Here is a 115343-nt window from a genome sequence, read left to right as displayed (position 1 = left end):
ATAATTTGACAACGGCATTAGCGAATGTGATGTCATTTGAGAACTTTGGTGCTGCGAATTTTATGGTGACAGGTCAATGGTCAACAGATCAACTGGCAGTGGGTGAAATAGATGGGCAACTGGGCCCGCTGTTAGCAAATGATCTAAAGAGCCGATTGAATGCGTTAAAAGCAGTTGTCAATTCGATTCCATTGGGGGCACTTTTATTATCCCCAACACTTAATGCAATTGATAATCTGCTGACGGCTATTGATAGTGGCAGCCTAGTAAGCGAGTTGGCTGAGACCGCGATTTTAGGAAGTACAAGCGCTACGATCCCAACGAGAATGCACGCACCAACGATTTCTCAAGGAGCGTACACCGCAGAGTTTCGTACGGGAATCCTGTGGAGCTCAGCACTTCCAGAAAATGATGTCGCAGCCAAGCTCAAGCTTTCTCCTATCTATTTTGATTTTGGACAGGTAACGTGGCAGGATCAATTACTCCCTGAACAATTAAATTTTGGACGCCACCTCCTGCAGACTAAAGATGCAGAGGAATGGATTGCTACGTTAGATGGTCAGCAACAGTCTATCTGGCAAACTGGCAAGATATTAGTAGAAGATACGACTGTGGGGGAAAATAGTTGGCAACTAAGCGTCCAACAGGTGGGTGAATGGCAAAATGGGGCATCCTTATTACCGGCTCAGTTATTCCTTCATTTTGGGGATTTGATAACAACGCTACCCAGTGAAGTTTTATCGGTGAGTAATGACGAAGTTTTTTTAGAAGCAGGGCTACAGCAAACACTACTGGAAAAGATGTCCAGTCCTTCCAATGGAACAGTTGAACTAGATATTCAGCAGTTTCGTTTGAATATTGCCGCCGATACTTTGAAAGTTACAGGGCAATATCAGACGGAGTTGAATTGGACCCTAACTTATGCACCATAAGGGAGGTGCCACGATGGAAGCATTTGCTGCAGAGACAACAGGTAAAATCAAGTTTTATTATCCCGTGGAAGAGAAGACGCATGAATCAACTGAAGTCATTGTTTCCGAAGAGTCAGAGGAAGTAATGACAAGTAGTGAGACCATTGATGGTACAGTAGAGAATTCCCGTCTTTCTTTTGGGAAGTTTGGAGAAAACAGTGGCCTGGTGTTAGTTGTTTTAGGGATTGTCATATGTGTAATAGCAATCCGAATAAAATTAGGAGGGAGTCGGAGAAAATGAAAAAAAGAGGACTTATTGCTGGGGTGGTACTACTGGGCGCGACATGGCCGGTGGTAGGAACCGCGGCAGAAAAAGATACTGAAGCACTCGTTGAATATGAAGCTGGTTTCTTGGTGTTAAATCCTGATAATCAACTGCCAGATGATCTAAACTTTGGATCACATCCAATTCAAACGGCAAGCGCGGAACAGTGGGTGGCGACCTCAGATGGTGTACAAACCTCGCCGGTAACTACAGGAGCCATCGAAATTAGCGATAATCGTGGCGATGAAAGTGGCTGGATCGTGAAACTCGCTCAAATGGAACAATTTGCAACTGACGATGCCATCGAGTTAGATGATGCGATGCTCTTAATTCAATTTGGTTCCATTACCAACAACTTAGGTTCCGATTTCACCTTTAGTCAGGAAGGGTTGGATGTACCTGTCCCTATTGCGACAGCTATCGATCTGATCGTAGCTGATGAAGGAGAAGGAATTGGAGAGACGTCTCTGGAAATTGATCAGTTTGTATTGGATATTTTGGCTGACACACAAAAGGTACCAGAGCAATATACGACTGAATTAAATTGGACAATTGAGGCTGGCGAGTAGTTCTCTTCATACAATTAACAAACTAGCGAAGCTGAGATCAGAGTAAGGAGATGGGATCATGAGAAAAATAGTGAGCGCTTTGATGCTGTTGATGGTTGTCGGATTATGCCGACCTTATGAAACTTTGGCACAAGAAAATCATACGTTTCAAGTTGTCATTGCCCCTCAATTTAATCATGATCCGCAGACTAAATCTTACTATGATATTACCGCGGCCCCATCAGAAGCACTGGTGCTACCATTTAAGATTGAAAACAGTGGCTCTGTAGAAAGTGAATTTGATATTTCCTTTAACCCTGCTTTAACGAACAGTGCTGGTTCAATTGCTTATTCCGGTGTTGCGGAAAGTAAAATTATAGCAGGTGCTCCTGTCATCACTGAGTATGGGATGCTTTCAGAGGAGAAAATAAAAGTTCCAGCTGGTGAAAGCCAAGTGATTACTTTGCATCTCACCATGCCAAATGAAAAATTCTCTGGAAAATTAGCCGGGGGTATCCGAGTGTCGCAGGTACCCACTGGCGAAGCAACCGGAAATATTCGTCATACATTTTCTCGTGAAATAGCTGTGATTCTTCAAAATGAGATCGCTTCAATCAAGCCGGATCTGCGTTTTTTAAAAGCTGAAATAGGTGGCGAAGCTCGACGAAAATATGTACAAGTCGACATGGAAAACCTGGCACCCGCTTATCTGAGCCGCGGAGAATTAAACTACCGTATTCGCAGAGAGAAAAAGGAAATGGCAGTGGGGACAGTGAATCTCCGGCTTAGTCCTAGCACAGCTTTTGTTTATCATATTCCATTAGGAGAAGAAAGTTTCCCTGCTGGAACCTATGAACTTGACTTATCGGCAACAGATCATAATAGTCAAAAAACGTGGGAAAATACCTTGAGTTTTGAAATAGAGCCAGCTGCTTCCAGGGCTATCAACCAAGTCAATCAGACAAAAGAAGAGCTGCCTTTACTGATAGTAGTGCTGGGAGCAATCATCGTTGTCCTAATCGGGGTGATCATCACAATATTAATGAAGAAGAGAAGGGAGCCGAAAAAATAGCAAGCCCCGGAAGCTGATAGTAAGGCCATTCCCCTGACTTTGTAATAAATAGGGTCTTAACAAAAAGCGCAGTGGTTGCTGCGCTTTTTATTTGTAAAAGAGTAAACAAAAAAGGATAATCAACTGTACATTTCTTTTCTTGTAGCTTCTATTCCAAATAGTAGCTATAGAAATCGGTCTTTGGCATGAGGACGGATCAATTCTGTATGATATAATCGTACATGAAAGCAGGCCAAAGATTTAGCGGCAGCTGCTATGGTCAAAAGAGTTGGAGGAACGAATCGTGAAAATCGGGTTTTTCTCGGATACTTATTTTCCGCAAGTCAGCGGAGTAGCAACTTCGATCCGAACATTAAAAGAGCAGTTGGAAAAGCGGGGGCATGAGGTTTATATTTTTACCACAACAGACCCCAATGCCACTGCGCCAGAAGAAGACATTATCAGGATGCCCAGCGTCCCGTTTATTTCCTTTAAAGATCGGCGAATTGTCGTACGCGGTATGTGGTATGCGTACTTGATTGCCAAAGAGTTGGAGTTGGATTTGATTCACACGCATACGGAGTTTGGTGCAGGTATTTTAGGCAAGATGGTAGGAAAAAAGTTAGGCATTCCGGTGATTCACACTTACCATACGATGTACGAGGATTATCTACATTATATTGCAAATGGTAAAGTGTTGCGGCCGGCCCATGTGAAGTTTTTCTCCAGATTATTTGCCAACCATACGACGGGGGTCGTTTGTCCCAGCGAGCGAGTAATCGATAAACTGCGACAATATGGAGTCGATGCGCCGATGCGGGTGATTCCCACCGGTATCGAGATTGAAAAATTCAAGCGCCCCGATATCACACAGGAAATGCGCACGGCGCTCCGAGATTCGTTAGGGATTGCTCAAGATGAGTTATTGCTGTTGTCATTGAGTCGGATTTCTTATGAAAAAAATATTCAAGCCATCATTTACGGCTTTAAAGAAATAGCTGCCCGCATGCCAGAAACCAGACTCGTAATTGTAGGAAAAGGACCATATAAAGAGGATTTGGAAGAGTTGGTTGTAGAAATCGGCCTTTCTGAAAAGGTGACTTTTGTTGGGGAGGTCCCTAACGATCAGGTTGCTATCTATTATCAAGCAGCAGATTATTTTGTCAGTGCTTCTACTTCCGAAACACAAGGTCTGACCTATACAGAGGCAATGGCAGCTGGCACACAATTAGTCGTAGAAGGCAATGATTATCTAAATAATCTAATCGATGATGAGAGCTTGGGCATTACTTTTGAAAAGGATCAGGATTTTCCCGACTGCTTCGAAAGTTATGTGCAATCTGGTATCAAAAAAGATCATCAGGTGTTGGATAATAAAATGCATGCCATTTCTGCCGACCATTTTGGTGAAGTGATGTTGTCCTTTTATTTCGATATGACAGCTTACTACTATGAGAATTCACTAGCGAAAGAAAACAGCCAAACAATGCAAAAAATTAAAGGCAAGTTGAAACCGACATTAAAACGTGTGGTTCGGAAAAAAGATACGTTGCACAATGAATAGCTTCAGCAAGCAAAAATCACACTTTTCCCGTATACTGGGAGTGTGATTTTTTTGCTGCGAAGGGTAATTGGCGAAACAAAATCAGTAGCAACACCAGAAGATTGAAATTGCTGAGTAGATTTTTTTATTGATTCTTGAAAAGTACTTTTCAAATACAGGAGGTAGGAGTTATATGAAAATCGGGTTTATCGGAATTGGCGTAATGGGCCATTCTATTGCCAACCACTTACTGACGGCTGGGCATGAAGTTTTTGTCTATAATCGAACAAAAAGCAAAGCAGATGCTATCGTTTCGCTGGGAGCGGTGTGGAAAGATACCCCTCAAGAGTTGACAAAAGCAAGTGAAGTAGTGTTTTCCATGGTGGGTTATCCTCAAGATGTCGAGGAAATTTATTATGGAGAAAATGGGATTTTTAAAGCTGATGTGGCTGGAAAAATACTAGTAGATATGACTACCAGTACACCGACATTAGCAGAAAAAATTGCCGAAACTGCTGCTCAAAGAGGCGCAGACTGCATGGATGCGCCGGTTTCTGGAGGAGATTTGGGAGCTAAAAATGCGACACTGACCATCATGTGTGGCGGAACCAAAGAAGTGTTTGACAAATTGGTCCCACTGTTCAAAGTGATTGGTAAAACATATACGCTTCACGGTCCAGCAGGCAAAGGGCAACATACGAAAATGGCCAATCAGATCATGATTGCTGGTACGATGACGGGCATGACAGAGATGTTAGTATACGCTAAAGCTGCCGGTTTGGACCTGCCTAAGGTTATCGAAACGTTGGCCGGAGGAAGCGCCAGCAATTGGTCGATGGAAAATTACGGTCCTCGAATTTTGAGATCAGATTATTCGCCAGGCTTTTTTGTAAAGCATTTTATTAAAGATTTGAAAATCGCGTTAGATGAGGCTGAAAAGCTTGAACTGAATTTACCTTCAACCAAAGCAGCTTGCCAGCTTTATGAACAATTGGCAGCAAAAGGCCATGAAAATGACGGTACGCAGGCTTTGATTAAACTATGGTGGGAACAATAACATTTTGAAATGTTTTAGAGGCGAAAAATTGGCCATGAAGAGTTCTGAAATGGTGTGTTTATGGGCTGTGATTGGATAAAAAAGTTTGATTTTTTTGCGAAAATCGGTGCATGTATAAGGCGCTTCTGATACAATGATACAGGAAACAGAAAGGGAGGCTTTCGTTTATGAAAAGTTCACAACTGGTCGCTATCATCAAACGCTTGGAAGCAATGACCGAAGCGACTGACAACGAGATTCAAGTTCGTCGCTTTGAAAAAGACGGCGTAGAAAAATGCCTAGTGACTTATGACAAAACTACCGAAACATTCGAATTGACCGAATCCGATTCACAACAAAGCTATCAATTCGACAACATCGATATCGTCGCAATGGAGATTTACGACTTGATCCAATAAACGATGGCATCATGAAAAGACAATCAAAAACGCAACAGCTGAACGAAAAAGATTTCGTTTGGCTGTTGCGTTTTTTTATACTTTTGGTGCTGAGGTGACCGATTCCCTGCTAAAACTTACTTTCAGTTTTAGCAGGGAATCGTGAAACTGTTAGAGCGGATCCAGGGTCAATTCGGCCATTAGTTGTGGCACAGTGGTGATTTTGTTTAATCGGTGAACTTGCCCGCCGGCGAAAATCAATCCTTGCTGAGGCTTGTCAGTCACTGCATTTAACAGCATTTCTGAAATGCAGTAAGGGATGGTTTTACGGTCACAGTGGTCTAAGGAAAGACAATTGCGGCATTTAGCAATGGGAATTCGCTCTTCGACTTTTGTTCGTTCAGTAAAGTCGTTATGGAGTGCCCGCCCAGGCATACCAACTGGACTTTTGATAATTTCAATGTCCTTTTGGGAAGCATTCAAGTACATTTTTTTGTAGGACTCTGGTGCATCACATTCCTCTGTAACGACAAAGCGGCTAGCAATCTGCACGCCGCTTGCACCTAGGGCAAGGTAACGATCAATGTCGCTTCGGTCAAACACGCCGCCAGCAAATACGACGGGAATTTTTTGTTGAAATTTCTCTTCGTATACAGCAACTTCGTCAAGGATTTTTGTAAACTCTTCATCCATGACTTCAGGAGCCATGCCGGTATCTTCATATTTGAAGCCTAAGTGTCCTCCGGCTTGCGGACCTTCCACCACAACAAGGTCGGCAGTCCGATCATAGCGTTTGGCCCAAGTGCGCAAAATGACTTTGGCAGCTTTGGCTGAAGAGACAATCGGTGCGATTTTGGTTTTTGCTGTACCTACGAGTTCTGGAAGATGAATGGGCAACCCGGCTCCGGAAATGATCAAATCAGCCCCCACCTCGACACAGCGTTTTACGTAACTTTCATATTTAAAAGTCGCACACATGATATTGAAGCCAACGATGCCGCCAGAACCGGCGATTTCTTTGGCTTTTTGATATTCAGAGGTAATTGCCCGCATATTGGCTTTAAAGGGGGCACGTTCAAATAAGGGATCTTGATAACCAATCTGGGCACAAGAAATGATACCGACGCCGCCAGCTTTGGCAACTGCACCAGCCAATCCAGAAAGGCTGACACCGATGCCCATTCCTCCTTGAATGATAGGGTGAGCGGCGGTGAGATCACCGATTTTTAATTTTGGTAATGGCATAAATTAGACTCCTTTAGGATAGCTGCAACTGCTGTTTGACAAAATAAACTAGCGATTTCAGTGGTCAGACAACAGGAGGCTATAGTGGGTGAATAGTAACTTTTAATTAGCAATAAGACAGGAGGTATTCCGATAGAGAGTAACAAAATACTTTGATAATCAAATTAAATATCAGTTTAGTAGCAGCTGCTTCAAAAGTCAATCCTTTTTTGGATAACCAGTTAGGATCGAGAAGATAGGAATATTATGGGAGAACTGCTTTTTTCAAAAAAGGTATTGCATTTTTATTTTTTTTAGATTATATTTTGATAGTCAAAAGATTTGATTGTCAAACTAATTTTGCGGGTGGTGATCCAGTGGAACCTGATTTAAAAAATGTCAATGATTATTTGGTGAGTGTGTTCAATGATATCTTAGTGATTGAAGAATCGGAGCTGAAAAAATCCGAATTTAAAGATTTATCCATTACAGAGATGCACACCATTGAAGCTATTGGCATGTACAAAAAGAAAACAACTTCTGAAGTCGCCAAAGAGTTACAGATCACGGTGGGGACGCTGACCACTGCCATCAACCGCTTGGTCAAAAAAGGCTATGTCGAACGGATCCGTTCAGAAGACGATCGCCGTGTCGTAAAACTGGGATTGACAAAAAAAGGGAAATTACTTTTTAGAGTGCACCAGTATTTTCATCGACAAATGATCAAAAACGTTTTGAAGGATATGGCACCAGAGGAAGAAGCAGCATTATTGAAAGCCTTGAAAAATCTCCATGATTTTTTACAGGAATATAAGTGAGTGATGAGATGGAAAACTACGCAAGAATCACGGCAACGGCCAGTTATGTACCGAAGCTGGTTGTTACCAATGACGATTTGGCTCAGATTATGGATACTTCTGATGAGTGGATCGTTTCTCGTACCGGAATCAAAGAACGACGAATTGCGACAGATCAGAATACATCGGATCTGTGTACCGAGGTAGCCAAACAGCTTTTAGCTAACACAGGGACTACCGCTGAAGAGCTGGATTTTATTTTGGTCGCAACGATGTCCCCAGACTACTTGTCTCCTTCAACTGCCTGTATTGTGCAAGGCAATATCGGTGCCACGGAGGCTTTTGCCTTTGATCTTTCTGCTGCTTGTTCAGGTTTTGTCTACGCTTTATCGATGGCGGACAAACTGATCCGGACAGGTTCTAAAAAAGGCTTGGTCATCGGAGGAGAGGTTTTGTCAAAAGTTGTTGACTGGCAAGATCGCAGCACGGCAGTCTTGTTTGGTGATGGTGCTGCCGGAGTCTTAGTGGAAAAAGGTGGTAAAGCGCCTTTGATTCAAAAAGAGCAATTAGCTAGTGATGGAACTCGTGGTCAGGCACTGACTTCAGGTTTTCGCAACAATCAAAGTCCTTTCGCTGCGGAGTTGGTTCCTGAAAGTGAGGAGCTGACGATGGATGGACGGGGCATTTTTGATTTTGTTACCCGAGATGTGGTTCGCTCGATTGGTAAGCTGTTGGCTGATGATTTAGCCGATGTGGATTACTTTTTATTCCATCAGGCCAATTCACGAATACTCGATAAAGTAGCCCGTAAGCTGAAAGTTCCACGGGAGCTCTTCTTACAGAACATGGATCGCTACGGCAATACCTCTGGAGCAACCATCCCGCTCTTATTAGACGAAGCCGTAGCAAACAAGACCCTGTCATTGGGCAGTGGCCAAAAAGTGGTGTTATCAGGATTTGGCGGTGGCTTGACTTGGGGAACCCTTCTAGTCAACCTCTGACACCTGTTCACAATAATAAGCAAACAATAAAACAAAAAAGATAATGGAGGAACACTCATGGTATTCGAAAAAATTCAAGAAATCGTAGCAGAAGAATTAGGTAAAGACACAGAAGAAATCAAACTGACAACTAACATCCAAGAAGATCTGGAAGCAGACAGTCTGGACTTGTTCCAAATCATTAACGAAATCGAAGACGAATTCGATGTGAAAATTGAAACTGAAGAAGGCATCAAAACAGTTGAAGATTTGGTGAAATACGTAGAAGCACAACAAGCTTAAAAAATTTGGGATCGCAAGGATCGGTTGAAAAAAGTACTTGAAGGCTGTTTTCAAGCAAGTCCTTGTGAACCCTTTTCTTATAATAGAAGAAAGCATAAAAGTTTTCTTCTATTATAAGGAAAATGAAAATACGTTGTGTACAGCATATAGAGCATAAGGAGCGACCGATGAAAACAGCATTTTTATTCAGTGGGCAAGGTGCCCAATATACCGGCATGGGCCAGGCCTTTTATGACACTGAAGCACTGATGAAAGAAACTGTCGATCAAGCCTCAGAAATTCTCGGCTACGACATGGCAGCACTGTGCTTTGACGAAGCCAATCAAGAAAAGCTCAATCAAACGGAATTCACGCAACCGGCGATCTTAACAGTGAGCGTAGGCATGTTGCGGATTTTAGAAAAGCAGGGGATTGCGGCCGATGCGGTGGCGGGTCTTAGTCTAGGAGAGTATAGCGCTCTGGTGGCAAGTGGCGCATTGGCATTTGCAGATGCAGTTGCTTTGGTAGCCAAGCGAGGTGCTTATATGGCAACTGCTGCCCCTAAAGGAACGGGAAAAATGGTGGCAGTAATGAATGCCGAGCCTGCTGTGATTGAAGCTTGCTGTCAAGAAGCCGCGACAGTTGGTATCGTCGCTCCGGCTAATTACAATACTCCGCAGCAAATCGTCATTGGTGGCGAGATTGCGGCTGTTGATCAAGCAGTCGCTTTGCTAAAAGAAGCCGGGGTAAAGCGCATGATCGAGTTAAATGTCAGCGGGCCTTTTCACACGGCGCTATTGAAACCCGCAGCAGAAAAATTACAAACAGCGCTTTTGGATGTGGATTTTCAGGAGATGAAGATACCTGTTGTCAGCAACACGACGGCCAATGTCATGATGCAAGATCAAATCAAAACGCTTTTGGAGCAACAGGTGATGTCGCCGGTGCGCTTTTATGACAGTATCGCCACTTTAAAGGATTTAGGGGTGGGACGAGTCATCGAGATCGGTCCTGGTAAGACGCTGTCTGGCTTTATGAAAAAAATCGATAAGACCATAGCTGTGACCCGGGTGGAAGACCCTGCGACGTTAGCAGAAACCATCGCGTCAGTTACCGCATGATCGGAGGGTAATATGGAATTACAGGGGAAAAATGTCTTTGTCACTGGTTCAACACGGGGAATCGGTTGGGGAATTGCCGAGGCGTTTGCCAAAGAAGGCTGTCATATCGTACTGAACGGCCGCGGGGCAGTTGCTGAGGAATTGATTGCCAAGATCAAGTCTTACGGGGTAAATTGTATCGGAATTTCTGGCGATATTGCTGATTTTTCAGCAGCCGGAAATTTGATTACTGAAGCAGAAGAACAGTTAGGACCCATCCACGTATTAGTAAATAATGCTGGGATTACCAATGATAAGCTGCTTTTGCGCATGACAGATGAAGATTTTGATAAAGTGATCAAAATCAATCTGGGTGGGACCTTCAATATGACCCAACAAGTCTTGAAAAAGATGATGAAACGAAGAGAAGGCGCCATCATCAATCTGGCGTCTGTCTCCGGTCAAATGGGAAATATGGGGCAAGCCAATTATGCTGCTTCAAAAGCAGGAGTCGTCGGCTTCACAAAATCTGCCGCCCGGGAAGCCGCACCGCGAGGAATCACGGTCAATGCGATTGCACCAGGATTTATTGAAACAGAAATGACTGCTGTCCTCTCTGATAAAGTCAAAGAAACGGCAACACAAAATATTCCGTTGAAGCGCTTTGGTCAAGTTGCCGAAGTAGCTGAAACTGCTGTCTTTTTAGCAAAAAATCCTTATATCACCGGACAAGTCGTCAATGTGGACGGTGGCATGGTGATGCAAGGGTAATCGAAAGGAGCAAGACAAATGACACGAGTTGTGATTACAGGTTTTGGTGTCGCTTCACCAATCGGAAACGATGCCGAAACATTTTTAGAGAGTTTAAAAAATGGAAAAAATGGGTTGGGACCAATCACTCGCTTCGATGCAACTGAGACAGGTATTTCAGTGGCTGGTGAAATCACCGACTTCCCATTGGAAAAATATTTTATCAAAAAAGATACTAAACGGATGGATCTGTTTTCTTTATACGGAATCTATGCGGCGTTGGATGCGATGGCTATGGCCGGGCTGACAAAAGAAACAATTGCAGATCCGGATCGCTTCGGTATAATGGTCTCTTCTGGTATCGGTGGCTTGCCGACCATTGAAGAACAAGTAATCAAGATGCATGAAAAAGGACCAAAACGAGTTTCACCAATGTTTGTTCCCATGTCTATCGTCAACATGGTGGCCGGCAATATTGCATTGCGGGTGGGAGCTAAAGGAATCTGTACCTCCACTGTGACCGCTTGTGCCTCTGGAACCCATTCCATCGGTGAAGCATTCCGCAACATTAAGCATGGCTATGCAGATGTTATGTTGGCAGGCGGCTCGGAAGCATCCATTTGTGAAATCGGAATTGCTGGCTTTGCCTCATTGACGGCACTGACTTCTGAAAGCGATGTGAACAAAGCTTCTGTTCCATTTGACAGTTCACGCTCTGGCTTTGTCATGGGTGAAGGAGCCGGTGTTTTAATGTTGGAGTCCTTGGAACACGCTGAAAAACGCGGTGCCAAGATTTTAGGGGAAATGGTTGGCTACGGTGCCAACTGTGATGCGTATCATATGACGGCGCCAACACCTGATGGATCAGGTGCGGGTAAAGCGATGAAGTTGGCGCTGGGAGAAGCTGACATTACACCTGATGCAGTGGGTTATATCAATGCCCACGGAACATCGACACCGGCAAATGATAAAGCTGAAGCAAAAGCAATCCACTATGCCTTCGGAGATGCTTACAAGGATGTTTATGTCAGCTCAACGAAATCAATGACAGGGCATTTACTAGGGGGAGCTGGTGGTGTGGAAGCAGTAGCGACTTTGCTGGCGCTAAATGAACAATTTGTGCCACCAACGATCAATGTTACTGAACAAGATCCAGAAATTGACTTGAATGTCGTAAAAAATGCTGCGATTGCTGCTGATTTGACTTATGGCATGAGCAACTCATTAGGATTTGGCGGACACAATGCTGTTATCTTGATGAAACGTTGGGAGGACTAGAAGTGGAAATCACGGAAATCAAAGAACTATTAGCACAGTTTGATGCTTCGACATTGACGGAGTTCGATCTGAGAGATGGTCATTTTGAACTGTATTTCAATAAAAATTCCGATAGCCGCAAAGGCAGTGTTTCGCAAGCAGCAAGTCAAATGCCAATTACTCCAAGTATGCCTGTTCCTACGCCTGGGGCAGAGCATCCCCATTTAGCAGAAAAGGCTGTAGCTAATGAATCATTGCCAACCACTGCTAAGTCCACTCCGGAGGAAGCAGAAGGCACAGCTATCTCTTCACCGGTAGTAGGAATTGTTTACTTGCAGCCATCACCGGATAAACCAGCGTTTAAATCTGTCGGCGACCGAGTGAAAAAAGGTGAAGTTGTCTGTATCGTAGAAGCCATGAAAGTTATGAATGAAATCACTTCCGACATCGAAGGTGAGATTGTTGCGGTTATGGTAGAAAACGAGCAGGTGGTGGAATTTAGCCAGCCATTATTCAAAGTGAAAGAAGGGTAACTCTATGAGCGTTATGACAATTGAAGAAATCAAAGCAATTATTCCTCATCGTTACCCGTTTTTGTTAATCGATCGGGTAGAAGAGTTGGAAGAAGGCAAACGGATCGTGGCAAAGAAAAATGTCACCGTCAATGAACCTTTTTTTCAAGGACATTTCCCACAAGAACCTGTGATGCCTGGGGTGCTGATTATTGAAGCTTTGGCACAAGCCGGCGCAGTGGCGTTACTGTCTCTGGAAGACTATCAAGGAAAGACTGCGTATTTCGGCGCGCTGGACAAAGCAAAATTCCGTAAAAAAGTTGTGCCTGGCGATACCCTGATGTTGGAAGTGGAGATTACGAAAATCAAAGGTCCGGCGGGTATCGGTAAAGGGATTGCCTACGTAGACGGAAAGAAAGCCTGCGAAGCAGAACTAACATTTATGATTGGCTAGGTGAAAGCATGTTTCAAAAAGTCTTGATCGCCAATCGTGGCGAAATCGCAGTCAGAGTCATTCGCGCCTGCCGCGAATTAGGGATTCGAACAGTTGCTGTATATTCAGAAGCCGATAAAGATGCTCTGCACACAGAATTAGCAGATGAAGCCATTTGTATCGGACCTGCCAAAGCAGCGGATTCTTATTTGAATGTCACGCAAATTTTAAGTGCAGCAGTTGTGACAAATGCCCAGGCGATTCATCCAGGCTTTGGCTTTTTGTCGGAAAACAGCCGCTTTGCTTCGATGTGCGAAGAAATGAATATTACCTTTATCGGTCCAACCTCTGAAACCATCGATGCTATGGGAAATAAAATCAATGCTCGGCGTTTGATGCTCGATGCAAAGGTACCGGTAATTCCCGGGAGTGATGGGGCAGTTTCTGATGTGGCAGAAGCATTGACTATTGCTGAAGAAATCGGTTATCCGGTAATGTTGAAAGCAGCAGCTGGTGGCGGCGGTAAAGGAATTCGTAAAGTCCTGTCAGCTGAGGAGTTGCCACAGCACTTTGCTTCAGCCCAACAAGAAGCAAAAGCTGCTTTTGGAAACGATGATATGTACTTGGAAAAAATCATTTATCCGGCACGACATATCGAAGTTCAGATTTTAGGTGATCGCTTTGGAAATGTCATCCATCTGGGAGAGCGGGATTGTTCGTTGCAACGAAACAATCAAAAGGTGCTGGAAGAGTCACCTTCCATCGTGATTTCAGAGGAAAAGCGCAGTGCAATTGGTGGAGCCGCAGTGCGTGCGGCTAAGGCAGTCAGCTATCAAAATGCTGGCACAATCGAATTTTTGATGGATCAGGCGGGGGATTTCTACTTTATGGAAATGAACACGCGGATTCAAGTAGAACATCCAATCACTGAAATGGTGACTGGGGTAGATCTGGTGAAAAAACAGTTGGAGATTGCCAGCGGGGAACCGCTTGGCTTGCAGCAAAAAGACATTACATTGACTGGACATGCGATTGAATGTCGAATCAATGCCGAAAATCCAGCCTTTAACTTTGCTCCGTCGCCAGGTACAATCCACAATCTCTTTTTGCCAAGTGGCGGTTTGGGCTTGCGGGTAGATTCCGGCATGTACTCAGGCTACACGATTCCGCCTTATTACGATTCGATGATTGCAAAAATCATCGTTCATGGGGCCAATCGTTTCGAAGCACTGATGAAGATGCAGCGGGCACTGGGGGAGTTGGTAACAGAAGGTGTTGTCACCAATGCGGACTTTCAGATGGATTTAATCAGTCATCCACAAGTAGTGGCTGGTGATTATGATACTGCCTTTTTACAAGAAGTCTTTTTGCCTGATTGGACACCGGAAGCTTAGGTTACTCAGTAAAACAGGTTGATGAACTTTTATAAAAGTTATCAAAAGTAGTATAAAATTGATTTTTTGGACCGAGTTCCCTAGCGGTAGTCGGTCCTTCTTTTCCAACGTTTGGCTCATCAACTTTGAAGAGCAAACTATTCAGCAAGATCCCGATCAAGCTGTGGACACAGCTTTTTCTGAAAGGGGCAGCCCTTTTGCGTGAGGAGGATGAGGGATGGCATTATTCAAAAAGAAGAAAAACTACATTCGGATCAATCCCAACCGTGATGCGGTAACCGCTAGTCAGGCGAAGACCGAAGTACCGGACAATCTATGGGCAAAATGTCCCAACTGTAAGCATATGTTGTACACCAAAGATATCGGTTTGGAAAAAGTCTGCCCACATTGTGGCTATAATTTTCGTATCAGTGCTTGGGAACGAATCGCCATCACCATTGATGAGAAAAGTTTCGAAGAATGGGACACTGACGTCACGACCACTGATCCGCTGTCCTTTCCTGGCTACGAAAAAAAAGTTGCCCAAATGCAGGAGAAGACAGGTCTTCATGAAGCGGTGCTGACGGGCCGGGCCTTGATCAAAGAAGAACCACTGGCAATCGGTATCATGGATTCTCATTTTATTATGGGAAGTATGGGGACTGTCGTAGGGGAAAAAGTGACCCGTCTGTTTGAAAAAGCAACGTCAGAAGGACTACCAGTAGTGATTTTTACAGCCTCTGGTGGTGCGCGGATGCAAGAAGGCATTTTTTCATTGATGCAGATGGCAAAAATTTCTGCTGCAGTGAAGCGTCACAGTGAAGCCGGATTGTTCTATTTGACCGTTTTGACTGATCCGACAACTGGTGGAGTGACCGCCAGTTTTGCGATGGAAGGAGATCTCATTTTGGCAGAACCGCAAAGTTTGATTGGTTTTGCCGGTCGTCGAGTCATCGAACAAACCATCAAGCAGGAACTACCGGAAGATTTCCAAAAAGCAGAGTTTCTGTTGGAACACGGATTTGTAGATCAGATTGTGCCTCGTGCCCAGTTGCGGGAGCGGATTTGGCAGTTGCTACGATTCCACAATATGGAAGGGTGGGGATCAGATGCCGACAGCAAATGAAATCGTACAGTTGGCCCGTGCTAAGGACCGGCCGACAGCCTTGGAATTTTTTGCAGAGGTTTTTGAGAGCTTTCAGGAATTTCATGGGGATCGTCTATTTTCAGATGACGAAGCTATCGTCGGAGGCATTGCACTACTGGAGCAAAAACCAGTGACGGTTATCGGGATTCAAAAAGGGCGTGACCTGAAAGAAAATCTGCAGCGTAATTTTGGGGCGCCACATCCAGAAGGTTATCGCAAAGCACTGCGTTTAATGAAGCAGGCCGAAAAATTTGGCCGGCCAGTGATTACCTTCATTAATACCGCAGGGGCTTTTTGCGGAATTGGGGCTGAAGAGCGGGGCGAAGGAGAAGCCATCGCTCGTAATTTAATGGAGATGTCAGACCTCAAAGTGCCGATTATTGCCATCATCATTGGTGAAGGCGGCAGCGGGGGTGCATTGGCTTTGGCATTGGGGGATGAAGTCTGGATGTTAGAGCATTCAATTTATGCCATCTTGTCTCCTGAAGGTTTTGCTTCAATCCTTTGGAAAGATGGCAGCCGTGCCTCAGAAGCGGCAGAATTGATGAAAATCACTGCTCATGAGTTGCATGATTTGGGGATCGTGGATAAAGTGATAGCTGAAACAAGTCGAGGCCATCAAATTGAGCATTCACGGATGATGCGGGATCTTCGTCTGGCACTAACCAAAAAATTGACGGAGTTGTCCCAATTGCCGGTAGAAAAATTACTGGAAAATCGCTACCAACGCTTTAGAAAATATTGATATTTACTTATAATCAAGCTTTCGAGCTGTGAACACTGCTGAAAACAGGCAGTGCTCTCAGTTGGGAAGCTTTTTTGGTTTAGAGAGAGAAATGAAGCATATGTCGATTGTAACCATATATTTTGGAAAAGATACAATGGATAATTATACATCTTTTCGCTAAAAAGGCGTGCAAGATACAATACACTGTGGTAGGATGTATATAATCACAAAATAAGGATTTAAAATGTATATTTATTAAAGGGGCGATCGAGATGAAAAAAGTGATGAAGTGGACAGTTATATTGGCAGCGATAGTTGTGTTAGGAGCTTGCGGTAGTGGGAAAACGACTGGAAGTTCTGCTGCTAAGGAAAGCAGTTCAGCAGAAACGGCGGGAAAATTAGCTGCCATCAAGAAAGCTGGAGTCATCCGCGTCGGAACCTCCGCAGATTTCCCACCATTTGAGTTTCATGCAATGGTAGATGGTACGGATCAAATTGTTGGAGCCGATGTGGATATGGTAAATGCTATCGCAGAGGAATTAGGCGTAAAAGTGAAGTGGAGTGATACGGATTTTGATACCATGCTGGCTTCTTTACAAGCCGGTAATTTGGATATGGGGGTCTCTGGAATCTCCGCTACAGAAGAACGAAAAGAAAATATGCTCTTCACAGAAAACTATTATATCCCTAAGCAAAACGTAGTAATCAACAAGCAAAATATGGATAAATATACGGACATTGCGGATTTCAAAGAAAAAAAGGTTGGTGCCCAAAAAGGCTCTATTCAAGAAGGCATTGTACAGTCTCAGTTTGCTGATTCACAGCTGGTAGCGATTGCTAAGATACCGAATCTGGTCATGGAAGTCAAAAGCGGTTCGTTGGATGGACTAGTCCTGGAAGATAAGATTGCAGCTTCATATGTTGCTCAAAATGATGATCTGGCAATTGCTGATGTCGAAGTAAAATCCACCGATGATGAATCCTATTCTATCGCTTTACCAAAAGGCAGCGAGGACTTACAAGCAGAACTCAATACGATTTTGAAAAAGCTGATAGCTGAAGGTAAAATTGATGAATTTGTCGAAAAAAATGACAAATTGGCAAATGACAAAGCCAAATAATAGGTTGGAGATAAGGCCATGAATATAAATTTTGATTTTTTGCCGACTTACTATCCTTACTTTTTTTATGGGACAGTAGTGACTTTGATTATTTCTGTGATTACTATTATTTTTGGAACAATTATCGGTGTTGTTATGGCATTGCTGAAACGTTCGCAAGTCCCGCCGTTGCGTTGGCTGGCCAATATCTATATTGAAGTCTTGCGAGGGACACCGATGCTTTTGCAGATTATGATTGGATTTATTAGTCTGCAGAATTTGTTTAAGCTGCCTGCTGTTCAGATTGGCATTCTCAGTTTGGACTTGAGCCGCTTGATCCCTGGGATTATCGTTATTTCTTTAAATTCTGGTGCGTATGTGGCAGAAATCGTGCGGGGTGGGATCAATGCGGTGGACTTTGGCCAAACAGAAGCCGCAGGATCACTGGGGTTGCGTCCAGGTCAGACGATGCGCTACGTTGTATTGCCGCAAGCGCTGCGAAATATTTTACCGCCGCTGGGAAATGAGTTTATCGTGCTGATTAAAGACTCTTCGTTACTGTCCATCATCGGGATTGTTGAGTTGATGAATAGCTCTCAGATTGTTGTTACCAGTACATTTACGCCACTCTCCCCGTATTTTGTGGCAGCTGCCATCTATTTTGTAATCACTTTTGCTACTTCTCGGGGTTTAGGTGCCTGGGAGAAAAAACTGGGTCGCGGCTATCATCGCTGACTCTGGTTTGAACTATCCAGTTACATGATTTTTTGACAAAGGAGGGCACTCATGACAGCTTTGATCGAAGTAAATGGACTAAAGAAATCTTTCGGTAAAAATCAGGTGCTCAATGGAATCGACACTCAAATCCAGCGAGGGGAAGTGGTGGTGGTCATCGGCCCTTCCGGATCAGGGAAAAGTACTTTTTTACGCTGTTTGAATCTGTTAGAAAAACCTACTGGAGGACGGGTCGTCTTTGAGGGAAAAGACATTACCGACAAGAACAACGATATTTATTTGATGCGGGAAAAAATGGGGATGGTTTTTCAAAATTTCAACTTGTTTCCAAATCTAACCGTGATGCAAAATATTACTTTGGCACCATTAAAGGTTAAAAAGCAAACCAAGAGTGAAGCCGAGGCCTATGGTGAACACTTATTAGTAAAAGTGGGGTTGCAGGAAAAGGCGGCGGCTTATCCGCAAGCTTTGTCAGGTGGTCAGAAACAGCGGATTGCGATTGCCCGAGCACTGGCAATGCAGCCGGATGTGATGCTCTTTGACGAACCCACCTCTGCTCTTGATCCAGAAATGGTGGGGGAAGTTTTAGGTGTCATGCAGGAGTTAGCTAAAGAAGGCATGACGATGGTAATTGTCACGCATGAAATGGGCTTTGCCAAAGAGGTCGGTAATCGCATCTTATTTATGGATGAAGGAATTATCATGGAAGAAGGCACGCCCGAAGAGGTCTTCAATCAGCCACAAAACCCACGCACCATTGACTTTCTATCAAAAGTATTGCACTAGGTCCGGAATAAGTCGGATGTTAGAACAAGTAGTAAAGTAGCCAAAAAGCCAAAATTCCTTTGCGTTAAGGAGTTTTGGCTTTTTGGGATAGTTGGGACAAGAAAAGCTCTAAAATCCTTTGATATCAAGAATTTAGAGCTTTAAACTGAAGTGGGTGCCGAGAATCAAACTCGCGACGGAAGTTTTAGAAGCTGCTGCTTTGTTAACATGGCTTACAAGTCCTTAGAAGATATTTTAGTTCTATTGAATTATTGGATAGAGTACGTAGCAGATGTGTGAGAAGACGAAAAAGAAGAGTTCCACAACCGGATAAAACAACGCGAGTGAAAAAGATCCGTTTACAAACATCTAACGCACAGAATAGAATGTCAATAGATTTTGAAAATCATCCACTGACCCTTCATCCACCAATTTGTACAGTGAGTTTGGTTAATAAATCAATCGAAGTCTTTTTATCGTTTTTGATCCATTCAATCGTCATATTATATAAACCAGCTGAAATAAAGCTGTTCCAATAAAAAGCGTATTCTCCTTCAAAAGGAATGCTCCGTACGTTTTCCAAATAAAACTGCGAAACAAATTTTGTGAATTCTCTGATTAACAAACTTTCTGCACCGCTTTTGATTAGAACCTCAAACAATTCAGTATGCTGATCGACATATTCAAAAAAGGCCCGCGTAATGACAACTGGGTCTTTTTGCGGTTGACCTGATAGATACTGATAAAACGGTTGGACATAATTTTTAAAATAATCGACTATTACTTCCTCTTTCGAATTGTAGTTGCGATAAAAAGCCATTCTAGAAATACCGGCTTTTTTACAAAGTTCACTAACGGTGATGCTTGCAAACGGTTGGACTTTCATTAATGAAAACAATGCAATTTGTAAACTTTCTTGGCTTAAACGCCGTTGTTCTTGGTCGTATGAATTAGCCATAACAAATTCCTCCTAAATGTAACAGCTAGATGTCCTGTACTTGACGTCTGACTATCGAGAGTTTAGCATGCCATTATAGACGTTACAAGTGCAACATCCAATAAAGTTAAAAGAGGTCTTAATCATGTCAAAAACACTTCAACAGCCAATTAATAGTCCCTTCACTATGAAGTCAACTTCAGAACAAGTCATCAAAGGAATCAATCTGACTGGGAAAACCGCCATCGTGACAGGTGGGTACAGCGGTATTGGCTTACATGTTACCCAAACTCTCGTCAAAGCAGGGGCTCATGTGATAGTCCCTGCGCGAACCTTACAAAAAGCAAAAGCTGCTGTAGGCCAGCTTCCTAATGTAGAAATCGGTGTTTTAGACTTAATGGATTCCTCCTCAATTGATAAATTCGCTACAGAATATCTTGCGACCAAACGACCGCTAGACATTTTAATCGAAAGTGCCGGCATTATGTTTGCGCCTTTAAGAAGAGACTCTCGCGGAAACGAATCCCAACTTTCCACCAATTATTTAGGCCATTTTCAATTAGCACAACGCCTATACCCGGCTTTAAAAGCGGCTAAACACTCACGAGTAGTGGTGGTCACGTCACGGGCACAAAGTTGGAATGGGTTTTACTTTGACGACCCTAATTTCATGAAGCGTGAATATAATCCCCGGACCGCGTACGCCCAATCAAAAGTAGCCGATATTTTAATGGCAACAGAATTTGATAAACGCGCCCAAGTCGATGGAATTCGTTTCTTTGCGGCTCATCCAGGATTAGTCCCAGGAACTGGTCTCGGTCGTTTCGTGACAAATAGTCAAGCGACTCAAAAAATTGGCTCGTTTTTAATGAATGACCTAAAATTTACGCATCTAATTAGTCTTAAAAATTCAATTGTCGCCAAATTACATGGTCAAAACGAATATGACTATTTCAAAACGGTCAGTCAAGGAGCCGCTTCCATCATCTGGGCTGCGACTAGTCCTTTACTCAATGATAAAGGCGGTGTTTTTGTTGAGGACAACAATATCGGCACTGCGGTTGCAAACGAGAGCACATCAAAATTTGGCGTTCGTCAGTGGGCAATCGATCCCCGTACTGCCACTAATTTATGGGACTTAGGAAATACGTTAATTCATGCACAGTCAAAGGATGAATTAAGTTAAAGAATGTAACAAGAAAGGTAAAACAATCATACTAATGATTATTCTTGTAATTCTAGTAATTTTTATCGGTGGGGCTACTTATCTCTTCAACTTCGCAATTGGTGCTCAACCATCTACATCTACTAATAAATCTGATAAGGACGTTGTTTCGCAGAACTTTGTCAAAGTTCATGATGACGGTGTCGCTTGGTTAAAGATGGAACAAAACTTCAAGGGATAAGTTTCCAGTAGAAACAAAATCAACTAAATGAGCCGTTTTAATTCACGGGTATCGTTCTGAGATATCAACAAATCAAGACAAAAAGAAAAAACCTTGATACATCAAGGTTTTTAGACTAAGCGGGTGACGAGAATCGAACTCGCGACGGAAGCTTGGGAAGCTTCTGTTTTACCACTAAACTACACCCGCATTTTTCCGCTGAACCTAGTATAGACCTTTTTGCTTAACTAGACAAGTGCTTTTTTCAATAAAGTTGAAGGTAGCAACCATTTTGATATTGCTGGGTTTATTGGAAATATTTTTAACCTGCAAAAAGCTTTGTACTAGTTGAAGTGTAGAAAAAGGCTATAAAAGAGATGACTAAAATCTACTTAAAAATCAAAAACACAAACTTTTCATTAAAAAGAGAAGGAAAGGAGGCTCGAGAAAGTTCTGGCTTTTTTAGATTTCTTTTGGCAAAATAGGAACTGTTGGATCACTTGTTTGACCTATAACGAGGGATCACTTAAACCCGTGTATAAATATGGTTCTCCCACCATGTTTATCTAAAAGGGTCACGGCGTAAGCCATCAGTCTGATGTGACTGGTGTCGTTTTAGATTCCTCCCAACGATCTGAAACCGCCGAGCCAGATACATTCACCCTGAACCGCACTTGGATTCTCCCATCCTAGTGCGGTTTTTTGTTGTAAAATTTCAAAACCTACATAAGTTCAAGAAAGTTATCTGATGGTTGCTTTTGGTGCCAGCCTCAGCTTAGTAAGGAGATTCAAAAAAATTCGTTGTTGTCTGCCCGGGCATATTCAGGAAGTGTGAGATTGTATCAAGAGAGTTTGTTTGTTAATGATCGATTGTCAATTGCCGTAAAGTCAGCAATGAAGCTAGCGAATGTTTGAAGAAACTTTGGCTGAATACCAGAGAAATCATTTTCTACCTGGAGCACCAAGAGGGGTTCGTGGAGGCTCATGCGGAGCAAAAACCAGCCAGAGCCATAAGGAGCCGAAAGAGAGACCCGGATGCCTTCTTCATTTTCTGGATCAATCTGCCAACCTGCTGTTTGCGCTACGAAAGCAGGTAAGGCCTGGATCACTTGATTGCCAGTTTTAGAGTAGTCAGCACCCTTGATTTTAAAGCGCAGCTCCAGCGTCTCAGCCGGCTGCTGCAAATCAGCGATGAGATCTTCTAATGTCCTGCCTGTCTTTGAAAGTTCCGGCAGCAGCATCAACAATTTGGCAATCACATAAGCGCCATCGTCCAAAAAGTAGTTCTCTTTAAAAGCTGCATGGCCGCTAGTTTCAATGGCCAATTGACAGTCCAAACCCGCTTGATTCAGCTGAATGGCCTTATTGATGACATTGCGATAGCCGGAAATGTAGCGAACCTGTTTGCCCCCATGCCTTTCGATAAAATTCTTCAGATGATCGGTGGTCGGAGAGTTGGTGACAATTCGAGTGCCAGGATGTTCTTTAAGTAAAATGACGCTTAAAACGGCAATCAAGCTGTTGCGGTTCAAGACTTCACCACTGGCAGTAACAACAGCGGAACGATCCACGTCAGTGTCAAAAATGACACCAAGATCCGCATGGTTTTCTAGAACGGCGGCTTTGATACTGGCCATCGCTTCTGGATTGTCAGGATTTGGAATGTGGTTGGGAAAATGTCCATCCGGTTCCAAAAACTGCGAGCCCTGTGTATCTGCCCCCAGCGTTTCAAGGACGTTTTTGGCAAAGAATCCTCCAGCACCGTTACCTGCATCTACAATGATTTTCATACCGGAGAGCGGTTTTTCAGAAGGAGCGTGGATTCCTTTTCTTATTTTTGCGACCAGATCACCAGCATAAGGAGTCAGCAAGTCTGCAAAAGTGATAGATCCACCGGTTTCAGCCTGTGGTTTTTGCGTATGAGTGAGGATGAAAGTGATGTCTTCTTTTTCTGCCCCACCTGTTTTAGAAAAGAGCTTGAGTCCATTGTAATAGTAGGGAAGATGACTAGCGGTGAGCATAACCCCAAAATCACAGTCAAATTGTGAGAACTGCGTAGCCATAAACAGCGCCGGTGTAGTAGCCAGACCAAAATCCAAAACACGAATGCCGGCTGCAGAAAATTCTCTTTTGAGGATCTCAGAAAGTTGGGGACCACTGAGGCGGCTGTCATGCCCAATTCCAACCGTCAATGTCCCGGATTTATTTTTTCGAAACCAATGAATCAGTCCGAATGCGATCAATTGCAGTGTTTCCGGTGTCAGATTGGCAGGGGCTTCAGCTGTATCAAGAGCAATTCCCCGAATATCTGATCCGTTTTTCAGTTCCAAAAGATTTTTCATGAGAGGGTTCATCCTTTCTGCTGCTGTAGTAAGTAGAAAACAAGTGAAAAGAGACGATGAGACGGCATTAATAAAAGCCCTTACAAAAATTCTATAAGCTTATTAAGCTAAGTATACCAAATTTACAAATTCTTTAAAGTAAAAAATACCAAAAAAGAGGAACTGAAAAAAACTGGGGCAGGCTGAAAATATCGTTGCACTCGCAACGATATTTCGCTATCCTTAAATTGTTGGGAAATTTTAGCTTCGCAAATGACAAACTACAGAAAATGAGGGTTTTGCTATGGAGTCAACGATGCGCTACATCAATCGAATCGCCCGCCTATCTCAGCTTTATCGAGAAAAAGAGCTGAAAAAATATGGTCTTGGCGGAATCCATCACACCTATATATTGAATATCTGTCGCCAACCAGGGATCACGCAAGACCGATTAGCCAAAACAATTTTTGTCAATAAAAGTAATGTTGCCCGGCAGTTGGCTTTTCTGGAGAAAGAGGGATTTATCATAAGAAAGGCAGCTGTTAGTGATGCCCGCAAGTTGGAGATTTATCCCACTGACAAAGCAAAAGCCGTGGAACCTGAGATTCGAAAAATTTTGTCTCGCTGGAATGATCAGCTGTTGGCAGAACTGCCAGAAAAAGAGCGAGATCGTTTATTACAGGAGCTGGCTGCACTGATGGAGCGAGGACAACGTTTATTGGCAGAAGATCAAAAGGAGCTTTAAAACGGAGATTTGTAGGAGTTGTCTAATTGATTTCGCAAAGCCTGCCTGCTGTTTGGTTACATCAGCTTCTCATAAAGCGTAGCTGTTGCTGACTATTGTTCTCAAATTAATAAGTTAGCTGGTGAGGCGTATTTGAATGGAATAAAGGAGGATACAATGAATTTTTTGATTTCATATGTACGACCGTATTTTGGTCGAATGGCAGTGGGGGTGTCCATCAAGTTTTTGGGGACGATTATGGATCTTTTACTGCCGTGGATTTTGGCATACATCATTGATAGTGTGATACCTTTGCGACAAGTCCAGCAAGTTTACTTATGGGGAGGCGTGATGGTGCTCTGCTCGGTGATTGCGATTGTGACAAATATTGTGGCTAACCGCATGGCAGCACGAGTGGCTAGAGATACCACGCAGCGAGTTCGTGCAGATTTGTTTGCAAAAGTCAGCAGCTTAGCGACGGCCCAAGTAGAGGATATCTCAGTGCCATCACTGGTTTCTCGCTTGACCACGGATACATACAATATTCATCAGACAGTGGGAATGGTGCAACGACTAGGTATCCGGGCACCAATTCTTCTAATTGGCGGAATCTTTATCACGTTTACTTTAGACCCGGTCCTGACTTTAGTATTGTTGTCGCTTTTGCCGCTAACGATTCTTGTGGTGACAAAAATCTCTCGTAAAGGGATTCCACTGTTCAGCCAGCAACAAACTAGAGTCGACGAGCTGGTGCGAACGGTACGAGAAAATATCAGTGGCGCACGAGTGGTCAAAGCACTATCAAAAGCTGACTATGAGAAAAAACGATTTAAAACAGTGAATCAGGCGTTAGTGGATGCAGAAACGGCTGCCAATGTGACAATGGCAGCGACTCCACCGTTGATGGATCTTTTTTTGAATCTTGGATTGACACTGGTAATCTTGGTAAGTGCCTACCGCGTCAATGAATCACTGACCCAACCGGGAGTAATTGTCGCGTTTTTGACCTATTTTACAATCATTTTGAATGCTATGTTGTCTGTCACCCGTATCTTTACCGTTTTTTCTCGAGGAATTGCTTCAGCAGATCGGATTGCAGCAGTGATTAAAGAGCCGCAATTATTGCAAACACAAGCACATAACACAGAAGACTCACAAGCCTATCTAGCTTTTCACAATGTCGATTTTCATTATCCTGCTGCTGGGCAAACATTGAAAGGTCTTAATTTTGAAGTAGCAAAAGGAGAAACATTGGGGATCCTTGGCGCGACTGGTAGCGGTAAATCAACGATTGCCAAACTACTTTTGCGTCTATATGATCCGACTGGTGGACAGATAATTTTGGCAGGTCAGGACCTGAGAAGTTATGAGGCTGCCAAATTCTACCCGCAGTTTGGTGTGGTACTGCAAAAAGATGTGATTTTTGCCGATACTCTGAGGGAGAACATCGCTTTTGGTCGGACGTTTACCGATGAAGAAATTTGGGAAGCCATTCGCAATGCCCAGGCAGAGGAGTTTGTCAGTCAGCTTCCAGGAACGCTGTCGTATCACCTGGAATCAAAAGGGGCCAATCTCAGCGGCGGACAAAAACAACGAGTATTATTGGCTCGGGCGATGGTGGGTCATCCTGCGCTTTTGCTCTTGGACGACTCTGCCAGTGCCTTGGACTACAAAACGGATGCGCGGTTGCGCAAGGTCTTGCGAGAGCAGTTTGCTTCTTCCACTAAGATCATTATTGCGCAGCGAATCAGCTCAATCCAACATGCGGACAAGATTCTGTTGTTGGCAGCCGGTCAGATTATTGGGATAGGAAGTCACACGGAACTACTTGCTGAAAATGAAGTTTATCAAGCCATCTATCAAGGACAGACAGGAGGAGAAGCCATTGTCAGCTAGAAAAAATCCGATCGGTCAACAAGCAGCAGATACCTCGCAAAAGCCAGGTAATCGACGAAAAACCCTGTTGCGACTTTGGCGATACCTCTATGAATTGAAGTGGCTTTTTTTACTAGCGGCACTTTTAATGATGGCGGCCAATTTATTTGCACTAGTGGGACCACTTTTGTCCGGCTATGGAATTGATGCTATTCAACTGGGGCCGGGAAAAGTTGATTTTCCCAAAGTATTCTTTTATTGCGGCTGGATGATTGCCTTCTATTTGGCCTCTGCAATTTTGAGCTATATCATCAGTCGCTTGATGATTTATCTGAGTCAGCGCATCGTCTCTACGCTGCGTCGAGATGTCTTTGATAAGCTGATGACGCTGCCAATCCGCTATTTTGATCAAAATCAGACAGGGGATATCATCAGCCGGATGAGCTACGATATCGATACAATCAATACGTCACTGACTAGCGATTCTGTTCAGGTTTTGAGTAGCATGGTAACCGTTTTTGGCTCTTTGGCGATGATGATTATCATTTCTCCGCCCCTGGTCTTGGTCTTTGTAGTCACGGTTCCTGCGGCAATTTTGTTGACGCACTTTTTGATGAAAAAATTTCGGCCGCTGTTTCGCATGCGCAGTCGTAAATTAGGGGAGTTAAACGGCTTTGTTGAAGAAACCTTGTCCGGTCAACAGACCATCAAAATCTATCACCAGGAAGCTACGATGATTGACCGTTTTGCCGTTAAAAATGAAGAGGCAGTGAATGCGTACTACAATGCGGAATACTACGGCAGTATGACGGGTCCTTCGGTGAATTTTATCAACAATCTTTCTTTATCACTGATCAGTGTCTTCGGCGCATTGCTCTTTTTGAGAGGGCAGCTGTCATTAGGCAAAGTTTCTTCCTTTGTTCTATACTCCCGCAAATTTTCTGGACCAATCAATGAAATGGCGAATATTTTCAGCGAATTACAATCGGCATTGGCTGCTGCTGAGCGTGTCTTTCGCTTATTGGATGAGGAACCAGAAAAAGCAGATGATCCCGAAGCCCTGGTTTTGGATCACGCTAAAGGAGATGTGGTGTTTCAAAATGTTGATTTTTCCTATGATCCTGGGCGGCCAATCATCAAAGACTTGCAGTTGAAGGCAAAAGCCGGCGATCTGGTGGCAATCGTCGGTCCAACGGGTGCCGGCAAGACCACCATCGTCAATCTGCTAATGCGTTTTTATGATGTGGATTCCGGAGAAATTACGCTAGATGGCCATGATTCGAGACAAGTGACCCGTGCTAGTCTTAGAAAGCGGTATGCAATGGTGTTACAGGATACCTGGCTGTTTACCGGGACTGTTTATGAAAATCTGGCTTATGGCAATGATGCGGCTGACTTTGCAGCGGTGGTGAAAGCCGCTCAGGCAGCCCATGTCCACGAATTCATCATGTCGTTGCCAAAGGGCTATGACACGGTGATTTCAGAGGATGGGACGGCTATTTCACAGGGACAAAAGCAGTTGTTGACAATTGCAAGAGCGATGCTCCTCGATGCCGATCTGCTGATCTTGGACGAGGCAACTTCAAATGTCGATACCCAAACGGAACTGCTGATCCAGCAAGCTATGACGCAATTGATGAAGGGAAAAACTTCCTTTGTGATTGCCCATCGGTTGTCGACTATCCGCAATGCTGATCTGATTTTAGTAGTTGACCAAGGACGAATCGTTGAACAGGGAACTCATCAACAATTGTTGGCAGCTAAAGGTTTTTATGAACGTCTTTATCAAGCGCAGTTTGATCTGCCGCAAACCTAAAAGAAAGCTAAATAACGAAAGGCTTACTAGTCTTTTCGTGACTTTTGTTGTATAATCAGCGTTTGAGGAGTGCAGGTGATGTACTCCTCTTTTTGAGAAAAGAATTCTTGTTTGCAGCGGTTGCGGACATGTTTAAATCAAAGGAGCAGTTATGTTTTCAAGCTATAAACCAACTTGGATGGTAGAAGCCATCTATCAGATCACGCCACAACAATTGCAGGCACTGGGTATCAAGGCTGTTTTGACAGACCTCGACAATACGCTCATCGCCTGGAACAATCCTGATGGCACCGAAGAACTGCGTCACTGGTTGGCACAAATGGAGGCAGCTGGAATACCAGTGGTAGTGGTTTCTAACAACAATGCCCAACGTGTTGCCAAAGCTATTGAACCTTTTGGGCTAGACTACACTTCCCGTGCTCTCAAGCCTTTTGCTCGAGGAATCAAGCAAGCTTATCACAAATTGGGCCTGTCTTCAAAAGAGGTTGTCATGGTAGGCGATCAGCTGATGACTGACATCAAAGCAGCCAATTCAGCAAAAGTCAGAAGCATTCTGGTGCGTCCAGTGGTGGATACTGATGGTTGGAATACGCGAATCAACCGTTTCTTTGAGGCCAGAGTAATGAAACACTTGCAGAAAAAACATCCGGACATGGTCTGGCGAGGTGAATTGAATGACAGATAAACAAATGAACATCGAGGAAGCAGAAGCGTTACATTGTATTGGTTGCGGCGCGGTGATCCAGACCGATGCCCCAGATAAGTTGGGCTACACACCAAAATCAGCATTGGAAAAAGGCATCGAAAGCGGCGAAGTTTATTGCCAACGCTGTTTTCGCTTGCGACATTACAATGAAATTCAGGATGTCTCCTTAACAGATGATGATTTTTTACGTTTGTTAAATGAACTTGGGCAAAAAGAAGCGTTGATTGTCAATGTCGTCGATATTTTTGATTTCAACGGTTCACTGATTCCCGGACTGCACCGGTTTGTAGGTGACAATCCAGTTTTATTAGTAGGAAACAAAGTCGATATTTTACCAAAATCATTGAAGAAACCAAAACTGACTCAATGGATGCGGGAACGGGCCCATGAAGCCGGTTTACGACCGACAGATGTTCTGTTGACCAGCGCGAAAAAGCCTCAAGAGATGGATCTGTTATTGAAAACCATTGAAAAATATCGCAAGGGGCGGGATGTTTATGTGGTTGGTGTGACCAATGTGGGCAAGTCGACACTGATTAACGCAATCATCAAACAGACAGCCGGAATTAAAGACTTAATTACGACTTCGCGGTTTCCTGGAACGACTCTGGACAAAATTGAGATTCCCCTGGATGATGGTCACTTTTTGATTGATACACCAGGCATCATTCACCGACATCAAATGGCTCATTATTTAGGAAAAAAAGATTTGAAAATCATTGCTCCGGCTAAAGAAATCAAGCCCAAAGTTTATCAGTTGAATCCGGGACAAACTCTCTTTTTTGGCGGCTTGGCTCGTTTTGACTTTGTTAGCGGTGAGCGGAGTTCTTTCATTGCTTATATGGCTAATGATATTGAGATTCACCGCACCAAACTGGAAAAGGCAGATGCTTTCTATGAAAAGCATGTGGGAGGACTTTTGCAACCGCCACGTCCTGATGAAGTGGCAGAATTTCCACCACTTGTTCGTTTTGAGTTTTCAATTAAGGAAAAGACCGATATTGTATTTGCGGGTCTTGGTTGGGTGACGGTACAAGAGCCAGGTATCGTTTGCGGTTGGGCTCCTAAAGGGGTAGATGTCTTGCGGCGCAAAGCACTGGTCTAAAGGCTAATCTATAATGTACTTTCAAATTCTCAGAAAACCGGTACTCTCGGTTTAATCTGGGCCGTGGTTTTTGTATAATAGTGAGTGTGGATGCGGATAAATTAGCATCTTGAAGAGAAAAGAGGATATTATGGAATTAAGAGGAAAACAAAAGCGTTTCTTACGTAGCAAAGCCCATCACCTGCAACCAATTTTTCAAGTAGGTAAAGGCGGATTGAATGAGGCAATGATCACGCAGATCAAAGAAGCACTGGAAAAGCGTGAGTTAATCAAGATTACTTTGCTGCAAAACACTGACGAGATTGCCGAAGATGTGGCGGATGTCTTGAAGAATCAGATCGGTTGTGAAATCGTTCAGATTATCGGACGGGTAGTGGTTTTGTATAAAGCATCATCCAAAGAAAAATACCAAAAACTGTCTCAAGAAGTAAAAGCGATTTGAAAATAAGTCGCCGCGCATCGGTTACTGATGGAGGTGATAACGATGCAGACCAAACTTACAAACGGTGTTGAGACGCTGGTTGCTGAAGCAGAGCCTGAGTGCAATTGTCGAAAACAAGTAGGAATTTTGGGAGGAAACTTTAATCCTGTCCACAATACCCACTTGTTGATTGCCGATCAAGTCGGTCATGCTTTGGGATTAGATCAGGTTTTACTCATGCCGGAATTTTTACCCCCCCATGTCGATGAGAAAAAAACAATTGCTGCCTCAGATCGATTGGCTATGCTAGAAGCTGCAGTTAGTGATAATCAGCTTTTAAGTATTGAAAAGACTGAGCTGGAACGCAAAGGCAGAAGCTTCACTTATGATACGATGAAGGCGTTAAAGGCACAGCATCCGGATACGGACTATTATTTTATCATCGGTGGGGACATGGTGGCCTATTTACCGAAATGGTACAAAATTGATGAATTGTTGCAGTTGGTGCAATTTGTTGGCGTTAGACGGCCAGGCTATCCAGACACCTCTGCTTTTCCTATCATCTGGGTAGACGTGCCTTTGATGGACCTCAGTTCAACAACGATTCGTAAAAAAGTCGCACAAGGCTGTTCGATTCGTTATTACGTCCCGGAGGCAGTTCGTGAATATATCATCGAAAAGGGGTTGTACCTAGATGAAATATGAAGGAAATTACACAGCGATGAATCGGGAGCTACTGATGCAAACGGTTCAGATGCATATGAGTGAGAAGCGGTTTAAACATGTGTTGGGGGTAGAGAAAACGGCGGTTGCCTTGGCGGAGAAATACGGGGCTTCCCCAGAAAAGGCATCTATCGCAGCCTTGACCCACGACTATGCGAAAGAACGTCCTAATGATGAGTTTGAGTTGGTGATTAAGCGTGACGGCTTTGATTTGGACTTGTTGAACTGGAACAACGCCATCTGGCATGGTATTGTCGGTGCAGACTTTGTACAGCGGGAGCTAGGGATTGACGATCAGGAGATTTTACAGGCCATTCGCCTGCATACTACTGGTGCAGCCGAGATGAGTCTGTTAGATAAGATCATTTATGTCGCTGATTTTATTGAGCCTGGCCGAGATTTTCCTGGTGTCGATAAGGCGCGAGAACTGTCTTTAGTGGATCTTGATGAGGCAGTCCGCTACGAAACCCAGCATACCTTGTTACATTTATTGGAAACAAAAAAAGCAATTTACCCGGAGACCATCGAAACTTATAATCGTTGGGTTGCAGGGAAGTAACAATTGTCGAAAAAATTGAAGGAGTGTGACCTAAAATAGATAGTCAGAGAATTTTAGAAGTTGCTGTGAAAGCAGCTGATAGTAAACATGCCGAGGATCTTTTGGCATTGGATGTACGGGAGATTTCACTTTTGGCGGATTATTTTGTTATCTGTTCTGCTAGCAACGAACGCCAAATCAATGCCATCATTGATGAGGTAGTCGAAAGAGAAGAAGAAGCTGGAATTGAAGTGAAACGAATCGAAGGCAAAGATGGCGCAAAATGGGTGTTGATTGACTTGGGTGAAGTGATTGTCCATGTCTTCTCCAATGATGAGCGGGCCTTTTATAACCTTGAAAAACTTTGGTCTGATGCACCATTAGTGAATCTTTCCCAGTGGGTCGTAGAATAAAATGGCCTATGAGACATTCGCTTTTGTCTATGATGAAGTGATGGACAGCAGTCTTTACGAAAAGTGGCTGTCTTTTTCCAAACGACATCTGGATGGGAAAAAACAAGTTTTGGAATTGGCCTGCGGGACAGGGGCTCTGGCTGTCGCTTTTGCTAAAGATGGCTACGATGTGACCGCTTTGGATTTATCGGAAGAAATGTTAGTGATTGCCAGTGATCGTGCGTATGAAGCGGCGGTAGAAATCCAATTTTTAGAAGGCGACATGATGGATTTGGACGGAATCGGCGAATTCGAAGCGGTGACCTGCTTCTCCGATTCTATCTGTTATATGGAGGATGCCCCCAGTGTCCAACAGGTTTTTGATGAAGTTTATCAGGTTCTAAAAGAAGACGGGATTTTTATGTTCGATGTCCATTCTCAATACCAGGTAAATGAAGTCTTTCCTGATTACAGCTACCATTATCAAACAGATGCGTTTGCGTTTTTGTGGGAGTCTTATCAGGATGAACCGGATACAATCCAGCACTTTCTGACCTTTTTTGTGTCAGAAGAGGCGCCCGTAACCGATGAGGTACCGGAACTCTTTCTCAGAAAAGATGAAATCCATGATGAGCGGACCTATCCCCATAGTGATTATTTACGGATGTTGGAAAATGCTGGTTTTTCCAAGGTGGAAAGCTATGCTGACTTTATCGACAGTGAACCAAATGAAAAAAGCAGACGCTGGTTTTTTGTCTGCCATAAATGAAGAAAGGCCGGTCGTTTTTGATCGGTCTTTTTTTGCGCTCTCATTTCACAGGTGTTTTTTAACTAAGATTGCAAAAGAACGTCTACTATCAGTTTTGTAAGGTAGACCAATTCGGCTGGGAAAGTCTTGTACCAAGGTCGGAATATCGGTAAACTGAAGCTGATCAAGTGAAAACGTTACAAAAGCTGGCGCGTTATGTTCAGTAAAATCAGGTAACGAAAGAAATGTTTTTTGCAGCCAGGGAATTGTCAGCCACTGTGAATTCTAAATATGAGACCACTGTGACAATCTCCTTAACTGGGAAAAAGAAAACGTCAAAATACTATTGCTGTGTTATTTTTGATATGAAATAATCTTAGGAAACAGATAACTTCTGCGAATAGCAGAGTATTTGAATAAAGAGGTTCTGGAGGAAGAAAAAATGAATTTTTGGCAACGGGCCCTAAAGAGTATCTCCCGCAGAAAAGGAAAATCCTTTATTTTGTTTTTGGTGATCTTTATCCTGGGCAATGTCATTGCAGGCGCGGTGGCGATTCAACAGTCAACGGTCAATGTAGAAAAAGCCACGAAGGAAAAGCTGGGGGCACGAGCTGTCTTGGATGTGGACTACGAGAAATACAACAAGGATGCCGAAAAAAATCCTGAATTGAAATGGCCGGATCCATTAACAGATAAAGAATATCAAAAAGTAGCTGAACTGCCCCAGGTCAAATATTACGATATGTCCCTAAGTGCCTATATCGGAACCAGCAAATTGGCAGGCTACACTCCTGAAGACGGCGAAATGCTTGTAGGCTCCGGTGCAAATTACTTCTTTAACTTAAAAGGAAATAACAATGGCCAGCTTCCAGATCTTCGAGAGGGCTACATCAAATTGGATCAAGGGGAAATGTTCTCTGAACAAGAAGCAAAAGATGGCAGTAATGTCGTATTGATTTCTAAAGAGGTTGCTGAAGCCAATCAGCTAAAAGTTGGCGATCAGATGGTGATTGATGCCACCAGTGAGATGATCGATATGGGGCTCATCCAACCGCGAGAAGGCAGCACGGTTGATGCAACCGTTACAGAGGATTCTGCTGAAGAACCAGCCGAAGCAAAGGTGGTTTCCTTTGATTTTCCGGTGACAGTTAAAGGTATTTTCAACGTTGCCAGAAAAGAAACCAAAGATCTGTCAAAAGAAGAAAAGACGCAGGATGATTGGGCTGCTGCCGATCAAATCAACACATTTTATATGCCGAATAAAACAGTGCAGGCCTTGATGGACCAATCCCTGGATAAATTTTATGTCAATCTTTCTGAAGCTGACCGTAAAGATTACCAGCTAACCTTTGCTCAGGCGACGTATGTGTTAAATGCACCGGATGAAGTGGCAGCTTTCCGGGAAGACGCACAGGGACTATTGCCGAAATACTACGCTGTAATCGCAGACTCTGATCAATATGATCAAGTGGCCGGTGGAATGAAGAAATTGGGAGAAATCGCAAAATATGTTGTGATTATTGCAGCTGTGGCGACAATGTTAATTATTTCGTTGGTGGTATTACTCTTTTTAAGAGACCGCAAACACGAATTAGGTATTTATCTTTCCCTTGGAGAAAGTCGAGGGAAAATTATTGGGCAAATACTTGCAGAACTCTTGTTGGTTAGTCTGGTGGCGTTAATACTTTCATTGCTTACTGGTAATCTTTTAGGTGGTGTGGTATCTGATCAATTGATGCAAACCGATTGGATTAACAACACGCAAGAAGGAATCATGTACAGCGTTGCCAATGGAAACCAGTCTGTGAACTTTGAAGAGGTACGGGCCGCCTATAAAGTCAGCTTCACCCCGGGATATGTCATCACATATCTGGTATTAGGATTAGGAACCGTTCTGCTGTCAGCGGTACTGCCATTGTTGTACATCATGCGTCTGAATCCGAAAAAGATTATGATGTGATCCAGCAAGCCAGATTGAAGGTTCAATATTGAGGAGGAGCAGACCATGGCATTATTAGAAGCAAAGAATGTAGATTATTTTTATCAAGACGGTGATCAGCGGCGATTTATCTTGAAAGACACGACGGTTTCCTTTGAAAAAGGCCGTTTTTATACGATATTGGGTCAATCCGGCTCAGGCAAAACCACATTGCTCTCTTTATTAAGTGCGTTGGATTCACCGAAGGCTGGAGAAATTCTCTATAATGGTGAAAATATCCAGAAAATCGGCTACGAAAAATATCGCCGAGATGATATTAGCATTATTTTTCAAAGTTACAATTTGATTCCGTATCTGTCTGCGGCTGAAAATGTCCAGGTGCCAATGGCTATCACAGACAACAAATTGCCAGACGATAAAAAAGCAGTGGCTTACAATTTACTGGACTATATCGGGATTACCCGCGACAAAGCGGATCGTTTAGTTAACCAACTTTCTGGGGGAGAACAGCAGCGTGTCGCCATTGCCCGGGCATTAGCAACCAATGTCGACATTATTATGGCCGATGAGCCCACAGGAAATCTGGATGAAGAGATGGAACAAGAGATTGTCGACATCTTTAAAGAATTGGCTCACAAACACGGAAAATGCGTGATTGTTGTGACCCACGCCAATGAGATCGCCCAACAAGCAGATGACGTGTTGTATTTACGTAAAGGTGTGTTGAAAACTCATGAGTGATTTTTTATCCAACTTTTCAAAAGAAAACTATGACGGAAAAAAGAAACTGGCGTCTTCAAAGGTACCAGAAGCGGACTTGGATGAGAATTTTGAGAAGGAATTTTCAACTGATGCCAGCCCATCAAAAGCAGAAGAAACAGAGAAAGATCTTTCCCGGAGCCAACGGATGAATCGCAGCTTTGATCCTGCCTATGATCAACGTTTGGCAAGTCCTACTGCTGAAACCGAGGAGCGCCTGTCTGAAGAGACCACTGAATCTGAAAGTGGTGGCCGGTTTCAGGCAGAGGAAACCGAATTTGATCCAACCTATAAAAAAAGACGAATCCGCAAGATTGCCCTTCTTAGTGGAGCTGCAATTGCGGTTTTCGCGGGTCTGTTCTTTCTCTATTATTCATTGACTCATGTGTTGGTGCCAGACTTCTCAGGAAAGGCTGTTGCTGAGGCCCGCAGTTGGGGAAGTGAGGCAGGTGTGAAGGTGGAAACCAAGCAGGTCTATGACTTCAAAGCTGCAATAAACGAAGTCATCAGCCAATCAGCCAAAGCTGGCGAAAAGCTGAAAAAAGGAACCGAGATGACAGTAACTGTCAGCATGGGGCCTGATCCAGAAGAAATCATTCCGCTACCAGATTTTGCTAATCTGACTGTAGATCAAGCGACTGCTTGGATAGAAGAGAAAAAGGCTGAAAACGTGACGATCATTCGAGAATTTGACAAACAGATTACAGATGGTGGATTTATCAAAATGGAGGCCGCCTCAAAGGACCAGGATCTGGAAAAGTATAAACGTCAAGATCGTTTGAATGTCTATTACTCCAAAGGAAAAGAAGTTTTTGAAAAAAATATCACAGTCACAGATTTTACCAATAAACCTTTGTCAGAAGTCAGTGACTGGGCAAAAACCAATGGTGTCAAATTAACTACCGAAAAGATTTTTTCTGAAACGATTGCCGCTGACAATGTGGTTTCCCAGGAGACAGCCAAAGGGACAAAAATTGCTAAAAACGATACCCTCAAGCTGAAAGTGTCTAAAGGGAAACCTATTCGCATTCCGGATTACTCCCAGTACACGATTGAGCAAGCTCAGTCATTAGAAGGTGGCATATCGGCTGTGATTAAGAGCGTTTATTCGGATTCTGTAGGGTATGGCCGCTTTATCAGCCAGTCGGTTGAAGCCGGAAAAGAATTTGCTGAAGAAGACAAGCTGCCATCAGTTGAAGTGGTTTATTCTCAAGGACGCCCATATATCAAAGATCTACGGGGACAAACGACAGAAGGTGATCTACCTAAGCTGTTTTTTGATGAGTTTCAAGCAAAAGGTGCTGATATCACTTACTCTGTTTATTACGTCGATTCCGCGGAACCAAAAGGCACAGTGATCGAGATGTCCAAATATGGCGAGTTTTTACCCTTGACCGCAACCATCAGCATTGGAATCAGTTTAGGAAACAAACAAGCCGAAATCCCGCCGGTAAGTGATCCCAGTCTACCCACCGAAGATTCTGATACGACAGCGACTACTGAAACGCAGCAACCCGCTGATAATCAGGAAACGTCAGCAGTAAAGAACAACAACGCTACTTTAGAAGCTAACAATAGCGGGAGTAAAGGCTAACCTTTTTGCTAATGACTTTCTGAGTGTAAGAGTTTTATTTAAATTTACCTGAATGATAGTGACAGTATTCTGTGATGTCTTGGGTTTGTGTGTTGCCCGGTTAATCATGGTCTGTCCTAGTGTTCAGGTATTTTTGCTATTGTGCAAAAATACCACTGCCAGTATTTTCGGTAGCGTTTTATAAAGCATCGACGAGAATGTCTGTTAGTTTTGGAATTCAGCTGGCTAAAATGTGAAAACAACGTGACTTTTTTTGCATTAAGCTTTACTACTCGGTGATTCTTGCGTTATTCTTAATAAATGAATGGAGGGATCGCTGCGATGGACTTGATCAAAACGCATCCACTTGCGGTTTACCTTATATTAGTCAATACCGGGTTGTTCTGTTTGATGGGATTGGATAAATTAAAGGCCAAAATGGACAGTTGGCGCATCTCTGAAAAGACGCTGCTGCTGCTGGGATTAGCTGGCGGGGGAATCGGCGGTCTCATGGGTCAACAGCTCTTTCATCATAAGACTAGGAAAAAGTATTTTACAGTCTGTTTCGCAATTGGGGGAATACTTTCAGTTGCGGTCTTGCTGTGGTACTATCTACGCTAAGACTCGATTTATAGTTTACTGAAAAGATCCTGCAAGTAAATTTCTTCTGCTGTTAGACCAGAATTTGGGAGTGTGACAATGAAAAATCGTTCAGGACTCAAGATTGTGATGAATATCCTCTTTGTTTTCGTGATATTCGGTATCTTGGGCTTTGTTATCAAAAATTCACTGGGAGATATCTTGGCACAACTTTCGCAGACGCCACTTTTGGTTTTGTTGGGTGTGATTCTTTGTGGGAGCTTGTATATCCTCGTTGAAGGTGAAAATTTGAAGGTGATGGCTGGGACCTTTGAGAAGCACTTTACAACCGGTGATGGTGCTTTAGCCATGTGCTATGCTGCGTTTTATCGTTTGGTGACTTTTGGTGCGGGAACGCTGATTGCAGAAGTGAATTTTTATCACCGCAAAGGATTGCGAATTTCTCAAAGCGTGGGTGTAACCGCCTTGCATATGATCATGTATAAGGTCGCGCTTTTAAGTTGGGCGGTCATCAGTCTGATCATGCAGTTTGTTTTCTTTCACTCGGAAAAACCAAAGATTATTTGGCTGGTCTTGTTTGCTATGGTGGTAACTTTCGTGATTATCGCTGTCCTTTTAGCACTTACCTTGAGCTTGAATCTACAGATCTGGTCTGTGAAATTGGCAAACAAGCTTTTCAAAAGTACAAAGATTCGCGATATGGTAGATAAGGTCAATATTCAGGTCTATTCCCTTCGCGAAGCTGTTGACAGCATCTTGCAAGTTCGCCCGCTGATTTATCGCATTTATTTTCTGAATATGTTGAAAGTCATGTTCTGGTTTGTGATTCCTGCCATTGTTTTGATGGGGGATCATCCCCAGTTAAACTTTTTCTTGTCTTTTGGGTTGACTAGTTTTGCTGTTATTTTGGCAGGATCAATTCCAACACCGGCTGGGATTGGTTCTTTTGAATTTGTATATTTGCTGCTGTTCAGTCCAATTGTGGGGACTGTCGATGCAGCCAGCTCTATGCTTTTGTACCGCTTTGCGAGTTATGTTTGGCCATTTTTAATCGGGTTTGTCTATTTCCTGGTGGATAAAAGGCGCGCCATTCATTCCGAAATCAAAGATATCAAAGAAGATACAGCAAAGTAGTTGTGGAAAAATTGAAATAAGTTACAGATAACAGCCTGGGTAAATCTCAGGCTGTTATTTACATTGTACTCAATGCTGAGACTAACCTAATAATTTGAAAATTCGCTGAATGGCTGAATTTTTTTAGATTTTTCGAGAAAATTCGAGTGTTTCGTTTGACCAATTTTGACCAACGGATTATACTATTAAATGTAGATGAGATTATCTACTGCAAAAGGACAGATAACGCTCGGAACTATGGTAGTTCAGGGCTTTTTGGTGAGTTTGCAGTCTCTTTGACCATCATTGATAAAAAGAGTGCCGCAACGTCACCACCTCAGCTCATGAAAGGGAGGAAACCACTTTGAATATTGAAAAAATGACAACAACATTGCAAGAGGCAATCGCTGAAGCCCAACAAGTAGCAGTGACTAGACACCATCAAGAAATTGATATCTTACATTTATGGAAGATTTTTTTACAGCCAAATCATTTCGGACGTAACTTTTATACGGATGCTGGTTTGGATGTCGAGGCTTTTGAAAGAGAGGTCGATCGCGGATTAGACGAATATCCCGTAATTGAAGGGGGCAGCGTTCAATACGGTCAATCGATGAGCCAGAATCTTTTTCATTTGTTGCAAGAGGCAGACGGACTGCGGCAAACGTTTGGCGATGAGTTTTTATCGACGGAGATTGTACTGTTGGCGTTGATGAAGCTGAAAAATTTTACTTTGACCAAGTACTTGGTCAAAAATGGCTTAACTGAAAAAGAACTCAAAAAGAATATTGAAGAGATGCGAGGAGGCGATAAAGTGACCTCAAAAAATCAAGAAGAGCAATACCAAGCACTGGAAAAATATGGTGTGGATTTGGTCCAACAGGTGAAAAACGGTAAAATGGATCCAATCATTGGTCGAGACGAAGAAATTCGAGATGTCATTCGGATTCTCAGCCGTAAGACAAAAAACAATCCGGTGCTTATCGGTGAACCCGGTGTTGGTAAAACAGCGATAGTTGAAGGATTGGCCCAACGGATTGTCCGCAAAGATGTACCAGAAAATTTGAAAGACAAGACGATTTTTTCTTTGGACATGGGGGCGCTGATTGCAGGGGCTAAATTCCGTGGCGAATTTGAAGAACGGCTGAAGGCTGTTTTACAGGAAGTCAAAAAGTCGGATGGCCGAATCATCTTGTTCATTGATGAAATCCACAATATTGTAGGTGCTGGTAAAACAGAAGGTTCCATGGATGCCGGGAATCTTTTGAAACCAATGCTGGCTCGGGGGGAACTGCATACCATTGGGGCTACCACCTTAGACGAATATCGACAATATATGGAAAAAGATAAAGCTTTGGAGCGGCGTTTCCAAAAGGTCTTGGTGAAAGAGCCAACTGTGGAAGATACGGTCTCTATTTTACGGGGACTAAAAGAACGCTTCGAGATTCATCACGGGGTTAATATCCATGACAATGCACTGGTGGCAGCAGCTACTCTATCGGATCGTTACATTACTGACCGCTTTTTGCCAGACAAAGCCATCGATTTAGTGGACGAAGCCTGCGCGACGATTCGTGTGGAAATGAACTCTATGCCTACGGAGTTGGATCAGGTGACCCGTCGTTTGATGCAATTGGAAATTGAAGAAGCAGCTTTGAAGAAAGAAACCGATGATGCTTCTAAAAAACGCTTGGAAAACCTGCAAGAAGAACTGGCAGAGCTGCGTGAAGAAGCCAATGCGATGAAAATGCAATGGGAAACGGAAAAAGAAGAAGTTAATGCCGTGTCCAATAAACGAGCGGAAATCGATCGTGCCCGGCATGAATTAGAAGATGCAGAAAACAACTATGATCTTGAACGAGCCGCTGTTTTGCGTCATGGCACCATTCCTCAACTGGAAAAAGAACTGAAGGAATTGGAAAATAAAGCGAAAAACGATGATCTCAAAATGGTACAAGAGTCAGTAACTGAAAACGAGATTGCTGTCGTTGTGGGACGTTTGACCGGTATTCCGGTGACGAAGTTGGTCGAAGGCGAGCGAGAAAAGCTCATGAAGCTCAACGAAACACTTCATAAACGAGTGATTGGCCAAAATGAAGCAGTTGATGCAGTCAGTGATGCGGTCATTCGCGCTCGTGCCGGCTTACAAGATCCCAATCGCCCACTAGGGTCCTTCTTATTTTTAGGACCTACCGGGGTCGGGAAGACCGAATTGGCAAAAGCATTGGCTGAAAACTTATTTGATTCTGAAGATCACATGGTTAGAATTGATATGAGCGAATATATGGAAAAACATTCGGTGAGCCGCTTGGTGGGGGCACCTCCAGGATATGTAGGCTATGACGAAGGGGGACAGCTGACTGAAGCAGTTCGGCGCAATCCCTACACCATTGTTTTATTAGACGAGATTGAAAAAGCTCACCCGGATGTCTTCAATATTTTGTTGCAAGTATTGGATGATGGCCGCTTGACAGACTCCAAAGGACGAGTGGTAGATTTCAAAAATACAGTCTTAATCATGACTTCCAATATTGGCTCCCAACTGCTTTTAGAAGGTGTGACAGCCGAAGGAAGCATTCCGGAAGCTGTCCAAGAACAAGTGATGAGCTTGCTGCGGGGCCATTTCAAACCGGAATTTTTGAATCGGATTGACGATACCATCTTGTTTACGCCACTGTCATTAGAAGATGTGAAAGGGATCGTTGACAAGATTATCGCCCAACTTTCTAAACGGTTAGAAGATCAGGAAATTTATCTGGATATCGAAGACAGTGCGCGGACCTGGATCGCTGAGCAGTCTTACGAACCAGCCTATGGGGCACGTCCGCTTCGCCGTTTTATCACTCGGGAAGTAGAAACACCACTGGCAAAAGAAATCGTATCTGGCCGAGTGCTGCCGAAAACCAAAGTGACAATCACGCTTTTAGACGATCAGCTAGTCTTTCAAAATGAAATGGCAGAAGCTGAAGAAGCCTAATGAAAGAGAAGGGTGACAATCGTCTTGGCACCTTCCTATGAAGTGAACATTACTAAACATGAACCACAGACAAAAGAGAAGCAGCTTCTGTTAAAACTCAGAAGCTGCTTCTCTTTTAAGATCCGAAATTAATTTATGACCCACAATTTTTTTTAATTTCAAGAACGGTACACTGACTAGAGAAGTGCGCGCAAAAACGCCATTGTAACCGCACCAATCGGTTACGTGGAACAAAGGAATTTTTCGTTTGTCACAAAATACCGCACAATCCTTTTGGGTGAGTACCTTTACTTGTCGTTTTTTTTGATTCTTTTTATACTTAAGGAAATAAGCCCAAATGCAGAGGTTATGGAAGAAGCAGGTACCTCGCATACTTTTTTAAAGGAGTGGAATAGATGGAAATCACCAATGAACGTATCCCTTCACGAAAGTTGCTGATCCTAACCTTGGAACTTTCGGAAGCTCAACTGGGGCAAGCAACTGGAGATAGTTTTCAGCGGCTGATCACAGCTGCCGAAGACTTACAGCTAGTGATTAGTGGTTGGCCGTATGTCGGCTATCAAAAGGTGTCACTTGAAGGCCAGATTGACACTAAACCGTTAGTCGTTGAATTTGGTCTTCCGGTGGAGCAACTGCCGATGTCGGAAGGACTGCCAGAAGGAATTACCTCGAGACAGACGGAAGCCATTCAAGCAGCTGTGACAGAATATGCGGGAGATGATTCTGAGATGGAACTGGTTTATCGCTTAATGATTGATGCTATCAGAGAAGAAAAACATCAGTTTCTCCATAAGAGCTATGAATACTATTGGGAAGACCAGCAAGGCCAGCCCCTGACACGAATCGAAATGCCCTATCTCTAGAGTAAAATAGTGCCCTTGTCTGGAGTCAACTAGCAAGGGATGCCGTGACAACTGTCTAGCCAACCTCCAGTGAAGTGAACACTACCAAACATGAGCCGCAAAAGCCAAGCCATTTCCATTAAAAACAGTGGAGGTGACTTGGCTTTTCATTGTTAAAAACCTCAATCGCTGACTGCTCATTATATTATACGTAAGATCAGGTTTATTCTACGGAATCAGATACAAAAATTGTCGCGAGCAGTGTTGGCAGATTTTTTCTTAATTATAGGATGAAATCTTCGCCAAATACCACTTAAAAATGAGCTGCGGCACAACCTTTTGTTCTCAGAAATAATCACTGAAGTAGGCTTCGGTGTCTGGAATGATTTGTTCTAACGTGCGCAGCGTTTGTTTGTCAGTTACTAAGCGCTCAATTCGTGATAGATAGGCAGCCCGGCGGTAGTTCATCAATAAGCAGCTCAAGGTCTGGATATCCAAAGTGACCGCTTTACCCAAAGGTTTGCGAGTGACTTTTGCCTGCTGGTCAGCTTCTGACCAACTCAATGAGAAAATCCCGTTATTCCACTCAGCTACTGGATCAGTCACCTCGAAGTGAAAAGGTTCGGAGAAAGCTGAAAACGGAAATTGTCGCAGAAACTGTTCGACATCCACGATTCGGGCCATGTAGTAAGGCTCAATCGTTTCTTTTATCTGACTGTCCTCCAAGAGAAAAGCCAGAGGTTCGTTTTTGTAAATATCGCCTTTTACCCAGTAAATCATGGAAAAGTGAGCCGAAATAAAGTTCCAAAGGCCGTTGCGGGCTTCTTGATCCAGATAAAACATCTCTTTGATGTGAAAGACTTCTTCAGCTACCCAGTAAAACAAGACACCACGAGGTTCACCCTGGGCATTGTAATAGACAGCTGCTGTACGTTCTTCTTCATTTTCATAGCGCCAGTATTCCTCCCAGTGGAAACTGCTGCGGGTCAAAGCACCGTGATTCATCAGCGAGAATTGATCATACACAAGGTAGACATCGGGATCGTCTACTTGCTTGCGCTCAACAACGCCACCAACTTCCACTTGTTTTGGCAGCTGGGTGTCACGAATTTTGAAACTCAGTTTATCACTCATAATCTCCCAGCCTTTACGGCGATAGTAGGGGATGTTATAAGGATACAAGTAGCTGATCCATTGGCCATCTTCACGCATGTTTGTCAGGGCCAGTCGAATCAATTCTTGCATCAGTCCGTGACCAGCATATTCCGGATAGGTGCCAACTCCGGTTACGCCGCCCATTTTATAAGGCGTGCCGTGAATATTGACTTCGCAAGGGTAAATAGCGATTTGACTAATCAGCTGATCTTTATGAAACCACCCATAAACTTTTGATAAATCCAAAATAGGCTTTTTCGATTTGATCATTTCTTTTTTACTGTCATAACCACTTTCTTCGATGTCAGATTCTGTTATTTGAAAAACATAAGCTAGCAATTCATTGAACTGATCCAAGTGTTCAGGCCCTACTGGACGGATTTCCATGTCTTGGCGTAAATCAGATTCCATACTTTCAACTCCATTTTCATTGTTAGCCCTATTATACCAGAACTGCATCAAACCGACAGTTGCAAGAAAAGCGGAGAAACCCAGGGTCTATCCTAGGCGAGCCACAGGCGGAAAAGTCTTTAAATTCGATGGATTCGTTGGTATAATGAGAAGGCTGAACATAAGGCGCACCGGTTAATTCACTTTTGGCTGGGGACCTGTTGAATGAAATGAAATGAGGAATCAAGTTGAACATACAAGACATGCAGAATCGGCAAGAACGGATTCGTAATTTTTCCATTATTGCCCATATCGATCACGGAAAGTCTACATTGGCAGACCGAATCTTAGAACAAACCCATACCGTGACCAAACGGGAAATGCAAGATCAACTGTTGGATTCTATGGATCTGGAACGTGAACGAGGAATCACTATCAAGCTAAATGCTATTGAGCTGAATTATACCGCTAAAGACGGTGAAACCTATATTTTTCACTTAATCGACACACCGGGACATGTGGATTTTACTTATGAAGTCTCCCGCAGTCTGGCAGCCTGTGAAGGGGCGGTGTTGGTGGTAGATGCGGCCCAAGGGATTGAAGCCCAGACACTTGCCAATGTTTATTTAGCCTTGGACAATGATTTGGAGATTCTACCAGTCATTAACAAGATCGATCTGCCGGCTGCCGATCCTGAGCGAGTCCGCAAAGAAATCGAAGACGTCATCGGAATTGATGCATCAGAAGCTGTGTTAGCCAGTGCCAAAGCGGGTATTGGTATTGAAGATATTCTGGAACAGATTGTAGAATACGTGCCGGCACCGACTGGAGATGTGACTGCGCCTTTGAAGGCACTGATCTTTGACTCTGTTTATGACAGCTATCGCGGGGTGGTACTCAACATTCGGGTAATGGATGGTGTGGTACGACCTGGGGATAAAATTCAATTGATGAGTAATGGCAAAACTTTTGAAGTAACAGAAGTCGGCGTGTTTTCGCCAAAAGCTATTCAACGGGATTATCTGATGGTGGGAGATGTCGGGTATTTGACCGCCTCTATCAAAACCGTTGCCGACACTCGCGTCGGGGACACGGTAACCTTGGCAGAAAACCCAGCGACAGAAGCGCTTCCAGGTTATCGTAAAATGAATCCAATGGTCTTTTGTGGACTGTATCCTATCGAGACGTCCCGCTACAACGATCTGCGAGAAGCGCTGGAAAAATTAGAGTTGAACGATTCGGCGCTGCAATTTGAACCGGAAACCTCCCAAGCGTTGGGCTTTGGCTTCCGTTGTGGCTTCTTGGGTCTGCTCCATATGGATGTCGTGCAAGAGCGGTTGGAACGCGAATTTAATCTGGAACTAATCACCACCGCGCCTTCGGTTATTTACCATGTTAATAAGACAGACGGTTCAACGATAGTCGTTGACAATCCGGCAGACTTCCCGGACCCAGTTTCAATCCAAGACGTAGAAGAGCCTTACGTGAAAGCACAAATCATGGTTCCCAATGACTATGTAGGTGCTGTAATGGAGCTTTCTCAACGAAAACGCGGCGAATTTGTAACGATGGATTACCTGGATGAGTATCGGGTCAACGTCGTTTACGAGATTCCGTTGTCTGAAATCGTGTTCGACTTTTTTGACAAATTAAAATCCTCCACTAAAGGATATGCCTCTCTCGATTATGAAATGTCCGGTTATCGGGCAAGTAAACTCGTGAAGATGGATATCTTATTAAATGGTGAAACAGTCGATGCCTTAAGCTTTATTGTTCACCGCGATTTTGCCTATGAACGAGGCAAAGCCATCGTTGAAAAACTGAAACAACTCATCCCGCGTCAACAATTTGAAGTGCCCATCCAAGCTGCCATCGGACAAAAAATCGTTGCCCGCTCTGATATCAAAGCGCTGCGTAAAAATGTCCTAGCCAAATGTTACGGCGGTGACGTTTCCCGTAAACGCAAACTTTTGGAAAAACAAAAAGAAGGCAAAAAGCGTATGAAGCAGATTGGCTCAGTGGAAGTACCGCAAGAAGCCTTCATGGCTGTTCTGAAAATGGATGAGGATGAACCTAAGAAGAAATAAGGGGTTGTCTGAAAAAAAGTGAAATAACAAGGCTGTTTTCAAGAATACTCCCCCAAAATCTCCCCTGAAAAAATACATTTTTACTATGGTCCGCAATCCCACATTCATCATGGGTTGTGGATCTTTTTTCTTTTGCAAGTTTTTGATGGAAAAAGAAAGACAGTTTTTAATACTGATTATCAGGCAGTTTTCAGCTTATCACTGAATCACTCTTATAATTACTCGCAAATTCTATCTTTTTCTGGTAAAGAGGGTTAGGTGTTCCGGCTTAAGCTATTTTTTTGTGAACCAGAATAGTGGTGTACTATCTGAAAATTCAATGGGATAGAAAGCTGATTTTGACAATTGCTTAATTCAGGGCAAAGTAGGAAAACGAGCCCGGTTTTCAAGATTAAAAAGGCATCAGAAAGTCACAACACGTTTTCAGGGATAATGAATCAGCTTTTTAAAAGAAGTATTGTTGGGAATAAAAAATGCAAATAGCTCATGACTCTCAAGTATTGATGCAGCATATAAAGATAGTGTAAAGAAACGAATCAAAGTTTCACACTATCTTTATATGCTTTTTTGTATAGTTGCAATGTAAAGGAAGTCGAATGATTTCATAGCGAGCAATGAAAAAAGGAGTGAAATAGAGTGATAGTTTTTTTGGGCATCATTGGTTTTCTGTTGATGATCTATCTTTTCTGGTTTTTATTTAAGGGGGAAGAATTATGAGTAGCGTTGTTTATCAAGGGATTTTTTTTCTGTTTATCCTATTGTTATTAGCGGTGCCATTAGGTTGGTATATAAAAGAAATTATGCAGGGAAGAGTACCTAAAGGAGTTGGTTTTTTACGACCTTTGGAGCGCCTATTTTACAAAGTGATTGGACCGGCTAGTAAAAAAGAAATGTCAGCCAAGCGTTATCTCTTTACACTGTTACTATTGAGCTTTTGTTCCATCCTGTTGCTCATGTTACTACTGATGACGCAACATTTTTTACCGGGAGGTGCCACTGTAGAAAATCTTTCCGTGTCATTGGCGATAAATACAGCAGTAAGTTTTGTAACCAATACAAACTGGCAAGCTTTTGCAGGGGAAACGACCTTGTCCAATCTGTCGCAAATGTTTGGACTGACTGTTCAAAATTTTGTATCGGCAGGCATTGGTCTTTCTGTGCTAATAGCACTTCTTCGTGGCCTTTCTCAAGTTAAAAAGAAAGGGTTAGGAAATTTCTGGCAAGATTTGACCCGCAGCTTGGTCTATATTCTGTTGCCATTATCCTTTATTCTAGCAGTTATACTCATCTCACAAGGCGTCGTGCAAACTTTTCAATCTGGTATCTCTTATCAGGGATTGGAGGGAAAAGAAGCATGGCTATCTCTAGGACCAGTAGCCAGCCAAGTAGCAATTAAACAGCTTGGAACAAATGGTGGTGGTTTCTTTGGTGCCAACTCTGCGTATCCATTTGAGAATCCAACTCTCTTATCCAACTTTTTGGAAAACATTGCGATTCTTTTGATTCCGGCAGCTCTAATTTTTACCTTTGGCTTTTGGATGAAAGATTGGAAACAAGGGCGAACGATCTTAACTGTTTCGCTGGTCTTTTTATCGTTAGCATTTCTTGGAGTAGCATTTAGTGAATTTATTGGAGTAAATGGTGCGCAACTATTAGGCGAAATGAATTTTGAAGGAAAAGAAGTGCGATTTGGTATTGGCTGGTCAAGTTTATGGGCAGTCGCGACTACCGCGGCTTCGAATGGCTCTGTAAATTCAGTATTAGACAGTTTTACCCCTCTTGGCGGAGCCGTACCCATGTTTTTAATGCAACTGGGTGAGATTATTTTTGGAGGAGTGGGAAGTGGCCTTTATGGCATGTTGGCCTTTCTCATGTTGGCTGTTTTTATTGCAGGGTTATTAGTTGGACGTACACCGGAATATCTTGGAAAAAAGATTGAAGCTTTTGATATCAAAATGGCCAGCTTGGTTATCTTAACCCCTTTAATGCTTACACTTTTTGGTGCTATGGCACTGGTTTTGCATCCAGATATTATGAGTTGGTTGACTAACCGTGGCCCCCATGCCTTTAGTGAACTATTATATGGCGCTACATCCCTAGCAAATAATAACGGAAGTGCTTTTGGCGGACTATTGGCAAATACACCATTTTTAAATGGTTTAGGCAGTCTACTTATGCTTATCTCGAGATATTTACCAATAATAGCAATTCTATTTCTAGCCGAAAATATGGGAGCTAAGAAAAAAGCGGCCTTGGGTTCGGGAACATTATCAACAGTTAGTCCAACTTTTGTATCAATGTTAATGATTGTGATTTTGGTAATTGGCGCATTAAGCTTTTTGCCTTCATTGGCATTAGGTCCAATTGCAGAATTTTTTACACAGAGGTAGAGGAGAAGAAAAATGATGAAAAACGTTTATCAGTGGGCTATAGGGCAATCCTTTAAAAAGATGGATCCCCGTCAACAAATTAGAAATCCAGTCATGTTTGTTGTCTATTTAGGAGCGATTGCGACTACGCTATTATGTTTTTATCCGATGCGTGTCCCACTCTGGTTTAGTATCTCTATAACTATTTTTTTATGGCTGACCTTACTCTTTGCAAATTTTGCAGAAGCAGTAGCAGAAGGTCGTGGAAAAGCACAAGCGGATAGTCTAAAACAGGCAAAAAAAGAGGTCATGACATACAAAATCAATCATCTTGATGATATTAAAAGCGAGCACTTTATCGAACTACGATCGTCGGATTTGAAGCGGGATGATCTCGTTTACGTGAGAGCCGGGGAGCAAATCCCTGCCGACGGTGATGTAATTGAAGGGGCAGCTTCAGTTGACGAAAGTGCTATAACAGGTGAATCGGCCCCTGTTATTAGGGAATCTGGTGGCGACCGCAGTGCTGTGACAGGTGGGACAACCGTTGTTTCGGACTATCTTGTCATTCGTGTCACTTCGGAGAATGGTGAATCATTTTTAGACAAAATGATTGCTATGGTGGAAGGGACACAACGAAAAAAGACGCCGAATGAAGTTGGTTTACAGATTTTTTTGATTACATTGACGATTATTTTTTTGACGGTCGCTATTACTCTGATTCCTTTTACTGACTTTAGCAGTCAATTATCAGGAAAAGGAGAAGCACTTTCTATGATTATTGTTATTGCCTTGCTAATTTGTTTAGCACCTACAACAATTGGCGCATTGATTTCTTCCATCGGAATTGCTGGTATGAGTCGTTTGACAAAAGAGAATGTCATCGCCATGAGTGGACGTGCGATTGAAGCAGCAGGGGACGTAGATGTCCTTTTGCTAGATAAAACCGGCACAATTACTTTAGGAAATCGGCGAGCAAGTGAATTTTTACCAGTTAATGGGGTAAGTGAAGAACAGCTTGCAGATGTGGCACAGCTCTCCTCTTTAGCCGATGAAACGGCAGAAGGTCGTAGTATCGTAATCTTAGCGAAGGAACGATTTAATATACGGGAACGAGAATTTCGAAAGTCCGAGGTGAAATTTATCGACTTTAGCGCAAAAACGCGAATGAGTGGCATTGATTATCACGGCGATGAGATTCGAAAAGGCGCTGCCGATACGATGAAACAGTATGTGCAATCAAAAGGTGAGCTATACCCGCCTAAATGTGATGAAATTGTTGATAGGGTAGCGCGGGCAGGGGGCACACCTTTAGTAGTTGTCAAAAATTATCGAGTTATGGGTGTTGTTTATTTAAAAGATATTGTAAAAAATGGTGTGAAAGAAAAGTTCTCGGATATGCGTAAAATGGGAATCAAAACTATCATGATTACTGGAGATAATCCCTTGACGGCAGCGGCCATTGCTGCAGAAGCGGGTGTTGATGATTTTTTAGCTGAAGCGACACCGGAAAATAAAATGGATTTGATTCGCGAGTATCAAGAAAAGGGGCATCTGGTGGCCATGACAGGCGACGGGACAAACGACGCCCCAGCCCTAGCTCAAGCCGATGTAGCGATGGCAATGAATACGGGAACACAAGCAGCAAAAGAAGCCGGGAACATGATTGACTTAGATTCAAGTCCAACGAAACTGCTGCAAGTCGTACAAATTGGCAAACAACTTTTAATGACACGAGGTGCACTTACAACATTCAGTATTGCAAATGACATTGCAAAGTATTTTGCTGTTATACCCGTATTGTTTTATAGTATTTATCCTCAACTAGATCAATTGAACATCATGAGATTGGGGAGCCCATTGACGGCTATTTTAGCTGCAGTAATTTATAATGCAGTGATTATTGTGGCACTAATCCCACTAGCACTAAGAGGGGTAAAATATCAAGAGAAGCCTGCCAGTCAAATTTTGCGGCATAATCTATTGGTCTACGGACTTGGTGGTGTCATCGCACCTTTTATCTTCATTAAACTCATCGACATCGTTTTGTCAGTAATTATTCTATAAGAAGGAGTAATCTTCATGAAAAAGATTCTTTTTAGCAGCTTGAGATTTTTACTTTTGAGCTTGCTTGTATTTGGTGGTGTGTATACCTTAGCAGTTACAGGTATAGGTCAATTATTTTTTTCAGAACAGGCTAATGGGAGTAAGATAACCATAGACAGTCAGGTCGTTGGTTCAAAATTGATTGGACAATCGTTTCAACAAGACAAGTATTTTTCGGGACGTGATACCCAGGTAAGACAGTTATCGCCAGTTTCAATAGAGCAAGCGAGACTTGTTCAAAAACGGGTGATAAATGAATTAGAAAAGAACCCAACTCAAAAAAAAGTTCCTGTTGATTTAGTCACAGCTTCAGCTAGTGGTGTAGATCCCGACATTAGTTTAGAAGCAGCCAGGTTTCAAATAGATCGTATTGCTAAAAAACGTGGTTTATCTAAAGAGATAATTCAGGGTCTTCTTGATAAATATCGTCAAAAAGATTGGTTTTCTAATCGATATTTCGTGAATGTTTTGCAGTTAAACCTTGCATTAGATAAACTGAGAACATAATGGGTAGTTCTCTGGCTCGTGATTAAAAAGAGCCAGGGAATTCTTCTCTATTTTCAATAGGGGGTTAGTAAATGTCGAATCAAGCACAAGTAGGGGATGGAAGTCGAGGGCGATTACGAGTCTTCTTTGGTTTTGCAGCCGGTGTTGGGAAAACCTATGGGATGCTGGCAGAAGCTCATGAACTATTAGAGATGGGAAAAAATGTGATGGTGGGCTATATTGAGCCTCATGAACGGCCAGATACTAATCGCTTGTTAAAAGGATTGCCACAAATTTTACCCAAAAAAATCGCCTATAAACAATTGATTTTACTCGAACCGGATATTGACGAGATCATCGCACGAAAGCCGGAAATCGTGCTGATTGATGAATTGGCACATACAAATGCGGAAGGCTCTCGAAATCGTAAACGTTATCAAGATGTTGATGAGCTCTTAAATGCAGGAATTGATGTCTTCACCACTATTAATGTGCAACATTTGGAAAGTCTGAATGATATTGTGTCAGAAGTAACCGGGATTGAAGTCAAAGAAACGGTACCAGATACTTTTTTGCAGCAAGCGACGATAAAAGTCATTGATGTAGAACCTGAAGAACTGATTGAACGGTTGAATCAAGGGAAGATTTACGCAAATGAAAATGCCCGTCGTGCCCTGGAAAACTTTTTCATTCCAAAAAAATTAGATCAATTAAGAGGTCTTGCTATTCAGCGGGCCTCCGACCATATTAACCGAATAAGCAGCAAGACGAGTGGCATTCAAAGTAAACTTTTGACAGTCGTCAATGATGCTTTTCCTAAGATGACGGAAAAGTGTATTCGTTGGACAGCGCGATTAGCACAAGGCTTAGGCGCCGAGTGGACGGTTATTCAGATACGTGCATCTGAGGAGCATACCTCTACGAATATTTCGTTAGCGGATAAGCTGGGGGCAGAAGTAATTAGTATTGAAGAAGATGATAGTTTTGAGACCATTGTAGAATTTGCTAAAATGACCGGTGTGACAGATATTATTATGGGAAAAAATTTACGACAGCCTTGGTATGAAAAAATTTTTTCTGAAGATTTTGATGATCGTCTACTAAGACGTCTAACGGATACAGAAATTCACTTGATTCCCTTTAGTGAAGAAAAGTCGCCCTTTTTATTGAATGTGCGAAAGGTGATTGAGGGTGGTGGAAAGGATTTAGGCATTGCACTGGGCAGCGTCCTTTTAGCCACTGTTGTGACGGAATTGATGCAGTATCTCCATGTTGGTGATCAGAATTTGATGCTTGTTTATATATTTTTCATCTTACTAGTCGCACGAACCACCTCCGGCTACTTTTGGAGTGCGTTATCTTCCATTTTGAGCGTGCTCTCTTTTAACTGGTTTTTTGTCGAACCATTATATTCGTTAACGGTTTATAAGCAAGGGTATCCTATTACATTGTTGATTATGCTGATTGTGGCACTAATGATCAGTAATTTGATGGTTCGTTTGAAAAAGCAAGCAGAAAACTCAATGGAAAAAGAACATCAGATGGAGATTCTCTATGAACTGAACAAACAGTACGTTTTAGCCGAAAGCCGCGAACAAATATTTGATATTTCAGCAACCTATTTGTCTAGATTGCTGGAACGTGAAATTATACTCTTTGATTCTCAAGCGAACGTTGAGAGTGTACATTTTCTGGCTGGAAAAAAATCCATTCTAAATAACCCGGATGAAGCAGCTGTTGCTTTTTGGTCTGCTAAAAATCAGAGAGAAGCAGGAAATGGAACGGATACTTTAATTGGTGCAAAAGGGTTTTATTTACCAATCGTCGCAAGTGGTAAAACCTTTGCTGTGTTAGGTGTAGAAAGAAGAAGTGGTCTTGAACTAGAAAATAATCAGCTGAATTACTTAAGATTGGTCTTGACGCAAATCGCTGTAATTTTGGAACAAACAGAATTAAAAAATGAAAAAGAGCGAGTAGAGTTGGAAAATGAGCGGGAAAAAGTACGAAGTAACCTTTTGCGAGCTGTCTCCCATGATTTAAGAACCCCTCTCACCGTTATTTCCGGAATTACAGAGACATTAGGTGTAGGAACGGATTTAAAAGAAGCCACTCGACAAAAACTATTGCGTGATATTCAGGAAGAATCACAATGGCTCATTCGTATGGTAGAAAATTTACTATCAATTACCCGCATCAATATGGATACAATGAAGGTTACGAAAACAATGGAACCTGTAGAGGAGATTGTGGAAGCCGTTTATAAACATCTGAAAAAAGTTTATCCTAAAGAACAAGTGATTGTTCATTTGCCTCAGGATGTCATTTTTATACAAGCGGATCCTATTTTAATCGAGCAAGCGCTTTTTAATTTAGTGGAGAATGCTTTTAGACACGGAGAGCAAAAGCATCCTGTTCGGCTGTCGGTAGCCCAAGAGAGGGAACAAACTGTCTTTGAAATTGAAAATGATGGAGAAATTCCCTTGGAACAATTTCAAAAGATTCAGTCAAATTTAATCAATACAAATGAAGTGCCGGTGGATTCAAAAAATGGACTGGGCATTGGTTTAAGCATTGTAAAAACCATTGTTCACGCGCACAATGGTAAAATGGAAATGATCGTTCATGGGGGAAAAACAGTTGTTAGAATTTATTTGAAATGAGGAGAATTACTATGAAGCCAGCCATTTTACTGATTGAAGATGATTCCAATATCACAGACTTTATGGAAGTGGTTTTAGGCCAAGAAAACTATCACTTATCGGTTGCTGGTACAGGGATGGAAGCATTGACGATAATGCAAACCACTTCAATTGATTTAATTCTACTGGATCTGGGTCTCCCGGATATCGATGGGATTGACTTGCTAAAAATTATTCGTAAACGAATGCAATTACCTATTATCGTTATTTCGGCCCGAAATAACGAAGTAGAGAAAGTAAATGCTTTGGATTTGGGAGCCGACGATTATGTAACGAAACCTTTTGGAACTAATGAACTGCTTGCGCGGATTCGGACCGCATTGCGCCATCAAAGCGGCTCCAGTGATAGTGAAACAATTATCGAAAATAAAGAATTGATGATTGATTTTTCTAAGCAATTGGTCTATAAAGCTGGAAACGAAATCCATTTGACTAAAAATGAATATCGAATTCTGGCACGGATGTTCCATGAATTAGGCAAAATTGTAACCTATCAAACACTGATGACAGAAGTTTGGGGTCCCTATAGTACCGATACGCAGACATTACGAGTAAATATGTCAAACATCCGTAAAAAGATAGAGACCGATACATTAAATCCAGAATATGTCATAACTGAAATCGGTGTTGGTTACAGATTACGTGATTATAAAAAAGATGAGAGCCACTCCACAAACTTATAGTAAAAACCGCCCAAGAACCAAATTCTTCAGGGCGGTTTTTACCATTGTAATTGGTTTCTCTAAGGCTGCGATTTAAATTTGATAATGGAGATGGAGATGAAAAGGCTGAGAAATGCGCCAATAAGCATTGTCCATTTTAAGCCCACCGCCATCGAAACAGGAGCCGTCATAACAATAATCATGATAGTTATCATAATTGACGCAAAAATTTGTCTTAACGTATTGTTCAACGCAGTCGCTTGGCTTATTTGACTTGCAGGGATATCGCTAAATGCTTCTGTAAGAGAAGGTGAAAAAACGAATCCAATTCCCAAAAGGATAATTGTATACACGATAGAAAGCATCCCTAATGTTATTTCTAAACCAGGGATAAAAAATAGTGCAAAGGAAACAAACATCAAGAGACTACCAAAGAAAATAAGTTTTTTTGGTCCATGATTATCATACATTTTTCCGACAGCAATCGAAGAAAATGCATTAAGGATGGCTCCTGGTAACAAGATAAGCCCAGTTGTTAAGCTAGTCGCTGCTAGTTTGACTTGCGCATAAATTGAAAATATTTGTCCCAAACCCACTAAGATAATGTATGCAAAAATACTGATGACAGTCATTCTTAAAAAGGAGGACTGTCGCAATATTCGAATATCTAAAAGTGGCTTTTTCATATGCAGTTGTCTGTAGATAAAGCTTCCTCCGATGAGCAGTCCAATGACTAACATCGCGATTCCTACTGAAAGATGAGTCGTAGAAATTGTTATGCTTAACATAATCAGAGTAACAGCTAGAAATGATTCAATTACCGATATAAGGTCAATTTTGACGGGTTTCGTGTTGGAATAGTTGGGGAATTTCCAAAGACTAATAAAAAAGATAATGATAATAATGGGTAAAATACTAATAAACAGATAACGCCAGTCAAAATTTGTTACGATAAATCCTGCAATTGTAGGACCCACCGCAGGACCAAAGGCAATAACAAATGTCGAAAGACCCATTACAGTTCCTCGAATAGCTGGGGGATAGATCGTCATCATTGTTGTCATCTGAAAGGTCATTAGAAATCCCCCGGAAGCGGCTTGAAGCAATCTACCTAGTAGGAGCATCCAAAAATTAGTAGAAAGTGCGGCAATTCCCGTTCCAAGGGCGAAAATAATAAGTAGCGATAAGAAAATTTTCCGGCTGCTGTATTTTTCATAAAGATTGGATGTTAGTGGTGTAATGATACCAATCATTAACGTGTAGCCGGTGGTCAACCATTGCACAGTAGTTAATGGCTCATGCATTACATTTCCAATTAAAGGAAGTGCTGTGACCATCATGGTTTGACTCATCATACTAATGAAAGTAGTCAGCAGAACGATTATGGTAATCAATAGTCTATTTGTTACGTGTTCTTGATTGTGTGCTGTATTATTCGTTTTCCTCACCTATTTCTAACTACTTATCGGCATTAAAGGCCTCATATACTAGCTTTAATTGTTCGGTAAATAGTTGTTGATTTATTTCTGGGTGACTTGCAAAAAAAGCCTGCCACCACTGTTCCATTTCACTGCCAATTGTCTTTGCATACTGGATTCCTTTACTTGTTAGATCAATATAGTATGCCCGTGATTCATCATTACTTGTCCGAACAATCAAGCCTTCTTTCTCTAAAAATTTTAGATCTCTCGTCAAAAGGCTGGGGTCAATTGCCATACGACGGGCAATATCTTTTTGAATTTGATGGGGATTTCTTAAGGCAAACATGAGGATATCAGTTTGGGTGGCCCCTAAGTTACTTTGATTATGTTGCGTGTTCCATTCCTTTTTTGTTTGACGATAAATGGCTGCCAAATATCTACTCAAATTTATTTCGTTCATCTGTTCACCTCGTAAAGTTATTAAATGGACATGTCCATTAGTGGATATGTCCATTTAATAACTTTGCTTGTTTTTTGTCAATTTTTTGAATTCATTGGCATAATTCTAGTACAAAAGCTGATAGCTGCTGTTAGGATATTTCTTCAGACCATTTCGTTAAAGATGGGATAAAGCATCAGTATAAGAAAAATTTACTTTTGAAAAGATAGCAGGTAGTTGAATTCAATTTTTGCAGAGCACCAGTCAGTTTGTGAGCTTGAATGCCTTTTCCTAACGTAGATAATAGACATATATCAAAAAAAGAAAGTTGGTTTGAAATGACGTTAGGTATTTCGTTATATCCAGAGAAAACAAGCTTTGAAGAAGATAAAGATTACATTCGAAGAGCCTTCAAATTGGGCTATCGACGTGTTTTTACAAGTTTGTTGGAGATAGAAGGAGACACTAAGGAGGTAATGAATTCTTTTTCTAACACAGTAAAATTTGCAAAAGAAATTGGCATGGACGTGGTGGTAGATATTAATCCACAAATTATGAAGCAATTAGCGATCTCTTATGATGATTTATTTTTTTTCGCTGATTTGGGTGCGTATGCTATTCGATTGGATATGGGCTTTACTGGTCGTGAAGAAGCAGAGATGACAAGAAATCCATACGGAATCAAGATAGAAGTAAATATGAGTATCGGGACGAAGTATATCGACAACATCATGTCATTCTCACCAGATAGAAAAAATCTAATTGGCTCACATAATTTTTATCCAATGGAATTTTCTGGTCTTAGTGAAAGTCACTTTGAGAAATGCACGAGCCAATTTAGAAACTATCAAATTGAAACAGCTGCATTTATTACAAGCAAAAAAGGAAAAATTGGTCCGTGGCCACTTCAAGATGGGCTATGTACTTTGGAGCAGCATCGTACACAATCCGTCACAAGCCAAATAATGTATTACAAACTAGTGGATTCAATTAACACAATTATCATTGGAAATGCCTATGCCAGCCAAGCTGAGTTAGAAGCAATTGCTGCGGTGTATTTTGCCACACATCCTAGCTTTTCAGTTGTACTAAATGACAACCTAACGAAAATTGAGAAAGCCATTATTCTTGATGAGCTTCATAGCTTTCGCGGAGATCGGTCAGATTTTTTACTACGTTCGAGTCTGCCGAGATTCAAATATAAAAAAGAAGCGATTTCATCTAAAGATAACCGCGACTTAAAAAAAGGGGATATTGCGATTGCAAATAATCACTTTGGTCAGTATAAAGGCGAGCTTCATATTGCTCTGAAAGATATAGCAAATGATAAAGGTCGTTACAATTATGTAGGAACTTTGACACCAGAAGCGTTCAGCTTACTAGATAAATTACAGCCATGGTCAAAATTTAGGCTGTCTGAAGGAGAATAAATGATGGATTATACAAATTTAGCAAAAGAAATTTTAAAAGGTGTTGGGGGAAAAGAAAATATTAACGATGTTTTCCATTGTGCAACACGATTAAGATTTCGTTTAAAAGATGAGGCTATTGCTGACACAGCTAGTCTGAAAGGAAACAAAAACATTATCCAGGTTGTTCAGAACAGTGGTCAGTACCAAGTGGTAATTGGAAATGAGGTTGGCGCTGTGTATGATGCACTGGCTTCTGAACTTGGAACAATGACAGATACACTGGAACAATCGGAAAAGCAGAGCATCATTTCGGCATTTATTGATGTTATTTCAGCCATATTCACCCCGTTTTTAACGATTCTTGCTGGCACTGGGGTACTAAAAGGATTGCTTAGTCTGGCAATTTTTATTGAACCATCATTTGAGAGTACAGGAACCTATCTGATTTTGAATGCAGCCGGCGATGCTTTTTTCAAATTCTTGCCCATCGCAATTGCTTTTACGGCAGCGAAAAAATTTAAGACAAATCAGTATCTGGCAATGGCACTAGCAATGGCGATGGTCTATCCATTGAGTACAACAGAAGGGTTAACATTTTTGGGTATTCCTGTTGTTTATGGTGCAGGCTATACGTCAACCGTTTTTCCAATCATTATGGCGGTATTTATCCAGCGCTATGTAGAGAGATTTTTTAAAAGATTCATGCCAAAATTTTTGATCTTCGGGGTTACTTTGTGTACGTTAGTAGTCATGGTGCCATTAACCTACCTGCTGATTGGTCCACTGGGGTCAATCATTGGCTCGGTCCTTAGTAAGGGAGTCAACGGACTTTATGGCTTTAGCCCGGTATTAACAGGACTCGTATTAGGAGGACTGTGGCAAATTCTTGTTATTTTTGGAATGCATTGGGGCTTTATTCCGTTAACCTTACTAAACTTTGCTACCCTCGGTTATGATGTAATGTTGCCGATGGTAATTATGGGAGTATTGGCGCAGGCGGGGGCTTCATTAGGCGTATTTATCAAAGCAAAAGACAAAAATTTGAAAAGTATGGCCCTTTCAGGATGCATTACTGCCATATTTGGAATCACTGAACCGACTGTGTATGGTGTGACGTTGCCACTGAGAAAACCATTTATTGCGGCCTCGATTGGTGGTGCGTTAGGTGGCGGATTCGTTGCTTTTATGGGGGTGAAATCCTTTGCATTCAGTAGTAGTATTTTAGCAATTCCTAATATGATTGGTAGAAATGGGGTAGCTTCCAGCGCAGTAATGGGTGTGATTGGAATTAGTATCGCCTTTCTAGCTGCAGCTATTTTAACAGTCTTATTTGGCTTCAATGAAACAAAAGAAGATCAAATGGTGGATGTCTCATTGGGAGATAATGAGTATGGAAAACAAGCTTCTACTTTGCCTATATCAGAAATCGTTATCAATTCACCACTATCCGGTGAGTTGATTTCATTGGAAGACATTCCTGATCCCGTGTTTTCTTCTGGAGCAATGGGGAAAGGCATAGGCATTCTTCCCAGTCTTGGCAAAGTCAGTGCGCCATTTTCTGGAGAAGTTACTATGTTATTTTCTTCAAACCATGCGATTGGACTAAAATCAGACGATGGAGTTGAATTGTTGATCCATATTGGGTTGGATACAGTCGAATTAGGAGGAAAAGGGTTCGAACCATTAGTAAAGCAGGGAGATCGCGTTGTAGCGGGGCAAGAGTTATTAAAATTTGATAGAGAGCGGATTGAAGAATTGGGCAAGAGTGTGATTTCACCAGTAATCATCACGAACTCTGGAAATTATGAATCTATCGTAGTTTTGGGTAGTCAGCTGATTCAACTTGGTGATCCCATTTTTTCATTGAAAGGTTGATTCTTCGTTTCAAATAAAAAAATAGCCAAAGAAAATTGCCAGAGTAAATGTCTGGCAATTTTCTTATGCATGAAGGTTTGTAAACAACAACTTCTCAATTAGGCGATTTAAATCTTCCCAGTTTCTATCACTGAAATAATCAGAAAAACAAACGACATTTTTTATGTTTTTAGGAGTAGCGGCGATAGTAGTTACTAAAATAGCAGTATCTTCTACTTTTTGACTTTCAATATCCATTAAAGGGATGCAGCGAATATTGTGACGACAGTACCGTTCAAGTTCTCTTTTGATAAAAAGTGCATGCTCAATATCCGTGTCCAATAATAAATATAGTTTTGTAGGTTGTTCAAAAGCGGAAAGCTGATCAAATAATTCATACCAGTGTGTCAAAAGAATATACAAAAGCTCATCAGTTTCGACACGAGATAAGCTGACTTCAACCAAGTCGTTTAGAAACGGAACCAAGAAATTTTTTATGTGAGGATAACGTTTAGTTAAAGAGTTGGTAAAGCGCTCTCTGCGATCGTATAAAATAAAACTCCGCTTGTTTTGAAAATGTAAAATATTGTAGAAATCAATGGTCAGTAATTCCCTGACAGTATCAGATAAAGGCGCATCTAATCGTATTGAGATACTTGTTAAGACGCTCTGAATTCGATTAATCGAAGCTAAACCAGCCTTGGTTTGGCTGATGATTTCAATCATATCTTCATAGCTATAAAAATAGTAATTATTATTTAGTTGGTAAAACAGGTCGTTGAGAACTTCAGGAGTAAAGGGGAGTGCAAATACGCTTTGAAACATTTCGACAAATTGTCTATCTTCAAATAGTTTGCTTTCTTGGAATTTCGCTTCTTTGACTGCAACAGTATGGCCATATCTCACACGATAGGCATTAATGTAAAGCCAGCGCATATATTTTTGTAATTGATTTTGATAGATCTTGACTCCTTTTTCTTCGAATAATACAACAACTAATTTTCTTAAAACTTGGCTTTCACTATTTGTCATAAATTCTATTCCAAAATATTTTTCATCATAGAAGAAATTAAGCATTTGTCGAATATTCTCTTCGCCACCCTCAAGCGTATTTTTTATAGGAGATAGAAGAATCCCTTCTTTTTTTAAACCTTTTCGGATGTGAGATAAGGCGCGCTTTATTGTGGAAACACTTACAAAATTGCTGAGGGCAAGTTCCTCAAGAGAGTGGTTTTCTTCAATAAACAATTGTTGTATCAATGAGAACTCAAGACTCTGTTCATAAATTGCTTTGTAAATATATCGAAAAGAAGTGTCATTTGGAATATGCAAAACGACTCCGCCATTACTTGTCGAAATATGAAGTGGTAGATTCAAATTGTTAAATTCCTGTATATAGTTCGAAAGCGTTCGCATTGACATGTTTAGGGTCTCGCTAAGCTGCTCCAAAGAGACCTTTTCACGATAGTTATTGAGTTCTTCCAAAAACAAAAGCATTCTTAAATCGTGTTTAGATAATATCTCTCGCATCATTTATCCCACCTAGTATGGTTATTCAGTATTTCAAGAGGAAAGCAGCTGCAAACCTGTCTTTTTGAAGAGCTTTAACAATAGCATAGCGTAAAAAAGGGTGCAAACAGGATTCTATCATACTTGAAAATATGATAGTTAAAAAACGCAGTGTTTTTTTGAAGAGGAAGATTTAAAGTGCTCGATAAGGTTACGTAAAATTATAAAAGGCGGGGTGTCGCTGTAAATTAGGGGACTTTCCTTAAAAGCGTAAAAATCTTTTTTTATGCTGGTAAAAAGGAATCTGCTTTCTGATAGATAAACCTGAAATAACACTTTTTTAATTAAGAATATACAATTACTAATTGATTGGATATATTTTTAGGAAAATAGGAAATGATAGCTTCAAAGTTCATTACTGAACCAGTCATTAGGTCCTATAATTGAAACGGTGATGGCGGGAGAGCAAAGGGGGTGTTAAAATTTTGAGATTTACCAAAATAGAATCTGCTTGTGGTTGATATTTCGTAATCTTCGCGGCAGGAGAGGGCTGTAATATGAATCATTTTTAAGTGGTAAATGGCGAAGATTTGATTATCTAAGTAAGAAAATGCACACGATAAATAGTTGCTGAGGCTGTAGAAGAAACATGACCCTACGTATAATGAAAGGTGCATATCACTGACTTTCCACGATGAAAACAAGAAAGTCAACCTCTGAATTTTTTTAACAATGAAAAGACAAGTCACTTTCATAACAAAATGAAAGTGACTTGTCTTTTGCGGTCTACGTTTGGTAGTGTTCCGCTTTGGGGAAAATTGACCAGGCTGTTGGCACAGTTTCTTCCAAACTATTTAGAGCTGTTTACTTTCGCCAGAAATGTTAGCGAAAACGTGGAAGGCCGGAATCGAACCGACACCTCGTTGTTGAAAGAAGCGTTGCGCTCTTTCCGGAGTGAAACGCCAAGTTCATCCACAACTACAGAATAGCCGACACCTTTTGAGACTTCGAGAAAAGCAGGTGAAAGAACTGTGAAGAGTTGTGAATTAACTGAGAAGATGACCACGTTGTATTTGTACAAAAAAATCCTGCCAAAGTCGTGTGCAGGATCTTTGAGACGAGCGACTGCGTTTTTGTACCAATAAAACTCGCTGCAAATTTGCTATAGACAATGGAATAGTCGTTCTAAGGGTCAATTCCAATTAGTTAGCTGACTTGCTTTTGAGATTCCTTCAACCTTGCGTGAAAAAACCGCTGGGGGCATCGCTGGTATCAATCATGATGTTTTTAGTTTGTGAATAGGCTTGTAAAATGGATTTATAAGTTTCGCGACCAATCCCTGATTTCTTATAACCGCCGAAAGGAGCACCCGCAGGAATTTGATTGTAGGTGTTGACCCAAACACGACCAGTTTCAAGAGCGCGGCTGACTTTTAATGCGGTACTTAAATTAGTGGTCCAGACGCCGCCACCCAAGCCGTACTCAGAGTCATTTGCCATTTTGATTACTTCTTCAATCGTGTCAAACTTAATAACTACAGCCACAGGCCCGAAGATTTCTTCTTGTGCGACTCGCATATCATTGGTGACATTGGTAAGAAGTGTCGGCTCTACAAAACAGCCTTTATCTAAACCATCTTTATTGATGCGCTTGCCACCAGCGCTAACTTGGGCGCCTTCTTGTTTGCCAATCTCAATATAATTCAAAATAGTTTCCACTTGTCGCTCATTGATTTGGGCGCCCATCTGAACATCTTCCCAAGGCAGGCCGACTCTGACTTTGTTAAAGGCAGAAGCCAAACGTTCAACAAAGCGATCATAGATACCCGACTGAACAAAGATTCTGGAGCCGGCACAGCAAACTTGTCCTTGATTAAACAAAATTCCCAGTTGTGCGCCGTCGATAGCTTTTTCAAAAGGCATATCGTCAAAAAAGATATTTGCCGATTTACCGCCTAGTTCTAAAGTAGACGGAATCAGGCGTTGGGCAGCAGCTTGAGCCACATTATAGCCAATTTCGGTTGAGCCGGTAAAGGCCAATTTGTCGAAGCCTTCGTGATGAAGCATATATTCTCCTGATTTTGAGCCGCGACCAGTGATGACGTTTAGTACGCCTTTGGGCAAAATATCTTGAATCAAGCGGGCAAACTCCAAAATGCTCAATGAGGTCGAAGAAGAAGGGTGGATAACAATTGTGTTGCCAGCCGCCAAAGCAGGGGCAACTTTCCAAGCCGCCATCAGAAAAGGAAAGTTCCATGGAATAATCTGGCCAACAACACCAATGGGTTCTCTAAGATTGATGCTTAGCATATCTTCAGTGATTTGCTGAGCGGTGCCTTCTTCAGAGCGGATGACTCCGGCAAAATAACGGAAGTGATCGGCAGAGTAGGGAATGTCGATGGATTTGGTCTCTCGAAGTGGTTTTCCATTATCTAATGTTTCTACTAGTGCGAAGTGTTCGGCATTTTCTTCGATGACATCGGCAATTTCCAATAGAAGACGGCTTCGCTCTTCCAAACCGATTTTACGCCAGGCAGGTAAAGCTTCTTGAGCAGCTTTTACGGCCGCATCAACATCTTCGTTAGTTGCATCGATGAATTTTGCTAAAACTTCGCCATCTGCTGGACTAACAGCTTCTAAGAGTATTCCATCGGTGCCATCTGTCCATTCGCCGTTAATGAATAAACCATACTGATTTTGTAGTTTACTGCTGTTATGCATCTGTAGCATCTCCTTTTTAACTGTTATAGTACATCTGAATTATAGCGTTTTCATTGTTGAAATCAAGAGTGAAGAGAATTGAAAAACGTTTATCGATTAAAAAGAAACGGTGACATTTTGAATTAAGTGGTGTATTAACAAAGCCAAAGATGACTATAAATAACTATATTTGAAATAAAAATAATTTTTTTGACCTGAATAAAAGTTTGCTTCTGTTGATATCTTCTGTTCATTCTCCATTCGTTTAAAAGTGGCCGAAAATTCAATAAGAAGGAAAATGAATGTAGCAAAGAAATAGTCATGTGGGGTGTGTTTACTTAAGGCAAGATCGTATCTAAGGAAAGAAAGCATCGGAGTTTCTTTGGCGGCAAAGAGTAGGGAGTAGCAAAGTCAGTTGGTAATTGCAGCTGTTACTGAGTACAGGCGAGCATTCAGGGATCAGGAAAAGTGGATGACGCCGACTCTTGCACAATAGAATAAAGTCAGTGGCATTTGAAATGTTTAACAGCGAAAAAAAAGCAACTTCTGCTCGTTGACGGAAGTTGCTTTTCTTGAGTTACGTTTAGTAATGTTCGCTTCGAAGGATGGTGACGGGATAATCGTCACAACCCCTTTCATTTTAGTCTGCGATGTAATTGTAGAGGGTGTATTTTGAGATGTTAAAGAATTTTGAAATCTTATCGCCACTTTTTGTGATCAGGAAGGCTCCTTTTTTATTCAAGAATTGGATGGCCTTGATTTTGTCATCTTTTGTCATCATTGCAACTGGCTTGCCGACAATCTTGACAGATTCCATAATTAATTCATCCAATAGTTCATTGACATCTTTAGGAATGAAATCGGGATCTGCGGTTTTCTCGTCTTCGGCTGTAGCCGTTAGTTTTTTGATGGCATTTTCAGCCGCATAGAGTGAGGAGGTATCAAAGTTAATAGAAAAGATGCATTCCAGTTGACCTTCCCCGTTTTTGAAGTAAACAGTTGAAGATTTGAGAACTCGACCGTCATGAGTTCTGGTTAAATAGTTGAAGCGATCCTGTAGTTCCGCGGGATCTTTTTTCATTGTATCCAGCACGACTTGTGAAGGACCGTCACCAATATGACGGGCAGTGACATGCCCGTTTTCAATGGAGATAATAGAATGATCCATATCCTCAGGATCGATTTTATGGATCACTACTTCACAATCCTCACCGAATTGAGTAGCAATCGCTTTACCGACTTGCTTCAAAAAATCCAAATTTTTGTCCGATAACATAACTTGACCTCCAATGACTGTAAATAGCGCCGTATCAGCGTTTTTTCCAAATTATCATAGCATTTTTGATAGCGTTTTACAAATTTACCAAAAATATTTTTTAGTACCCCTTTTTATTTTTTAGGTTCAGTGCTATACTATGTTGTGAAAAGAGATACAGATTATCGATAAAGCGGGAAAAGCTTGACGGACTGCGCTTTGATCAAAAAATGATTCGCACCTCTTTGTTCTTCATTATAACAAATAGGTATAAAATTAGGCAAAAGTTGAAAGCGGTTCCTGGCTTAAAAAAAGCAAAAAAACTAAAAAATTTTTAGCTTTCCATCAGAAAGCTTTTGAAATGGAGGAAAAAATACATGTTGTTGATTGGAAATGGGAATTTGATCACGCGACAAAAGGAAAAGGCTTTCATTGAAAATGGTGCCGTGGCTATTGACGGCAATCAAATCAAAGAGGTAGGGAAAACCGAAGAATTGAAAGGGAAATATCCTGATGCCGAGTATATCAATGCCCAAGGCGGCGTAATCATGCCGGGCTTCATCAATATGCACAATCACATCTATTCCAGCTTTGCCCGAGGATTGAGCATCAACGGCTACCATCCGAAAAACTTCATGGATATCTTAGCGGGCCAATGGTTCAAACTGGACAGTAAGATGGACAATCACACGACTTATCATAGTGGCCGCGTTGCTTATCTGGACAGTGTAAAAAATGGTGTCACGACAATGTTCGATCACCAAGCAAGCTATGGTGAGATTGACGGTAGCTTGGACATGCTGTCAAAAGCTGCTGACGAGTTCGGTGTACGGACTTGTCTGTGTTATGAAGTTAGTGATCGTCACGGCGAGGAGCAGGCACAAAAAGCCATCGATGAAAATATTCGCTTCATTAAAGAAGTAGCAAAACGAAATGATGATATGCAATACGCAATGATGGGGATGCATGCGGCGTTTACATTGTCAGATGCGACAATCACAAAAGCACGGGAAGTGACACCGGAAAATGTCGGCTTCCATATCCATGTGGCAGAAGACCTTGCAGACGTACAGGATTCTCTTCACAAGTACAACAAGCCAATTATCAATCGCTTGTTTGATTTAGGAATTATGGGAGAAAAATCAATGGTTGCCCATTGCATCTACATCAATCCTCATGAAATGAAATTAATCAAAGATACCGATACGATGGTAGTTACCAATCCAGAATCCAATATGGGAAATGCAGTAGGTTGCCCACCGGTACTGCGAATGTTTAATGAGTTTGATATTTTATGCGGCTTGGGCACAGACGGGTACACCAACGATGTGACAGAGTCTTACAAAGTAGGCAATATTATCCACAAACATCACTTGGCAGATCCAAATGCTGGCTGGACAGAAATTCCGGCAATGCTGTTTGACAATAACGCTCAAATGGCTAACCGTTATTTTAACACTAAGCTTGGGGTTCTTGAACCAGGTGCTGCAGCCGACGTAATTGTCTTAGATTATTATGCGCCGACACCGATGACCGAAAATAACTTCAATAGTCATATCCTTTTTGGAATGAACGGTAAAGATGTTCGAGACACAATTATTAACGGTCAAGTCAAGATGCGCAATCGGGAAGTGTTGGGAGTAGACCAAGGGGAAGTTTACGCTCATGCTCGAGAAGAAGCTCAAAAATTATGGGATCGGATTAACGCTTAAAAAGAACTAAAGAAGACGAAGACGCCGGCAGGGGAAAGCAAGGCAGCCGGTAAACATCTAACGAGGTGAAATAAATGACGGACATTATGCGCCCAATCTCCATTGAAGCATTGCTTCCTTGGATCATGGAAGAATACAAAAAGAGTAACACGATTTTTGGGGTTCGAAAATTTTTTAAAGCTGAAAAGAATAAAACCATTTCTTTATTTAATGAGCAGATGGAAACGCCTGTCGGACCGGCAGCTGGGCCTCATACCCAGTTGACTCAAAACATTGTTGCTGCTTACCTAACTGGCTCGCGCTTTTTTGAAGTAAAAACAGTTCAAATTCTGGATGGCGAGGATTTGCCGGTATCGAAACCTTGTATTACAGCCCGAGATGAAGCCTATAACTGTGAATGGTCCACAGAACTGCGGGTACCTCAAGCAATGGAAGAATACATCAAAGCTTGGTTCATTTTGAAATTATTGGCAAAAGAGTTTGAACTTGGAGATCCTAATGGTTTCATTTTTAACATGAGTGTCGGATATGATTTGGAAGGGATTAAGACGCCGAAGATTCAAGCCTATATTGATGGTATGCAAGATGCGTCTACGACAGCTGTTTGGGAAAAATGTATTGCTGCAGCAAAGGCTAATCTAGACCTCTTCACTCGGGTAGATGAAAGCTATATCGATCAAATCAGCCCGAAAGTCTCTCATTCGATTACCTTATCCACGTTGCATGGCTGTCCACCAGATGAAATTGAACGAATCGCAGTTCACCTTCTGAAAGACAAAGGATTGAATACCTTTATCAAGTGCAACCCGACGCTATTGGGCTATGACTATGCTCGCAAAACAATGGATGAGCTTGGCTTTGATTATATGGAGTTCGATGATCATCACTTTAATGAAGATTTACAATTTGAAGATGCTGTCCCAATGCTGCATCGTCTGCAGGAATTGGCCAACAGTAAGCAATTGAACTTTGGCGTCAAAATTACCAATACATTTCCAGTGGATGTTGGGCAAAACGAATTGCCTTCTGAAGAAATGTATATGTCAGGACGTTCCTTATTCCCATTGTCTGTCATGGTTGCTAAAAAGCTTTCAGATGCGTTCGGTGGCAAATTGCAAATCAGTTACTCCGGCGGTGCGGACATTTTTAATGTAAAAGATCTTTTTGAAGCTGGCATTTGGCCAATTACGGTTGCCACCACGCTGTTGAAACCAGGTGGGTATCAACGGATGAGTCAAGTCGCCAATGTAGTGGCTACGCTTGACTATCCAACGCATGTACAGCTGGATCTGGAAAAACTGACTGCGTTAGTAGAAAAATCTAAGACTCAAGCCCGCTATCAGAAGTCTATCAAGTTGCCGATTTCACCAAAGATTAAAGAAACACTGCCTTTGCTAAATTGCTATACAGCGCCTTGCCGCGGCACTGGTGGTTGTCCTATTGATCAAGATATTCCAGCTTACTTGCGTTATGTAGCAGAAGGTAACTACCTAGAAGCGTTAAAAGTTATTACAGATAAAAATCCGTTGCCTTTCATCACAGGTACGATTTGTGCGCATCCTTGTGAAACCAAATGTACACGACAGTTTTATGAAGGGGCTATTGATATTCGCGGCGTGAAACTGGAAGCAGCTGAACATGCTTACGACGAATTGATGGCTACTATGGTTAAACCAATTTCAGTACCAGATGCACCGAGGACAGCAGTTGTTGGTGGGGGACCAGCAGGGATTTCGGCAGGTTACTTGTTGGCTCGAGAAGGTTTCCCAGTCACAGTATTTGAAAAAGATCAAACAATTGGTGGTGTCTGCAGTCAGATCGTTCCTGAATTCCGCATTTCGATGGAAAGCGTGCAACACGATGTGGATTTGGCGAAATTTATGGGGGCTGAGTTCAAATGTGGACAAGCGGCGCCAAGTCTAGAAGAGCTGAAAGAGCAAGGCTTCGACAATGTCATTTACGCTATCGGTGCTTGGAAACACAACAACTTGAAACTGGCCGCAGGTGAAGCCATCAACTCCTTGGAATTTTTGCAAGCTTGCCGTAAAAATCCAAATACTAACCCATATGGCGAAGAAATTGTCGTTATCGGTGGCGGAAATACAGCAATGGATTGTGCTCGGGCAGCTAAACATCTGCCGGGCGTTAAAAATGTTTCTCTGGTTTATCGTCGGGACAAACGCAATATGCCTGCCGATGAAGAAGAGCTGTACATGGCATTGGAAGATGGTGTCACCTTCCGCGAATTATTGGCTCCAATTGGCTTAGAAAACGGCCAGCTGAAATGTGAGGTCATGAAATTAGGTGCCCGTGATGCTTCAGGACGTAAAAAACCGGAAGCAACTGGTGAATTTGTTGAAGTACCAGCGACTACCGTGGTTTCTGCCATTGGTGAAAAAGTGGACGATACTTTCTTTAATGCAATCGGTATCCAAACAGACAATCGCGGACGGGTAATTGTTGATCGGGACACGCTGCAAACGAACTTGGACAATGTTTTTGTTGTGGGGGATGCCAATCGCGGACCAGCAACGATTGTTGAAGCTATCGCGGATGCAACCAAAGCCTGCAATGCAATTACAGAAGTTCATAACAAAAATTTTGAAAGAGCCAATCAAAACATTGATCGCCGTATTCCACGAGCGAAACGAGGAATTCTGGTTACTGATGACACACCAATGACCCAAGCTGAACGTTGTCTGGAATGCTCAATAATTTGTGAATCTTGTGTGGACGTTTGTCCGAACCGTGCCAATGTCGTAATCAATGTCAACGATGATCCACAGATTTTGCATATCGACCGGATGTGTAATGAATGTGGCAACTGTGAAACCTTCTGTCCATATTCTTCAGCTCCTTATAAAGACAAGTTCACGTTATTCAACTCAGAAGCTGATTTTTATGACAGCACCAATGAAGGGTTTTACACCATTGATGCAGCAGCACAGAAAGTACTCCTGCGCTATAAAGGACAGACTGCTACCATTACCCTTTCTGAGTCGAACATGGATATTCCCAATGGACTGTTGGACTTCATGGAAACAGTAATCAATGAATACAGCTTTATGCTGGCAAATTGATAGATTCAAATTTGTAGGGGGATTCGAGAGCTCTTCTTGGATCAAAGCCTCACCGAAAAATTGGTAACACATTAGGAAAAACAGAGAATAGCGGGTACCACTGATGTTTTTGTAGTTCCCATCAAACTCTCCCTTTTCATCATGTAACTGCTGTCTCTGATTTTCGTAATTGTTTTATATTGTCAGCTGATCACTCAGCTGCTTTTGCCGAAGATCGGGGCATATCCGGTCGACGACACCGCTAATCGCCTCGCTTGCGATCAACTACTAAAATTTAAGGCGCGCACATCCCAACAAGGCGCCAGACAATAGGAGGAATGCAGGTTGGATAAGATCAAATGGGTGAAAAACGAGATGCCTAAAACCGATGACAAGTATTTGCCGTTGATGGATGAAGGTAACATGAAAAAAGCTCGTAGTTTTCATCAAAGTTTTCCGCAATACAATGAAACACCATTGGCTGACTTGAAGCAAATGGCTGGCTTACTGGGACTGAAGGATTTTTTTGTTAAAGATGAATCCTATCGTTTCGGTCTAAATGCTTTTAAAGTGTTGGGAGGCTCCTACGCTATCGCCAATTACATCGCCGAAGAAACCGGCAAAGATGTAGCCGAATTGGACTATGATACCTTGACCTCACCGCAATTGAAAGAAGAGTTCGGACAAGCGACATTCTTTACAGCAACCGACGGCAACCACGGCCGAGGCGTCGCTTGGGCAGCGAATAAACTCGGACAAAAATCAGTTGTGTTGATGCCAAAAGGGTCTGCAAAGAGTCGTTTTGACAACATCGCCAAAGAAGGCGCCCAAGTTACTATTGAAGACGTCAATTATGATGAATGTGTGCGAATGGCCAATAAAATGGCGGAAGAAACAGATCATGGCGTCATGGTACAAGATACGGCTTGGGAAGGCTATGAGAAGATTCCGACTTGGATTATGCAAGGTTACGGAACAATGGCTTCTGAAGCAGGGGAACAATTGGCCGCTCAAGGCAAACGACCAACTCATATTTTCGTTCAAGCGGGTGTGGGTTCTTTAGCCGGAGCTGTTATCGGGTATTTCAGCAATCTTTACAAAGAAAATCCACCAAAAATGATCGTAATGGAAGCACAAGCGGCAGATTGTCTGTATAAATCCGCTCTTGGCAAAGATGGCAAGATTCGTTTTGTTGAAGGCGATCTGCAAACAATCATGGCTGGTTTAGCTTGTGGCGAACCAAATACGATTTCATTTGATATTTTGGAAAATCACGTTGATGCTTTCGTCTCTTGTCCTGACTGGGTAGCCGCAAAAGGAATGCGTATGTTGGCGGCGCCTCTTAAAGGAGATGATCAAGTCATCTCTGGTGAGTCCGGTGCTGTGGGAATGGGACTAGTTGCAACATTGATGCAAGATCCAGAATACGCCGATTTGAAAGATTTCTTAGGTTTAAACAAGGATTCAGAGGTTTTGATGTTCTCAACTGAAGGAGACACCGATCCTGAAAATTATAAACACATTGTGTGGGGGGACTAATAAAATGGAATTCGAAGCAATAAAAAAAGCAGCAGCTGGTTATGAAAAAGACATGGTCAAATTCTTGCGGGATTTGGTACGTATCCCTGGAGAATCTTCCGGTGAAGGTGACAAACTGAACCGCGCCAAAGAAGAAATGGAAAAACTCGGCTTTGACAAAGTGGAGTTTGACAAACAAGGGAACTTGTTGGGTTATATGGGAACTGGTAAACGTTTGGTAGCATTTGACGGACATATGGATACAGTTGCCATTGGTGAAATTAAAAACTGGAATTTTGATCCATATGAAGGCTACGAAAACGAAACTGAAATCGGTGGACGCGGGACTTCTGACCAAGAAGGCGGGATTGTTTCAGCCGTTTACGGTGCGAAAATCATGAAAGATTTGGGCCTGTTGAATGATGAATACACAGTTTTAGTCACTGCAACTGTCCAAGAAGAAGACTGTGACGGCTTGTGCTGGCAATATATCATCAAAGAAGACGGTATTCGTCCTGAGTTTGTTGTTTCAACTGAACCAACTGACGGCGGGATTTACCGTGGACAACGGGGACGTATGGAAATCCGCATCGATGTTAAAGGTGTTTCTTCTCACGGTTCTGCACCCGAACGTGGAGACAACGCCATCTACAAAATGGCAGATATCTTAAATGACGTGCGGGCGTTAAACAACAATGGCTATACAGAATCTACTTCAATTATCGGATTGGAAAAGATGCTCCATGAAAAATGGAACCCTGAACATTGGGAAGAAGCCCGTTTCTTGGGACGTGGGACAGTGACTACTTCTCAAATTTACTTCTCTTCTCCATCTCGTTGTGCGGTTGCTGATGGTTGTTCTGTTTCATTGGACCGTCGGATGACTGCCGGCGAAACTTGGGAAAGCTGTTTGGAAGAAATTCGCCAATTGCCAGCTGTTAAGAAATATGGGGAAGATGTTGTCGTATCCATGTATGACTACGATCGTCCAAGCTACACTGGTATGGTATATCCTATCGAATGCTACTTCCCAACTTGGGTAATTCCGGAAGACCACGAAGTAACCAAAGCATTGATGGAAGTTCACCACAACCTGTATGGTGAAAAACGTCAAGGTCCAGCTACTCAACTTAAGATGCGTGAAGCACGTCCATTGTTGGATAAATGGACATTCTCTACAAACGGTGTCTCAATTATGGGTCGCAATGGTATTCCTTGTATCGGATTTGGCCCAGGTGCTGAAGATCAAGCCCATGCACCTAATGAAATTTCTTGGAAAGAAGACTTGGTTCGCTGTGCTGCTGTCTATGCTGCACTGCCAACTGTCTACACCAATAATACTAAGTAATACTCTCGTATGAATCGTTTTTGACGGGAATCGTTTTTTGACTAATCGATGCGGCTTTGTTCGTCCTCTGAAAAGACGACAGGCTTTTCAGAGGACACTATTGATTTCCTCCTAAAAATTAATTATAAGATTGCAACATCTTTTGTCTTCAACGAAACCAGTCCCAATTACTTATAATACTTACTGATGAAGGAGCTACTAAACATGGCAGATTTTAAAGAACTGGTAAATGCAATTGACAAAAAAGATACTTCTAAAATGTATCAAAACGACTTTATGCAAACGTGGAAAAAGTCAGACGATGAAATTCGAGCAACCTTAGCAACTGCTGATGCTTTGCGCAGTTTGCGTGAACGCAATATTTCAACTAAGATTTTTGATTCTGGACTAGGAGTATCTATTTTCCGAGACAATTCAACTCGTACGCGCTTTTCATTTGCCTCTGCGTGTAACATGCTAGGTTTGGCGATCCAAGACTTGGACGAAAAAAAATCACAAATTTCTCATGGTGAAACTGTTCGTGAAACAGCGACTATGATCTCATTCATGGCAGATGTTATCGGTATCCGAGACGACATGTACATCGGTAAAGGTGCTGCCTATATGGAAGAAGTCATTGAATCTGTTAAAGAAAGCCATCGCGATGGTATTTTGGAACAGCGCCCAATTCTAGTTGACTTGCAAGATGATGAAGACCATCCGACTCAAGCTTTAGCTGATTTAAACCACATTATCCATGAAGTAGGCGGCATCGAAAACTTGAAGGGTAAAAAAATCGTCATGTCATGGGCATATTCACCGTCTTATGGTAAACCATTGTCAGTAGCTCAAGGAACCATTGGCTTGATGACCCGCTTTGGGGCAGATGTCGTCTTGGCCCATCCAGAAGGCTATGAAGTAATGCCAGAAGTCGAAGAAATTGCTAAAAAATACGCTGAAGAATCTGGTGGTTCTTATGCTCGGACAAATGACATGAAAGAAGCATTTACCGACGCAGATGTTGTTATCTGTAAGAGCTGGGCACCATTTGAAGCGATGGAAAAACGTACTGAATTGTATGGTCAAGGAGATTTTGATGGCATCGACAAATTGGAACAAGAGTTGTTGGCCGATAATGCAAAATTTAAAGACTGGGCATGTACAGAAGAAATGATGAAACTTACGAAAGATGGCAAAGCATTGTATATGCATCCGCTTCCAGCAGACATCACAGGCGTTTCAGCAGAAGAAGGGGAAGTTGACGCCTCTGTATTTGATCGCTACCGTGACGAATTGTACCGTCAAGCATCAAATAAACCTTACGTAATCGCTGCAATGATCTTCTTGAGCAAATTTAAAGATCCAGCAAAAATGTTGGAACAATTAGAAGCGCGTGGACAAGAACGTACAGTGTCTGAGAAATAAGTAAAGCGTAAGCATCTGGGCAATGGCGGCTGAGGCATGCGGCTGACCATTGCCTAGCTGTTTTTTGAAAGTAAAATCAATTTTTTATCTCATAGGAGTTAGAGAGTTGCGATGCTATTGATATTCAAAAAATAGAAAGCGTTTTATTTTAAGAGAGCTATGAACGTGGTTTTAACTTCACCATTTTTCAGGCTTCTGGTAAAACGTTGAAAAGGGGCAAACACTATGGCTAAAGTCGTTGTTGCACTCGGGGGCAACGCATTGGGAAATAATTTGATTGAACAGATGGAAGCTGTTAAAGAAACAGCAAAATCTATCGTTGATTTGGTCCAAGAAGGCCATGATGTCATCTTGGTTCACGGCAATGGCCCGCAGGCTGGTATGATCCAACTGGCTATGGATGAGTTGACTGAAAAGGATCCTTCAAAATATCCACCAGTTCCATTGTCTGTATCAGTGGCGATGAGCCAAACCTATATCGGCTATGATTTGCAAAATGCTTTGCGAGAAGAGATGCTGCATCGGGGCATCCACAAACCGGTAATTACGGTAGCAACGCAAGTGGTGGTGGATAAAGACGATCCAGCCTTTAACAAACCGACTAAACCTATTGGCCGTTTTATGGATAAAGCGGAAGCTGACGAATTAGCTGCTGAGGGTATTCCGGTTATGGAAGATGCTGGGCGTGGCTATCGTCGCGTAGTGGCTTCTCCTAAACCAAAAGAAATCGTTGAGTTGGAAACCATTGATACTCTGTTGAAAGCAGACCAACTGGTAATCTGTTGTGGTGGCGGGGGGATTCCAGTCATCAAACAAGAAAATGACCACTTAAAAGGTGTTCCAGCGGTTATCGATAAAGATTACTGTTCAGCATTGTTAGCAGAAACTATTGATGCGGATCAGCTAGTAATTTTGACAGCAGTGGAAAAAGTCGCATTGAACTTTGGCAAACCAGATCAAAAGGAACTTGGTGAAGTCACTGTCGATCAGATGAAACAATATATTGGTGAAAATCACTTTGCACCAGGATCAATGTTGCCAAAAGTAGAAGCAGGGCTAAACTTTGCTGCAAAACCAGGCAAAAAAACGCTAATCACTTCATTGGAAAAAGCCAAAGACGGCTTAGCTGGAAAAACGGGTACAGTGATTGCCGGCTGAGAATAAATGTTATTGGAAGCGTCACCGGTAAAGGCGGTGGCACTTCCGTCTTTTCATAAACAAGACAAGAAAAACGTGGCGAAAATAACGTGAAAATATTCACTAGTGGCTTTCCACTAACTCTTTATAAGGAAGTATTGCTATAGCCTAATTGTCGTTTATAAAAAGAAGTTAGCTATAAAAATGTTTCAAGGAAATTCAGTAATGTTCATGAGAGGAAGTTATCAATTTGAAAAAAATGTTTAACGCTGAAAAAGGTCCGGCTGCTGTTGGTCCGTATTCCCATGCGGTAATTGCCGGTGATACAATTTATGTTTCAGGGCAGTTAGGGATCGATCCCCAAACTGGCAAGCTGGCTGAGGGAGTTATTTCTCAAGCGCAGCAAGGGTTCAAAAACTTAGCAACAATCCTCGCTGAAGCAGGCTACGACTTGACCGATGTTGTCAAAACGACGGTATTTTTAACCAATATGGGTGATTTTGCTGAGGTAAATAAAATTTACGGAGAATACTTTAGTGAGTGGAAACCGGCACGCTCTTGCGTAGCCGTTAAATCGCTGCCTTTGGGTGGTGAATTCGAAATTGAAGTTGTTGCAGTAAAATAAGCTGACGTTGCAAACCTGATCGAGTTTGACCTTTGAGGAATCATGTGGTGCCGGAAAAACAACATGATGTATTCTTTTTTTGAAAACGCTTGAGCGCCGGTGCCACGCTTTCTCAGGAATACATATCAGATTGGAGAAAATTATGGATAACACAAAGGAAAACAAACGCGACTTATTTGATAACAAAGCAGTTCAAACAGATAAACAAGAAATTTTTAAATGGGAGGGCAAGCCGTCATTTGGCCAAACCTTACCTCTAGCGCTCCAACATGTGGTAGCCATGATTGCTGGTTGTATCACGCCGGCACTGGTAATTTCCGGTGCTGCCGGACTAACTGAGCCAGATCGGGTTATCTTGATCCAAATGTCATTGATTGTCTCCGGTGTTTCCACCTTGCTGATGCTTTTTGCACCATTTGGAAAACTAGGTGCACGCTTGCCGGTCATCATGGGAGCAAGTTTTGCCTATGTACCCACGATGTCGGCAGTGGCAGCTTTATACTCAGGGACATTAAATGACCCCAAACAAGCTGTTGCAGTTATTTTAGGTGCCCAGTTGGTAGGGGGCGTGGCAGCCATTTTGCTGGGTCTGACAATCAAAGTCATCAAACGCTTCTTTCCGTCTATCGTGACTGGAACAGTTGTGTTTGTCATCGGCTTGTCGTTGTATCCCATTGCCTTACGGTATATGGGGGGCGCCGGCAGTGTAACTGCTGAAGTCGCAATGGCAAATGGTCAGATGATACCTTGGGGTGCGTGGCAGTTTTGGCTTGTGGGAATTATCACTTTGGCGACCGCTTTCATATTAAACAATTTCACCAAGGGGATCACCAAACTCTCCAGTGTTTTGTTTGCTATGGTTGTCGGTTATGTAATTTCAATTCCTTTTGGGATGGTAGATTTTGCCAAAGTTGCTTCAGCGGATTGGTTGAAGGTAGCGTCACCGCTGCACTTCGGCTTACGCTTTGAACCGGCTGTCATTATTTCGTTTATTATCTTGTTTATTGTCAACTCTATTCAAGCGATTGGTGATTTGACTTCAACAACAGTTGGCGGGATGGATCGCGAACCGACAACTGAAGAGCTTCAAGGAGGAATTATCGGGTATGGCTTCATGAATATCATGGGGGCTGTTCTTGGTGCACCGCCGACAGCTACTTTTTCACAAAATGTGGGAATCGTTGCTACTAATAAGGTTATTGCCCGACGCGTCTTCACCACAGCTGCAGTCGTAATCATTATTGCCGGGCTTTTTCCAAAATTATCAGCAATTTTGACAACGATTCCTTACCCGGTAATCGGTGGAGCCACTTTATCAGTCTTTTCGATGATTACGATGAACGGCTTAAAATTGATTGCTAAACAACCCATGACCTTCCGTAATTTGACGATTGTAGGCATGTCGGTTGCCATCGGAATGGGCTTTACGGCGGTGTGTACAGAGGCTTGGAATGCAGGGATGCACTTTATTCCCCAAGAACTGTATACCGCTATCGGAACCTCACCGGTAGTTTTAGCAACACTTGTAGCGATCCTTTTGAATCTGCTGTTGAAGGAAACACCAGCGGATCGGAATACCGAAAACTGATTTATAACTCAATCCTATCAGGTTTGCTAGTTTAAACCGCAACTAACTGCAAATGACGATTATCCGGATAGTTGGAAAGACGGGGCAGAGGGAGTAAAAACAACTATTGTCCCGCTTTCTTGCTAACGGAATGGTAACTTCAAGCTTAAAAATGGGAGATGAATTTATGCAAGGTAGGCAACGGCCTTCCATAAGTTCGTGTCTACGAACTGCCCAGCACAAGATCGTGGGGCAAATAGATGGCAAATGACAGTGCTGTCAAATGAAAAGAGGCAAATGAAATGGTAATCACGAAAGAAGAAAAAATTGGCGGAAGTAGCAAGTTGTTCGAATTTGATGGGCGCCCGGATTTCAAGGAAGTAGTACCTCTAGGGCTGCAGCATGTCGTCGCAGCAGTTGTCGGTATTGTGACCCCAGGATTGATGATCGCAAAAGTTTGTGGACTGGATGCGGCGGATACCCGATTGATCATTCAAACCTCATTAGTCTTTTCTGGACTGGCGACACTGTTACAGCTGTTTCCCTTGTTTCGACGTTTCGGTGCACGACTTCCGGTAATGATGGGGGCAAGCTTTGCTTATGTTCCGATTTTATTATCCATTGGTGCAGACTTTGGAATTGGAGCAATTTTTGGTGCTCAGCTAGTAGGTAGTATTTTAGTTGTGATTATTGGATTATTTATTGATAAGCTCCGCATTTTATTTCCGCCGATTGTCACGGGAACTGTGATTTTAAGTATTGGATTGTCTTTATTTCCAGTTGCGATAAAATATATGGCTGGTGGTGCCGGAAATCCCTGGTATGGAACGCCCCATAACTGGTTGGTAGCTATAGTGACCTTTGCAGTGGTTTTTTATTTGAACAATTTTGGCAAGGGCTTGCTGAAGCTTTCCTCGATTCTAGTAGGGATGGTGGTAGGCTATATCTTGGCGTATTTTATGGGCATTGTTTCGTTTGAACCGGTAACGACTGCGCCGCTTTTTCAAATGATTAAACCTATGCATTTTGGTTTTGAATTTAAAATTGTTCCGATACTGACTTTGGTTGTGATGTTTCTGGTGGATGCCGTGCAATCTGTTGGTCAGTTTACTGCCACGACAGTTTCAGCGATGGATCGGGAACCGACAAATAAAGAGCTTTCCGGCGCTATTATGGGAAGTGGTTTGACTAATTTTGTCGGGAGCTTTTTCGGCTCTGTTCCTTGTGCCACCTTTGGTCAAAATGTCGGCCTGGTTATTGCAACCAAAGCCGTCAACAAATTTATTCTTGTTTTTGCCTCTGCTATTTTGCTATTGGCTGGTTTTTTACCTAAAATTGCGGGTATACTGACAACCATTCCTTATGGTGTCATCGGTGGGGCGACAATCTCAGTTTTTGCAACGATTGCCATGACCGGTATCCGGACGATTGCAAACGAAAAACTCACGACAGAGAATACGACTGTCGTAGGACTCTCTTTAGCTTTTGGTGCAGGAATCGTTATGTCAGAAGGAGCTCTTAGCGGTTTTCCAGAATGGGTGACTACGATTTTTGGACATTCCGAAGTTATTTTAACGACAATTTTAGCCATTCTGCTAAACTTGATTTTGAATAAGCCTTTTAAAAAACTTAAGCCAACAGCGGAATTGGAGCATCGCACTGAAACCTGTGAAGTCCACCAAGAGGTCAATTAGTCAAAGGTAAGTGATCAACTAAGACAAACAGTCGCCTACCAGTCACGAAAAGCGAATAGTCGTTTAAACGTCTTTTAAGAAATGAGGATAATAAAATGGAGCAACAGCCATTGGATTTTGTGATGACCTTGCGAATTAAACGCAAAGAAGTCTTTTTTGGTCCCGGTGTCGTGACAGTGATGGAACTGATCGATAAGACGGGCTCTTTATCAGGTGCCGCAAAAGAAATGGGCATGTCTTATAATAAAGCCTGGCGGATCCTTCAAAAAGCGGAAGCAGAGTGGGGGCGGCCATTAATCGAATCCAATGTTGGCGGGGCTAGCGGTGGTGGTTCCCGATTAACTCCGGCTGGCCGCAGCTTGTTAGAAGCTTATAAAGACTTTCATGAAATGGCAAAGCAGGACTTAGCAAAGCGATTTACGGAAAGCTTTCATGAACTGTTAGTGGAAGTTGAGGCTGAAGAAAAGTATTCTTGATAAGAACGGGATTGTCTTTTAAGGGAAAATCCTTTATACTCTTTTTGAGAACTCGTTTCAGAAAGAAGGACGTTTTGTGAGTGTGACAGGTATCTAATCAAGCAATTTAAGCCAAAATAGCAAAGTTTTTTTGGCGTGCCTGCAGATACCTGATAAATCAGTAATCAATGATTGATCAAGCGAGAAGACAGGTAGATTCTGTCTTCTCGCTTTTTTTCTTTTTAAAAAGACTCAATCAATCAGCGTTAATTTGATTACAATTATGAAACGAGCTAAAGGTAATTTTACAGCCGCGCTGAAATGAGAAGGGAACAGTATGACTAGCGATAATCACAAAGAAATATTATACAAAGAGAGCGGTTTTAACGATGTTTTAGCAGAAGTCCAACAACTAATTATCAGCGATTTTGCAAAGGCAGATTTTGCTAAACGATTGCCTGCCAAAGATTTACCAACCGCAGAAAAAAGATTGTTGGAAACACAAGAAGCCATGGCGCTTTTGGGATCAGGACAACATGTACCCTTTATGGGCATGGCCAATATCAGCCGATTGACAGAAAAAATCAAACGAGGACAGATCTTAGAAGCGGAAGAATTAACAGAATACGGCGATTTCCTCCGCAGTTTTCGCATGATTCGCAAACTTTTTGAAACCAATCGTTTTCAGCTACCGGTGTTGTACCGCTATACGGAGGGATTGGGAGATTTCCAGGAAATTACTACCGAAATCGAACAAGCCGTAAGTGGCAGTCGTTTAAAAGACGATAGCTCTCGGGAACTACGAAAGATTCGTGGGCGAATCCATACGATTGAAAGAGATTTGCAGCAGGGATTGGATAAATTCCTCAAAAATCCTACCATTACGAAATACCTGCAAGATCGATTGGTGATCATCAAAGAAGAACGTTTTACTCTACCGGTAAAAACCGAGTTTCAGAGCCGGATCAAAGGAAATATTATTGAGCGCTCCAATAAGGGAACGACAGTGTTTATCGAGCCGGCGGGAGTTGCAAAAGCAAATGATAAGCTGATTATGGCCAAAGCAGAAGAAACGGCGGAAGTCTATCAGATTTTGGCAGGACTGACAGGATTGATTGCTGAACGGCTTTCTGAGATAGACTACAGTCGCGAGATTCTTGGGGAACTTGACATTATTTTGGCTCGTGGAAAATATTCCCGGCGAATCGATGGCCGGATGCTGTCTGTGAATGATCGGGAAGAAATCTATTTGAATGGTGCGCGTTATCCACTTTTAGGTTCAGAGGCCATTCCTCTGCATCTGAAATTAGGCGAAGAAAATCGGGGCTTGGTCATCACGGGTCCCAATGCCGGGGGGAAGACGGTCGTTCTAAAAACCATCGCGCTTCTTTGCCTGATGGCCGCTTCAGGACTATTGCCTCATCACGAGGGGGGAAGTACATTACCGATTTTGCAAAATATTGAAATCGATATTGGCGACCAACAAGATCTTGGAAATGCATTGAGCACATTTTCCGGTCATATGGCAAACCTCAGTGGCATTCTTCGTCGCAGTCATCGAGGCAGTCTGGTATTGGTAGATGAGATTGGCAGCGGAACTGAGCCTAAAGAAGGTGCGGCGCTGGGAATTGCAGTCATGGAAGCTCTTTATGAGCAGGGGGCTCTGGTCATTGCCACGACCCACTATGGAGAGATTAAAGATTTTGCGCTGCACCACGAGGATTTCAAAACAGCGGCAATGGCTTTTGATGCCCAGACATTGGCTCCTAAATACGAACTTTTGATGGATCAAGTAGGGGAAAGTAATGCGTTTTGGATTGCAAAAGAAAAGGGCTTGTCTGGTGGGTTGTTGGCTAAAGCGGCAACCTATCTGAAAGGTACTGCGCCAACCACATTGAAAAAGACGTTCGCTAAAAACAGTAGCAAAACAGTAAAGGCTAAAGCAGAAGCCCAACCAGCATTTGGAAAAGGTGATCGCGTTTTGCTGACCGAAACGGGTGCCATTGGCTTGTTTTATGAGCTGCAGGACACTAACGAAGGCCGTATTCTGGTAGATAAAAAACTGCAGACAGTTCCCTTACGCCGATTACAACTAGAGATGCCGGCTGCAGAGCTTTATCCGCAAGGCTATGACTTGGATAGTTTGTTTACTGACTTCCGAGAACGAAAATTCCTGCGTGATTTGGAAAGAGGTTCAAAAAAGGCTCAGAAACAACTGCGTAAGGATGCCAAACGCCGAAGCAATACTGTGGAAGGAAAATAATAGCTTTCCTTTGTAACAAGCTTAGCTCAGATTGAAAAAGCACCTAACAAGGTCGAATCCACTCGACAATATCTGTTTAACAACGCTTCTCTTTGTGTTGTTAGACAGGTGTTGCCTAAGGATTCGGCTTTTTTGAAATAAAATAAAAAAATGATGAGAAAAAATGGTGTTTTTTTATTTTCGTTATCTCGTGAAATGCAGAGCGAAAAACAACGTTATCATCCTATTCTTATTGTGAAAAAAAGCAGTGAATACAGCTTGTAAGAAAAAATATAAAAACGCTATCAAAAAAATAAAATTTGTACTCCAAAATAATTTTTAGATGATATAATAAAAAATGTGAAGAGAAAAAAACTGGATATCGAGGTGTACTGAATGTATTCATTTACCGTAAATGGTCAACCGGTAACCGCTCAGGAAGATAAAAAGCTGATGCATTTTTTGCGGGACGACCTGCGTTTGACCGGCACAAAAGATGGCTGCGATCAAGGGGCTTGCGGCGCTTGTACTGTGCTAATTAATGGAAAGGCTTCCAAAAGCTGCTTGTTTACATTAGCAAAAGTCGACGGCAAAGATGTCACGACTGTCGAGGGCATGAGCCAACGACAAAAAGATGTCTTCGCCTACGCTTTCGCAAAAAGCGGGGCAGTGCAGTGCGGCTACTGCATTCCCGGTTTCGTGGTATCGGCGATGGGACTCTTGGAAAAGAAACCAGATCCTACTGAAGAGGATATCCGCAAAGGTGTCCGCAGCAATATCTGCCGTTGCACGGGCTATGTGAAAATTATTGAAGGTATCAAATTGGCAGCTCAAATGCTGAATGAAGAAACGCCAATCCCAGAAGAACATTCCAGCGGCAAGTTGGGTGAAGATATGAAGCGGGTAGACGCCGTGGAAAAAACGCTGGGAACTGGGTTGTACGTAGATGATATCGTTGTGGATGGCATGTTATATGCTAGTGCAGTCCGTAGCGCATATCCTCGAGCAAGAGTCTTAAAAATCAACAAGGAAAAAGCATTGGCCCATCCTGATTGTGAAGCAGTATTTACTGCTGCAGATGTTCCGGGAAACAACAAAATTGGTCATTTGGAATTCATTTCCGATTGGGACGTCATGATTTCAGAAGGTGAGATTACCCGCTATGTTGGAGATGCCATCTGTCTGGTTGTCTCTCGTACAAAGGAAAGCTTGTCTGAAATCAAAGAATTGATTGAAATCGATTATGAAGAGTTGCCACCTGTTTTAAGCTGTGAAGCCGGATTGGCAGAAGATGCACCGCAACTTCATGAACGAGGCAATCTCTTGAGTCACGAACATTTGGTTCGGGGAAATGTGGCTGAAAAATTGGCGGCTTCTAAGTATGTAGTCACGGAGCATTACTCGGTACCAATTAATGAGCACGCCTTTATGGAACCGGAATGTGCCATTGCCCAACCAGAAGGTGATGGAATCTTGTTGTTTAGTGCAGGTCAAAGTATCTATGATGAACAGCGAGAAGTCGCACGGATGTTAGGAATAGAAAAAGAGCTGGTTCACGTTCAGGCTAAGTTAGTCGGCGGTGGATTTGGTGGTAAGGAAGACATGAGTGTTCAGCACCATGCGTCTTTGGCTGCCTATCTGCTACAAAAACCAGTGAAAGTTCTCTTCAGCCGTCAAGAATCATTAATGATTCACCCGAAACGTCATGGCATGGAAATGGATTTCACCACTGGCTGCGACGAAGAAGGCAACCTGACTGCGATGAAAGCAGTAATTTATGCGGATACGGGGGCTTACGCGTCTTTGGGGGGACCTGTTTTACAAAGGGCGTGCACCCATGCTGCGGGACCTTATAAATATCAAGACATTGATATCGAAGGCTTTGCAGTTTATACCAACAATCCGCCATGTGGAGCATTCCGTGGCTTTGGTGTCTGTCAAACGGCCTTTGCTATTGAAAATAATTTGAACCTCTTGGCTGAAAAAGTAGGAATTTCACAATGGGAGATTCGTTGGCGAAATGCTGTTGGACATGGCGATGCTTTGCCGAATGGTCAGCTGGTTTCTACCAATGCTGCTTTAAAAGAAGCCCTCTTGAGTGTGAAAGAAGATTACGAAAATGCGGAGACTGCTGGGATCTCATGCTTCTTCAAAAACAGCGGGATCGGTGTTGGGTTGCCAGATGTCGGTCGCTGTATTGTATCGGTCGAAGAAGGAAAAATTCATGTTCGAACCAGTGCGGCTTGTATTGGACAAGGAATGGCTACCGTTACTACTCAAATTGCTTGCGAAACGTTGAACCTGCCACCGGAAATGATTATTGCTGAAGCACCGGACACACGTCGGACACCAAACTCTGGGACGACAACAGCTTCCCGCCAGTCACTCTTTACAGGGGAGGCTTGTCGCCGTGCCTGCAAACAATTGCGGGTAGATTTGGATATGGGCTATGCTATGGCGGATCTAGAAGGCAATGAGTATTACGGCGAGTATTCTGCAAAAACTGATCCATTAGTAAATGACAAAAAGAATCCTGTCAGCCATGCCGGCTACGGTTATGCAGCAGAAGTCGTAATTCTCGACGAAAAAGGGAAATTGGAGAAAATCACAGCTGCTTACGATGTGGGACAAGTTGTCAATCCTCGAGCATGTGAAGGCCAGATTGAAGGCGGAATCGTCATGGGGATGGGCTATGCATTAACTGAAAACTTTGCACTAGAAGACGGCTATGTCAAAGCCAAATATGCGACACTTGGCCTGATTGATGCTACCAAGGTACCGCCGATGGATATTAGATTTGTCCAGTCTGAAGGAATCCACGAGGGCTTGGCATATGGTGTTAAAGGTGTAGGTGAGTTGGCGACAATTCCGACAGCTCCGGCAATTGCCGCAGCTTACATGGCCTTTGATGGAAAGCTGCGACCAACACTGCCGATTGATGAAACGCCGTATCAAAAACGACGGAAATAATGTTCGCTCTGACCGGGGTAGCAGAACTCCCGGTCAACAAGCAAGTGGCGGGATCTTTTTCGAGTACAACGATTGATCTGGCTGCTAAGGGTTAAAGGAGGTGAGCTGAAACGAAAAAGGCGAATATCAGTGCAGTGATTATGGCTAGTGGACATTCTTTGCGGATGAAGCAAAACAAACTGTTTTTAACTTGGCAAGAGCAAACCTTCTTGGAACGAACGATGGATTTGGTACGTTCGGTGGGATTTGGTAGGGTGGTTTTGGTTATCAAGCCAGAAGATCTGGCAAAAATCAAAGTGCCCCGCAGCTTTACCGTAATTGAAAACAATGCTTCTGAACGAGGCCAAAGTGCGAGTGTCCGGTTTGGAACTGCACAAGTGCAAGGCGACGGCGTTCTCTTTTTGACTGCGGATCAGCCACTACTAACGAGAGACTTGTTGATGAATATCATTCGCAATGGAGAAAAGAGCAACATTGTTTTTCCTACTAGAAACAAGCAACCGTCGACGCCGATTTATTTTGGCAGTGATTTTTTTGATGAATTGTTACGTGTCAACGGTGACAATGGCGGTCGTACGGTTCGTGATGCGCATCCGGAAGCTTGGGTCACTCTTTCAAAAGCAGATCAATTGCTGATGGATGTCGACACACCGGAGGACTATCAGCAACTCCAACAGATGGTTGCCGTTGAAAAGAAAATTGACCCGCAATCTTGGGAACTGGAATTTGAATAAGCATGTCATCCAAGCCGCACTGTCGTAACTGTCTAGAGGCCGAATCATTGGATTCGGTCTCTTATTTTTTAGTAAAACTTCGCCGATACATTCATAGGGAAGCGATGAAAAGAAAAAATCAGAAAAATATTTTTTTAGCCTTAAAAATATTGAGATAGCGTTCACAAAGTGTTATAGTGATAGTGGTTAAAACGTACGTTATTCTTGTTTTTTATAGAAGAGCGGGCGCTTACAATAATTAGAAGATGGAAGGATGAACAAGTATGACAGCAGCAAAAATCGTTTATGCAAGTATGACCGGAAATACAGAAGGAATCGCAGAAATCTTAGAAAAAAACTTTGAAGAAGCCGGAATTGATGTGGAACGACTGGAGGCTGATGATGCGGATACCGATATTTTCGAAGATGCGGATATCTGTGTGGTTGCAACTTATACTTATAATGATGGCGAATTGCCTTTTGATTTTGAAGATTTCTTTGATGAACTACCGGAAGCTGACTTGTCAGGTAAAGTATTTGGTGTAGTCGGTAGCGGCGACAGCGAACTATATCCTGATTATTTCTGTAAAGCCGCCGATGATTTTGCCGAAGCTTTCGAAAAAGCCGGTGCAAAAAAAGGCGCAGCTACCGTGAAAATCGAAAATGATGCTGATGATGAAGATGAAGAAGTTCTCGCTGCTTTTGTCAAGGAATTAATCGCAGCAGTTGACTAACCCTCTGTTTTTGTAAGCATCAAAAGTGTTTCTACGAGAGGATTCGTGATTTTACGAATAGGTAATTACAAAGATTAGTTCTGCTAATAATCGGGGATGCAGGACTTGAAGCTTACTGAATACTATACAAGACGTTCTGGTAACGTTTGGGAAAGGCTTCTTCATCAAAAGTGTGGCACTGTCTGACTGATAGGTAGTGATGTGGGGAGTACTACTTAGATCTTTTCATTAAGAAGTTATACGAGGCAGGAAGCAGTTCTTGAGTGTATTAGGGATAAAATAAGCTGCATAAAAACTTTTGAAAATAGTGTTAAGTTGTTTGTAATGACGGTGGAAAGAACAACGGGGAAAAGAATATAAAAAACATGTGAAACAACAAATTTTTGAAACAAAAACAGGCAATCATATAGGGGCATTGGTGTGTCTGTTGGAAATGATGTTTTCTATGTTTGTTGCGACTAAATAAGCGGGGGGCAATGTCGCCAGAGATATCGTTTTCTTGGGGAGCAAGTTAGAGTTAAAGTTTCAGGCAAGGAGTGTCATTTATTCGGGGAATTGTTGGTTGCCAGTAATCAGTATCTACTGGAGACTGATATTGAGTAGGGTTGACGATACATGCGGCTACCTGGTTGAAACATTGAGGATGGTATGTGAAGCATGTGTATCAATGAGGAAATGCAGATCAGAACAGAAAGAAGTTTAGACAGATGAAGAAAATGAAAACAATGGATGGAAATACAGCTGCTGCATATATTTCATATGCATTTACCGAAGTGGCGGCGATTTATCCCATCACGCCAAGTTCTACCATGGCAGAAGTCGTGGATGAATGGGCGGAAAAAGGCCAGAAAAATATCTTCGGTGAAAAGGTCAAAGTTGTTGAGATGCAATCTGAAGCCGGAGCAGCAGGAGCGGTTCACGGATCACTGAAAACCGGTGCTCTGACGACGACATACACTGCTTCTCAAGGATTGCTGTTGATGATTCCAAATATGTATAAAATTGCTGGTGAGCTGTTGCCAAGTGTCTTCCATGTAGCTGCCCGGGCGGTAGCAACCAATGCATTGAGTATTTTTGGTGACCATAGCGATGTGATGGCAACGCGGCAAACCGGCTTTTGTATGTTGGCAGAAACCGGTGTGCAAGAGGTTATGGATCTGTCAGCAGTGGCTCATTTGGCAGCCATTGAAGGCAGCTTGCCATTTGTGAATTTCTTTGACGGTTTCCGTACGTCCCATGAATTGCAAAAAATTGAAGTTTTGGATTATGACGATTTGAAAGACATGGTAGACCAAAAAGGCCTCCAAGATTTCCGTAATCGGGCCATGAATCCAAATGATCCGCACATTTCCGGGACTGCCCAAAATCCAGACATCTACTTCCAATCACGAGAAACGGTGAATCAATACTACGATCGAATGCCGGCCATCGTAAAAAAATATATGGATAAAATCAATGCATTGCGGGGAACTGCGTATGATTTGACGACTTACTACGGTGCACCAGATGCGACGGAAGTGATTGTTTCGATGGGTTCGGCAACACCGACAATTCGTCAGGCAGTAGATTATCTGAATGAAAAAGGTCGCAAAGTTGGTCATATCAACCTGCATTTGTATCGCCCGTTCCCAGCCGATGATATTTTGGCGAAGCTGCCAGCTTCTGTCGAACGTATTGCTGTTTTGGATCGGACCAAAGAACCTGGAGCTGACGGCGAACCGCTGCTTTTGGATGTTCAAAGCATCTTGTATCGCCATCCAAATCGGCCAGTGATTATTGGTGGTCGCTACGGGATTGCTTCTAAAGACGTGACGCCTGATCAGATTGTCGGTGTCTACGATCATTTATTGCTGCCGGAAGAACAATTGAAACAGCGCTTTACCATCGGGATCAAAGATGATGTTACGTTCTTGAGTTTACCCCAAACAAAAGTCTTGGATCTCACAAAACCTGGGACTTTCCAAGCAAAATTCTGGGGCTTTGGTTCTGACGGGACCGTGGGGGCTAATAAGCAAGCCATCAAGATTATCGGGGATAACACTGATATGTATGCCCAGGCATATTTCTCCTATGACTCCAAAAAGTCTGGTGGGTTGACGGTTTCTCATTTACGCTTTGGTCATGAGGCGATTGATTCGACGTATCTTGTGGAAAATGCCGACTTTATTGGCTGCCACAACGCTGCTTATCTCCACCAATATGATTTGGTAAAAGGGCTACGGGATGGTGGCACCTTCTTGTTGAACACTGTTTGGGACGAAGAACAGGTGAAAAAACATTTACCAACTAATTTGAAACGTTATCTGGCACAACATCACAATGAATTTTATATTATCGATGCTATGCATATCGCCATGAATAATGGTTTAGGACGACGAATCAACACCGTGATGTCAGCGGCTTTCTTTGAGGTTACTGACATTATGAATCGAGATACTTTCTTGCCGTTGCTCAAAGGAGAAATTGAAAAGACGTATTTGAAAAAATCCAAGGAAATCGTGGAACGCAACTGGGCATCAATTGACCAAACCTTCGAACACTTGCGTAAAGTCGAAGTTCCTGCTGAATGGGCGGACTTGGAACCAGTAACTGAGGCTGCGCCAAAAGATCGGCCAGCGTTTGTACGTAACATTTTAGATCCCATTGCAAGACAAGAAGGCGATGATTTGTCGGTGGGTGATTTGATTGAAAATGGAATGTTAGGCGGACGGATGCCGTTAGGAACAGCAGCATATGAAAAACGCGGCATCGCTTTACAAGTTCCAGAATGGCTTCCAGAAGTCTGCACCATGTGTAATGAATGTTCATTTGTCTGTCCTCATGCTTCCATTCGACCATTTTTAGCAGATGAAGAAGAAATGGCACAGGCACCAGAAGGCTTTATTGTTCGGGACTTTAAGGGGAAAGATGGTCTGAAATATCGGATCCAAGTATCCCTGGAAGATTGTACGGGTTGCGGTCTTTGTGTGGAAGCTTGCCCAGCCAATGCTTTGGTGATGAAAGACTATGATACGCAGCAAGAAGAAGCTGTTAATTGGGCTTTTGCTATGACATTGCGGCATAAAGAAAATCCGCTGAAAAAAGAATCCGTTCGCGGCTCTCAATTTGAAAAGCCATTATTGGAATTTTCCGGAGCTTGTGCGGGTTGTGGGGAAACACCTTATATCAAATTATTGACACAGCTGTATGGCGACCGAATGATGATTGCCAATACCACCGGCTGCTCTTCTATCTGGGGGGCTTCTGCGCCAGTTTCACCGTATACTACTAACGATTTGGGACAAGGACCAGCTTGGTCTAACTCGCTATTTGAAGACAATGCCGAATATGGCTTTGGGATGTACATGGCTAACAATGTGCGTCGTCAACGGGTTGCTGATCGGGTTACGGCTGCCTTGTCGGCAAATCTGGGCACTGAAGATACTCGGGCATTGTTGCAGGATTGGTTGGATCATTTTGAAGCAGGGGATGGCACGCAACAACGAGCTGCCAAACTGGCGGCAGCACTGGCGACCGAATCTGATTCGTTATTGCAGGAAATTCTGTCTGATCGCAACCTCTTTGCTAAACCGAGTCAATGGATTCTTGGTGGCGACGGTTGGGCATATGATATTGGTTTTGGCGGGATTGACCATGTTTTGGCATCCGGTGAAGACATCAATATCTTTGTTATGGACAACGAAGTCTATGCCAATACCGGGGGGCAGATGAGTAAAGCAACACCAACGTCGGCAATCGCAAAATTTGCAGCCGGCGGTAAAAAAACTTCCAAAAAAGATCTGGGGATGATGGCGGTGACTTATGGCAATGTCTACGTCGCACAAATCTCAATGGAAGCCAATCCAACGCAAGCAATCAAAGCCATCACAGAAGCGGAAAACTATCCTGGACCATCACTGATTATCGGTTATACTCCTTGTATCACTCATGGCTTAAAAGGTGGTATGGCTAATTCTCTGTATGAAGCTCGGGAGGCTGTTGAGTCCGGTTACTGGCAATTGTATCGCTTTGATCCACGGCTGGCAGAAAAAGGTAAAGATCCATTCCGTTTAGACTTCAAAAAAGCTGATTTTGATCGAATTCCAGATCTTTTGTTGAAACAGACACGTTTTTCTGCGCTGAATAACGTCAAAAAAGATCCAGAGCTAGTGGAAGAGATGTTTGATGCCACTGTTGAAGCAATGGAACGCCGTTCGGAAACTTATTCCGAAATGGCAGGTATGAAAAAGGGAAAATAAATTTTTGAAGGCCTTTGCTGTTAATCTTCAAACTTTCAAACCTAGAGGCTTTCTGAAATTCCCTCAATCACTTGCAGATCTGTCTGCCGCTATCGGTTTTTGATCGCTCCTGACCGAATAGCGGCGACTGATTTGAATAAAGGGCATCACGACAGCTGAGGCAACTTGGCTATTTCGGCATGATGACCGTGATCTTGTTGAATTAAGATCACAAGATTCCCATCAGTATTGACCACACCTCATTACGGTCACAAAGCAGTGCATGAAAAAAGCACTGTTTTGTGGATGAAAAAACCGGCTTGTCTTTTGACAGCCGGTTTTTTTGAGATAAATTATTTGTTTTCTTTACCGAAGAGATCCTTGATTTTGTCTACGATTCCATCCGCATTTGCGGCATCTTTTGCGTCACCAAATGTCTGCTTTGCTTTTTCGGAAAACTCGTCAGGATTAAAGTTTGTGATCATATCCTTGGCTTTTTCTGCAAAATCACCGAGTTCATCCTTATGCGCTTCTACAAACTTCTGGGCAGTTTCGATGTTGCCTTCACCGATCAGGTCTTTTACCTTTTGAATCAATTCATCTTTGTTCATTTTTGCTTCCTCCTTCAGAGTATCTGAAAAATTTTCCCGACAAAAAGTCGAAAGATTGCAACGTAACGCAATTAAAGTGTAGCACGAGGCTCTTTTTTCGGAAAGCAAAACGCCCGGACAAAAGATGCAAATGAAGGCCATGCCGGTCGCATGGATTTTGGAGTTGGCACAAAAAAACTGACGGGAGTAACCAGTCAGTTTCCGATAAAAGCTTGATTGAGGAACTTTGTCTTAGGTAGAAAGGCCCGGTCCAGTTTTTCTAAGCGACGATCAATTCGACTGGCAATTGGGTCATGACGCAACTTGCGGTAAGCAAAGAGCAAAACGCAACGCTCTTTGTCCGGACGGTTTTGGCGACGATATAAGTTGGCGATTCGTTCAACATATTCATAGTGAGTATAGTCAGAGAGCTCACACAAATACAAAAGCAAATCCTCTGCTTTATCCAACTCTTCGATTGCGTAATAATTCAAGGCTTCCCGATAGAGCTTAATCTCGAAATTTTCATTTTGTGGGAGTGCTTTTCTGCGCATCCATTCTTTAACCGAAATTTTTTCGATGACATTGCCTTCATGGTCACGAATTAAAATGACTGGCAATTCTTGTGAGTTTCCAGCGGCCATGGGCACACCAACTTTCTTTTAATATTACACTTAGTATAGCCGGTTCCAAGGGAAAAAACAATGTGTGAAAGTGTAAGATTAAGAAAATGTCAAGTCATACACATGGTATTTTATATCGTTGAGTAAAACAGGCACAAAAAGTGATTATTCAAGCCTTACAGTCAGTTTAAGCTAAGCATGAGACAATAGTTGAGTCACCGTCTGCTGAAGCGAATACTACCAAATGTGAGACCCCAAAAGCCGACCCTCCTCCTTAAATCATCGGAAGATCGTCGGCTTTTTTATTGTTAAAAATGTCAAATGCTGACTGTCCATGATGAAATCAAGCGAAATCAGCCTCATTCACTTTTTCTCTTTCCAGGTATGGGAATGTTCTCTCTTCGAACTAAGATATAAAGAGTGTCACCAATTTTCCTCATCTACACATTTTTTATTCATTGTGGTTAGACATACGCTATTTAGGGACATTACTTATGTCACACTCCCATTTGAAAAACAGCAAGTACTACATATTTTTTTGTTGAAAATAGCTGATGATTGCTGCAATGGCAGTAGCAACTAAAATTCCACCAAAAATACGGAACATCAATAATACACTTTCAAAAGGATTGAAAACGAGTAAGGCACCGGCAGCCATTAATAAAATACTGAAGACCAGCCAACCGATGCGAGCAGATCCTTGGCGATGAAGTTGAATCTCTTGTAACAATTGTCGAATTCCGCCAATAAGTACGAACAGGCCCAAAAGTAATGGAATAAAAGACACAATTGGTTTGGCTAAAACTATGACAGCTAAAGCAGCCAATAGCAGAAAAATTCCTGAAGCATAGGCACCGGCAAAAGCAGCTTTTTCTCTGATAACTGTATACAGATTCAAGATTCCCATAAATGCGAAATAGACGGCGATGATATAAACGATTCCATTGAAGATCATCCCCGGCTTCCAAAGTACGATTATTCCCAATAGGCCAAGTACGACCCCACGCAGCAGGTCGTATTGTGCCATTTTTTTCATAAAATTATCCATAGTGATTCCTCCAGATGTTCCAACTTTGTGTCTTTATTGTAGCGGATAGGCAGTTAAATTTGAATCCATAAGCTTTTGATAGTCTAAAAACGCTCCTTGGTAGGCAATGGTTGTCAAATTAAGAGGGATACAGTATCTTTGAAGGAGAAGCAATCAAAAGGAGGGATGGCCCATGAGCGGATTTACTTTGTTGTTAGTGGTGATGCTGGTGGTTTTGTACCTCTATCTTTTATTAGTTCGACGAGACATTGTGTTTATCTCAAAGCGGCGTAGCACATTTGTCACTGCCGTTCCTTTTTTGGCAGTTGGTGCACTGCTGCTCTCTCTGAGCGATGCTAAAACGCTGGAAGATCAGGTGCGAGGAGTGGTAGCCGCATTCTTTATTTTGAGTTTCTTGTTTGACTCCAGAGGCCTGGCAAAGGATCGTATTGTCAGTAATGCCATGGATCTTAGAGGGATTCCCTATGAGGAGGTTGGCCGAGTCGTGCTGCTTTTCAGTGAGGGTAAAACTAAAATGAATTTTTTTCGTTTAGGTATGCGGGGCCCATTGCTGATTTTTGAGGCGCCGGTTGAAGAGATTGTCTTATTTTTGACAGAACATCTGCCAAAAGGAACGCCTATTGATGTTCTTTTGGAACAACACCCTGACGATCATTAACTTAGAAAAGATAAATGAGCAATCGATAAAAGAACCTCTGCGGATTTTTTCCAAAGAGGTTCTTTTTTATTGGAATTTGTGTTTTACGATGTAATTTTACTACTTTAGACATCAAATGACTTTATATGTCTGCAACTATTTAAGCTTTTGTCTAACGCGTATATAATATAAAATAATTTTTGCTTTTTGAATAACTAGTATTGATATGTTGGAATACTAAAACATATCGAATAACATGCAAAGGCTGACTAGGATTAACGATTAATCAAGATAATGTAAATAGATAAGAGAAGATGATTCCATAAATTGTATGCGCTTACTGTTTCTGGTGATATAATTAACCCACTGCATTCAGTTATAAAAATCTGAGGAAGCGTTTTGTGAGAATTACATACCCACTCTTGCTTTTATTAAAGCTGATGGTACTTTTGATGCGTTAAATGTAGATATTTTTGAAACGTAAATTATTAAAAAATTGTATCGATAGGTGGGGTAAGAATGTTTGCCAAAAATAATGGCTTTGAATTTCTTGATTTTCTTGTTGTAAAAGAGGTTGAAATGTTTGAATATCACCGGCTGGCTGGTTCCTATGCAGTAATAAAGTCCGAATGTAAATATCTCTTATGCTACAATACGTTAAGAGAGCAATGGGAATTGCCAGCGGGTCACAGAGAGGAGGATGAAACGCCCAGGGAATGTGCAATCAGAGAACTTTACGAAGAAACTGGTCAACGGATTTTTAATTTAGAATTCAAAGGCTTATTAAAGTCAAAGAACCTAACGAATGGCGAAATTAAATATAATCCTGTTTATTTTGGTACGCTTTTAGAACTTCAGCCGTTTATGGAAAATAGTGAAACCTCTGAAATTCAACTGTGGGATTTAAAGAAGAATATCGGCTATATAGATGCAGTGGATCTTAAGTTATTTGATTATGTGGATTAAATTAGTTGGAGTATCCCTCTAACGGGTGCAATTGCTGCAGTTTAAAAGCTTGATTTCTCGATGAGATACTAAGGAAAATCAGTTTTTTTATAGTACTGTATGACAAAAAACCATGAAGTGACGAGAAATCGTTCACTTCATGGTTTTTTGCTATTATTTCAAAAATATTCCAGCTCAGAATAAATCAGTAATTAGCGAATAACGCGGAAACGATCTTCTTCTGGCATAAATTCTTTTTCAGCAGCTTCAGCTTCTTTAGAACCGAATACCAACTGTGAACGAAGCTTCCAGTTTGCAGGAATATCCCACTCTTTGGCAACAGCTTCATCGATTACTGGGTTATAGTGTTGCAAGTTAGCGCCTAAGCCAGCGTCTTCCAATGCAACCCAAGCGTTAGCAGTTGCGATACCATTGGATTGTTCAGACCAATCTGGGAAATTGTCAGCATACAAAGCAAATTGTTCTTGCAGAGTTTTAATAGTGTCGGTGTGTTTGAAGAATAAAACAGTACCCAAACCAGCTTTAAAGCCAGCCAGTTTAGCTTGTGTACCAGGGAATGCTTCTGCCGGTGTCAATGGTTTCAAAGCTGCTTCAGTCAGTTCCCACAATTTTTCATGGGCTTCACCAAACAATACGACAACCCGTGGTGATTGGGCATTAAAAGCTGTTGGGCTATATTTAACAGCGTCTTTGATCAAGTTTTCAATTTCTGTTTCTGAAATTTCAACGTTCCGACCCAAAGCGTAGATGGAACGGCGGTTTTTGATTGCATCCATAAATTCTGTCATAGTATAAAAACTCCCTTTTTTTGTTTTTTCTTTGCTACAAGAGTGAGTATATATGCTAACCAAAAGTAAGTAAAATAATTTGCTCAAGTTTTTGAAAGAAATTTGGATGAGGAGATTTCCAAAGGACAAACCAAGAACTTTAATTATTACCTAACAGCTGGCCCCCTCCTATAAAAAGGGAAAACTATTTCACAAACATGATTCATCGATGCCCCTGTCTTCTTCGATAATCCGTAAATTTTTCCCGCTTTTATCAAGGGTAGTAAGGAAGTGTTAAAACTACTTCTCGAAATCTTGGTACTCCGCTGAATGCTAATTTTTTGCCCCTTGTTTTCCCTGTGGTACACTTGAATCAGAAGCAGTTTATCAGAAAGGAAGCGGCGCATATGAAAAAAGAATGGCTGAGAACAGCTCTATACTTAGCAGCTTTATTTGCTGTTTTGTGGTTGCTGCGCCACTTTGTTTTTACTCCGGTGATTGTGAAGGGGGATTCGATGGACCCGACTTTGCAGGATGGTGAACGGGTGATTGCGCTACTAAATACCGATGTCAAACGGTTTGACATTGTGACTTTTCCCGCGCCGGATGAAGAGGGGAAAAATTATATTAAACGAGTGATCGGTTTGCCGGGAGAAGTAGTAGAATATCGGGAAGGTGTTTTGTACATTGATGGGAAAAAGATTATAGAACCTTATCTGGATCGTTATGAAAAACAGGTGACAGATGGATTACCGTTGACGTTGGGTCCACATCAAGAAACCTCGTTTTCTTTCGGTAAACTCTCGGAAGGCGAGATCTTGGTTATGGGGGACAATCGGCGGATTTCAAAAGACTCTCGCTCGATTGGGTTTATCAAGGAAAAAGATATTGTAGGAGATGTAAAGTTTATCTTCTGGCCTTTACAGCAGTTCGGTTTTATCAAAGAGTGACGGTGAAAAGGCAACAATCAGCCTAAATAAATAAGAAAATACGAAAGAACCAGTAGTGTTTTACTGCTGGTTCTTTCGTATTTATTTGCTTTGTTGAGGAGGCGTATAGTTTTTGGCTAGTTATTTTCAAGAGTAACTATTATAGAAAAAGAATTACGTTGTCTTTGGTCTTCTGGCATGGACGACGAATGATAAAAACAGGTATACTGTCTGTGATACCCACTATAGCAAAAGGGGGCTTTTTGAATGGGTCTGGGTTTTATTTTAGGACATGGCAATTGTGACCATCAAGCAAGGGTTGTCGATGAAGCATTGGCATGGCGCAGCAAGTCTGCTGGCCGCAAAGTGTTTTTTCTGGTGCCTAATTTCAATAAATTTATGCAAGAGCAAGAACTCCTGCAGGCAGTAAAGCAACGTAGCGGCATAGTGGATTTCAGTACGATTGATATTCAAGTCTTCAGTTTTTATCGACTAGCATGGTACTTTTTACAACAAACAGGCGCATTGTCTGAAAATACGATCAGTGATGTGGGCAGCGGTATGTTGCTGCGAAAAACTTTGTCTGAAATGGAAGAAGAGTTGACAGTTTTCAAAAGTGAAATCCGCAAAAAGGGCTTTATCCGCCAACTGTTGGATTTAAATACGGAGCTTGCTGCGGGCAATCTGGCACCAGCTGAGCTTTTATCCACGCCGAAAGACGAGTTTTTAACACAGCTTTCTGATGCAGAAGCTGTAAAATGGCAGGATCAACAAGAAAAGCTGGCAGAAATTGCTAAGATTCTCGATCGCTATCAAAACGCGCTGGTTTTGCGCCAACTGCAGACGGAAGATCCTCTTGCACTATTAACAGACTTTTTAAAGGGTCAATGGGAAGGCAAAATAGTTGAGGCCCCGGATCTGACAGATACGCTGTTTGTTGCCTACGGGTTTGAAGAACTTTACGCGAAAGAGCTGCAATTGTTGCAAGTTTTGGCAGAAAAAGCTGAACTGACTGTTGCGTTGATGTTGGACCGGCAATACACTACGGAAAAGCCAGCACAGCTGGATCTTTTCTACAGTACGGGTAAAATCTTCTATCAATTGACGCAGGCTGCTCGTTTGGCTGGAGAAACCGTACGGGTATTGGAACCGGCGCAAAATTGTACCCGGTATCCCAATTTAGAGGAGTTGGAAGGTTTTTGGCGCCTGACGCAAAATCAGGGACGTTATCAACCAGCTTTTGATTTGTCTGAACAAGTTCATCTTTGGAGGACCGTTACTCCTGAAGAAGAGCTGCGCCAGATTGCTGCGGAAATCCGGCGCCTCTTGGTAGCTGATCCCACACTGCGTTTGAAAGATATTCAACTGGTGACAAATGATCTGGAAACCTATGGCCAATTGATTCCGCATATTTTTCAAGAAGCCGATTTGCCTTTATACATCGATCAAAAAGCAACGATGGAACAACATCCTCTTATCGAGTTTTTGCGGGCGCTGCTGGAGCTGGAAACCTATCATTTCAGACTGGAAGACATCTTACGTCTACTAAAGAGTGAACTTATCTTGCCCGCTGTGTACTTAGAGGCCTCAGCAGAAACAGCAAAAGGAAGTGTTTCTGAAAAGGAAGATTTTCGAGTGACACGTCGCCAACAGGCCGTTGCTGTTTTTCGTCGAGATGTCGATCTGACAGAAAATCTGGCATTAAAGAATAATCTACAAGGGTATCAATGGTTGTCCAAAGAGGACTGGCCAGTGGTTGAATACGATTTTGAAAATCAAGAACGGTTAGAAAGCGGACCTTTGACAATTCGTTCCAATCGGTTGCGGCGTAGTTTCCGCGATCTAGTCGGCAGTTTTTTAAAAAAATTGAGAGCTTCAGCAGATGGACGTACGGCAGTGACACATCTCTATCATTTTTTACTTGAAGCAGGGGTGGAAGAGACCTTGCTTTCTTGGCGGGACAAAGAAGTTTCCCAGGGCGCATTGGAGCAAGCGAGAAATCACGAGCAGACTTGGCAAGCGCTTATGACACTCATGGATGAATATGTTCAAATCTATGGAGAAGATCCTTTTGATCTAGAAGTATTCACTGAAGTTTTTACTACCGGGTTGGAAACCTCTGCCTATGGTCGAATACCTGCTGCCATTGATCAGATCCAGGTCAATCAGCTGACCTTAACCAGACCACGGCAATGCCGCATTACTTTTGCTATTGGACTCAATGAGTCTAATTTTCCGCAACAAAGCAGCAACCATAGCCTATTAACTGATGAAGAGCGGGAGCGATTAAACCAGGTTTTACCTGAGGATAAGTTTATCCAGGAAGGAACTGGGGGACAGGCCGCTCGCTCGCCACTGATTGCGTATAAACTCTTTTTGTCAGCGACAGATCAACTCTATCTGAGCTATGCCGCTAATCAAGATACGCAGCAAAACATCAAAATGTCACCGTATGTTCGACGTTTTGTTAGTCAGTTGGGACTAGGAATAGACGAGCGGCGATTATTGACACCGCAAGAAACACCTGATCCGTTCGTAGCCAGTTATCGAATGCTGGTGGGACAACTGAACAATCTTTACCGACAGTGTGAAGACGAAAAGATGAATATTCCTTATCTTTGGCAACGCTTGGAGCAGGCTGTAAAAACGTCTCCTGAAAAAGAGGTGGCTTTGCGGGCTTTCTTCGGGCGCAGCCGGCAAAATGTTCCCTTGCCTCTGGACCCAGCATTGGCAGAGACGATTTACGGCAAGGACCTGTATGCGTCAGTTTCTCGCCTGGAAAGTTTTTACGAATGCGAATACCGGTATTTTTCCGAGTATGGCTTGCGCTTGAAGGAGCGGGAATTGTACGGAATTGATACCATGATGACGGGCAGTCTGTTTCACGATGCCTTGGATCGTTTTTTGAAGGCAATCAGTGAATTGTCTGTGGATTTGGCGGAGTTGAGTGACGAAAAACGCCAGCTGCTTTTAGAGGAATTATTACAAGAAATCCTTGGCGAAGCCCAGTACAGCGTGTTGGAAAGTACAGCACGGATGCGGTATCTGCGCTATCGTTTAGGAAAAACAGTTGAAAAAGTCACTTGGGCGTTGCACAAACAATCACAAAAGACCCGTTTATATCCAGTGAAAACAGAAGTTCTCTTTGGTCAGATTGCTGGCAAAAAAGGGATCCCTGGCATTGAACTACCCTTGGATAATGGCGGTCAACTACGAGTGCGGGGCAAGATTGACCGTGTGGATGTCGCCCAACAAGACGATCAAACTTGGCTGGCAGTTGTTGATTACAAGTCTGGCGACAAGCAGTTTAGCTTGGTGGAAGCGTATTACGGTCTAGCTATGCAGTTGATTACTTACTTGGATGTGGCTTTGATGGATGCCAAAGAATTGGTGGGAACAGAAGCAGTCCGGCCAGCAGGTGCCTATTACATGCGGGTCCACGATCCAGTGCTAAGTCCGCAAGAAGCTGAAAATGATCGTTTGTTAGAAAAATTTAAGATGAAAGGCTTCTATTTGAAAGACGGCGAGTTGTACCAACAAATGGATGACTCTCCTGAACCAAAAGAAACCTCGCAATTGTTTCCAATCAATCGAGATGCTAAAGGAATTTTGAAAAATACGCCCCAAACAAAGACTTTTTACACTGAAGCTGAGATTGATACCATGCGGCGATACAATCGGGAGAAGATGAAAAGTGCCGGGGATAAGATTGTTTCCGGAGAGATTGCATTGAATCCTTATCTGACGGCTAGTGGCAAACGGGCTTGTACCTATTGTCCTTTCCGTAGTTTGTGCGGGTTTGATGTGATGCTAAAAGAAAACGACTATCACCGTTTAGTTAGTCAAGACAAAGAGCATCTACTGGATGAAATGAAAGGAGCTGTTGAAGATGACGAAACCAACCAATGACAATTCTCGCCAGCATGATCCGCTGGTAGAGGGGGAGTTGTCAAAGGAGCAAGCCTATCAAACTTCTTTATGGGAGGAACCCAGTCAACAGCCCCAAAAAGCAGATGAGACTGCAAAAGTTGAGACAGGCGCGATTTCTGAGCCTAAAAAAAATCCTTACGAAATTCCTTTGAAACCGGATAACGAACAATTTACTGATAAACAGTGGCAGTCGGTTTTTGATGGGGGGGACAATTTGCTGGTCTCGGCTTCCGCCGGTTCCGGTAAAACGACGGTCCTGGTTCGACGGGTGATTGAAAAACTGAAAAGCGGCACCGGCATTGATGAATTATTAATCGTAACGTTTACCGAAGCGGCTGCTCGCGAGATGAAAGAACGGATTCAAACGGCCCTCAGTGAATCCCTTGCCAAAGAAAGCGATCCGAAGCTACAAGCCCGCTATGCACGCCAATTAGGGTTGCTGCCCCAGGCCAATATCTCGACACTGCATGCTTTTTGTTTGACTGTCATTCGCCGCTTTTATTTTCTGATTGGGATTGATCCAGTGTTTAGAATGCTGACGGATGAGACGGAAACTCTTCTGTTGAAAGAAGAAGTCTGGGAAGAATTAAGGGAATCCTACTATGCTTCAGAAGATGAGGTCTTTTACCAATTGGTGGAAAATTTCTCCAATGACCGTTCTGATGACGGCTTGACGGATTTGGTTATGCGTCTGTATCTTTTTGCTGTCGCAAGTCCTGACCCGCAAGCGTGGCTAGCGCATTTGACAGATAACTACCAAACTGAACAAGACTTTAGTGAGAACCCACTGTATCAGCAACAAATTAAACCACAACTTGAAGCAACACTGACACTGGCACAAGCTGAATACGCCAAGGCATTGGACATGGCGCATGCCCAGAATGACTTTGCCAATTATCTGGACAAACTGCAACATGAAATTGCCCAAGCAAAAAATTTGGCAGACGCACTGGCTTCTGATGACACAGAGCGTTTTTATCAACAACTGGTTAGCCTAGATCTCGCTGCTCGCTTGATGCCTAAGCGCAACGAAAATAAAGAACTGTCACAAGAACTTTTGGCACATCGTAAAACGGGTCGGGAGCTGTTAGTTTCACTAAATGAAGTTATGGTGTGTTCGCCAGCAGAAAGTCTGCGTTTGATGGCCTTAGCGCAGCCGTTGGTAGCCAAACTGGCACAATTGACCGGTGATTTCATGAAAAGTTATCGCGGGCGAAAACTGGAAAAAGGGCTGCTGGATTTCAATGATTTGGAACACTACACATTGGCAATCTTAAAAGGCGATGGCGTAACCCCTTCAGTGGCAGGTACTTACTATCGTCAAAAATTCTCTGAGGTGATGGTAGACGAGTATCAGGATGTCAATCGGCTGCAAGAAGCCATCTTGTATCAGGTCCGTCAAATAGACCCGCAAGCCCACCCAAATCGTCGTGGAAATATGTTTATGGTGGGGGATGTCAAGCAATCCATTTATGCGTTTCGTTTAGCTGATCCTACGTTATTCATTGACAAATATCTAGCTTTTGAACAACAGCAGGGTGGACGACGAATCATTTTGGCGGAAAATTTCCGCAGTCGTCATGAAGTGTTGGATTTTACCAATCTGGTTTTCAAGCAATTAATGGATTCGGCAGTGGGGCAGATTCCTTATGACGAGGCGGCGGCACTGATTCCCGCTCTCCCTGCTTTTCCGGAAGTCCCAGGGTTTGAAACGGAGCTGTTGATTTACGAAAAAGGGGACGGAAAAACAGAATCATCAGAATTGGTAGAGAACAAAACCCAAGGGGAGCTGCTTTTGACGGCACTCAAGATTCGACAGCTGGTGGATGAGGGTTTTTCTATTTATGATAAGAAGAAAAAGGCAATGCGACAGGTAGAATACCAAGATATCGTCTTGTTGACACCAACAAAGACCAATAATGAAGCGATCATCACCGTGTTTCAACAGTTGGATATCCCTTTGGAAATCAGCGATGCGGAAAATTATTTTCAAACCACTGAAATCCAAACCATGATCAGTTTACTGACAATCATTGATAACCCGGATAACGATATTCCATTGGCATCAGTTTTACGTTCGCCAATCGTTGGTCTAACGGAACCAGAATTAGCGATGGTTCGGGCACAGCATCCTCAAGGAAGTTTCTTTGAAGCCGTAACTGCCTATGAAACTGTGGGGGAAGCACAGTTGCAAGAGAAGATTGTTGCCTTTAACCAGCAGCTGACAGCGTGGCGAGACTTTTCAAAAACGCGGGAAATCCCTGAACTGTTGTGGCGGATATATGATGACACTGGCTACTTGGATCATGTGGTGGCAATGGCAGCTGGCCGTCAGCGCTATGCCAACTTGATTGCCTTGGTAGAGCGGGCAAAAACTTACGAGCGCTCTAGCTTTAGAGGACTGTATAAGTTCATTCGTATGGTAGAAAAGATGCAAGAAAAGCAAGTCGATCTGGCAAAACCTCTGGCAACTCCCGCTGAAAATGCCGTCAGGGTTATGACGATTCACGGCAGCAAGGGCTTGGAGTTTCCTATCGTATTTGTCTTGGATATGTCACGGGAAATGAGCCAGCAAGATTTTCGCACTCGTTATTTATTTGAAGAAACCCTTGGCGCCGGAATCAAATATCTGGATCCTGAGGCACGGGTAGAATATGAAACTCTTCCTTATCAAGCAGTTTTACAGGTACGTCGTCAAAAAGCCTATTCAGAAGAAATGCGGAAATTGTATGTGGCTTTGACGCGGGCTGAACAAAAGCTTTTTCTAGTCGGTTCTTATAAAAATAAGGAGGAAGCTGGGAAAAAATGGTCGCAGGCTGAAGGGCAAGAAAAGCTGGTGTTAAATCCCGCATTGCGCATGCAGGCCAGTGGTGTCTTGATGAATTGGGTAGGGCGAACGTTATGGCGTCATCCCAAAATGACCGACTACTTCTCTGAAGCAGCTGAACGCCGCTTCACGGTGAATGCGCCTGTCGAATTTTCAATAGATTTTCTTGATGAGTCGCAACTTTTAAAGTTGGTCACAGACACGCTCAACAAAAAGACTGCGACTCAAGAAAAACCCGCAGCTTTGGAAACCGTTCTCCGCGTAGAAGAATTGCAAGCAAAGGAAAGTCATTTTGAAAAACTGAAACAACGCCTGGATTATCGTTATCCTCATGAAAAAGCCACGATGACCACTAGTTATCAGTCGGTTTCAGAGATCAAACGGCTGTTTGATGATCCTGACAATGCCGATGAGGCTCGTATTGATTGGCAGAGCACTGATCAAGTGGAGAGTCAGCGGCGGTTTCGGTTTACTGGTTCTGAGTTAGCAAAACCAGCCTTTTTAGAAGAAACTGAAATTGAGGGTCGACAGATCGGCTCAGCCACCCACGAATTTTTGCAGCTGTGGCCACTGAAGACAGCGCCGGATCCTCAAGCGTTGCAACACTTTGCCAGTCAGTTGGTTCAGCAGAAAATCATTACCTCACAGCTGGCAGATCACATTGATTTTGAAGGCATTGCCTGGTTTTTGGATTCACCATTGGGGAGGGAACTTCGCAGCCATTCCGCAGCAGTTCACCGGGAGCAGCCTTTTGCGATGCTAAAAGCTGCTTCACAAATTTTTCGAGAGTACGATAATGCAGATGACGAAATGCTGATTCATGGTATCATCGATGGGTACTTGGAAACGGCGGACGAAGTTCTTCTTTACGATTTCAAAACGGATTTTGTTTTCAATGGAGACATAGAAGTGATGCGCCAAAGGTATCAGGGACAGTTAAGTCTATACAAACAAGCCTTGGAACAAGCCCTGCAAAAACCGGTTACAAGGACGGTCCTAATCTGGTTGCCGCAGCGAAAGATTATCGATTTATAATTGGTGATCTGCAAGACTACCTTTAGGATGGTGGAGCAATCGTATTTTTCTCATATAGCAGGAAATTATTAAGATTAGTTGTCCGTTACTTACAAAAAATAAGGTTTGTGCTATAATGTGTGAGAAGTAATGGAAGTCGGGCTTTAGAAGTGGCTCTCCTACAGCCGGTCAATGTTGAAAGGCAGTGACCAACAGTTACAGGTTGACCAAACATTTGGTCACCGACAGTCGCAAACACATTATCGAGGTGAAGAACATGGAAGCAGTAAAAACTCAGGAATTCATGCTTTGTCCCAAGTTCGAAAAAGCCTTCTCCATATTGGGAAAAAAATGGAACGGGTTGATTTTGGACGTTCTAGTGGAAGATGGCCCGCAACGATTTGTGGACCTGGCAAAAAAAATTCCGGAAGTCAGTGATCGGGTATTGGTAGAACGCCTTAAAGAGTTGGCCAATGAAGGCATCCTGACAAAAGAACAAAATCTTTATAGTCTGACAGAAAAAGGCATCGATCTTGAAGAAAGCCTGGTCTGCGTGAAGCAGTGGAGTGAAAAATGGATCGATGAATCAGAATGCAGTTGATTTTTTCAGCAGTCTTCTGTAAACTAAGGTCAATTGAATAACCAAAGAGCGCAGATGGAAAAGAGTAATTTGGCTGAGCCGCACAAGGGAGACCTGTCAGAGACTGAGAGCAGGTTGCGGTTTCGAAAAATGAAGTTCACTTCCGGAGCTCGTCACAGACGTCTGATCAAAGCAGGCGGACTATGACCGGTGGCAGTTGTCATCGTTAATCAAAGTGAGTGTGCAGTGAAAGATACTGCAAATTTAGGATGGTAACGCGATCTTTCGTTCCTTTACAGGGGCGGAGGGTCGCTTTTTTATGTTTTTTTCGCGAAACAGCAATCCATCTAAAGATTCACTAATGAGCCTGTCGTCAAACAATGTACCATTGCGGTACCTAAAGAAGAGGAGTGACACCATGTCTCTGAAAGACAAACTAGAAGTATTGAAAAATGAGACCAGTAAAAAGATTCAAGCGGCAGCTGATCTTGCGACGCTGAACCAAATCAGAGTAGAAACGCTGGGGAAAAAAGGTCCTATTACCGAAGTTTTACGGGGAATGAAAGATCTATCCGCTGAGGAACGTCCTAAAGTTGGGGCGTTTGCGAATGAAATCCGTGATTACCTAACAGCAGCTGTTGAAACTAAAAAAACTGAACTGGAACAAGCGGTAATGGACAAAGCATTGGCAGAAGAAGCTATCGATGTGACACTGCCTGGGCGCCAAGTACCTGTTGGAGGGCGCCATGTTCTGACTCAAATTTTGGAAGAAATTGAAGATATTTTTGTAGGCATGGGTTATCAAGTGATCGAAGGCAATGAAGTGGAGTCGGATCATTACAATTTTGAGCGGATGAATCTGCCAAAAGATCATCCTGCCCGGGATATGCAAGATACCTTCTACATCTCTGAAGAAACACTGATTCGTACCCACACTTCGCCAGTTCAAGCGCGTGTGATGGAAAAACATGATTTCAGCAAAGGACCATTGCGCATGATTTCGCCGGGGAAAGTTTTCCGACGCGATACCGATGACGCTACTCACAGCCATCAGTTTCATCAAATTGAAGGCCTTGTCGTTGATAAAAATGTGACTATGGCTGATCTTAAAGGAACCCTTGAAGTCATGATGCAAAAAATGTTCGGAGCTGACCGCAAGATTCGTCTGCGTCCCAGCTATTTTCCGTTTACGGAACCTTCTGTTGAAGTGGATGTCAGCTGTTTCAAATGCGGTGGCGCAGGCTGTAACGTTTGTAAATATACCGGTTGGATTGAAATTTTAGGTGCTGGGATGGTCCATCCGGATGTCTTGTCGATGAGCGGAATCGATCCGGAAGAATATTCCGGTTTTGCCTTTGGGATTGGGCCGGATCGGGTAGCAATGCTTCGTTACGGTGTCAACGATATCCGTAGTTTCTATCAAAATGATGTGCGCTTTTTGAGCCAGTTCAAGGGGGAATAACAACATGTTGGTTTCATATAAATGGTTACAGGAATACCTGGACCTTTCAAAAATAACGCCAAAAGAGCTGGGGGACAAAATGTCCGTCACCGGCATTGAAGTTGAAGGTGTGAGCTATCCGTCAGAAGGATTGAAAAAAATCGTAGTTGGGGAAGTCATGGAATGTGTTCCCCATCCGGATTCTGATCACTTGTCCATCTGTCAAGTAGATATCGGTGAAGCAGAGCTCTCTCAGATTGTCTGCGGGGCACCAAATGTCAAAGCCGGCATCAAAGTTATTGTGGCGCTACCAGGCAGTCGCATTGCGGGCAATGTCAAAATTAAAAAAGGCAAGATGCGGGGCGTTGTTTCCAACGGAATGATCTGTTCGTTGCAAGAAATCGGCTATGCTGACAGCGTGATTCCAAAAGAATTTTCAGAAGGAATCCAATATTTACCACAAGACGCGGTTGCCGGAGAAGAAGTTTTCAAATATCTTGAAATGGACGATGCAATCATTGAATTGTCCATTACGCCGAATCGGGCAGATGCCTTGTCTATCCGTGGCGTTGCTTATGAAGTAGGCGCAATTTACAATCAAAAGCCTGTATTTAATGATGAGGTCTTGGTAGAAGCTGACCGGTTGGCAGCAGAAAAAATTGCTGTTCGCGTCGCCGATACTACCGACACACCTGCTTACCAGATTCGTATTATTGAAAATGTCAAAGTGGCAGCAAGTCCACAATGGTTGCAAAACCGTCTGATGAACGAAGGCATTCGACCAATCAATAACGTCGTGGATGTGACCAATTATATCTTGCTGTTGTTCGGACAGCCGTTACATGCTTTTGATTATGACAAGCTGGGTTCCAAAGAAATCTTAGTGCGGCGTGCTGTCGATGCAGAAGAGTTGGTAACATTAGATGGGGAAACCCGCAAGCTGACCTCAGATAATATTGTAATCACCAATGGTTCTGCTCCAGTTGCTTTAGCCGGCACGATGGGGGGCTTGGATTCAGAAATTACGGAAACCACCACGACGGTTGCGTTGGAGGCAGCGTTGTTTGACAGTACTTCGATTCGCAAAACCTCCAAGCAGTTCAATTTGCGAAGTGAGTCGTCTTCACGCTTTGAAAAAGGGATTAATCGCGGGACAATCGGTGAGGCTTGTGAGGCAGCTGCAGCAATGATTGCTTCATTGGCTGGTGGTGAAGTATTGGCCGGCGCGGTAAAAGGCGCAGAACCAGTTGTTGAAAATGCAGTCGTTACAACGACTTTGGCCCACATTAACCGGGCGTTGGGAACTGAACTTACAACGACAGATGTCGACGCAGTGTTTGCTGCATTGGGCTTTGAAGCTTTTGAAGAGCAAGGGACATACACAGTCAGTGTACCGCCACGGCGCTGGGATATTCATATTGAAGCTGATTTGGTGGAAGAAGTCGCTCGTATTTACGGCTATGACAAGTTGCCTTCGACTTTGCCAAGTGGTGAAACCGTTGCGGGAAGTCTAACTGCCCATCAGCAAAAAACTCGTGATTTGCGGAGCTTACTGGAAGGGACTGGGTTGAGTGAAGCAATCAGCTATGCTCTGACAACAGAAGCCAAATCAGAAAGCTTTGCGATGAAAGACAGCAAACTGACTCGTCTGGATTGGCCGATGACGGAAGAGCGAGCTGTCTTACGTTTGAATCTAATCAGTGGTTTGTTGGACGATGTGGCTTATAACATCGCTCGAAAGAATCAAAATGTGGCTTTGTATGAGATTGGTCGTGTCTTTTATCAAGAAAATGATCCTAAAAAAGACCTGCCGCAGGAAGAAAAACACCTGGCTTTTGCAGTTTGTGGCGATGTAATTATGAAGGATTGGCAGACTAAAGCACAAAAAGTCGACTTCTTTACTGTCAAGGGTATCGTGGAAGCCGTGTTTGCGAAGTTCAAATTGGCAGAACGAATCACTTACGAGGCCAGCCACATGAAAGATCTTCATCCAGGCCGTGCCGCAGATATTTTCTTAGACGGTGAAAAAATCGGCTTTCTCGGTCAAGTACATCCGGCTGTTGCTAAAGCCTACGATGTTCCTGAGACATATGTTGCAGAATTGAATCTGGCTGCGTTATTAACAGCAGAAGTGGCACCACTTGTCTACCAAAACGTTTCAAAATTCCCATCAGTTAGTCGGGATATTGCGATGTTGGTGGCTGAAAAAATCAGCAATCAAGAGATTACTGCAGTTATTGCTAAAGCTGCCGGCAAGTTTTTGACAGATGTCAAACTGTTTGATGTTTATCAAGGAGCAAATATTGAGTCTGGCCAAAAATCAATGGCTTACAGTCTGACTTTTGTTAATCCAGAAGCAACCTTGACAGATGATGAAATCAATCGCGGAATGGAAAAAGTAACCAAGGCGTTGGCTGAGAATTTTGCGGCTGTTATCCGCTAATAATGACGTGAGGAAAGGCACCTGTACCGTTTTTTTGGACAGGTGCTCCTTTTTTATCCAAATTTGGTGAGGACGTGTAAGGGATGGATATCAAAGAAATGGATGCCGCTTATTTATTGACGGCGCTCAAAAAAATTTTTGCCGAACAACAAGAGTCAGCCATTGGTATTCCGGAAGAAAGCAGTCGTTATTTGACATTAGGAGCATTTGCAGGCGAGGCGCTTGTCGGAGGAATCGTGATAGAAATAAAATATGAAACAGCCCACATTTCACTACTGGCACTGCGCCCAGATTTTCAAAAAGCAGGGATTGGAACGGCGCTTTTAAAAAAAGGAGAAGCAGCAGCTCAAGAAGCGGGGGCTAAAACGGTAACTTTGACGACTCGCAGCTACCAAGCACCGGAATTTTATCGTAAGCAAGGCTATGAGTGCTTTGGAAAATTGGCAGATGTTCCCATGACCGGAGTTACCAAATACTATTTTGTAAAACGATTGATGGCAAAGGATTCAGAGAAAGTCAGCCCTCACTTGTCAGATTGACATCGCTGTAAAGTAAACGACGAAGATGACAATTAGTGAGTCACTATCCTCCGAAGCGTGCAGGAGTTAACGCAAGCCACAAGTAAAAAGAAGCCATTACCGCTTATTAAAGAACAGCAGTGGCTTCTTTTTTTGTGATCGAAAATTTCAAAGGCCGACTAACCTTGATTTTGTTGAGTAGGCTCTTGTGCTGTGCCGATTACTTTTCCTGTAAGCTAGTGTCTTCTTCAAATAGGAAGACACACAGCTTGTCACCGAGTCTTTTTTACTCTTCGCTTCTGAGGTATTGCTGACTACTCCACTGTGACAGATTTTGCCAAGTTCCGCGGTTTGTCTACATCGTAACCCCGTTGCAGTGTGGCGAAATAGGCCAGCAGCTGAGTGGGGATTACGGCCACTAAACTGGTGAGGTAAGGATGAACTTGTGGGAGTAAGATCTGATCACCGACTTTAGCTAATTCCTCTGATGCAATCACCAGTGTTTGAGCACCACGACTTTCGACTTCTTTCAAGTTGCCTCTGGTATGAGGGGCAGTAATCTCTTCGGTGACGATACCAATTACCGGCGTGCCTTCTTCAATCAGTGCAATCGTGCCGTGTTTCAGCTCACCAGCAGCAAAGCCTTCTGCTTGAATATAGGAAATTTCTTTTAGCTTCAAGGCGGCTTCCATTGATACATAATAGTCGCTGCTGCGGCCGATATAAAAGGCGTTGCTCGTGATGCCCAGATAGTCTTCTGTCAGTTGGCTCAAAGCAGCTTTTTCGGAAATGACGCTTTCCATGGCAGTTGCAACAATAGATAGTTCACGATAGACATCAAAAACATTGCCGGCCCCAATGTTTTTGCATTGAGCCACTGCTTTTGCCAGAATTGCCAGCACTGCAATTTGGGCAGTATAGGCTTTTGTAGAAGCTACGGCGATTTCTGGCCCGGCATGCAGCAGCAAAGTATAATCGGCTTCCCGGGATAAAGTAGAGCCAGCCACATTGGTAATAGTAAGTGCGGGCCAGCCCAATTGATTGGTTCGTACTAAGACTTGTCGACTATCAGCTGTTTCACCGCTTTGACTCAAATAGATGAAAAATGGTTTTTTTGATAGCAGCGGCATATTGTAACCAAATTCACTGGAGAGGTGAATTTCTACAGGAATCTGGGTCAATTCTTCAAACATTTTTTTTGCTGCCCAGCCGGCATTGTTGGAAGTCCCGCAAGCCACGATGTAAATGCGATCGCTTTGGCCGAGGGTGTCTAGCAGCTGCGGATCAATGGCAATTGAGCCATCTGGATTGCGGTATTTTTGTATTAGTCGTCGCATAACGGTGGGTTGTTCATCAATTTCTTTAAGCATGTAATAAGGATAGGTCCCTTTTTCAAGATCCGTTAAATCCAACTGCGCTTCATAGGACTCTCGATAGACCAAATTGCCTTTTTGGTCTTCAATCTGTATCTGATCGGCTGTCACAATCACCAATTCACCATCTTCAATCTCAACGAAATGACTTGTTTGATCGAGCATCGCTAAAGCATCACTGCAGATGACGTTGAAACCCTCACCCAACCCAATTAACAGCGGGCTTTTATTTTTCGCTACATAAATAGTTGCGGGGTTTTCTTTGTCCACCAATGCAAAGGCATAGGAACCCTGAATCAGTTGCAAGGCTTTTTTGAAAGCTGTCAGTGTATCGCTGCCTTCCAAATTCATCAAGGCTTCTACCAAATGGACAACGATTTCTGTATCCGTTTGTCCTTGAAATTGATCTGTTGCCAAATAAGTCTGCTGCAATTCGTCAAAGTTTTCAATGACGCCGTTATGAACCAAAATTAGACGGCCGCTTTGTGAAGTATGGGGATGGGCATTGGCCTCACTAGGCTTGCCGTGAGTCGCCCAGCGTGTATGGCCGATACCAATCGTTCCCGTTATTTCAGGAGTGATCTTGCCGGCTAAGTTTTTAATCCGTCCTTGTGATTTGATCAGGTGAGCAGTAGTATCATCGGCTACAAACAAACCTGCTGAGTCATAACCCCGGTATTCCAACCGTTCCAATCCTGAAAGAATTACTTTCTCTGCTTCTTTTTTTCCTACGATTCCTACGATTCCGCACATAAAAATTGTCCTACTTTCTTCGACTTTAGATTTTATGTGTTTTTATCTGCTAGGCGAAGGTTTTGTTTCGAGTCTTTACAGATCCGTTTTGTCTTCGCCTCAAGAGTGCAGTCCCCGGAGCCATCCGCCGAAATTTCGATAAGCTCACATCCTCGTCACCTGTACAGACAGGTCTGGCGCTATTCCTAATGGTCTATCTCTACTCCTTTTATTTTTTTATAAAAACACAGGAGTATTTTACAGTTTTTAAAGAGTGCTTGTCAATGAATTTTAAGTTTTTTTCTAAATGGTATACTTGGTTTCTGGAATCGTAACGGAGGCAACAACTATTAAAGGAATGGTATAAAAGCTGAAAAAACCTGAGGTGAAAAGAATGAAAGCGGATTATTTTCCGGTTTTTGAAGTAGGGGGATTCGTAAATAGAGGCCATCTGTTTTTCACGAAAAGAAGGGGAGAAAAAGAACTTTTTGGCAAAAACATTCCCACGAAAAAGGTTTTGAGTTATCATCCTATATAGAACCACTTATACATAACCTATAGAATACGGGGGATACTATGGAAAACGAAGTCAAAGTCATGCGCTTCAAGGAATTAAAAGAAGTCGTAGCATCATTAGAAAACGACCCAGCCGTAACTGATGACACAAAGGTCTTTTTAAATACAGGGTGGGACAGCATTCAAGAAATCGAGCCGGGGGCAATCAGCACTGAAAAGGCAAAAATTTTCTGGGTTGAGGACCCGCTGACTAAAGAGCGTTTCCCAGGTTATAGTCTTGAAGAAAATACCGGGAAGTTAGCGGCAACTGGCGACGCGGAAACTGTGATTGTAATCAAAAATCTCTATTGATTAACAGAGCGTAAGAGGCGATAGGAGGAAAAGTGAATGAACAGAAGAAGATGGGTCGCAATAGCTATTGCTGCCGGGTTGTTTATATTTTCAGGGATGACACAAGGCGTGGTGGCTCAGAAATCCAGCGAAGAAGAAACAGAGACTACTATAAAAGGATTAAACCAATGGCTATATGGGTCCAATCAATTGGAAAAGACTGTCTTACAAGATGGAAAGGAAAATCAGCAGATCTTAAAAGTGAGTGTTGAGGGCACGATTGCCGATACTGGCAGTGGTGGGCTGTTTTCTACAGAAACCTATGACCACCAATTTTTGCTTGAAGAATTGCGCGCGGCTCAAGAAGACGAAACCATCAAAGGCATTTTACTTGAAGTCAACTCACCTGGTGGCGGAGTCTATGAAAGCGCAGAAATTGCCAAAGAGATTGCCAAATTAAAAGAACTACAGATTCCAATCTACGTCAGCATGAAACAGATGGCTGCTAGTGGCGGTTACTACATTTCCGCGGCAGCTGACAAAATTTTTGCTACGGATGAAACAGTGACAGGTTCAATTGGTGTCATCATGTCGGGAACCAACTATGCCGGACTTTTTGAAAAATTGGGTATTGAAGACACCACCGTCAAAAGCGGTGCATTGAAAGATATCGGTTCTTCCAGCCGTAAGCCTACTGCAGAGGACACTGAGGTTTTACAAGCTTATGTAGACAGTGCGTTCAACCGGTTTGTCAATGTAGTGGTCAATGGCCGCGGGATGACCGAGGCTCAAGTCAGAAAATTGGCTGATGGCCGCATTTATGATGGAGCGCAGGCTAAAGAAAATGGGTTGATTGACGAAATTGGCTTCCCAGAAGATGCTTTGGCCGCACTGCAAAAAGACCAGCAGCTACAAGATGCGCAAGTAGTGGAATATGATGTGAATACTACGGGCTTTGCTTCTTCTTGGTTGGGACTGAAACTAGCAGAAGCCCAAGGTCTGAAACAATCCGATACCAACCGGGTACTGCAATTGGTGGAATCATTGGGCACACCGTCTTCACCAAAACCGCTGTATTATTACGGAGGTGAATAAGATGGTTGACGAAAAGAACAAGGAGTTGTCAGAAATAACCAATGGCCCAACAAGCAATGAGCAAGAGGCTGAGAATCATTTCAATTACGAAAAAGATAAGGAAAACATAGCAGCCCCAGAAGAAGCGAGTGCTTCATCAAAAATGGCAGCAGCCTCCAGCAACGGACCGAAAGTCTTTTATAACTCGCAGCAGGCGCGAGTAGAGAAAAAGTTGCAGCCCGCAGAATTAGCACAGTTACAAAAAGAATGGCAGCATTATGAGGTGCCGGAAGAACAAGTTTCAAATCAGTTGCCGGATTATTTCTTTGCCGGTTTTTGGATGCGGCTGTTTGCCTTCACGCTGGATCTATTGTGTATTGCTGCAATCAAAAATAGCTCATTAGGCTTGGTGTATCGTTTGTTGGGTTTGGAGTGGCAGGGCGGTTTCTTAGGTGTGTACAGTTTGGTTGGCATTGCCATCTATCTGGCGTACTTTGCTTTGCTGACCAAGTACAATCACGGACAGACGATTGGGAAAATGGTGTTTGGCTTGAGAGTCGTCTCACTTTCAGGAGAAGAGCTGACTTGGTATCAAGTGTTGGTCCGGGAAATCTGTTGCCGCTTTATCCTGATGAAATTTCCGTTGAATCTAGGGTATCTCCCCGCCGCCTTCACTGCTAAAAAGCAGCACGTAGGAGATTATTTTGCCGAAACCAGTGTGGTTACCGTAAATATCATCAAAGCCTTCAATAAAGAGCTCGCTTGAGTAATTGAAACAACGCAAAGCAGTAGCAAAACCTGGTATTGGCAAGCTTTTTTTAGAACTTGTTCCATTCATTTAACAAATAGCAGGCAATGAAAAGCAAGAAAAGAACGTCAAAATTAGTACAAAGTGAGAGGTGACCAGCTAGTGGGAGAAACGGTTTTATTTCCAGAAGGATGGCAGCGAAAGCTTAAACTTGGCCAGCAGGCACTAGCAAAGCAAAACTATCAACAAGCTGTAGCCTATCTACAAGATGCCTATCAGGAGCACCCTGATTTTTCAATTCATCAGCAATTGTTGTTGGCGTTGGAAAAAACGGGAGACTATCGGCAGGCATTGGCTTTAGTGGCAGACTACCAAGAAGACTACTTGCGTGATCCGCTGGGGTTTACTCAAGTGTTTCGCTTGTATTTGTTGGATCAGCACTATTTGACTGCTAAAAAGTATCTAACACAAGGTGTAAATAATGGCTGGGTGAATACAAAAGCACAGAAAATCCACGAAGAGGAACTGGCGCTTTTGGAGAAACAGCAACTCTTTTATGATCCGGAGCTTCCGATTGTCAAAAAAGCCGAGTTGCTGCAAATCGATAAAAGTGGGTTACCGGTCTCACAAAAGAACTGGGAGGAATGGTCGCAAGGGATTACCATTGAAAGTTTCATTTCAATCACAGAAGCACTGCTCGAAAAAATCAGCAATCCTTTTTTGCGGCCACGTCTGGTAGAAGAGTTGCTAAAACTAGGGGTGACTGACACACTAAACATCTGTGACCTGCAAGGTGAAATCAGGAGTTGTTCGCTGTCACAACTCGTGCTTCCGGAAAACGATCCTGTGTTATTGCAGATGCTTCATTATCTAGAAGCAGAACACGGTCATGAAGATCCGGCCTTGCTGCAAGGTGTCATGAGCGAAGTGCAAGCACATTTTGCCCTGAGTTTTCCTTTTTCACCGCAAAGTGCGGCTCCTGATCTTTGGGCTGAGAGCTATTGGCTGGAATACCAAGTGGCTATTGGGGAACAAGACGACGCTGTGCTGGTGCCTTTTTCAGCAATTCAAGAAATCAAAGCAAGCTACCGCAAGCTTTTGACAGCACTCTACTAAAATGGACCTGAACTCGCATCTGTACTGGACCTGAAGGGAATTTCACGGCTGTTTTTTCAAGAACAGCTTTTTATGGAGGGAAAACGGCATTTTTTAAAACCGATTTCTTGCCAAATTGTTTACATTTATCAAGGCTTAGTGTACTATCATTAAGTATGTATTAAGCCAATCATATGAAAATTTCTGTTTATTCGGAGGGAAAACAATGACTGCAAAATGGGAAAAAACAGGCACCAATGATGGTGTGTTGACTTTTTCGATTCCGCAAGAAGAAGTACAAAAAGGTTTGACACAAGCCTTCAATAAAGTAAAAGGTAATTTGAATGTACCGGGTTTCCGTAAAGGGAAAGTATCCCGTCAAGTATTTAACCGGATGTACGGCGAAGAAGCACTGTATGAAGATGCGTTGAATGCCGTTTTACCGGAAGCTTACGAAAAAGCGGTAGAAGAAGCAGGAATTGATCCAGTTTCTCAACCTAAAATTGACGTTGACAGCATGGAAAAAGATGCGGCTTGGGTAATTAAAGCGGAAGTCACTGTAAAACCTGAAGTTAAATTGGGTCAATACAAAGAGCTTGAAGTTTCCAAACAAGACCGTGAAGTAACAGATGAAGATGTTGCGACTCGTCTGCAACGAGAACAAGAAGCACAAGCTGAACTGGTTATCAAAGAAGATGCAGCTGCTGAAATCGGCGACACTGTTGTTATCGACTTC

General features: G+C 42.7%; 90 protein-coding genes and 1 tRNA gene (2 of these 91 running past the window's edge). 76 read left to right on the top strand and 15 right to left on the bottom strand.

What is annotated here, in order from left to right:
- The 7 genes from BAU14_RS14070 to BAU14_RS14040 all read left to right on the top strand — a co-directional run.
- A protein-coding gene (locus BAU14_RS14070; protein ID WP_161900735.1) for an adhesive domain-containing protein crosses the window boundary here: on the top strand, positions 1-932 show its 3' portion. 415 nt of this gene lie to the left of the window's left edge; only the last 932 of its 1347 coding nucleotides appear in the window; its start codon lies beyond the left edge, outside the window; its stop codon occupies positions 930-932.
- Positions 933-945: 13 nt separating this feature from the next.
- Complete coding sequence (locus BAU14_RS14065; protein ID WP_161900734.1) at positions 946-1212, top strand: hypothetical protein; 267 nt, start codon at positions 946-948, stop codon at positions 1210-1212.
- On the top strand, positions 1209-1805 hold the full coding sequence (locus tag BAU14_RS14060; RefSeq protein ID WP_161900733.1) for a WxL domain-containing protein: 597 nt from the start codon (positions 1209-1211) through the stop codon (positions 1803-1805). Before BAU14_RS14065 ends, BAU14_RS14060 begins: the two co-directional genes overlap by 4 nt.
- A gap of 58 nt (positions 1806-1863) precedes the next feature.
- Positions 1864-2856: a DUF916 domain-containing protein gene (locus BAU14_RS14055; RefSeq protein ID WP_161900732.1), complete on the top strand. Its 993-nt coding sequence runs from the start codon at positions 1864-1866 to the stop codon at positions 2854-2856.
- A gap of 283 nt (positions 2857-3139) precedes the next feature.
- Positions 3140-4399: a glycosyltransferase family 4 protein gene (locus tag BAU14_RS14050; RefSeq protein WP_161900731.1), complete on the top strand. Its 1260-nt coding sequence runs from the start codon at positions 3140-3142 to the stop codon at positions 4397-4399.
- Between the two features lie 172 nt (positions 4400-4571).
- The gene (locus tag BAU14_RS14045; RefSeq protein ID WP_161900730.1) at positions 4572-5435 is read left to right on the top strand and encodes an NAD(P)-dependent oxidoreductase; all 864 of its coding nucleotides are present in this window, start codon (positions 4572-4574) and stop codon (positions 5433-5435) included.
- Between the two features lie 167 nt (positions 5436-5602).
- Positions 5603-5833: a YkuJ family protein gene (locus BAU14_RS14040; protein WP_161900729.1), complete on the top strand. Its 231-nt coding sequence runs from the start codon at positions 5603-5605 to the stop codon at positions 5831-5833.
- A gap of 150 nt (positions 5834-5983) precedes the next feature.
- Here BAU14_RS14040 and BAU14_RS14035 read toward each other — a convergent pair whose 3' ends face one another.
- Positions 5984-7057, bottom strand: coding sequence for an NAD(P)H-dependent flavin oxidoreductase (locus BAU14_RS14035; RefSeq protein ID WP_161900728.1), 1074 nt, complete (start codon positions 7055-7057; stop codon positions 5984-5986).
- A 356-nt stretch (positions 7058-7413) separates the two neighbouring features.
- Here BAU14_RS14035 and BAU14_RS14030 point away from each other — a divergent pair, with 356 nt between their 5' ends.
- The 14 genes from BAU14_RS14030 to BAU14_RS13965 all read left to right on the top strand — a co-directional run bounded on the left by BAU14_RS14030 (position 7414) and on the right by BAU14_RS13965 (position 19015).
- Positions 7414-7854 (top strand): MarR family winged helix-turn-helix transcriptional regulator, encoded by a 441-nt coding sequence (locus BAU14_RS14030; RefSeq protein ID WP_161900727.1) that lies wholly within the window; start codon positions 7414-7416, stop codon positions 7852-7854.
- 8 nt (positions 7855-7862) lie between these two features.
- Entirely contained in the window at positions 7863-8834 is a 972-nt protein-coding gene (locus BAU14_RS14025; RefSeq protein ID WP_161900726.1) for a beta-ketoacyl-ACP synthase III, read from the top strand.
- A gap of 57 nt (positions 8835-8891) precedes the next feature.
- A complete protein-coding gene (locus tag BAU14_RS14020; protein WP_161900725.1) occupies positions 8892-9116 on the top strand; it encodes an acyl carrier protein in 225 nt (74 codons plus the stop codon).
- A 167-nt stretch (positions 9117-9283) separates the two neighbouring features.
- Positions 9284-10216, top strand: a complete 933-nt coding sequence (fabD, locus tag BAU14_RS14015) for an ACP S-malonyltransferase (RefSeq protein ID WP_161900724.1) — start codon at positions 9284-9286, stop codon at positions 10214-10216.
- A 12-nt stretch (positions 10217-10228) separates the two neighbouring features.
- Positions 10229-10966, top strand: coding sequence for a 3-oxoacyl-[acyl-carrier-protein] reductase (gene fabG / locus BAU14_RS14010; RefSeq protein ID WP_161900723.1), 738 nt, complete (start codon positions 10229-10231; stop codon positions 10964-10966).
- A gap of 18 nt (positions 10967-10984) precedes the next feature.
- On the top strand, positions 10985-12223 hold the full coding sequence (gene fabF / locus BAU14_RS14005) for a beta-ketoacyl-ACP synthase II (RefSeq protein WP_161900722.1): 1239 nt from the start codon (positions 10985-10987) through the stop codon (positions 12221-12223).
- Positions 12224-12225: 2 nt separating this feature from the next.
- On the top strand, positions 12226-12735 hold the full coding sequence (accB, locus tag BAU14_RS14000; protein ID WP_161900721.1) for an acetyl-CoA carboxylase biotin carboxyl carrier protein: 510 nt from the start codon (positions 12226-12228) through the stop codon (positions 12733-12735).
- A 13-nt stretch (positions 12736-12748) separates the two neighbouring features.
- Entirely contained in the window at positions 12749-13168 is a 420-nt protein-coding gene (gene fabZ, locus BAU14_RS13995) for a 3-hydroxyacyl-ACP dehydratase FabZ (protein ID WP_202622243.1), read from the top strand.
- A gap of 8 nt (positions 13169-13176) precedes the next feature.
- Positions 13177-14541 carry an acetyl-CoA carboxylase biotin carboxylase subunit gene (locus BAU14_RS13990; RefSeq protein ID WP_161900719.1) on the top strand — a complete coding sequence of 455 codons (1365 nt, stop codon included), beginning with the start codon at positions 13177-13179 and terminating at the stop codon, positions 14539-14541.
- Positions 14542-14758: 217 nt separating this feature from the next.
- Positions 14759-15646 carry an acetyl-CoA carboxylase, carboxyltransferase subunit beta gene (gene accD / locus BAU14_RS13985; RefSeq protein ID WP_161900718.1) on the top strand — a complete coding sequence of 296 codons (888 nt, stop codon included), beginning with the start codon at positions 14759-14761 and terminating at the stop codon, positions 15644-15646.
- The gene (locus tag BAU14_RS13980; protein ID WP_161900717.1) at positions 15630-16412 is read left to right on the top strand and encodes an acetyl-CoA carboxylase carboxyl transferase subunit alpha; all 783 of its coding nucleotides are present in this window, start codon (positions 15630-15632) and stop codon (positions 16410-16412) included. Before accD ends, BAU14_RS13980 begins: the two co-directional genes overlap by 17 nt.
- Before the next feature lie 254 nt (positions 16413-16666).
- Positions 16667-17515, top strand: a complete 849-nt coding sequence (locus BAU14_RS13975; protein ID WP_161900716.1) for a transporter substrate-binding domain-containing protein — start codon at positions 16667-16669, stop codon at positions 17513-17515.
- 24 nt (positions 17516-17539) lie between these two features.
- Positions 17540-18229 (top strand): amino acid ABC transporter permease, encoded by a 690-nt coding sequence (locus BAU14_RS13970; protein ID WP_161900754.1) that lies wholly within the window; start codon positions 17540-17542, stop codon positions 18227-18229.
- A 51-nt stretch (positions 18230-18280) separates the two neighbouring features.
- A complete protein-coding gene (locus tag BAU14_RS13965; RefSeq protein ID WP_161900715.1) occupies positions 18281-19015 on the top strand; it encodes an amino acid ABC transporter ATP-binding protein in 735 nt (244 codons plus the stop codon).
- Between the two features lie 400 nt (positions 19016-19415).
- Here the strand turns inward: BAU14_RS13965 and BAU14_RS13960 are convergent, their stop codons facing one another.
- Entirely contained in the window at positions 19416-19952 is a 537-nt protein-coding gene (locus tag BAU14_RS13960; protein WP_161900714.1) for a TetR/AcrR family transcriptional regulator, read from the bottom strand.
- A gap of 124 nt (positions 19953-20076) precedes the next feature.
- Between BAU14_RS13960 and BAU14_RS13955 the strand changes: the two genes are divergently transcribed.
- Positions 20077-21117, top strand: coding sequence for an SDR family NAD(P)-dependent oxidoreductase (locus BAU14_RS13955; RefSeq protein ID WP_237580477.1), 1041 nt, complete (start codon positions 20077-20079; stop codon positions 21115-21117).
- Between the two features lie 338 nt (positions 21118-21455).
- Here the strand turns inward: BAU14_RS13955 and BAU14_RS13950 are convergent.
- Together BAU14_RS13950 and BAU14_RS13945 are read right to left on the bottom strand one after the other, a co-directional pair.
- Positions 21456-21526, bottom strand: a tRNA-Gly gene (locus BAU14_RS13950).
- 632 nt (positions 21527-22158) lie between these two features.
- Positions 22159-23658, bottom strand: a complete 1500-nt coding sequence (locus BAU14_RS13945; RefSeq protein ID WP_161900713.1) for a phosphomannomutase/phosphoglucomutase — start codon at positions 23656-23658, stop codon at positions 22159-22161.
- 283 nt (positions 23659-23941) lie between these two features.
- Here BAU14_RS13945 and BAU14_RS13940 point away from each other — a divergent pair, with 283 nt between their 5' ends.
- The 17 genes from BAU14_RS13940 to BAU14_RS13860 all read left to right on the top strand — a co-directional run bounded on the left by BAU14_RS13940 (position 23942) and on the right by BAU14_RS13860 (position 42509).
- Complete coding sequence (locus BAU14_RS13940; RefSeq protein WP_161900712.1) at positions 23942-24382, top strand: MarR family winged helix-turn-helix transcriptional regulator; 441 nt, start codon at positions 23942-23944, stop codon at positions 24380-24382.
- Between the two features lie 156 nt (positions 24383-24538).
- Positions 24539-26257 (top strand): ABC transporter ATP-binding protein, encoded by a 1719-nt coding sequence (locus BAU14_RS13935; protein ID WP_161900711.1) that lies wholly within the window; start codon positions 24539-24541, stop codon positions 26255-26257.
- Complete coding sequence (locus tag BAU14_RS13930; protein ID WP_420022095.1) at positions 26247-28052, top strand: ABC transporter ATP-binding protein; 1806 nt, start codon at positions 26247-26249, stop codon at positions 28050-28052. Before BAU14_RS13935 ends, BAU14_RS13930 begins: the two co-directional genes overlap by 11 nt.
- Positions 28053-28203: 151 nt before the next feature.
- Positions 28204-28737 carry a YqeG family HAD IIIA-type phosphatase gene (locus BAU14_RS13925; protein ID WP_161900709.1) on the top strand — a complete coding sequence of 178 codons (534 nt, stop codon included), beginning with the start codon at positions 28204-28206 and terminating at the stop codon, positions 28735-28737.
- A gap of 4 nt (positions 28738-28741) precedes the next feature.
- On the top strand, positions 28742-29863 hold the full coding sequence (gene yqeH, locus BAU14_RS13920) for a ribosome biogenesis GTPase YqeH (protein WP_161900752.1): 1122 nt from the start codon (positions 28742-28744) through the stop codon (positions 29861-29863).
- 130 nt (positions 29864-29993) lie between these two features.
- Complete coding sequence (gene yhbY, locus BAU14_RS13915; RefSeq protein ID WP_161900708.1) at positions 29994-30305, top strand: ribosome assembly RNA-binding protein YhbY; 312 nt, start codon at positions 29994-29996, stop codon at positions 30303-30305.
- Between the two features lie 42 nt (positions 30306-30347).
- Entirely contained in the window at positions 30348-30989 is a 642-nt protein-coding gene (locus BAU14_RS13910; protein ID WP_161900707.1) for a nicotinate-nucleotide adenylyltransferase, read from the top strand.
- Positions 30979-31566, top strand: coding sequence for a bis(5'-nucleosyl)-tetraphosphatase (symmetrical) YqeK (yqeK, locus tag BAU14_RS13905; RefSeq protein WP_161900706.1), 588 nt, complete (start codon positions 30979-30981; stop codon positions 31564-31566). Before BAU14_RS13910 ends, yqeK begins: the two co-directional genes overlap by 11 nt.
- A 50-nt stretch (positions 31567-31616) precedes the next feature.
- Positions 31617-31958: a ribosome silencing factor gene (rsfS, locus tag BAU14_RS13900; RefSeq protein ID WP_202622241.1), complete on the top strand. Its 342-nt coding sequence runs from the start codon at positions 31617-31619 to the stop codon at positions 31956-31958.
- A 1-nt stretch (position 31959) separates the two neighbouring features.
- Positions 31960-32706, top strand: coding sequence for a class I SAM-dependent DNA methyltransferase (locus BAU14_RS13895; RefSeq protein ID WP_161900704.1), 747 nt, complete (start codon positions 31960-31962; stop codon positions 32704-32706).
- 421 nt (positions 32707-33127) lie between these two features.
- Positions 33128-34645 carry an ABC transporter permease gene (locus tag BAU14_RS13890; RefSeq protein ID WP_161900703.1) on the top strand — a complete coding sequence of 506 codons (1518 nt, stop codon included), beginning with the start codon at positions 33128-33130 and terminating at the stop codon, positions 34643-34645.
- A 45-nt stretch (positions 34646-34690) separates the two neighbouring features.
- Positions 34691-35365, top strand: coding sequence for an ABC transporter ATP-binding protein (locus BAU14_RS13885; RefSeq protein WP_161900702.1), 675 nt, complete (start codon positions 34691-34693; stop codon positions 35363-35365).
- A complete protein-coding gene (locus BAU14_RS13880) occupies positions 35358-36977 on the top strand; it encodes a PASTA domain-containing protein (RefSeq protein ID WP_161900701.1) in 1620 nt (539 codons plus the stop codon). Before BAU14_RS13885 ends, BAU14_RS13880 begins: the two co-directional genes overlap by 8 nt.
- Before the next feature lie 321 nt (positions 36978-37298).
- Complete coding sequence (locus tag BAU14_RS13875) at positions 37299-37577, top strand: DUF1294 domain-containing protein (protein WP_161900700.1); 279 nt, start codon at positions 37299-37301, stop codon at positions 37575-37577.
- 78 nt (positions 37578-37655) lie between these two features.
- Positions 37656-38690: a lysylphosphatidylglycerol synthase transmembrane domain-containing protein gene (locus BAU14_RS13870; protein WP_161900699.1), complete on the top strand. Its 1035-nt coding sequence runs from the start codon at positions 37656-37658 to the stop codon at positions 38688-38690.
- Positions 38691-39033: 343 nt separating this feature from the next.
- On the top strand, positions 39034-41646 hold the full coding sequence (gene clpB / locus BAU14_RS13865) for an ATP-dependent chaperone ClpB (RefSeq protein WP_161900698.1): 2613 nt from the start codon (positions 39034-39036) through the stop codon (positions 41644-41646).
- Positions 41647-42041: 395 nt separating this feature from the next.
- Positions 42042-42509: a hypothetical protein gene (locus BAU14_RS13860; protein WP_161900697.1), complete on the top strand. Its 468-nt coding sequence runs from the start codon at positions 42042-42044 to the stop codon at positions 42507-42509.
- Positions 42510-42833: 324 nt separating this feature from the next.
- On the opposite strand, the gene BAU14_RS13855 is transcribed toward BAU14_RS13860, so the two are convergent.
- Positions 42834-44054: a GNAT family N-acetyltransferase gene (locus BAU14_RS13855; protein ID WP_161900696.1), complete on the bottom strand. Its 1221-nt coding sequence runs from the start codon at positions 44052-44054 to the stop codon at positions 42834-42836.
- A 242-nt stretch (positions 44055-44296) separates the two neighbouring features.
- Here BAU14_RS13855 and lepA point away from each other — a divergent pair, with 242 nt between their 5' ends.
- The 6 genes from lepA to BAU14_RS13825 all read left to right on the top strand — a co-directional run bounded on the left by lepA (position 44297) and on the right by BAU14_RS13825 (position 54463).
- Positions 44297-46120, top strand: coding sequence for a translation elongation factor 4 (lepA, locus tag BAU14_RS13850; RefSeq protein ID WP_272927995.1), 1824 nt, complete (start codon positions 44297-44299; stop codon positions 46118-46120).
- A 713-nt stretch (positions 46121-46833) separates the two neighbouring features.
- Entirely contained in the window at positions 46834-48510 is a 1677-nt protein-coding gene (gene kdpA / locus BAU14_RS13845; RefSeq protein ID WP_161900694.1) for a potassium-transporting ATPase subunit KdpA, read from the top strand.
- Between the two features lie 15 nt (positions 48511-48525).
- Positions 48526-50556 (top strand): potassium-transporting ATPase subunit KdpB, encoded by a 2031-nt coding sequence (gene kdpB, locus BAU14_RS13840; protein WP_161900751.1) that lies wholly within the window; start codon positions 48526-48528, stop codon positions 50554-50556.
- A 15-nt stretch (positions 50557-50571) separates the two neighbouring features.
- The gene (locus BAU14_RS13835; RefSeq protein ID WP_161900693.1) at positions 50572-51102 is read left to right on the top strand and encodes a potassium-transporting ATPase subunit C; all 531 of its coding nucleotides are present in this window, start codon (positions 50572-50574) and stop codon (positions 51100-51102) included.
- Positions 51103-51173: 71 nt separating this feature from the next.
- A complete protein-coding gene (locus tag BAU14_RS13830) occupies positions 51174-53741 on the top strand; it encodes a sensor histidine kinase (protein ID WP_161900692.1) in 2568 nt (855 codons plus the stop codon).
- Between the two features lie 11 nt (positions 53742-53752).
- Positions 53753-54463 (top strand): response regulator, encoded by a 711-nt coding sequence (locus BAU14_RS13825; RefSeq protein WP_161900691.1) that lies wholly within the window; start codon positions 53753-53755, stop codon positions 54461-54463.
- Between the two features lie 59 nt (positions 54464-54522).
- Here the strand turns inward: BAU14_RS13825 and BAU14_RS13820 are convergent, their stop codons facing one another.
- Both BAU14_RS13820 and BAU14_RS13815 read right to left on the bottom strand, forming a co-directional pair.
- Positions 54523-55890, bottom strand: coding sequence for an MFS transporter (locus tag BAU14_RS13820; RefSeq protein ID WP_272927994.1), 1368 nt, complete (start codon positions 55888-55890; stop codon positions 54523-54525).
- Positions 55891-55900: 10 nt separating this feature from the next.
- Positions 55901-56323, bottom strand: coding sequence for a MarR family winged helix-turn-helix transcriptional regulator (locus tag BAU14_RS13815; protein ID WP_161900689.1), 423 nt, complete (start codon positions 56321-56323; stop codon positions 55901-55903).
- A gap of 317 nt (positions 56324-56640) precedes the next feature.
- On the opposite strand from BAU14_RS13815, the gene BAU14_RS13810 reads away from it, so the two are divergent.
- Positions 56641-57732 (top strand): DUF871 domain-containing protein, encoded by a 1092-nt coding sequence (locus tag BAU14_RS13810; protein WP_161900688.1) that lies wholly within the window; start codon positions 56641-56643, stop codon positions 57730-57732.
- Between the two features lie 3 nt (positions 57733-57735).
- Positions 57736-59589, top strand: coding sequence for a beta-glucoside-specific PTS transporter subunit IIABC (locus BAU14_RS13805; RefSeq protein WP_161900687.1), 1854 nt, complete (start codon positions 57736-57738; stop codon positions 59587-59589).
- A 63-nt stretch (positions 59590-59652) separates the two neighbouring features.
- Here BAU14_RS13805 and BAU14_RS13800 read toward each other — a convergent pair whose 3' ends face one another.
- The 3 genes from BAU14_RS13800 to BAU14_RS13790 form a co-directional block, all read right to left on the bottom strand.
- On the bottom strand, positions 59653-61098 hold the full coding sequence (locus tag BAU14_RS13800) for a helix-turn-helix domain-containing protein (RefSeq protein ID WP_161900686.1): 1446 nt from the start codon (positions 61096-61098) through the stop codon (positions 59653-59655).
- 1211 nt (positions 61099-62309) lie between these two features.
- Entirely contained in the window at positions 62310-63797 is a 1488-nt protein-coding gene (locus tag BAU14_RS13795) for an aldehyde dehydrogenase family protein (protein ID WP_161900685.1), read from the bottom strand.
- A 619-nt stretch (positions 63798-64416) separates the two neighbouring features.
- Positions 64417-65052, bottom strand: a complete 636-nt coding sequence (locus tag BAU14_RS13790; RefSeq protein WP_161900684.1) for a helix-turn-helix transcriptional regulator — start codon at positions 65050-65052, stop codon at positions 64417-64419.
- Positions 65053-65408: 356 nt separating this feature from the next.
- Between BAU14_RS13790 and ssnA the strand changes: the two genes are divergently transcribed.
- The 15 genes from ssnA (at position 65409) to nifJ (ending at position 90447) form a co-directional block, all read left to right on the top strand.
- Positions 65409-66743 carry a putative aminohydrolase SsnA gene (gene ssnA / locus BAU14_RS13785; RefSeq protein WP_161900683.1) on the top strand — a complete coding sequence of 445 codons (1335 nt, stop codon included), beginning with the start codon at positions 65409-65411 and terminating at the stop codon, positions 66741-66743.
- A gap of 74 nt (positions 66744-66817) precedes the next feature.
- Positions 66818-69823: a putative selenate reductase subunit YgfK gene (gene ygfK, locus BAU14_RS13780; protein WP_161900682.1), complete on the top strand. Its 3006-nt coding sequence runs from the start codon at positions 66818-66820 to the stop codon at positions 69821-69823.
- 324 nt (positions 69824-70147) lie between these two features.
- Complete coding sequence (dpaL, locus tag BAU14_RS13775; RefSeq protein ID WP_161900681.1) at positions 70148-71341, top strand: diaminopropionate ammonia-lyase; 1194 nt, start codon at positions 70148-70150, stop codon at positions 71339-71341.
- 4 nt (positions 71342-71345) lie between these two features.
- Complete coding sequence (locus BAU14_RS13770; protein WP_161900680.1) at positions 71346-72668, top strand: YgeY family selenium metabolism-linked hydrolase; 1323 nt, start codon at positions 71346-71348, stop codon at positions 72666-72668.
- Between the two features lie 204 nt (positions 72669-72872).
- Positions 72873-74072 carry a knotted carbamoyltransferase YgeW gene (gene ygeW, locus BAU14_RS13765; protein ID WP_161900679.1) on the top strand — a complete coding sequence of 400 codons (1200 nt, stop codon included), beginning with the start codon at positions 72873-72875 and terminating at the stop codon, positions 74070-74072.
- Positions 74073-74297: 225 nt separating this feature from the next.
- Positions 74298-75230, top strand: a complete 933-nt coding sequence (gene arcC, locus BAU14_RS13760; protein WP_161900678.1) for a carbamate kinase — start codon at positions 74298-74300, stop codon at positions 75228-75230.
- Between the two features lie 238 nt (positions 75231-75468).
- A complete protein-coding gene (locus tag BAU14_RS13755; protein ID WP_161900750.1) occupies positions 75469-75834 on the top strand; it encodes a RidA family protein in 366 nt (121 codons plus the stop codon).
- A gap of 142 nt (positions 75835-75976) precedes the next feature.
- Positions 75977-77422, top strand: coding sequence for a uracil-xanthine permease family protein (locus BAU14_RS13750; protein WP_161900677.1), 1446 nt, complete (start codon positions 75977-75979; stop codon positions 77420-77422).
- A gap of 281 nt (positions 77423-77703) precedes the next feature.
- The gene (locus tag BAU14_RS13745) at positions 77704-79095 is read left to right on the top strand and encodes a uracil-xanthine permease family protein (RefSeq protein WP_161900676.1); all 1392 of its coding nucleotides are present in this window, start codon (positions 77704-77706) and stop codon (positions 79093-79095) included.
- 95 nt (positions 79096-79190) lie between these two features.
- Positions 79191-79571, top strand: a complete 381-nt coding sequence (locus BAU14_RS13740; RefSeq protein WP_161900675.1) for a winged helix-turn-helix domain-containing protein — start codon at positions 79191-79193, stop codon at positions 79569-79571.
- A gap of 316 nt (positions 79572-79887) precedes the next feature.
- A complete protein-coding gene (locus BAU14_RS13735) occupies positions 79888-81813 on the top strand; it encodes an endonuclease MutS2 (protein ID WP_161900674.1) in 1926 nt (641 codons plus the stop codon).
- A gap of 375 nt (positions 81814-82188) precedes the next feature.
- Positions 82189-84762, top strand: a complete 2574-nt coding sequence (gene xdh / locus BAU14_RS13730) for a selenium-dependent xanthine dehydrogenase (RefSeq protein WP_161900673.1) — start codon at positions 82189-82191, stop codon at positions 84760-84762.
- A 164-nt stretch (positions 84763-84926) separates the two neighbouring features.
- Entirely contained in the window at positions 84927-85496 is a 570-nt protein-coding gene (locus tag BAU14_RS13725) for a nucleotidyltransferase family protein (RefSeq protein WP_161900672.1), read from the top strand.
- 263 nt (positions 85497-85759) lie between these two features.
- Positions 85760-86209 (top strand): flavodoxin, encoded by a 450-nt coding sequence (locus tag BAU14_RS13720; RefSeq protein WP_161900671.1) that lies wholly within the window; start codon positions 85760-85762, stop codon positions 86207-86209.
- Positions 86210-86916: 707 nt separating this feature from the next.
- Entirely contained in the window at positions 86917-90447 is a 3531-nt protein-coding gene (gene nifJ, locus BAU14_RS13715) for a pyruvate:ferredoxin (flavodoxin) oxidoreductase (RefSeq protein WP_161900670.1), read from the top strand.
- Positions 90448-90779: 332 nt separating this feature from the next.
- Here nifJ and BAU14_RS13710 read toward each other — a convergent pair whose 3' ends face one another.
- The 3 genes from BAU14_RS13710 to BAU14_RS13700 all read right to left on the bottom strand — a co-directional run bounded on the left by BAU14_RS13710 (position 90780) and on the right by BAU14_RS13700 (position 92687).
- Complete coding sequence (locus BAU14_RS13710; protein ID WP_161900669.1) at positions 90780-91037, bottom strand: hypothetical protein; 258 nt, start codon at positions 91035-91037, stop codon at positions 90780-90782.
- Positions 91038-91231: 194 nt separating this feature from the next.
- On the bottom strand, positions 91232-91660 hold the full coding sequence (locus tag BAU14_RS13705; RefSeq protein WP_161900668.1) for a hypothetical protein: 429 nt from the start codon (positions 91658-91660) through the stop codon (positions 91232-91234).
- A 505-nt stretch (positions 91661-92165) separates the two neighbouring features.
- The gene (locus BAU14_RS13700) at positions 92166-92687 is read right to left on the bottom strand and encodes a DUF308 domain-containing protein (RefSeq protein ID WP_161900667.1); all 522 of its coding nucleotides are present in this window, start codon (positions 92685-92687) and stop codon (positions 92166-92168) included.
- Positions 92688-92859: 172 nt separating this feature from the next.
- On the opposite strand from BAU14_RS13700, the gene BAU14_RS13695 reads away from it, so the two are divergent.
- Both BAU14_RS13695 and BAU14_RS13690 read left to right on the top strand, forming a co-directional pair.
- Positions 92860-93345 carry a hypothetical protein gene (locus BAU14_RS13695; RefSeq protein WP_161900666.1) on the top strand — a complete coding sequence of 162 codons (486 nt, stop codon included), beginning with the start codon at positions 92860-92862 and terminating at the stop codon, positions 93343-93345.
- Between the two features lie 498 nt (positions 93346-93843).
- Positions 93844-94290: an NUDIX domain-containing protein gene (locus BAU14_RS13690; protein ID WP_161900665.1), complete on the top strand. Its 447-nt coding sequence runs from the start codon at positions 93844-93846 to the stop codon at positions 94288-94290.
- A gap of 191 nt (positions 94291-94481) precedes the next feature.
- On the opposite strand, the gene BAU14_RS13685 is transcribed toward BAU14_RS13690, so the two are convergent.
- Positions 94482-95078: a nitroreductase family protein gene (locus BAU14_RS13685; RefSeq protein ID WP_161900664.1), complete on the bottom strand. Its 597-nt coding sequence runs from the start codon at positions 95076-95078 to the stop codon at positions 94482-94484.
- 386 nt (positions 95079-95464) lie between these two features.
- Between BAU14_RS13685 and lepB the strand changes: the two genes are divergently transcribed.
- From lepB to BAU14_RS13650, 7 genes are all read left to right on the top strand, one after another.
- A complete protein-coding gene (lepB, locus tag BAU14_RS13680; RefSeq protein WP_161900663.1) occupies positions 95465-96007 on the top strand; it encodes a signal peptidase I in 543 nt (180 codons plus the stop codon).
- A gap of 246 nt (positions 96008-96253) precedes the next feature.
- Positions 96254-99895 (top strand): PD-(D/E)XK nuclease family protein, encoded by a 3642-nt coding sequence (locus BAU14_RS13675; RefSeq protein WP_161900662.1) that lies wholly within the window; start codon positions 96254-96256, stop codon positions 99893-99895.
- Complete coding sequence (gene addA / locus BAU14_RS13670) at positions 99876-103778, top strand: helicase-exonuclease AddAB subunit AddA (protein WP_161900661.1); 3903 nt, start codon at positions 99876-99878, stop codon at positions 103776-103778. Before BAU14_RS13675 ends, addA begins: the two co-directional genes overlap by 20 nt.
- Before the next feature lie 256 nt (positions 103779-104034).
- Positions 104035-104358: a winged helix-turn-helix transcriptional regulator gene (locus tag BAU14_RS13665; protein WP_161900660.1), complete on the top strand. Its 324-nt coding sequence runs from the start codon at positions 104035-104037 to the stop codon at positions 104356-104358.
- Between the two features lie 397 nt (positions 104359-104755).
- Positions 104756-105799 (top strand): phenylalanine--tRNA ligase subunit alpha, encoded by a 1044-nt coding sequence (gene pheS, locus BAU14_RS13660; protein ID WP_161900659.1) that lies wholly within the window; start codon positions 104756-104758, stop codon positions 105797-105799.
- Between the two features lie 4 nt (positions 105800-105803).
- A complete protein-coding gene (gene pheT / locus BAU14_RS13655; RefSeq protein ID WP_161900658.1) occupies positions 105804-108221 on the top strand; it encodes a phenylalanine--tRNA ligase subunit beta in 2418 nt (805 codons plus the stop codon).
- Positions 108222-108304: 83 nt separating this feature from the next.
- Complete coding sequence (locus BAU14_RS13650; RefSeq protein ID WP_161900657.1) at positions 108305-108760, top strand: GNAT family N-acetyltransferase; 456 nt, start codon at positions 108305-108307, stop codon at positions 108758-108760.
- Positions 108761-109053: 293 nt separating this feature from the next.
- On the opposite strand, the gene glmS is transcribed toward BAU14_RS13650, so the two are convergent.
- Entirely contained in the window at positions 109054-110865 is a 1812-nt protein-coding gene (glmS, locus tag BAU14_RS13645; protein WP_161900656.1) for a glutamine--fructose-6-phosphate transaminase (isomerizing), read from the bottom strand.
- Positions 110866-111420: 555 nt separating this feature from the next.
- On the opposite strand from glmS, the gene BAU14_RS13640 reads away from it, so the two are divergent.
- The 5 genes from BAU14_RS13640 to tig form a co-directional block, all read left to right on the top strand.
- Positions 111421-111711 (top strand): hypothetical protein, encoded by a 291-nt coding sequence (locus tag BAU14_RS13640; protein WP_161900655.1) that lies wholly within the window; start codon positions 111421-111423, stop codon positions 111709-111711.
- A 36-nt stretch (positions 111712-111747) separates the two neighbouring features.
- Positions 111748-112785: a signal peptide peptidase SppA gene (gene sppA / locus BAU14_RS13635; protein WP_161900654.1), complete on the top strand. Its 1038-nt coding sequence runs from the start codon at positions 111748-111750 to the stop codon at positions 112783-112785.
- 1 nt (position 112786) lies between these two features.
- The gene (locus BAU14_RS13630) at positions 112787-113530 is read left to right on the top strand and encodes an RDD family protein (protein WP_237580476.1); all 744 of its coding nucleotides are present in this window, start codon (positions 112787-112789) and stop codon (positions 113528-113530) included.
- Between the two features lie 144 nt (positions 113531-113674).
- A complete protein-coding gene (locus tag BAU14_RS13625) occupies positions 113675-114628 on the top strand; it encodes a tetratricopeptide repeat protein (RefSeq protein WP_161900653.1) in 954 nt (317 codons plus the stop codon).
- A 205-nt stretch (positions 114629-114833) separates the two neighbouring features.
- On the top strand, positions 114834-115343 hold the 5' end (the start) of the coding sequence (gene tig, locus BAU14_RS13620) for a trigger factor (RefSeq protein WP_161900652.1). Its footprint extends 774 nt past the window's final position; the window shows 510 of its 1284 coding nt (coding positions 1-510); the start codon lies at positions 114834-114836; its stop codon lies off the right edge, out of view.

It is taken from the genome of Candidatus Enterococcus leclercqii, assembly GCF_009933135.1.
In the GTDB taxonomy this organism is placed as follows: domain Bacteria; phylum Bacillota; class Bacilli; order Lactobacillales; family Enterococcaceae; genus Enterococcus_C; species Enterococcus_C leclercqii.
The sequence above is the reverse complement of the archived record's forward strand: the minus strand, read 5'-3'. Positions and strand labels throughout refer to the sequence as shown.

What these genes read in the sequence shown, in the direction of transcription:
- BAU14_RS14065 (WP_161900734.1), top strand. Translation starts at nt 946, where the DNA reads ATGGAAGCATTTGCTGCAGAGACAACAGGTAAAATCAAGTTTTATTAT.
- BAU14_RS14060 (WP_161900733.1), top strand. Translation starts at nt 1,209, where the DNA reads ATGAAAAAAAGAGGACTTATTGCTGGGGTGGTACTACTGGGCGCGACA.
- BAU14_RS14055 (WP_161900732.1), top strand. Translation starts at nt 1,864, where the DNA reads ATGAGAAAAATAGTGAGCGCTTTGATGCTGTTGATGGTTGTCGGATTA.
- BAU14_RS14045 (WP_161900730.1), top strand. Translation starts at nt 4,572, where the DNA reads ATGAAAATCGGGTTTATCGGAATTGGCGTAATGGGCCATTCTATTGCC.
- BAU14_RS14040 (WP_161900729.1), top strand. Translation starts at nt 5,603, where the DNA reads ATGAAAAGTTCACAACTGGTCGCTATCATCAAACGCTTGGAAGCAATG.
- BAU14_RS14035 (WP_161900728.1), bottom strand. Translation starts at nt 7,057, where the DNA reads ATGCCATTACCAAAATTAAAAATCGGTGATCTCACCGCCGCTCACCCT.
- BAU14_RS14025 (WP_161900726.1), top strand. Translation starts at nt 7,863, where the DNA reads ATGGAAAACTACGCAAGAATCACGGCAACGGCCAGTTATGTACCGAAG.
- BAU14_RS14020 (WP_161900725.1), top strand. Translation starts at nt 8,892, where the DNA reads ATGGTATTCGAAAAAATTCAAGAAATCGTAGCAGAAGAATTAGGTAAA.
- fabD (WP_161900724.1), top strand. Translation starts at nt 9,284, where the DNA reads ATGAAAACAGCATTTTTATTCAGTGGGCAAGGTGCCCAATATACCGGC.
- fabG (WP_161900723.1), top strand. Translation starts at nt 10,229, where the DNA reads ATGGAATTACAGGGGAAAAATGTCTTTGTCACTGGTTCAACACGGGGA.
- fabF (WP_161900722.1), top strand. Translation starts at nt 10,985, where the DNA reads ATGACACGAGTTGTGATTACAGGTTTTGGTGTCGCTTCACCAATCGGA.
- fabZ (WP_202622243.1), top strand. Translation starts at nt 12,749, where the DNA reads ATGACAATTGAAGAAATCAAAGCAATTATTCCTCATCGTTACCCGTTT.
- BAU14_RS13990 (WP_161900719.1), top strand. Translation starts at nt 13,177, where the DNA reads ATGTTTCAAAAAGTCTTGATCGCCAATCGTGGCGAAATCGCAGTCAGA.
- accD (WP_161900718.1), top strand. Translation starts at nt 14,759, where the DNA reads ATGGCATTATTCAAAAAGAAGAAAAACTACATTCGGATCAATCCCAAC.
- BAU14_RS13980 (WP_161900717.1), top strand. Translation starts at nt 15,630, where the DNA reads ATGCCGACAGCAAATGAAATCGTACAGTTGGCCCGTGCTAAGGACCGG.
- BAU14_RS13975 (WP_161900716.1), top strand. Translation starts at nt 16,667, where the DNA reads ATGAAAAAAGTGATGAAGTGGACAGTTATATTGGCAGCGATAGTTGTG.
- BAU14_RS13965 (WP_161900715.1), top strand. Translation starts at nt 18,281, where the DNA reads ATGACAGCTTTGATCGAAGTAAATGGACTAAAGAAATCTTTCGGTAAA.
- BAU14_RS13960 (WP_161900714.1), bottom strand. Translation starts at nt 19,952, where the DNA reads ATGGCTAATTCATACGACCAAGAACAACGGCGTTTAAGCCAAGAAAGT.
- BAU14_RS13955 (WP_237580477.1), top strand. Translation starts at nt 20,077, where the DNA reads ATGTCAAAAACACTTCAACAGCCAATTAATAGTCCCTTCACTATGAAG.
- BAU14_RS13945 (WP_161900713.1), bottom strand. Translation starts at nt 23,658, where the DNA reads ATGAAAAATCTTTTGGAACTGAAAAACGGATCAGATATTCGGGGAATT.
- BAU14_RS13940 (WP_161900712.1), top strand. Translation starts at nt 23,942, where the DNA reads ATGGAGTCAACGATGCGCTACATCAATCGAATCGCCCGCCTATCTCAG.
- BAU14_RS13935 (WP_161900711.1), top strand. Translation starts at nt 24,539, where the DNA reads ATGAATTTTTTGATTTCATATGTACGACCGTATTTTGGTCGAATGGCA.
- BAU14_RS13925 (WP_161900709.1), top strand. Translation starts at nt 28,204, where the DNA reads ATGTTTTCAAGCTATAAACCAACTTGGATGGTAGAAGCCATCTATCAG.
- yqeH (WP_161900752.1), top strand. Translation starts at nt 28,742, where the DNA reads ATGAACATCGAGGAAGCAGAAGCGTTACATTGTATTGGTTGCGGCGCG.
- yhbY (WP_161900708.1), top strand. Translation starts at nt 29,994, where the DNA reads ATGGAATTAAGAGGAAAACAAAAGCGTTTCTTACGTAGCAAAGCCCAT.
- BAU14_RS13910 (WP_161900707.1), top strand. Translation starts at nt 30,348, where the DNA reads ATGCAGACCAAACTTACAAACGGTGTTGAGACGCTGGTTGCTGAAGCA.
- yqeK (WP_161900706.1), top strand. Translation starts at nt 30,979, where the DNA reads ATGAAATATGAAGGAAATTACACAGCGATGAATCGGGAGCTACTGATG.
- BAU14_RS13895 (WP_161900704.1), top strand. Translation starts at nt 31,960, where the DNA reads ATGGCCTATGAGACATTCGCTTTTGTCTATGATGAAGTGATGGACAGC.
- BAU14_RS13890 (WP_161900703.1), top strand. Translation starts at nt 33,128, where the DNA reads ATGAATTTTTGGCAACGGGCCCTAAAGAGTATCTCCCGCAGAAAAGGA.
- BAU14_RS13885 (WP_161900702.1), top strand. Translation starts at nt 34,691, where the DNA reads ATGGCATTATTAGAAGCAAAGAATGTAGATTATTTTTATCAAGACGGT.
- BAU14_RS13880 (WP_161900701.1), top strand. Translation starts at nt 35,358, where the DNA reads ATGAGTGATTTTTTATCCAACTTTTCAAAAGAAAACTATGACGGAAAA.
- BAU14_RS13875 (WP_161900700.1), top strand. Translation starts at nt 37,299, where the DNA reads ATGGACTTGATCAAAACGCATCCACTTGCGGTTTACCTTATATTAGTC.
- BAU14_RS13870 (WP_161900699.1), top strand. Translation starts at nt 37,656, where the DNA reads ATGAAAAATCGTTCAGGACTCAAGATTGTGATGAATATCCTCTTTGTT.
- BAU14_RS13860 (WP_161900697.1), top strand. Translation starts at nt 42,042, where the DNA reads ATGGAAATCACCAATGAACGTATCCCTTCACGAAAGTTGCTGATCCTA.
- BAU14_RS13855 (WP_161900696.1), bottom strand. Translation starts at nt 44,054, where the DNA reads ATGGAATCTGATTTACGCCAAGACATGGAAATCCGTCCAGTAGGGCCT.
- lepA (WP_272927995.1), top strand. Translation starts at nt 44,297, where the DNA reads ATGCAGAATCGGCAAGAACGGATTCGTAATTTTTCCATTATTGCCCAT.
- kdpA (WP_161900694.1), top strand. Translation starts at nt 46,834, where the DNA reads ATGAGTAGCGTTGTTTATCAAGGGATTTTTTTTCTGTTTATCCTATTG.
- kdpB (WP_161900751.1), top strand. Translation starts at nt 48,526, where the DNA reads ATGAAAAACGTTTATCAGTGGGCTATAGGGCAATCCTTTAAAAAGATG.
- BAU14_RS13835 (WP_161900693.1), top strand. Translation starts at nt 50,572, where the DNA reads ATGAAAAAGATTCTTTTTAGCAGCTTGAGATTTTTACTTTTGAGCTTG.
- BAU14_RS13830 (WP_161900692.1), top strand. Translation starts at nt 51,174, where the DNA reads ATGTCGAATCAAGCACAAGTAGGGGATGGAAGTCGAGGGCGATTACGA.
- BAU14_RS13825 (WP_161900691.1), top strand. Translation starts at nt 53,753, where the DNA reads ATGAAGCCAGCCATTTTACTGATTGAAGATGATTCCAATATCACAGAC.
- BAU14_RS13815 (WP_161900689.1), bottom strand. Translation starts at nt 56,323, where the DNA reads ATGAACGAAATAAATTTGAGTAGATATTTGGCAGCCATTTATCGTCAA.
- BAU14_RS13810 (WP_161900688.1), top strand. Translation starts at nt 56,641, where the DNA reads ATGACGTTAGGTATTTCGTTATATCCAGAGAAAACAAGCTTTGAAGAA.
- BAU14_RS13805 (WP_161900687.1), top strand. Translation starts at nt 57,736, where the DNA reads ATGGATTATACAAATTTAGCAAAAGAAATTTTAAAAGGTGTTGGGGGA.
- BAU14_RS13800 (WP_161900686.1), bottom strand. Translation starts at nt 61,098, where the DNA reads ATGCGAGAGATATTATCTAAACACGATTTAAGAATGCTTTTGTTTTTG.
- BAU14_RS13795 (WP_161900685.1), bottom strand. Translation starts at nt 63,797, where the DNA reads ATGCATAACAGCAGTAAACTACAAAATCAGTATGGTTTATTCATTAAC.
- BAU14_RS13790 (WP_161900684.1), bottom strand. Translation starts at nt 65,052, where the DNA reads ATGTTATCGGACAAAAATTTGGATTTTTTGAAGCAAGTCGGTAAAGCG.
- ssnA (WP_161900683.1), top strand. Translation starts at nt 65,409, where the DNA reads ATGTTGTTGATTGGAAATGGGAATTTGATCACGCGACAAAAGGAAAAG.
- ygfK (WP_161900682.1), top strand. Translation starts at nt 66,818, where the DNA reads ATGACGGACATTATGCGCCCAATCTCCATTGAAGCATTGCTTCCTTGG.
- BAU14_RS13770 (WP_161900680.1), top strand. Translation starts at nt 71,346, where the DNA reads ATGGAATTCGAAGCAATAAAAAAAGCAGCAGCTGGTTATGAAAAAGAC.
- ygeW (WP_161900679.1), top strand. Translation starts at nt 72,873, where the DNA reads ATGGCAGATTTTAAAGAACTGGTAAATGCAATTGACAAAAAAGATACT.
- arcC (WP_161900678.1), top strand. Translation starts at nt 74,298, where the DNA reads ATGGCTAAAGTCGTTGTTGCACTCGGGGGCAACGCATTGGGAAATAAT.
- BAU14_RS13755 (WP_161900750.1), top strand. Translation starts at nt 75,469, where the DNA reads ATGTTTAACGCTGAAAAAGGTCCGGCTGCTGTTGGTCCGTATTCCCAT.
- BAU14_RS13750 (WP_161900677.1), top strand. Translation starts at nt 75,977, where the DNA reads ATGGATAACACAAAGGAAAACAAACGCGACTTATTTGATAACAAAGCA.
- BAU14_RS13745 (WP_161900676.1), top strand. Translation starts at nt 77,704, where the DNA reads ATGGTAATCACGAAAGAAGAAAAAATTGGCGGAAGTAGCAAGTTGTTC.
- BAU14_RS13740 (WP_161900675.1), top strand. Translation starts at nt 79,191, where the DNA reads ATGGAGCAACAGCCATTGGATTTTGTGATGACCTTGCGAATTAAACGC.
- BAU14_RS13735 (WP_161900674.1), top strand. Translation starts at nt 79,888, where the DNA reads ATGACTAGCGATAATCACAAAGAAATATTATACAAAGAGAGCGGTTTT.
- xdh (WP_161900673.1), top strand. Translation starts at nt 82,189, where the DNA reads ATGTATTCATTTACCGTAAATGGTCAACCGGTAACCGCTCAGGAAGAT.
- BAU14_RS13725 (WP_161900672.1), top strand. Translation starts at nt 84,927, where the DNA reads ATGAAGCAAAACAAACTGTTTTTAACTTGGCAAGAGCAAACCTTCTTG.
- BAU14_RS13720 (WP_161900671.1), top strand. Translation starts at nt 85,760, where the DNA reads ATGACAGCAGCAAAAATCGTTTATGCAAGTATGACCGGAAATACAGAA.
- nifJ (WP_161900670.1), top strand. Translation starts at nt 86,917, where the DNA reads ATGAAGAAAATGAAAACAATGGATGGAAATACAGCTGCTGCATATATT.
- BAU14_RS13710 (WP_161900669.1), bottom strand. Translation starts at nt 91,037, where the DNA reads ATGAACAAAGATGAATTGATTCAAAAGGTAAAAGACCTGATCGGTGAA.
- BAU14_RS13705 (WP_161900668.1), bottom strand. Translation starts at nt 91,660, where the DNA reads ATGGCCGCTGGAAACTCACAAGAATTGCCAGTCATTTTAATTCGTGAC.
- BAU14_RS13700 (WP_161900667.1), bottom strand. Translation starts at nt 92,687, where the DNA reads ATGGATAATTTTATGAAAAAAATGGCACAATACGACCTGCTGCGTGGG.
- BAU14_RS13695 (WP_161900666.1), top strand. Translation starts at nt 92,860, where the DNA reads ATGAGCGGATTTACTTTGTTGTTAGTGGTGATGCTGGTGGTTTTGTAC.
- BAU14_RS13690 (WP_161900665.1), top strand. Translation starts at nt 93,844, where the DNA reads ATGTTTGCCAAAAATAATGGCTTTGAATTTCTTGATTTTCTTGTTGTA.
- BAU14_RS13685 (WP_161900664.1), bottom strand. Translation starts at nt 95,078, where the DNA reads ATGACAGAATTTATGGATGCAATCAAAAACCGCCGTTCCATCTACGCT.
- lepB (WP_161900663.1), top strand. Translation starts at nt 95,465, where the DNA reads ATGAAAAAAGAATGGCTGAGAACAGCTCTATACTTAGCAGCTTTATTT.
- BAU14_RS13675 (WP_161900662.1), top strand. Translation starts at nt 96,254, where the DNA reads ATGGGTCTGGGTTTTATTTTAGGACATGGCAATTGTGACCATCAAGCA.
- addA (WP_161900661.1), top strand. Translation starts at nt 99,876, where the DNA reads ATGACGAAACCAACCAATGACAATTCTCGCCAGCATGATCCGCTGGTA.
- BAU14_RS13665 (WP_161900660.1), top strand. Translation starts at nt 104,035, where the DNA reads ATGGAAGCAGTAAAAACTCAGGAATTCATGCTTTGTCCCAAGTTCGAA.
- pheS (WP_161900659.1), top strand. Translation starts at nt 104,756, where the DNA reads ATGTCTCTGAAAGACAAACTAGAAGTATTGAAAAATGAGACCAGTAAA.
- pheT (WP_161900658.1), top strand. Translation starts at nt 105,804, where the DNA reads ATGTTGGTTTCATATAAATGGTTACAGGAATACCTGGACCTTTCAAAA.
- BAU14_RS13650 (WP_161900657.1), top strand. Translation starts at nt 108,305, where the DNA reads ATGGATATCAAAGAAATGGATGCCGCTTATTTATTGACGGCGCTCAAA.
- glmS (WP_161900656.1), bottom strand. Translation starts at nt 110,865, where the DNA reads ATGTGCGGAATCGTAGGAATCGTAGGAAAAAAAGAAGCAGAGAAAGTA.
- BAU14_RS13640 (WP_161900655.1), top strand. Translation starts at nt 111,421, where the DNA reads ATGGAAAACGAAGTCAAAGTCATGCGCTTCAAGGAATTAAAAGAAGTC.
- sppA (WP_161900654.1), top strand. Translation starts at nt 111,748, where the DNA reads ATGAACAGAAGAAGATGGGTCGCAATAGCTATTGCTGCCGGGTTGTTT.
- BAU14_RS13630 (WP_237580476.1), top strand. Translation starts at nt 112,787, where the DNA reads ATGGTTGACGAAAAGAACAAGGAGTTGTCAGAAATAACCAATGGCCCA.